Here is a 115,343-nt window from a genome sequence, read left to right on the forward strand (position 1 = left end):
AGGTGTTCTGCGAACACGGGTGAGGTGGTGAGGAGTTCGCGGGCCATGCCCTCCCATTGGGAGCCCTGGCCCGGGAACACGAACACCGTCCTCCCGTGGTCCGTCGCGATGCCCTCCACCACATCGGCCGACGGCACACCCCGCGCCAGCGAATCCAGCGCCGGCACCAGCTCCTCGCGGCTGCGCGGCACGACCACCGCCCGGTGACCGAGCACGGCCCGGCCCCGGGCCAGCACCGCGCCGACCGCCGCCGGATCGAGCTCCGGGCGCTCCTCCGCGTACGCACGCAACCGCGCGGCCTGCTCCCGCAGCGCCTCCGGGTCGTGCGCGGACAGCAGCCACGGCACCACCGGGCGTACCGGTGCGGCGTCGGCCGGTGCCTCGGAGGGCGGCGCCTCCAGGATGACGTGCGCGTTCGTCCCGCTGATCCCGAACGACGACACTGCGGCCCGGCGCGGCCGGTCGCCCGGTGCCCAGTCGCGGGCCTCGGTGAGCAGGCGTACGGCTCCGGCCTCCCAGTCGACGTGTGGGGACGGCTCGTCCACATGCAAGGTGCGGGGCAGTACGCCGTGGCGCATGGCCTGCACCATCTTGATGATGCCGCCGACACCGGCGGCGGCCTGGGTGTGCCCGATGTTGGACTTCAACGACCCGAGCCACAGCGGCTGTTCGTCCGGCCGGTCCTGCCCGTACGTCGCGATCAGCGCCTGCGCCTCGATCGGGTCGCCCAGCCTCGTGCCCGTGCCGTGCGCCTCGACCGCGTCCACCCCGCCGGTGTCGAGCCCGGCATCCTCCAGGGCCTGGCGGATCACCCGCTGCTGCGACGGCCCATTGGGCGCCGAAAGCTGCCCGCTCGTGCCGTCCTGGTTGACGGCGGAGCCCCGGACGACGGCGAGGACCCGGTGGCCGTTGCGGCGCGCGTCCGACAGCCGCTCCACCAGGAGCAGCCCCACGCCTTCGCCCCAGCCCGTGCCGTCCGCCGCCGCCGCGAACGCCTTGCACCGGCCGTCCGGGGACAGCCCGCGCTGCCGGCTGAACTCCACGAAGAGACCGGGGCTCGCGATGACCGTCGCGCCGCCCGCCAGCGCCAGGTCGCACTCGCCCCGGCGCAGCGACTGCACCGCCAGATGCAGCGCCACCAGCGACGACGAGCACGCAGTGTCGATCGTCACCGCGGGCCCTTCGAGCCCGAAGGTGTACGACAGCCGCCCGGACGCCACCGACCCGGCGCTGCCGGTGCCGATGTATCCCTCCAGGCCGTCCGGGGCGCGCCGGATGCGCCCTCCGTAATCCCCGTACATCACCCCGGCGAACACCCCGGTACGTGAGCCGCGCAGCGTGTCCGGGTCGATGCCCGCCCGCTCGAACGCCTCCCAGGCCGTCTCCAGGAGCAGCCGCTGCTGCGGGTCGACGGCTACCGCCTCGCGCGGGCTGATCCCGAAGAACGCCGGGTCGAACCGGTCGGCGTCGTGCAGGAAGCCGCCCTCCCGGGCGTAGCTGCGGCCGGTCCGTTCCGGGTCGGGGTCGTAGAGCGCGGCCGTGTCCCATCCCCGGTTCTCCGGGAACGGGGATACCGCGTCCGTACCCGAGGCGACGACGTCCCACAGCTCCTCGGGAGAGCGGACACCGCCCGGGTAGCGGCAGGACATGCCCACGATCGCGATCGGTTCGTGCCGCTCGGCCTCGGCCTCGGTCAGCCGCTGCCGGGTCTGGAGCAGGTCACTGGTCACGCGCTTGAGGTAGTCGCGGAGCCTGGCCTCGTTCGTCATGCGACGTCAACTCTCCTCGTCGTACGGTCGGTCGTACGGTCTATTCGGAGCCGAGCTGTCCGTCGATGAGCTGGAAGAGCTCGTCGTCGGACGCCTGGTCCAGCTGGGGGGCGGCAGGGATGCCGGGGGTCGGTACGGGCGGCTCACCGGCCGCCGTGAGCCGGGCCTGCAAGGAGGCCAGCCGGGCGGTGATCCGCTCGCGGGTCTCCGCGTCGAGCGCCGCCCCGTCGAAGGCGGCCTCCAACTCGTCGATACGGGCCAGGGCCGAGGCCGGTCCGCCGGGCAGCCGGTCAGTCAGCTCCGCGTGCAGGTGGGCGGCGAGCGCGGTCGCCGTCGGCCGGTCGAAGAGCAGGGTGGTCGGCAGTCGCAGCCCGGTCTCGGCCCCGAGCCGGTTGCGCAGCTCGACGGCGGTCAGCGAGTCGAAGCCCAGGTCGAGCAGGCCCCGGTCGGCGGGCACCGGCCGGCTCGGCGGGTGGCCCAGCGTCTCCGCCACCGCCGCCCGCACCAGGTCGAGCACCAGGCGAGGACGCTCCTCCTCGACCGCCTCCGCGAGCTTGCGGACCCAGGGCGCATCGCCGTCCGTCCCGGACGCCGGCACCGGCCGCCGCTCCGGCAGCCCGGTCAGCGACCGCAGCAGCGGTGGCACCCGGTCCGGGTCGCCGAGCCGGCGCAGCGCCGAGGTGTCCAGCCGGGCCGGCACGAGACCGGGAAGCCCCGAGGCCAGCGCCGCGTCGAACAGCTCAAGCCCCTCCTCGGCCGTGAGCGGTGCGATCCCCGTACGCGCGATCCTGGCCAGGTCCGCGGCGCCGAGGGCGTCGCCGAGACCGCCGGGCTGTTCCCAGAGCCCCCACGCGAGCGAGACGGCGGGCAGCCCGAGCGCGCGACGGTGGTGCGCCAGCGCGTCCAGATAGGTGTTCGCAGCGGCGTAGTTGGCCTGGCCGGCGTTGCCGATGATCCCGGCCACCGACGAGAACAGCACGAACGCGGCCGGTTCGATGCCCCGTTCCACGGTCAGTTCGTGCAGCAGCCGGGCCGCGTCGGCCTTGGGCCGCAGGACGGCCGCGAACGCCTCGGCCGTCAGCGCCTCCAGCGTCGCGTCCGCCGTGACGCCCGCCGCGTGGACGATCGCGGTCAGCGGATGGGCGTCCGGCACGGAGTCGAGCAGGTCCGCCAGGGCCGCCCGGTCCGTGAGGTCGCAGGCGGTCAGGGTGACATCGGCGCCGAGACCGGTGAGGCGGTCGGTCAGCTCCCGGGCCCCGGGGGCATCCGGTCCGCGCCGCCCGGTCAGGAGCAGCCGCCGTACCCCGTGCCGGGTCACCAGCCGTTCCGCGACGAGCCCGCCCAGCGCGCCCGTGGCACCGGTCACGAGCACCGTGCCCGGCAGCTCCGTGCGGTCCTCCGCCGGAAGCGGGACCCGGGCCAGCCGGGGGACCAGCACCACCCCGCCCCGCAGGGCGAGTTGAGGCTCACCGGTGCCCAGCGCGGCGTCCCGCACACCGGCCGAGGCATCCGCCCCGTCCGTATCGACCAGGACGAACCGTCCGGGATGCTCGGTCTGGGCCGTACGCACCAGACCCCACCACGCCGAGTGGTCGAGCCCGGACACGGGGTCGCCTTCCTCGACGGCAACCGCCCGCCGCGTCGTCACGACCAGCCTGGCCCCGGCCAGCCGCTCGTCGGCCACCCAGTCGCGCAGCACCCCCGCGAGGGCGGGCAGGGAACGCGGCTCCTCGCCCAGCAGGGCGTCACCGGCGAACCGCCCCTCCGCCTCCGCGACCCGCAGCGCCTCGTCGTACCCGAGCGCGACCGGCCCGCTGGCCGGGACGGCGTGCGCCGCCCACTCCACCCGGTAGAGCCCGCCGCCACCCCGGCGCGCCCGCGCGAACCGGGCCGGATCGGCCTCCCGTACGACCAGGGCGTCCACGGACAGCACCGGGGTCCCCGACTCGTCGGTGAGCAGCAGCGCGGTGGTGCCGGGCCCGGCCGGGGTCAGGTGCGCCCTGGCCGATCCGGTCCCCGGCCCGTGCACCCGCACCCCGTTCCAGACGAACGGCACCGGCAGCCCGCCCGAAGGACCGGGACCGGCGAGCGCGAGCGGGTGCAGGGCCGCGTCGATGAGCGCGGGAGCCACCAGCCGGCCGCCGGCCTGCTCCGGCCCGGCCGCGACCTCGGCGAACCAGCTGCCGTCCTCCGGACCGCGCCAGGCCGCCCGCAGCCCCTGGAAGGCGGGGCCGTACGCGTACCCCAGCGCAGCCAGCCCGGCATAGGCGTCGGTCACCTCGACGGGCTCCGCCCCGGCCGGCGGCCAGGCACCCGCCGGAGGAGCGGGAGGCACGGCGGCGTCCGGCGCGAGGACCCCGGAGGCGTGCACCGTCCAGGACTCCCCCTCGCCATCCGCCGCCCGGGAGTGGACGGTCACCGTCCGGCGGCCGTCCGCACCCGGCGCGCCCACGCTCACCTGCACCCGCACGGCCCCCGTCTCCGGCACCGGCAGCGGATCGCTGAGCGTCAGTTCGTCCAGTACGGGGGTGCCGGCCGCCCGGCCCGCGTACAGGGCGAGTTCGAGCAGCGCCGCCCCCGGCAGCACGACCGAGCCGAGCACCGCGTGGTCGGCCAGCCACGGGTGTGTGGCCGTCGACAGCAGCCCGGTGTGGACGGTGCCCGCGTCACCGGCGAGTTCGACCGCCGCTCCGAGCAGCGGATGGTCGGTCGCGCCGAGCCCGGCCTGCTCGACCCGGGCGGCACCGGCCGGTGCCGCCGGGCGGTCCAGCCAGTACCGCTCCCGCTGGAAGGGGTACGTGGGCAGCTCGACGGCCCGGCGGCCCTCCCGCACCCCGTACACCGCCCGGCCGACCGTGCCACCGGCGGCATGCAGCGCGCCCAGCGCCTCCGGCAGCGAGCGCGGCTCGGGGCGGTCGCGGCGCAGCAGTGGCAGCGACACCGCTTCGGGGTGCGTATCGGAGGCCATGGTCGCGAGTACCGCGTCGGGACCCAGCTCCAGGAACGCTCCGATGCCCAGGTCCCGCGACGCGCCGACACCGTCCGCGAAGCGGACCGCCTCGCGGGCGTGCCGGACCCAGTAGTCGGGTGAGGTGAGTTCGTCGGAGGTGGCGATCCGCCCGGTGAGGTCGGAGATCACTGTCAGGCGCGGCGGCCGGAGATCGAGACCGGACAGCACCTCACGGAACTCCGCGAGGACCGGGTCCATCAGCGGCGAGTGGAAGGCGTGACTCACACCGAGCCTGCGGGTCCGGGCCCCCGATGCCCCGGCCCGGGCGGCGATCTCGTCCACCGCACCGGTCTCGCCCGAAATCACCGTCGCACGCGGTCCGTTGAGTGCTGCGATGCCCACTCGGTCGCCGAGACCGGCCAGCAGCCGGGTCACCGCCTCCTCGTCCAGGGCCACGGCGAGCATCGCGCCCCCGGCCGGCAGCTCGTCCATCAGCCGGCCCCGGGCCGCCACCAGCGTCGCCGCGTCGGAGAGCGACAGCACCCCGGCCGCATGCGCGGCGGCCACCGAACCGACGGAGTGCCCGAGCAGCGCGTCCGGACGCACACCGAGGTGCTCCAGCAACCGGAAGAGTGCCGTCTCCAGGGCGAACAGGGCGGGCTGGGTGTAGCGGGTCCGGTCGAGCAGCGCCGCCTCCGGGGTGCCGTCGGCGGCGAAAGCGATCTCGCGCAGGGAGCGGCCGATGAGCGGGTCGAGTGCGGCGCAGACCGCGTCGAAGGCGGCGGCGAACGCGTCGTGCGCCGCATACAGCTCACGGCCCGCCCCGGCGCGCTGGCTGCCCTGGCCGGTGAAGAGGAACGCGGTCGGGACCCGCTCCGGGGCCACGGCCGGCGGTGCCCCGCCCGCCGCGACGGAGGCGAGGGCGCGCAGTGTCTCCTCGCGGTCGGCCGCGACGAACGAGACGCGGTGCGTGAAGGGGGCGGGCCCGGCGGCGAGGGCTGCCGACACGTCCGCCGGTTCCGGGTGGGGGCTGCGTTCGAGTACGCCGGCCAACTGTGCGGCGCGCGCACGGAGTGCGCCGGCGGTGTGCCCGGAGAGGAGCCACGGAACGGGGTGCTGGGCGGTCGTCGCCCGCCGCGTGTCCGGCGGGACGGACGCCGCCTCCAGGACCACATGAGCGTTGGTCCCGCTGATCCCGAACGACGACACCGCGGCCCGCCGGGGCCGCTCCCGCTCCGGCCACGGAACCGTCTCGGTGAGCAGCGCGACACCGCCCTGCGCCCAGTCGACGTGCGGGGTCGGCCGGTCGATGTGCAGGCTTCTGGGCAGGGTCCCGTGCCGCATGGACAACACGGTCTTGATCACGCCCGCGACACCCGCCGCCGCCTGGGTGTGCCCGATGTTCGACTTCACCGAGCCCAGCAGCAGCGGCCTGTCGTCCGGCCGGTCCTGGCCGTAGACCGCGAGGAGTGCCTGCGCCTCGATCGGGTCGCCGAGCCTCGTCCCCGTCCCGTGCGCCTCGACGGCGTCCACGTCCGCGGGGGTGAGTCCCGCCCGGTCCAGTGCCTCGCGGATGACCCGCTGCTGGGAGGGGCCGTTGGGCGCGGTGAGGCCGTTGCTCGCCCCGTCCTGGTTGACGGCGGAGCCCCGCAGCACGGCCAGCACCTCGTGGCCGTTGCGGCGGGCGTCCGACAGCCGCTCGACGAGGAGCAGGCCGACGCCCTCGCCCCAGCCCGTGCCGTCGGCGGCTTCCGCGAACGGCTTGCACCGCCCGTCGGCGGAGAGCCCCCGTTGCCTGCTGAACTCCACGAACGTCGCGGGCCCGGCCATCACCGTCACTCCGCCGGCGAGCGCGAGGTCGCACTCGCCCTGCCGGAGCGCCTGGGCCGCGAGATGCAGCGCCACCAGGGACGAGGAGCAGGCCGTGTCCACGGTCACCGCAGGGCCTTCGAGGCCGAAGGTGTAGGCGACCCGGCCGGAGGCGACACTGCCCGCGCTGCCGCTGACGAGATACCCCTCGACCTCACCGGGCGCGTTGGGCGCCTGGTGCAGCCGGGCCCCGTAGTCGTTGTACATCACCCCGGCGAACACCCCGGTACGGGAGCCGCGCAGCCCGGCCGGGTCGATCCCGGCCCGCTCGAACGCCTCCCAGGCCGTCTCCAGCAGCAGCCGCTGCTGCGGGTCTGTGGTCAGGGCCTCGCGCGGGCTCATCCCGAAGAACTCCGGGTCGAAGTCGGCGGCCGTGTGCAGGAACCCGCCCTCCCTGGCGTACGAGGTGCCGGGCCGGGAGGCGTCCGGGTCGTAGAGCCCGGCCAGGTCCCAGCCCCGGTCCGTCGGGAAGCCGGAAACGGCGTCCGTCTCCTCGCTGACCAGCCGCCACAGCTCCTCGGGTGTGGTCACCCCGCCGGGGAACCGGCACGCCATGGAGACGATCGCGACCGGGTCGTCGGCGACGGCCGTACGGGGGGCGGTGGCAGCGGCGGCCGGGACGGCTGCCGACCCGGCCCCGCCCAGCTCCTCACGCAGCAGCGCCACGAGCGCCTGCGGGGTCGGGTGGTCGAAGACCAGGGTCGTCGGCAGCCGCAGCCCCGTGGCCGCCCCGAGCCGGTTGCGCAGGTCGACCGCGGCGAGCGAGTCGAAGCCGAGATCGGTGAACGCGCGCCCTTCTGGCACCGCCCCGGCGTCCGCGTGCCCGAGCACGGTGGCCGTGGTGGCACGCACCAGCTCCGACAGCCGCCGTTCCACCTCCTCGGCCGACAGGCCGGCCAGCTGCCCGGCGAACGTCGAACCCGAGTCGGTGGGGGTGGAGTTGATAGCCTTACGGGGGCGCCTCGGCGCCAGCGAGCGGAGCGGAGCCGGGACCGGCGCGCCCCCTTCGCCCAGGGTGGCGGTGGCGAACCTGGAGGCGACGAGCACGGGTCTCGCGGAGCCCAGCGCGGTGTCGAACAGCCGCAGGGCGCTCTCGGCCGGGAGCGGGGAGATGCCCGTGCGGGCGAGGCGGGCGAGGTCGGCCGCGCCCAGCCGGGATCCCATGCCGTCGCTCTGGTCCCAGAGCCCCCAGGCCAGCGAGGTGCCGGGCAGCCCTTGGGCTCGGCGGTGGTGGGCGAGGGCGTCCAGGTAGGCGTTGGCGGCCGCGTAGTTGGCCTGCCCGGCCGTGCCGGTGATCCCGGTGACCGAGGAGAAGAGGACGAACGCGGAGAGTTCCAGGCCGAGTTCACCCGTGAGCTCGTGCAGCAGCAGCGCGGCGTCCGCCTTGGGGCGCAGGACCGTGTCCAGCCGCTCCGGGGTCAGGTCCTCCAGCACCCCGTCGTCGAGGACTCCGGCGGCGTGCACGACCGCGCTCAGCGGGTGCGCGGCCGGGATGCCCGCCAGGAGGGTGGCGACGGCGTCCCGGTCGGCGGTGTCGCAGGCGACCAGGGTGACGTCCGCCCCGAGCCCGGTGAGGTGCGTCAGCAGCTCGGCCGCCCCCGGGGCCGTCGGGCCGCGTCGCCCGGCGAGCAGGAGGTGCCGGACGCCGTGGTGGGTGATGAGCCGCTCGGCGATGGTTGCGCCGAGCGCGCCCGTGGCGCCGGTGAGCAGCACCGTGCCATGTCCGTCGGGACCGGCGACCGCCGTCTGGGCCGAGGCCCCGTCAGCGGTGCGGATCAGCCTGGGGACCAGCACGCGTCCCTCGCGCAGGGCGAGCTGGGGTTCGTCCGTGCCCAGTGCGGCGTCGAGTCCCGCCTCACTGGCCGCGCCGCCGTCCGTGTCCACGACGACGAAGCTGCCGGGGTGCTCCGACTGGGCCGTGCGCAGCAGCCCCCACACCGTGGCCGCCGCCGGGTCGGACACCGCCTCGCCGTCCCGTGTCGCGACGGCGCCCGAGGTGACGACGGCCAGCCGGGAGCCCCCCTCCGAATCCTCCCGGGCCAGCCACTCCTGGACGAGCGTCAGGGCCTGATGCGCGGCCTCCGCCGCGGACAGGCCGGGGGTGATCCGTACGATCCCGGACCCGGGCGGGATGTCACCGGTCCGGCCCGCGCGGGCCGGCCGCTCCTGCCACGCCACCTCGTACAGCGGATCGGCGGCCACGGCGGGCGCCGGCAGCAGACGCACCGAGCCCACCGAGGCGACAGGGCTGCCGGTGGCATCGGTCAACGACAGCGCGACCGACTGCCTCTCGCGCGGTTCCAGCCGGACACGCAGCACGTCGGCCCCGGTGGCGTGGAGCCGGATACCGGACCAGGAGAACGGCAGCGTCAGCTCCTCGCCGTGACCCCGCAGCGGCAGCAGGTGCAGGGCGGAGTCCAACAGTGCGGGGTGCAGTACGAAGTCCGCTGCCCGGGGCCGGAGTTCGTCCGGCAGCGCGACCTCGGCGAAGAGGGTGTCCCCGGCCGTCCAGGCGTCCCGCAGATTACGGAAGGCGGGCCCGTAGCCGTAGCCCAGGGCCGCCAGCCGCTCGTACACCTCGGCGACATCCGTACGCACCGCACCGGCCGGAGGCCAGGCGGCCTCGGTGTCCGGCACCTCGTCGTCCGCCGGGGCGAGCCACCCGGACGCGTGCCGGACCCAGGGCTGTCCCTCGCCGGGGCGGGCGTGCACGTCGAATGAGCGCCGTCCCGTTTCGTCGGGACCGCCGACCGCCAGCTGGAGCGCCACCGCCGAACCGTCGTCCGGCAGGGGCAGCGGCGCCTCCAGCGTCAGCTCGTCCACGACCGGCGCGTCCGCCCGCTCACCCGCACGCAGGGCCAGCTCGACGAGGAGCGCCGCCGGGACGAGGGCCACGCCGCCCATCGCGTGGTCGGCGAGCCAGGGGAGCGCCCCCGTGCCGACCTCGCCCGTGAACAGCAACCCGCCGTCCCCGGCCAGCTCGACGGCCGGTGCGAGCAACGCGTCGGTCGCGGGGGTGTCCAGCCAGTAGTGGGTGGGCCGGAAGGGGTAGGTGGGCAGGTCGGTGTGTCCGGCGCCGCCCGGAGTGAGCGGGGTGCCCTGGGCGTACGTCGTGGCGAGAGCGGTCTCGAAGGTGTGCCGTTCGCTCTGGTTCCTGCGCAGGAGCGGGGTGGCGTCGGGTGTGTGGGTGGTGAGAGAGGCGTCGGGGCCGAGTTCGAGGTAGGTGGTGATGCTTTTGCCGGTCAGAGTGGCGATGTTGTCGTGGTGGCGGACCGTGTTGCGTATCTGGTCGGTCCAGTGATCGGGGCTGGTGGGGTCGCCCGTGGTGATCAGGGGGATGAGCGGTTGGTGGTAGGTGAGGGACCGGGCCGTCTCCCGGAAGGCGTCGAGGATGGGGTCCATGTGGTGGGAGTGGAAGGCGTGGCTGACGGTGAGCGGGCGGACGCGGTGCCCCTGCCGCTTCAGCGTCTGCGTGGCGTCCTCCACGGCGTCGCGGTCACCCGAAATCACCAGTGAGGTGGGGCTGTTCACGGCGGCGAGAGCGATGTGCGCGTTGAGGTGGGGCTGTATCTGTTCTTCGGTTGCCTCGACGGCGGTCATGGCTCCGCCTGCCGGTGCGGACTGCATGAGCCGGGCGCGGGCGGTGATGAGGAGTGCGGCGTCGGGCAGGGTGAGGATGCCTGCGACGTGGGCGGCGGTGAGCTCGCCGATGGAGTGGCCCGTGACGAAATCAGGGGTCACCCCGTGGTGCGAGAGAAGGTGATGGAGCGCGGTCTCCAACGCGAAGAGGGCGGGCTGGGTGTAGCGGGTCTCGTTGAGGAGCGCGGCCTTCTTGGAGCCCGGAGCGGCGAACATGACATCGTGCAGGGGCAGTTCGAGGTGCGGGTCGAGCGCTTCGAAGACCTCGTCGAGCGCGGTGGCGAACACCGGGTACGCCGTGTACAGCGTGTGGCCCATCTGCGGGCGCTGGCTGCCCTGCCCGGTGAAGAGGTACGCGATACGGGGCGCGGGCGCGGCGGCACCCCGTACGAGTGCGGGATGTTCCGCACCGGTCGCGAGCGCGTCCAACGCGTCGAGTGCCCGCTCCCGGTCGCCCGCGAGCACCACCCCGCGGTGCTCCAGCGCGGCCCGGCCCGTCGCCAGCGTGCGGCCGATCGCCTCGCCCGGTGCCGGGTCCTCCCGTACGAAGGCGGCCAGGCGGGCAGCCTGTTTCCGCAGCGCGTCCGGGCTGTGCGCGGAGAGCGGCCACAGCGCGACCGGACTCTCGTCGGGCCCGGCCTCCTGCGGGGCCTGGCCCTGCTCCAGGATGACGTGCGCGTTCGTTCCGCTGATGCCGAAGGAGGACACCGCCGCGCGGCGCGGCCGGTCGCGCTCGGGCCAGGGTGTGTCCTCGACCAGCAGCCGCACCGCCCCCGACGCCCAGTCGATGTGCGGCGACGGCTCGTCGGCGTGCAGGGTGCGTGGCAGCACACCGTGGCGCATCGCCTCGACCATCTTGATGATGCCGCCCACCCCGGCGGCCGCCTGGGAGTGCCCGATGTTGGACTTCAGTGAGCCGAGGTGCAACGGCTCGTCGCCCGCCCGGTCCTGCCCGTACGTGGCCAGCAGTGCCTGCGCCTCGATGGGGTCCCCGAGCCGGGTCCCGGTCCCGTGGGCCTCGACGGCGTCGACCTCCGAGGCCCGCAGCCCCGCACCGGCCAGGGCCTGGCGGATGACGCGCTCCTGCGACGGGCCGTTGGGCGCGGTGAGGCCGTTGCTCGCGCCGTCCTGGTTGACCGCCGAGCCCCGCACGACCGCGAGCACCCGGTGGCCGTTGCGGCGGGCGTCTGACAGGCGCTCCACCAGCAGGAGTCCGACACCCTCCGACCAGCCGGTCCCGTCGGCCGTCGCGGAGAACGACTTGCACCGGCCGTCGGGGGAGAGCCCGCGCTGTCGGCTGAACTCCACGAATGTGTCGGGACGCGCCATCACAGTCACTCCGCCGGCCAGAGCGAGATCGCACTCGCCCTGCCGTAGCGCCTGGGCCGCCAGGTGCAGAGCGACCAGCGAGGAGGAGCAGGCCGTGTCCACGGTCACCGCCGGGCCCTCCAGGCCGAAGGTGTAGGCGACCCTTCCCGAGATCACGCTCGATGTGTTGCCGGTGAGCAGATAGCCCTCCAGATCGCGGGGCGCCTTGGCGAGCCGAGATCCGTAGTCGTTGTACATGACTCCGGCGAAGACTCCCGTCCGGCTCCCGCGGACGCTGCCCGGGTCGATCCCGGCGTGCTCGAACGTCTCCCAGGCCGTCTCCAGGAGCAGCCGTTGCTGGGGGTCGGCCGCAAGGGCCTCGCGGGGGCTCATGCCGAAGAACTCGGCGTCGAACTCCCCTGCCCCGTACAGGAATCCTCCCTCGCGGGCGTACGAGGTGCCGAGGTGGTCCGGGTCCGGGTCGTAGAGCCCCGCCAGGTCCCAGCCCCGGTCCGTGGGGAAGCCCCCGATGGCGTCCCGGCCCGACGCGACGAGGTCCCACAGGTCGTCGGGTGATGCCACGCCGCCCGGGTAGCGGCAGGCCATGCCCACGATGACGACCGGGTCGTCCTGGCCCAAGGGCCGGGCTTCGGTGAGCGGGGCGGGGGAGTTCGCGGTTCCGCCGGGCAGCAGGGCGAGCAGGTGGGCGGCGAGCGAACGGGGAGTGGGGTGGTCGAAGACGGCCGTCGCGGAGATCCGCAGCCCGGTGGCGGTGGCCAGCCGGTTGCGCAGGTCGACACCGGCGAGCGAGTCGAAGCCCAGGTCCCGGAAGGCACGCGAGTCGTCCAGCCCGGCCGGGCCGGTGTGACCGAGCACGGTCGCCACCGTCGCCCGTACCAGGTCCGTGACGGTGGACTGCCGTTCCTCCTCCGGGAGGGCGGAGGTGCGCTGCGCCCATGGGCCGGCGTCGGAGCCCCTGGCCGTCGCCGCCGATGCACGGGGACGCGGTGCGCGCACCAGGCCGCGCAGCACGGGAGGCAGGGTGCCCTGTCGCGCCCGGGTCCGCAGCGCAGGTGCGTCGAAGCGTACGAGGACCGGAGCGGGGTCCTCGCCCGCGAGGGCCGCGTCCAGCAGGGCGAGCCCGTCGGCGACCGACAGCGGGCCGAGCCCGGAACGCGACCAGCGGGCCAGCTCGGTCGCCCCCAGGGTCCCGCTCATCCCCTCCGGCTGGTCCCAGAGTCCCCAGGCGAGCGAGGTGGCGGGCAGGCCGAGGGCGCGGCGGTGGTGGGCCAGCGCGTCGAGCGAGGCGTTGGCGGCGGCGTAGTTGGCCTGCCCGGCACTGCCGGTGACCCCGACGACCGACGAGAACAGTGCGAAGTCGCTCAGCTCGCTGTCGGCCGTGAGCTCGTGGAGATGGACTGCGGCATCGGCCTTCGTACGGAGCACGGCGTCCAGCCGGTCCGGCGTCAGGCCCTCGACGGTTACGTCGTCGAGGACACCGGCCAGGTGGAAGACGGCCCCCAGGGGGCGGTCGGCGGGGATCGATTCCAGGGCCCCGGCCAGCTCCTGGCGCGAGGAGGCATCCACGGCGGCGAACCGCACCTCGGCCCCGGATTCGGCAAGCTCACGGGCCAACTCGCTAGCACCCTGGGCGTGTTCGCCGCTCCGGCTCACCAGCAGTAGATGCCGGGCTCCGTGCCGTTCCACGAGATGCCGGGCCAGCAGCCGGCCGAGCCCACCGGTCCCGCCGGTGATCAGGACCGTGTGGTGGCCGTAGTCGCGTGGTTCCGGGGCGGCAGTGACGCCACCAGGGGCGACCCGGGGTGCGAAGAGACCGCCACCGCGCAGGGCGAGTTGTGGTTCCTCGTGGGTCGCGGAGGCCAGGAGGTCCAGATCCGGGGCGTCCCCGTCGACGTCCGCCAGCGCGAATCGTCCCGGGTGCTCCGACTGCGCCGACCGTACGAGCCCCCAGGCGGCGGCCGACCAGGGATCGGGTACGGCGTCGCCCTCCGCCACGGCCTGCGCGCCACGCGTCAGGAGCAGGAGCCGGGCGTCCGCGAAGCGGTCCTGGTCCAGCCATTCCCGGATCACCGCGAGGGCGTGCCCGGCGGCCGGGCGGCCCTGCGGAACGGACACGGCGACGGCATCCGGGACGGGGGTGCCGGGCGCGAGGTCCGCGAGCGCGTCGACGTGCACGGCGTGTGTGCGCGGAGCCGGCCGGCGCGGGACGGCTACCCAGTCGATGCGGTGCGGCACCGGACCGGGAGGAGCGCCGAGCGCGGCGGCGTCGACCGGGAGCAGGGTGAGCGCGTCGGCGGTGAGTACGGCGTTGCCGGCCGGGTCGGTGACCGTGAGCCGGCCGGACGACCAACGGGCGCGCAGAGCGGTGGCGCCGGTCGCGAAGAGTTCGACGCCCGACCAGGCGAAGGGGACGGGCAGCGCGCCGTTCTCGCGCACCTCCTCCCGGCCGACGAGCGGGTGCAGCGCCGCATCGAGCAGGGCTGGGTGGACCGGGAACTCCGCCGCCTGCTCGCGCAGTTCGTCCGGGAGCGCGATCTCCGCGAAGAGGTCGTCGCCGTGGCTCCACGCCGCCCGGACGGCACGGAACGCGGGCCCGTACTCGTACCCCAGCCGGTCGAGCCGTTCGTACAGCGCCTCCACGTCGAGCGCGTCGGCGTGCTCGGGCGGCCAGAGGGTGTCCGGTGCGGGGGGAGCGGCGGCGGAGGGGGACAGCGTGCCCGTGGCGTGCCGGGTCCAGTCGGCCGCCGGGTCCGGCCGGGTGTGGATGCTGAGCGTGCGGTGTCCGCCGGTGTCGGGAGGGCCGACGGCCAGCTGGAGCGAGAGCGGGTCATCGGCGGGCAGCACGAGCGGGGCTTCAAGCGTCAGCTCGGCCACCCTCGGCGCGTCCACGGCCTCACCGGCGGCGAGCGCCAGATCCACGAAGGCCATACCCGGAAGCAGGGTGTGGCCCAGGATCTCGTGGTCCGCGAGCCAGGGGTGCGCGTTCCGGGACAGTCGGCCGGTGAACACCCGGCCACCCTGCTCGGCCAGCTCGCCCGAGGCCCCGAGGAAGGGGTGCTCGGCGGCCACGAGGCCCAGCGACTCCGGACCGGCCGTGACCCGGCTCGGCACCCGCCAGTAGCGGGTGGTGCGGAAGGGGTAGGTGGGGAGGTCGGTGTGTCCGCGTCCGCCCAGGTTCAGCGGGGCGCCGTGGGCATGGGTGGTGGCTAGGGCGGTGCGGTAGGTGCGGTCTTCGGGGTGGTTCTTGCGCAGGAGCGGGGTGGCGCCGGGTGTGTGGGTGGTGAGAGAGGCGTCGGGGCCGAGTTCGAGGTAGGTGGTGACGCTCTTGCCGCCCAGGGTGGTGATGTTGTCGTGGTGGCGGACGGTGTTGCGTATCTGCTCCGCCCAGTGGTCGGGGGTGGTCGGGTCCCCGGCCGTGATCAGCGGTGTGCGGGGTGGGTGGTACGTGACGGACCGGGCCACTTCCCGGAACGCGTCGAGGATGGGGTCCATGTGGTGGGAGTGGAAAGCGTGGCTGACGGTGAGCGGGTGGACGCGGTGCCCCTGCTCCTTCAACGTCTGCGCGGTGTGACGGACGGCGTCAGCATCACCTGAAATCACTAGGGATGTCGGGCTGTTCACGGCGGCCAGGGCCACGTGCTCGTTGAGGTACGGCCGTATCCGGTCCTCGGTTGCCTCGGCGGCGGTCATGGCTCCGCCTGCCGGTGCGGACTGCATGAGCCGGGCGCGGGCGGTGATGAGGAGTGCGGCGTCGGGCAGGGTGAGGATGCCTGCGACGTGGGCGGCGGTGAGCTCGCCGATCGAGTGCCCGGTGACGTAGTCGGGGGTGACGCCGTGGTGCGCGAGGAGTCGGTGGAGGGCCGTCTCCAGGGCGAACAAGGCCGGTTGGGTGTAGCGGGTCTCGTGGAGGAGCGCGGCGTTCCCGGTGCCGGCAGGGGCGAACATGACGTCCCGGAGAGGTCGTTCGAGGTGCGGGTCGAGCGCGTCGAAGACCTCGTCGAGCGCGGACGCGAACGCGGGATGAGTGGTGTACAGCTCGCGCCCCATCCCGGCGCGCTGGCTGCCCTGCCCGGTGAACAGGTACGCGATACGGGGCGTGGGCGCGGCGGTACCCCGTACGAGCGCCGGGTGCTCCGCACCGGCCGCCAGCGCGGCCAGCGCATCGAGTGTTTGCTCGCGGTTGTCCGCCAGCACGACCCCACGGTGGTCCAGAGAGGCCCGCCCTCGGTGCAACGACGAAGCGAACCGGCCGAGTTCGGTCTCCGGGTGCTCCTCGACGTACGCCCGCAGCCGCGCGCCCTGCTCCCGCAGCGCGTCGGGGTCCTGGGCGGACAGCGGCCACAACGCGACGGGGTCGTCCTCGGCCTCGGGCTCCTGCGGGGCCTGGGCCTGCTCCAGGATGACGTGGGCGTTCGTCCCGCTGATGCCGAAGGAGGACACCGCCGCGCGGCGCGGCCGGTCACGCTCCGGCCAGGGTGTGTCCTCGACCAGCAGGCGCACGGCCCCCGACGCCCAGTCCACATGGGGCGAAGGCTCGTCCACGTGCAGGGTGCGGGGCAGTACGCCGTGGCGCATCGCCTCGACCATCTTGATGATGCCGCCCACCCCGGCGGCCGCCTGGGCGTGGCCGATGTTCGACTTCAACGAGCCCAGGAGCAGCGGCTCTTCGGCCGGGCGGCCCTGCCCGTACGTGGCCAGCAGCGCATCGGCCTCGATGGGGTCGCCGAGCCGTGTCCCGGTCCCGTGCGCCTCCATGGCGTCCACGTCCGCCGCCTCCAGGCCCGCCCGGGTCAGGGCTTGGCGGATGACACGTTCCTGCGAGGGGCCGTTGGGCGCGGTGAGGCCGTTGCTCGCACCGTCCTGGTTGACCGCCGAGCCCCGTACCACCGCGAGCACCCGGTGACCGTTGCGCCGGGCGTCCGACAAACGCTCCACCAGCAGCAGCCCCACCCCCTCGGCCCACGCCGTCCCGTCGGCCGACGCGGCGAACGCCTTGCACCGCGCGTCCGCCGAGAGTCCGCGCTGTCGGCTGAATTCCAGGAACATGCCGGGCGTCGGCATCACCGTGACCCCGCCCGCGAGCGCGAGGTCGCACTCGCCCTGCCGCAGCGCCTGGGCCGCCAGATGCAGCGCCACCAGGGACGAGGAGCAGGCCGTGTCCACGGTCACCGCCGGGCCTTCGAGGCCGAAGGTGTACGCGACCCGGCCCGAGGCGACACTCGCCGTGCTGCCGGTGAGGAGGTAGCCGTCCAGCCCCTCGGCCGGTTCGTCCAGGCGGGGCCCGTAGTCCTGGGCGGTCGCGCCGACGAACACCCCGGCCGCGCGGCCGCGCAGGCTGTCCGGGGCGATTCCGGCCCGCTCGAACGCCTCCCACGCCGTCGTGAGCAGCAGCCGCTGCTGCGGGTCCATCGCCGCCGCCTCACGCGGGCTGATCCCGAACAGACCGGCGTCGAACTCCCCGGCCCCGTAAAGGAATCCGCCCTCGCGCACATAGGCGGTGCCGGGCCGGTCCGGGTCGGGATCGTAGAGTGCGTCCAGGTCCCAGCCCCGGTCCGTGGGGAACGGCCCGATGGCGTCCGTGCCCTCCGACACGACCCGCCACAGGTCCTCCGGCGACGCCACCCCGCCGGGGTAGCGGCACGCCATGCCGACGATGGCGATCGGCTCGTCCGCGTGGACGGCGGATGCGCCCGGCCGCGCCTGTGCGGTGCTGTCCGAGGGCCCGTCGAGCCGGTCGCGCAGCAGGCGGACCACGGCCTCGGGCGTGGGGTGGTGGTAGACGAGCGCCGACGGCAGGGAGAGCCCGGTCGCCGTCTGGAGGCGGTCGCGCAGCTCGACCCCTGCCAGCGAGTCGAAGCCCAGGTCCTTGAACGCGTGGCCCGGATCGACCGCATCGCCGGTGATGTGACCGAGCACGATCGCGACCTGCGTCCGGACCAGGTCGAGCAGGTCCGCGTCGGGCTTCGCGGCGGGCGGTGCGTCCACGCGAGGAGCCGCCTGTGCCGGTACGGGCGCCTCCGGTGCCTCCGACGGACCGTCCAGCCAGTGGCGCTCGCGCTGGAAGGCGTAGGTCGGCAGCGGTACGGGCCTGCCGCCCCGCTCCGCAAGCGCGCCGGCCCACTCCACCCGGGCGCCCCGGGTCTGCGCCCCGGCCAGCGCGGTGAGCAGGGTCTCCGGCTCGGGCCGGCCGCGCCGCAGCACGGAGAGCGGCGCGGGATCGCCGTCGCTCAGGGTCTCCCGGGCCATAGCCGTGAGGACGGCGTCCGGGCCCAGTTCGACGAAGACGCGCACGCCGTCGTCGCGCAGGGCGCGCAGACCGTCGTGGAAGCGGACCGCGTCGCGGATGTGGCGGGTCCAGTAGTCCGGTGAGGCCAGCTCCTCCGGCGTCGCGATGCGGCCCGTGACGTTGGAGACGATGGGGATGCGCGGTGTTCCGTACGGGATGCCGGCGGCGATCCGGCGGAACGCGTCCAGTGCCGGGTCCATCAGCGGGGAGTGGAACGCATGGCTCACCTTGAGGCGACGGGTGCGGCGGCCTCGCGCGGCGAAGGCGTCCTTGATCCGCAGCACATCGGGCTCGTCCCCCGAGACGACCACCGCGCGGGGCCCGTTGACGGCCGCGAGGGAGACCCGGCCGGTCAGGAACGGAGCCACCTCCTCCTCGGTCGCCTCCAGCGCGGCCATGGCGCCGCCCGCCGGAAGCTCCTGCATCAGCCGGCCCCGGGCCGCGACCAGGCGCGCCGCGTCGGCGAGCGGGAGCACCCCGGAGACATGGGCGGCCGTCAGCTCGCCGATCGAGTGCCCGGCCAGCCGGTCCGGGCGCAGGCCCAGATGCTCCACCAGCCGGAACAGCGCCGTCTCCACGGCGAACAGCGCGGGCTGGGTGTACCGCGTCTCGTCCAGCGCGGCCGCCCCGTCCGGAGCGAGGACGAGTTCGGCGAGCGGACGGTCCAGGTGCGGCGCGAAGGCCGCGCACACCTGGTCGAAGGCCGCCGCGTACTCCGGGAAGCCGGCGTACAGCTCGCGCCCCATCCCGGCGCGCTGGCTGCCCTGGCCGGTGAACAGGAACGCGGTGAGCGGGGGGTGCGCCTCCGCCCTGCCCCGTACGAGCGCCGGGTCGTCCCGGCCGTCGGCGAGCGCGTCGAGCGCGCGCAGCAGCCCGTCCCGGTCCGCCGCGACCGCGACGGCCCGCTCGGCGAAGAGCGTACGGGTGGCGGCGAGGGAGTACGCGGTGTCGAGCGGCGAGGCCGCCGCGGCACCGGCGAGGTGATCGCGGAGCCGGGCGGCCTGCCCGCGCAGGGCCCCGCCGTCACGGGCACTGAGCAGCCAGGGCACCGGACGCGAATCGGGGCCGTCGACCGCAGGAGCCTCCGCCCCGGCCCCCGCCTCTCCCACGACCACATGGCAGTTCGTCCCGCCCATCCCGAACGAGCTGACCCCCGCGATCAGCGGCAGCTCCTCGGACGGCCACGGCCCCTCCTCCGTCCGGACCCGCAGGCCCAGCTCCGTCAAGGGGATCGCCGGGTTGGGGCGTTCGAAGTTGAGGCTGGCGGGGAGCCTGCGCCGGGACACGGACAGGGCGGCCTTCAGCAGGCCCACCAGGCCGGCCGCGCCCTCCAGATGGCCGACGTTCGTCTTCGCCGAGCCGACCAGGAGCGGGGCATCCGACGGCCGGTCCGTGCCGAGGGCGGCGCCCAGCGCGGCGGCCTCGACCGGGTCGCCCACGGGCGTACCCGTGCCGTGCAGTTCGACGTACTGGACCGCGTCGGGCGTGACACCGGCGCGCGCGTACGCCTCGCGGAGCACCGCCTCCTGCGCGGCCCGGTCCGGGACCGTCAGACCCTCGGAGGCGCCGTCGTTGTTGACCGCGCTGCCCAGGATCACGCAATGCACCCGGTCGCCGTCCGCGCGGGCCCGGTCCAGGGGCTTGAGCACGACGGCGACGCCGCCCTCGCCGCGTACGTAGCCGTTGGCCCGGGCGTCGAACGTGAAGCAGCGCCCGTCCGGAGACAGGGCGCCGAACTTCGCGCTGTCCGCGCTGCTGCCGGGGGAGAGGATGAGGTTGGCGCCGCCGACGATCGCGAGGTCGGACTCCCCGGCGCGCAGGCTCTCGCAGGCCAGGTGGACCGCGACGAGCGACGAGGACTGCGCCGAGTCCACGGTCAGACTCGGACCGGTCAGGCCGAGGACGTACGACAGCCGGTTGGCGAGGATGCCCCGGTGCAGCCCGGTCACGGAGTAGCGGTCGGCGCCCGCCTCCCCGCGGCGGTGGTGGAGCGCCGCGTAGTCGTCCCAGATGGCACCGGCGTAGACGGCGGTCCGGCTGCCGGCCAGTGTGCCGGGGACGATGCCCGCCTCCTCCAGGGCCTCCCAGCCCAGTTCGAGGAGCAGCCGCTGCTGAGGGTCCATCGCGGCCGCTTCGCGGGGCGGGACGGAGAAGAAGCCGGCGTCGAACCGGTCCACCTCGTCGAGGAAGCCTCCCCGGGCCGGGGGACCGGCCGGACGACGGTTTGCCGGTGCCTCCCCGACGGCGTCCCCGCCCCGGCTGAGCAGGTCCCAGAACGCGGCGGGATCGGATGCCCCGGGGAGGCGGCAGGCGAGACCGATGACGGCGATTGGTGCGGAGTGGGCGCTACGCATGATCTGTGACGTACTCCCTCGTCGCGGACGACCCGGCGGAGCCACCACCCTCACCGGCCGCGCTAACGGCGGCCTTTGCGCGTTCTAAAACGCCCCGGGCCCAACCGCGTGCAGCCCGCGCCGCAGCGCGGTCAGGTGCTCCAGCGCGACGCGGTGCGGCTCGTCGCCATCCGTCCCGTCGGGGCTGTCCGCCCAGCCGCCGAACGCGTGGTACGCGCCCGGGAAGTTGTGCACCTCCACCGGCACCCCGGCCCGCGCCAGCCGGAGCCCGTACAGCAGGCCCTCGTCGCGCAGCGGATCGAGCCCCGCCGTCGAGATGTACGCCGGGGGCAGGCCGCCCAGGTCCGTCACGCGCGCCGGCGAGGCGTGCGCGGGGACCGCGGCCCTGCCACCCAGATACAGCTCCCAGCTCTCCTGCGCCAGGCGCCGGTTCCAGATGGGGGTGTCCGTGAACGCGGCCATCGAGTCCGTGTCCAGCCGGTCGTCCAGCACCGGGGTGCTCAGATGCTGGAAGACGAGGGCAGGGCCGCCCCGGTCCCGGGCCAGCAGAGTCAGACCGGCGGCCAGACAGCCCCCGGAACTGGCCCCCGCCACCGCCAGCCGGCCCGGGGCCGCGCCGATCTCCGCCGCGTTCCCGGCCGTCCACTCCAGCGCGGCCCAGCAGTCGTCGAGCCCCGCCGGAAACGGGTCCTCCGGCGCCAGCCGGTACGACACCGCCACGACCACCGCCGAGGCGAACACCGCCGCCTGGGCGGCCGAGTGGTGCACCGCGTCCACATTGCCGAGGACGAAGCCCCCGCCGTGGATCCACAGCACGGCGGGCAGTCCGGCCCCCGCCCCGGCCGGGCGGTAGATCCGCACCCGCACCCGCGGCGCCCCCGGCGCCCCCGGAATCCAGCGTTCCGACACCTCGGCCCCCGGCACGGGCGGGAGTTCGCCCAGCGGCCGGGGGCCCGCACGGTGGTCGGCGACCGCGTCGGCCAGCCGTCCCGTCACCGGCATGATCAGCCCTCCAGAGCGATGGCCTGCGAGGGGCAGAGCGCCACGGTGTCCCGCAGCCTCGCCTCCTCCGCCGGACCGTCCACCCGGTCCTCCAGGACCACGACCGTGCCCTCGTCGGACTGGTCGAAGCGGTCGGGGGCGGACAGGACGCACTGCCCCGCGCCCAGACACCGCTGTGTATCGGCCTTGATGTGCATGGCTTCCGGTTCCCTTCTGATCACCCACCCGGCGGCAGGCGTGCTCACCAGGTGACGGGCAGGCGCCAGATGCCCTGGACCCCGCCCGGTTCCTTGACCGGCAGCTGCCCCGAGGGTTCGGCGAGGCGCAGCCCCGGCAGCCGGCGGAAGAGTGTGGACAGCGCGATCTCCATCTCGGCGCGGGCGAGGTTCTGCCCGATGCATTGGTGCACGCCGTGTCCGAAGGAGATGTGGTGGCGCGCGCCGCGTCCGACGTCGAAGGCGTCGGCGGCCGGGAACGCCTCGTCGTCCCGGTTGGCCGAGGAGATGACGACGATCACCCCGTCACCCGCCTTGACCCGGTGCCCGCCCAGCTCCGTGTCGACCGTCGCGAACCGGGCCACCCCGTCGGCGATCGCCATGTATCGCAGCAGCTCCTCCACTGCGCCCGGCAGCAGCGACTCGTCGGCACGCAGGGCCGCAAGCTGCTCCGGATTCTCCAGCAGGGTCAGCACACCGAGCGCGATGGCGCTCGCGGTGGTCTCGTGCCCGGCGACCAGGAGCAGCAGCGCGATGTCGACCAGGTCGCGCCGGGTCAGCGCGCCCGTGGACAGCTGCTCGGCGATCAGGGTGTCCAGCAGGCCGTCGCCGGGATCCTGCTCCTTGCGCCGGATCAGCCCGTCGAGATACGAAGCGAGTTGCGTGAAGGCGTCGGCGCTGTCCTCCAGGCTCGTCGTCCCCGTCACCACCCGCCGCGACTGCTGCTCGAAGAAGGCGTGGTCGGTGTACGGGACGCCGAGCAGTTCGCAGATCACCACGGACGGGACCGGCAGCGCGAAGTCCGGTACCAGGTCGGCGGCCGGACCCTTGGCCTCGATCGCGTCGATCAGTTCGTCGACCAGCCGCTGGATGCCGGGCCGCAGCGCCTGCACCTTGCGGACGGTGAAGTTGGTGAGCAGCATGCGCCGCTGCGCGGTGTGCTCCGGCGGGTCCATGCCGATGAAGTTCCGCACCTTGCGGGCCGACTCGAAGCGCGGGGCGGTGGCCGGATAGTGCGGATGGACCCGGTCCGAGGAGTACGTGGCCGCGTCGAGCAGGACCTGACGCGCCTCCGCGTGCCCGCTCACCGCCCACACCCGGCGCCCGTTGTACAGCTCCACCAGGGACACGGGCCCCTGCTCGCGGTACGCGTCGTAGCCGGCGGGCGGCTGGTAGGGGCAGCCACGGGCCTGCGGATAGGCGGGCAGTTCGCGCGCGTGGTCGGTCGTTGAGGTGCTGGTCTCGGTCATTCCCCGGCCTCCAGGACGGTGAGCGGGACGATGGGGGACGCCGGTGCGGCCTTCTCCGGGGCCGCCGGAGTCCTCGGACGTGGTGCGCTGAACAGCCGTACGGCAGGAGCCTCGACCCAGCTGTACAGGGCGAGGGCGAGCGCCAGGGCGGTCAGCAGGGCGGCGAGCAGCAGCCCGGCCGCCGCGGCACCGGACAGGTTCTCGCCGGCCACGAGCCACTTGTGGCCGTACGCCACCACCAGCCCGTGCACCATGTAGAACGCGAACGACAGCTCCCCGAGCCGCACCAGCACCCGCCCCCGGAACGGCGAAGCGGTCCGCCGGACATCGGCCTGCGCGGCGGCGACCACGAGCGGCACCAGCCACAGGGCGCCGGTGCCGGCCACCCCGTACAGATAGGGCACCGAGGAGTTGAGTACGTAACCGCCGACGGCGATCACGGCGGCGGGCAGCAGTCCGGTCCGGGGCAGGGCGCCGGTCAGCACCAGCCGCGCCGCCACCATGCCGAGGACGAACTCGATCGCCCGCACCGGCGGGAAGAAGTAGACGGACCAGATCTGCTCGAAGGACAGCGAGCCGTCGGCGATGAAGGGCAGCGGGGTCCCGCCCACCGCCCAGCCGCTGACGGCGGGCACCAGGACGGTGAGGGCGGCGAGGACACCGGCGAGCGTCCACAGCCGACGGGCGGAGAGCCGTTCCAGGAAGGGCAGCAGGAAGGGGAAGGCGAGGTAGAAGAACAGCTCGCACGACAGCGACCAGCTGACGGCGTTCATCGTGTTGGGGACCTGGATCTCCGGTATCCACGCCTGGACGAGGAAGAGGTTGGCCAGGACGCCCTTCGTCGTGAACACCTCGGAGGCCGCCGCCATCAGCACGGCCGCGACGGCGAACGTGACCAGGTGGTTGGGGAAGATCTTCACCAGTCTGCGCCGCCATACCCTGGGCGCGCCCTCGGCGGGCCGCGCCGACCAGGTGAGGACGAAGCCGCTGAGCACGAAGAAGAACGTCACCCCGTAGAAACCGGCGTTGGCGAAACAGTCGCTCAGTGTGTCGCCGAGGCCGCCGCCGATGAACCTGGTCTGGAACGTGGTGTGGAAGGCGAAGACCAGCAGGGCAGCCAGGAAGCGCATCCCGGTGAGGGACGGCAGCCTCGCGGCCCGCGGCCGGTCCGGGGCGGTCGGGGAGGAAGCGGTGGGTGGGACGGGTGAGCCTGGCATGGCTGATGACCTCCGGCTTGTCCGAAACTGGCCCGTCGAGGCTCGCAGTCATGTGTTGGCCGGTTCTAAAGCCGCTCTTCGGCCGTACGCACACGCCGCGGCACCGCCTCCAGCAGGGCGCGTGTGTACGGATGCGCCGGCTCGGTGAAGACCTGCTCCACCGGTCCGGACTCCACGATGCGGCCGTCCTTCATCACCAGCACCCGTGCACACACCTCCCGTACGACCGCCAGATCGTGCGAGATGAAGAGCGTCGCCAGCCCGAGCTCCTCCTGCAACGACCTCAGCAGGTCCAGGACTTGGGCCTGTACGGACACATCGAGGGCCGACACCGGCTCGTCGCACACCAGCAGCCGGGGCGCGGGCGCCAGAGCCCGCGCGATGGCGACCCGCTGACGCTGCCCACCCGACAGCGCGAGCGGGCGGCGCTCCACGTGCTCGGCGGTGAGGCCCACCTGCTCCAGCAGACGTACGGTGCGCTCCCGGCGCTCCGCGCGCGCCACCCCGGACGTGGCGAGGGCCTCCCCCACGATCCGGGCCACCCTCCACCGCGGGTCGAAGGCGCTGAGCGGGTCCTGCGGCACGAGCTGCACGGTGTGCCGCCGCTCCCGCCGGTCCCGCTCGCGCAAGGCGCTCCACGGCGCCCCGCCCAGCTCCACCTTTCCGCCGTCCGGCGCGGCCAGCCCCAGCACCATCCGGGCCAGCGTCGACTTGCCCGAACCCGACTCACCGACCAGGCCCACCGCCTCGCCCGGCCGCACGGTGAACGACACCGCGTCCACCGCCGTCCTGCGGCTGCCCCGGGCCCCCTTGAACACCTTGCCGACCCCGGACACGGCGAGCAGCGGCCCGCCGCCGTCGTCCGGGGCCGCCGCCGAAGGCGCACGGCGCGGGCCGCTTCCCGGGATCGCCGCCAACAGCCCCTTGGTGTAAGGGTGTTCCGGTGCGTCCAGCACCCGGGTGGCCACCCCGGACTCCACGATCCGGCCGTCCTTCATCACCGCGACCTCGTCCGCCAGCGCCTCCACGACCGCCAGGTCGTGGCTGATGAGCAGCAGCCCGGTGCCGCTCTCCTTCAGCTCGCCCAGGAGTTCCAGGACGCGCGACTGGACCGAGGCGTCGAGGGCGGTCGTCGGCTCGTCCGCGATCAGCACACCGGGCTCGGCGGCGATGGCCGAGGCGATCAGCGCCCGCTGCCGCAGCCCGCCGGACAGCTGATGGACGTAGGCGCGCGCCCGTTCCGCCGGCTCGGGCACCCCGACCCGCTCCAACAGGGCGAGGACCCGCGCCCCGGCCTCCCGGCGCGGGACCACGCGGTGGACGAGCAGGGGCTCCGCGATCTCCTTGCCGACGGGCCGCAGGGGGTCCAGCGCCACCAGGGCGTCCTGGGCGACGAGGCCGACGCGCCGGCCCCGGACCGCACGCCACTCGCGCGGCCCGAAGTCCCGCGCCTCACGGTCCGCGACGCGCAGCCGGTCCGCCGTGACCCGGGCGGTCGGGCCCGCGAGGCCGAGCAGGGAGCGGGCGAGCGCGCTCTTACCGGAGCCCGACTCGCCGACGACCGCCAGGCACCGCCCGGCGGCGAGCGAGAACGCCGCGTCCCGCACCGCGTGCACCTCGCCGGGTCCGGAGCCGAAGCGCACGTTCAGCCCGGCGACCTCCAGCAGCGGGGCCCCGGTCGATGGGGTCGTCGTCATGAGGCGGCCCGTCCTTCCGCTCGTGCCTGTGCGTGCCGGCCCACGACGGTGACCGCGACGACGGTGGAGACCAGCAGGAGGCCCGGGAACAGTGCGATCCACCACGCCTGGTCGAGGAATCCCTGGCCCTCCGTGAGCATCGCCCCCCACTCGGGCGTCGGCGGCTGCGCCCCGAGACCGAGGTAACTCAGCGCCGCACCCGTCGAGATGGACGCCCCGAGCGTGACCGTCGCCAGCACCAGGAGCGGCCCCAGCGTGTTCGGCAGCACATGGCGGAGCACGATCAGCCGACGCGGTACGCCCAGGGCGACGGCGGACTCCACATAGCCGGACCGGCGCACCACCAGAGCCTGCGCCCGCACCACCCGGGCGAACCCGGGCGCCGTCCCCACCGCCACGGCGATCGTGGTGCCCAGGACCCCCTTGCCGGCGATGAGTACCACCATCAGGGCCAGCAGCATCCCGGGCAGCGCCAGCAGCGCGTCGGCGGTCCGCATCAGCACCGCGTCACCGAACCGCCCGGACAGCGCGGCGGCCAGCCCCCACACCACGGCGAGCCCCACCCCAGCACCCGTCGCGGCCGCTCCGATGGCCAGCGAGTAGCGGGTGCCGTGCACCACCCGGGCGAAGACGTCCCGGCCCAGCTGGTCCGTGCCGAACCAGTGCGTCCCGCCCGGTGCCTGGAGCGCGTGCACCGGGTCGGTGTCGGTCGGGCTTGCGTGGGCGAGGAGCGAGGGCGCCAGCGCGGCGAGCAGGATCAGCCCCAGCAGCACGGCGGCGGCGAGCACCCCCGGCCGCACCCGGCCCCGGCGGGCCCCGCGGACCGCCGCGACCGGTGCCCCGGCCCGTACGGCCTGTTCGGCGCTCACGCGGCGGCCACCCCCGTACCCCTGCGCAGCCGGGGGTCCACTACCGCGTACAGCAGCTCCACCACCGCGCCGACCAGCACGAACACCACGGCCGACAGGGCCACCACGCCCTGCACCACCGGCAGGTCGCGGTCGCTCACCGCCTGGAGGGTGATCCGGCCGATGCCCGAGCGCGCGAACACGTTCTCCACCACCACAGCACCACCCAGCAGCGTCCCGGTGAACCAGCCCGCGAGGGTGAGCGCCGGCAGCGCGGCGTGGCGCAGCGCGTGGCGCGAGCGCACGGTGTGCTCGGCCAGTCCGCGTGAGCGCGCGGTCAGGCTGAACGGCTGTTCCAGTGCCCCGAGCAGCCCTTCCCTCATGACCTGTGTGAGCACCGCCGCGATCGGCAGTGCCAGCGTGATCACCGGCAGTACCAGCGAGCGGGCGTCGCCGCTGTCGGAGACCGGCAGCCAGCCGAGCCGGAACGAGAACACCGTCAGCAGCATGATCCCGAGCCAGAACGACGGCGTGGACACCACCAGCAGCTCCACCGCCGATGACACCCGGCGCGGCCACCGGGAACGCCCCGACGTCAGAACGGTCACGGTCGCCGCCAGCACCACCGCGACGAGCGAGGACCACAGCGCGAGCTGCGCGGTCGGCCCGATCTGGTCCGCCAGCAGCGAGGAGACCGGCTGCTGCAACTGGTAGGAGTCGCCCAGCTCCCCGGTGGCCAGCTGCTTGAGATACACGCCGTACTGGACGAGCGGGGGCCGGTCGAGGCCGTAGTGGTGGCGGATCTCCTCGCGCTGCTCCGCGCCGACCAGGGCGTTGGACCCGACGATCGCGCTGACCGGGTCGCCGGGAATCAGATGCAGGGCCAGGAAGGCGCACGTGGCGGCCCCCCAGACCACGAGGACGGCCGCCCCGGCCCGGGCCGTGACGGCCCGGACGGCGGCGGTTATGTGCGGGGGTGTCATCGGCCGGCCTCGACCCAGGCCGCGTAGAACTCCGGCCATGCCGACGAGGACAGCCGCAGCCCGTGCACCTCCTTGTTCACGCCGACGGACGCCTTCTGCACGTACGCGGGGACGACCGCCGCGTGGTCGATCGTCCACTTCTGCACCTTGGCGTAGTACGTGGCGCGTTCGTCCGGCGAGGTCGCGGCCTGTGCCTTCTTCAGCCACGCGTCGACCTGCGGGTCGGCGACCTTCGCGAAGTTGTGCCCGCCGCCCCCGGACGACTCGGTGGAGAGGAAGAAGCTGCTGAGGATGTCGCCGTCACCGCGCGCCCAGGAGGTCTCGACCACGTCGTAGCGCCCCTCGTCCAGCTGGGCGGAGACCGCCGTCGCGTCGGTCGAGGCGGCGAGCTTCAAGTAGATGCCGGCCTTCTTCAGGTCGCCCTGCGCGGCCTGCGAGAACACCGACGCCTTGCCGTAGACCGGGGCGGTGACGGTCAGCCGCTTGCCGTTCTTCGTCCGGTACCCCTCCCCGTCGCGGCCGGTCCAGCCCGCCTGGTCCAGGAGCCGGCCGGCGAGCGCCCGGTCATGGGGCCAGCTGTTCACCAGCGCGGGGTCGTAGCTGTGCGGAGTCGCGGGGGAGAGGGTGCTCCAGGCGCGCGTCCCGGTGCCCTGGAACACCGACTTCACCAGGGCGTCCAGATCGATGGACCGCTGGAACGCCTTGCGTACCCGCTCGTCCGAGAAGAGCGGGCTCCTGGTGTTCAGGTAGAAGGTGTCCACCGCGCCCGGTACGTCTTTGGTGACGACGTCGAGCCGGGCGTCGCGGCGTACGGCCGCGATCTGATTCGCCGGCAGCGCGGCCGCCGCGTCGACCTGCCCCGACGTCAGGGCGCCGACCCTGGTGGCGTCCTCGGTGAGAAAGCGGACGGTGAACGAGTCCAGCCGGGCGGGCCCGCTGTGACCGGCGTCCTTCGGGGCCCACGCATAGGCGGCGTTCCTGGTGTAACCGCGCTTCTGGCCCCTGGTGTAGGCACCGGCCCGGAAGGGCCCCGAGCCGACGGAATCGGTGCCCGCGCAGAGCTTGTCGGCGCCCGCCTTCAGGGAGGCGGGCGAGGCTATGCCGAGATAGGTGGTGCTGGCCGCCTGGAGGAAAGGCGCGTACGGCCGGCTGAAGCGGACCTCGACCTCGTACTTCCCCTTCACGGTGGTGCCCTGGTACGGGCCGAGCAGCCCGGCCGCGTACTGCGACTGGGTCGCTTTGGCGGTGATGTGGTCGAAGTTGGCCTTCACCGCGGCCGCGTCCAGGTGCTTCCCGTCGTGGAAGGTCACGTCGTCGCGCAGCTCGAAGGTGTACGTCCTGCCCCCCTCGGAGGTCTTCCACGACCTCGCCAGCCACGGTTCCAGCTCCCCGTCGGGGGTCTGGTAGACGAGCGAGTCGAAGACCGGGCGCTGGACGAACGCGGTGACGTCCTGCGCGCTGGTGTGCGGGTCCCAGCAGTCCGGCTCCTGCTGCGCCGCGTAGGTGAGGCTGCCGCCGCTGCGGGGCTTCGCCTGCCCGGCGGGCGAAGCCCCGTCGTCGGAACTGCACGCGGTGACGGAGGCGAGGAGCAGGACAGGCAACAGAGCGGCGGCTCTGCGGGATGTACGGCGCGGCTGGCGCGGGTGCATGGGGGACTCCGGGACGTGAAACGGGGTGAGGGGGGCCGGACGTACTGTCGCCAGACCGTCTAAAGCCGGGCTGAAACGTCCTTCGCCGAGCCGGGCGCGACCTCCTGGGCCGCGTGCGCCAGCAGCTCGAACGAGCGCAGCCGGTCCGCCTGGTCCGGCACCACGGTCAGCGCCATCAGCTCGTCGGCCCCCGTGCGGTCCACCAGGTCCGCCAGCTTGCCGCGCACGGTGTCCGGGGACCCGATGAGCTGACGCTCGGCCAGCTCCTCCAGGAACTGCAACTCCGGCTCGGCATAGGTGTACGCGGCGGCGTCCGGGGCCGAGGGGAACGCGTCGAAGCGGCGTACCGCACGCATCTTTATCTTGCCGAGCAGATAGGGGGCCGCGACCTCGCGTGCGGCCCGGTCGGTGCCGGCGACGGTGACCAGCGCGGAGATGAGGGTGCGCGGCCGGTCCAGGTATGGCGAGGGCCGGAAGGACTGCCGGTAGCGGTCCAGGGCATACCCGGTCGCGTGCGGGTTGATCTGGTGGGCGAAGGCGTACGGCATCCCCAGCGCTCCGGCGAGTTCGGCGCTGGCCGGGCTGGAGCCGAGCAGCCACAGGTCCGGCCGGCTGTCGGCGGCGGGCACGGCGGTGATGGGTGACGCGGGGTCACCGGGCGCGAAATAGCCGTTCAGTTCGACCACTTGGTCGGCGAAGTCGTCGGCGCCGCGCTCCGGTGCGCGGCGCAGGGCGCGGGCGGTGTGCGGGTCGGTGCCCGGCGCCCGGCCGAGCCCGAGGTCGACCCGGCCCGGGTGCAGGGCTTCCAGGGTGCCGAACTGCTCGGCGACGACGAGCGGCGCGTGGTTGGGCAGCAGGACGCCCCCGGAGCCGACGCGCAGCGTGGTCGTGGCGGCGGCCAGGCGTCCGGCGAGGATGCCGGGCGCCGAGGTGGCGAGGCTGGGGGTGCTGTGGTGCTCGGCCACCCAGTACCGCAGGTAGCCGAGTTCCTCGACGCGCGGGGCGAGGGCGACGGTGTCGCGCAGGGCCTGGGTCGCGGAACCGCCCTCGAAGACGGGCACCACGTCGAGCACGGACAGGGGAATGCCGGTGGGACGGCTCATGAAGACCTCCGGGAGGAGCGCGCCGCCGGGCGGTGACCCGGCGGCGCGGAACGGGGCGGATGTGCGGGTACGTGGGCGGGTGACCGGGTGGCTCAGGCGTGCCCGGTGACGGGCTCCGAGCCGGCCGCTGTCTCCTCCGGCGCCTCGGGGGCGGCCGGTTCGGACTTGGGCTTCCCGGGCAGCAGCAGCCCCGCGGCGAAGACCACGACGGCCGCGGCCACCGGCCACCAGAAGGCGTTGGAGAAGGAGTCGGCGGTGGGGGCCGCGTGGGAGCCGCCGCCCTGGAGGATGAGGGCGACGACGGCGATGCCGAGGGAGGCCCCGATCTGGTTGAGGATGAAGACCGCGCCCGTGGCACCGGCGACCGACTCCCCCGGGACCGTCTTGTAGACCGAACCCATCGTGGGCGCGCCCACCAGGCCCATACCGAAGCCCGCGGCGAACTGCGCGGCGGTCAGGGCGATCTGGGAGGTGCCGGAGCCCGAGCCGGTGAAGACCAGCGCGCCGGCGCCGATCAGCAGCGCACCGGTCGGCACCAGCCGCCGGGCACCCACCTTGTCCGCGAGGTTGCCCGCGATCGGCATCCCGATGAGCGTGCCGAGACCCAGTGGGGCCAGCAGCAGTCCGGATTCCAGGACGGTGTGACCGTGCACCTGCTGGTAGTACAGCGGCAGCAGGAACAGCAGCGAGAACAGCCCGCCGCCGAGCAGGAACATCGTGGTCACACTGGCGCTGAAGCCCTTGCTGCCGAACAGCCGGAGGTCCAGTAGCGGCGTCACCGAGGCGCGCAGCGCGTGCACGGTGTACGCGACGAACAGAGCGACGCCCACCGCGAGCCCGGTGATCACCTTCGTACTGCCGAAGCCGTCGCCGCCCGCCTGGGACAGCGCGAACACGATCGCGGCGAAACCGGGGGAGAGCAGCGCGACGCCCAGTGCGTCGAACGGGACGGGGTCGCCGCTCGGCGGCGGGTCGGCCGGCAGCACCCGGACCGCCAGGACGATCGCGGCCAGCGCGAAGGGGATGTTGACCAGGAACATCCACTCCCAGGAGAAGTTGTCCAGCAGTAGCCCGCCGACCACCGGGCCGATCACCGGGCCCAGCGTGATCGGTACGGAGACCAGGCCCATGACCCGGCCGATCCTGGCGGGTCCCGCGGCGCCCGCCACCACGGTCATCATGATCGGGTCGACCATGCCGCCGCCGAAGCCCTGGACGATGCGGAAGGCGATCAGACTCTCCGCGTTCCAGGCGAAGGCGCAGAGCGTCGAGCCGATCAGGAACACCGAGAGGCCGAGCAGCCACATGCGCTTCGCGCCGAACCGGACCACGGCCCAGCCGGCCAGCGGAATCGCCAGCGCGACCGCGAGCAGATAGCCGGTGGTGACCCACTCGATGGTGGCCAGCGTCGCGTGGAACTCACCGCCCAGCGTGCTGATCCCGACATTGACGATCGTCGCGTCCAGGTACGACATCATCCCGCCGAGCACCATGACGCCGACGAGCGTGAGCAGAGCGGCATCGAGCCGGGCAGGCCCGCTCTCGGCCGCCTTTGTTTCAGACACGGCAACTCCTTTGAACCACTCTACCCAGAAAATTTAACTGGGTAGTTAAAACAGGTGGCTGGCACGGTAGCATGGGCTCATGAGCGTTGGCGAGAACGAAGAGACGGCCGGGCGCCCCGCGGACCGGGGGCGCCTCGACAAGCGGCGGGCGATCGTGGAGGCGGCCCTGCGGGTCTTCGCGCAGGTCGGCTATGCCCAGGCGAGCCTGGACGTGATCGCTGCCGAGGCCGGGGTGTCCAAGCCGACGATCTACAACCACCTGGGCTCGAAGGAGAAGCTCTTCCGGTACGTCATGACGGAGACGGCCGCCCGGTCCAACGCCAAGACCCTCGACGTCCTCACCGCCTTCCCCGCCGACCCGGACCAGCTCCGCCCCGGCCTGGAGGACCTGGCCACCAAGCTCGTCGACTGCTACTGCGACGAGCAGTCGGAGGCCGTGCGCCGGCTGCTGTACGCGGAGGCCGTGCGCTTCCCGGACCTCTTCGACGCGGTACGGGCCAGCGGGCCCAACCAGTTCACCGAGGCGCTCGCGGGCCGCCTCGCCCGGCTGGCCAACGCCGGGCACCTGCGGGTCGAGGACCCGGTCAGGGCGGCCAACCAGTTCATCGCGCTGGTCTACGAAGAGCTGCCGGGAATGAGCGCGCTCGGCACCCGCCCGCTCGACCCGGCGGAGGTCGCCGAGGTCGTCACAGCGGGCGTCGACACCTTCCTGCGCGCCTTCGGCACGGACCCGGGAGCCCCCGGCGCGTCCGGCCACGCGGCGTCCGGGGCCCCCGGCGTCAGCGGCTGAGCCGCCCGTACGCCCCCCGGAAGAACAGCAGCGGGTCGCCGTCCTCGACCGCGTCCAGCCGGTGCACCCGGGCGACCACGATCACATGGTCGCCCGCCGGGTGCTCCGCCTCGATGGAGCACTCCAGCCAGGCCAGCGCGCCTTCGAGCACCGGCGCCCCGTCCGGCGACCGGCCCCACGGCATCCCGTGGAACTTGTCCCCGCCGGTCACCGCGAGCCGGGACGCGGCCTCGCGCTGCCCGACGCCCAGAATGCTGATGCCCAGCAGGCCGCCGGCCCGGATGCGCGGCCAGCTGGTGCTGGTCTCCGCCACACAGAACGAGACCAGCGGCGGATCGAGGGACACCGAACAGAAGGAGTTCGCCGCCAGCCCCGACCGCACACCGGTCGCCGGGTCCTGCGAGGCGACGGCCACCACACCCGTCGCGAACCGCCCGAGGACATTGCGCAGACATCGCGTGCCGCCGCCGAGGGCTCTCGTCCCGGTCATCCCCGCTTCCTCCCGCCGTACCGAAGCCGGGCGAACTCCCGTGTGAGCGCCACCCGTTGTTCCCCATAACCGCCGCGCATCCGCAGCACCGACAGCAGCGTCCACAGCCGGGTCTGCGCGAAGTGCGACGGGGAGCCGTGCACATCGTCGTGGGCCAGCAGCCGCACCCCCCGCACCCGCTCCCGCAGCAGCCGGGCGTCGCCCGGCGGGATGATCTCGTCGCGCAGGCTCGTCACATGCGCCACCGGAATCCTCAGCGCCGCCAGCTCCTCGGGAGTCAGCGCCCAGTCCCGGATCAGTCCGTACACCTCGTCGGGCTTCGTCCGGGTCAGATGCGCCAGCGTGTCCGTGGTGACCTGGGGCACCGTCCGCTGCCACGCCGTGTCCGTGAAGAAGTCGTGCAGCGGCGCCCCCGCCCCGACGACCCCGCGGATCCGCGCGTCGTGCAGAGCCGCCCGGAGGGCCAGATGACCGCTGAAGCTCAGTGCCAGCGCGTACGTACGCGAGGTGTCGGCCCGGTCGCCGACCGCGTCGAGCACGGCGGAGTACATCTGCCGGCTGTCCGCCCCGTACACCAGGGTGTTCTCGCCGACCCCCGGCATCTCGGTGACCACCCCGGCGAAGCCCAGCGCCGCCAGCTGGAGCAGCACGGGCGCCCACTGCTCCTTGACGGACACGATCCCGCCGGTCATCACCAGAAGCGGCTTCGGGTCCGAGGCGTCGAGACCGGCCGTCCAGCAGCGGACGCGGCCTCCGGCGAGGTCGACGTCCAGCCGTTGCACCGCCGGGAAGTCCGAACGCCAGGTGTCGAAGGCGGCGGTGCACCGGTCCAGCGCCTCCTGGCGCGCGGTCCCGTCGACGAACGGGAAGCGTGCCATGTTGAAGTGCACGCAGGCGTCCAGCGGTCTCCCCTCGGCCTCCAGCCGCGCGCCCTCCGCGCTCCACTCGTGCACCCAGGAGCCCGGTGTCCCGTCCCCGTCGTCGGAGATCCGGGCGAGCAGCGGGCCGTAGTGCTCGCGCGGCAGCCCTTGCGAACGGGTGTGGGCGACCACGAAGTTCTTCAGTTCCGCGATGTCGTTCATACGCTCTCCAGCGCCTCCTTGACCTCGGTCAGTACGTCAGCAGCCTCAGCCCCGTCGATGACCCGGTGGTCGAAGGCGAGGCTGAGCCGCAGTACCGGTGCCACGACGATCCGTCCGTCCCGCACCACGGGCCGGTCCAGCACCCGGCCGACTCCGAACGTGGTCGTGGTCCCGCCCACCGAATGGAAGGAGTCCACCGCGCGGTGGCCCAGCGAGGTGACCGCGAACGTGCCGTTGAGATGAGGGCGCAGGGCGAGCGAGTCCGCCGCCTTGCGGAACGCCCTGCGGCCCTCGGTCCAGCCCGCCCGGTGCAGCTTCCGCACCCCTTCGAACTCGGGCAGCTTCTCCGGGTCGCCCTCCCTGGTTCGCGCCAGGTGCGCCTGGATGGCGGGCAGTTCCGCCGCGTGGACGTCGGGCACGATCGTGCCGAGCACCACCCGGCGGCCGTCCAGGGTGCGGTCCAGGGCGACCTTCCCGTTGACGAACGGGTAGTGCGCGATGCGGGGCCGGAGCGGTCCTCCGCTCACCGCCGCGTTGGCGTCCGGATGCTTCGCGAGCACCCGGCCGGCGGCACGCAGGACGTAGGTGGTGGTCGAGTAGCGCACCCCTTCGTCCGCAACAGCCGCTGCCCGGTGCGCGAGGATCCGGCTCATGTCGACCTCGGTGTCGAGGAACACCGGTGAGAAGTCCCGGATCACCTCCAGGAAGAACAGCGTGTGCCGACGCTGGCGGGGCAGTGACTCACCGGCCTCCGTGGCGTCGCTCACGGCGCCACCGCCAGCAGGTACACGTCCTCCAGGCTCGTCGCCTCCAGGACGTCGGCCAGGGGCAGCGAACGGCCGGTCTCCCGCTCCAGCACCGTGCACAGCGCCAGCAGGTGCACCGAGTCCCAGGACTCCACGGTGTCCAGTCCGCGCCCCAGGTCCTCGGCGGTGACGGGCAGGGCGAGTTCGTCGCGCAGCAGCGTGACGAAGTCATCGACGGTCTTCACGGGAGGTCCCTTTCGAAACGCGCGGTCAGTCGGATGTGGTTCACGGGGGCGGCGGCCGGCCGCGACGCGAGCCGGAATCCGGCCGATGCGTCGTCGGCGTGCACCGTTTCGAACCCCGCCCGCGGATAGAAGTCCGCCACCTTGCCGTTGCGGGCGGTCCGCACGAAACCGGCCCGCACCTCCTGGGCCCCGTCGTCGAAGGCGTGCTCCAGTACGGCGCCGAGCACCGCCTGCTCGATACCGCGCGAGAAGACCCGGCAGCTCAGCAGGAAGTTCTCGATGTGCAGCACTCCGCCATCGCGCCGCAGCAGCACCGCCCCCACCAGGCCGCTGTCCCCGAACCGGTCCGCGGACCGGATCGTGAGCACCCGTGCCGCAGGGTCCTCGCACAGGGCCCGCACCTCGGCCGGCTGGAGGCGCCGCGTGGTGAGGTTGAACTGATTGGTGCGCAGCGTCAGCTGGGAGACCCGGTCGATTCCGGCCGCCTCCACTGGGGCGAGGGCCACGGAGATGTCCAGCTCCCGCAGGTAGCCGTCGAGCGAGTCGAAGGTGTGCAGGAAGTCCTGCCGGGCCTGCTCCTCGCGGTACCGGGCGGGGCGGGCCCGGTCCTCGGCGGTCAGCGCCCGCACATCGAACCAGCCGTCGGCAAGCAGCCGTTCCACGTGCAGCGCGGGCTCGTCGCCCACCTGGAGGACGGTGACCCCGGGCAGTTCGCGGCGGACCAGACCGCACTCGAAGGCACTGTCGTCCACGAACACGAAGCTGTCGGTGGAGAGGTTGAGATCGGCGGCCAGCTCGGCCAGGCTTTCGTGCTTCGGCCGCCAGTCGGCCCGCACCTGCACGAAGTCCTCCTCGCGCAGGGTGAGTTCCGGGTGCTCGCGCAGGGTCTTCACCACCGGCTCCCGGTCGTTCTTGCTGACCGCCGCGAGCAGCACGCCCTGTGAGCCCAGCTGTTTCGCCACCGTCTGGAAGCGCCGGAACGCCTCCCCGCGATAGCTCCCCGCCACCTCGATCCCCTCGGGGCCCGCCTCCCCGAGTACCCCGCCCCACACCGTGTCGTCCAGGTCCAGGGCGAGGACCTTCTTCGCACCTCCCGCAGCCTGCCGCGCCAGATGGCCCACCTCGCGGGCGTACCCGGCCAGCAGCGCGTCGGACAGGTGCGCCTTGGCGTAGACGCTCTGCCGGACGTCACGGGCGGGCGTCCCCTCGGCGAGCAGTGGGTCCAGATCGACGGTGACCACCTCGGGCCTGGCCGCCGTCAGGCGCAGCAGCCGTGCGTTGGCCTCCCGCCACACCGCGCCGAGCCGGGCGCGGGCGCCCAGGTCCACCAGCTGCGCGGTGAGCGCGCGGGGGAGCGACAGCGTGTTCAGGACGAGCGTGGCGCCCCGGGCGGTCGCGGCGAAGACCTCCGCGGCCCGCTCGATCAGGTCCGTCTTCTCGGCCAGGACGCGTTCCACGTCCTCCACCCGCCAGGGCAGCGGCAGTTCACCTGCCACCAGATCCGCGTCCAGTACACACAGGACGAGCGAGGGCCCGGCGGCGTACAGCGCGCTGCCGGGGTCCGCGAGGTCGAAGACCCAGCTGTCGAAGTCGGACAGCCGCACCCGCGCCAGCAGCCCGTGCCGGGCCAGCTCGCCGGTGAGCGCCGGGACCAGCGCGGACAGCGTGCCGTGGCCGGTCACCGCGATCAGCGGGGCGGGGGTGGCCGGGTGGGCGGCGAGCACCCGGTCCGGGTCGAGCCGGGCCAGCAGCCGGCCCGCCCGGACGAGCGCGTCCCCGGAGAGCCCGGCCACCAGCCCCCGTACGGCGGGGTAGTCCGCGGCCGTGATCTGCCGCAGCCTCTCGGCGGTCGCGTCGGTCACGGTGTCAATTCCCTTCCAGGGCGAATCCGGCCTTGAGCCATTTGCTGGACTCGATGGAGATGCCCACGGCGCGCAGGCCTCCGGACAGCCGGGCGAGCGCCCGTTCCAGCTGGAGGAAGACGATGGCGTTGCCGCAGTTGCCGGCGTCGTCCACGCAGGAGACCGCCTCGGCGTCCGGCAGCCCGAGCCCCTCGGTGATCAGCCGGGTCATCCGGCCCGACAGCTGCGGGGGCAGCAGCAGGTCCACGTCCTCGCGCGCCCAGCCCAGGCCGTCCAGCAGTTCGTCCAGCACCTCGCCGGCCATCACCGGGACGTGCTGCTCTATCGCCTTGTAGTCCTCGGTCGCGGCGGCCCGGTCGCTGTCGCGGTCGGCGGGGCCGAACCACTCCAGGACCGCGCCCGGCTCCCGGCCGAGCCCCACCAGCCGGCTGAACAGCGCGCGCACCGACGCGGAGCCCGGGCCCGGCTCGGTGGACAGCACGGCGGCGCCCGCCGCGTCCCCGAACAGCACGTAGTTCACCAGCTCTGCCGGCGCCGTGGTGCGCAGATCGGCGTCCAGGTCGTAGAACCTGGCGATCACATCACCGCCGAGCACCAGCACCGTACGGGCGCTCCCGGCGCGCAGCAGCTGCTGGGCGAGGTCGAGGGCCTGGACGGCGCCGGAGCACCCCGACTGGAGCTGGAAGCTCCGTACGCCGTCGATGCCCAGCCGGTCCGCGACGACGTTGACCGTCGCCGGCATCAGCCGGTCCGGGGTCGCCGTGCCCAGCACCACCGCGTCCACCCCGTGCGGCCCCAGACCGGCCCGCTCCAGCGCCGTGCGCCCGGCCTCCTCGGCGAGGTCTGCCAGCGAGGCGGTGAGCTTCCCGGAGTCCAGGTCGAGCGCCAGATGGCGCGAGGCGGTGCCGATGAAGACATCCACCCACTGCTGCCACAGCGCGTCCATCCCGAACCGCTCCGCCAGTGCGGCGTTGTCCAGCGGCGGGCCGGGAAGTGCGGAGGCAGCCGACCGTATGTACACGTCCCGACCCGTCATGAGGGTCCTTCCTCGCTCGTTCGGAACCGGACTCAGTCGGCCAGCAGGATGCGTGCCTCGGCGGAGGCCCGGACCCCGGTCATCCGCCAGGTGCGGAAGCCGCGCAGCCCCTCGTACCGGCCACCGGTCCCGGTCGCCGGGTAGTGCACCCACTCGCTGGTGCGCACGTCGTTGAAGTCGGCCCACCCCTCGGCGTGGATGGTGCCGTCGTCCAGCGTGATGTCCTCGGTGTAGTAGGTCAGCAGCCCACCGTCGCCGGGGCGTACGTACTCGATGCGGAACGAACCGTGCGAGGTCCCGATCAACTTGCCGCCCTCGTCGTACAGTTCGTCGTCGAACGTGCCGGTCTGGCCCACGCTCGGATCGGCGACCTCGACGTCGTCCACCACCTTGACCACGACTTCCCTGGGGACGCGCAGCACGATCTGGTCAGCCATCTGACGGTTCCTCTCGATGAGACGGGGATACGGCCCCGGGCGGTGGCGCCCAGGCGATCAAGGGAGGGGCGGCGGGATGCGCGCCCGGACCGGTGAGGGCGTCCGTCGCGGCGGCCGCCGCGTCCGGGGTGCGCGCCGAGGGGAAGAAGACCTCCGCGGCGGGCTCGTGCGGGCGGGCGAGCACGGGCCAGAAGCCGTGCCGCGTCCAGGTCCCGCTGTTCACCGGGTCGTTGTCGGAGAAGGTGTACGGGGCGTACTGGGCGCCCGTCGGGTCCGGCTGCGTGAAGCGCCCCCAGAACCCGTTGTAGAGATGCTGGTCCAGGAGGTGCGCGCTGCGCAGCAGCTGGTACGCGCCCCGGTAGCGGAACGGGTTGACCGAGGCCGCTTCGCCCGACGCCGTGACCGCCCCGTGCGGGGTGTAGCGGTAGCGGGCGGCGAGTGCCCCGTCCTCGTCGATCAGCGCGAGCACGGAGCCCTGCTGGTCGGTCACCGCCCAGTAGTGGCGGCCGGACGCGGTGAGTACGGCGAGCAGGGCGCCGTCCGGGGTGCGGACATAGTCGGTGGGCACCCCGTCGTCGCTCGTGCGCACGATGCCGAGCGCGGAGTGGGTCAGCACATGGGTGACGGTGCGCCCGTCCACGGTGGTCTCGGTGATGCGGCGCGGCGTCTCCTGGCCGAGCCCGTCGTAGTCCACGTCCACGACCCGGACACCGCCGAAGTCGCCGGTAAGGGTCTGGCCGGTGGCGCTGTAGCGGAACGAGCCGGTCGGGTTGGTCTCCTCGGTGAAGTTGCCCGCCCCGTCGTACGCGAACCGGGTATCGCCGAACCGTACGACCTGGCCCGCCTCGTTGAGCGTGAACTCCGTGGCGCCCAGCCGGCACAGGTGATGGGCGCCGTCGTACGCGAACGTGGTGTCGCCGGCCCGCACCAGGCGCCCGAGGCCGTCGTAGGCGTAACCGGTGAACTCCCCGTCGGTCACCGTCCACCGCAGCAGGTCGCTGTCCGCGCCGCCGCCCGAGCTGTACCCGTACTCCACCGACAGCAGCGTCGAGCCGTCCGGCACCCGCACCGCCAGGGCGGTCCTGCGGCCGGACGCGTCGTAACGGAGCTCCTGTACGGCAGCGCCCAGCTCGATGCGCACCGGACGTCCTGCGGAATCGCGGGCAAACCTCGCGGTGCGGCCGGCCGGGGTGGTGACCGTCCCGGTGCGGCCCGCGCCGTCCAGGCCGTAGCGGGTGGTGCCGCCCGGCGTGGTGAACGCGGTGAGGGCGCCCTCGGAGTCGTACACCGCCCCGGTCGCCTCCGGCGGGGCACCCGTCTCGTCGGTGCGGACCGAAGAGGCCGGCCGGTCGCCGCCCGCCGTCCTGACCCAGCCGAACGCGTAGGACCAGCCGGGCCCCGACTTGCGGACCACCCTGCCGAGCGCGTCGCGCGCCAGGACGAGCAGCGTGCGACCCGCGTTCTCGTCGGTGACCTCCGTCAGCCGGCCCGCCGGGTCGTGGCGGTGGCCGATGCGGTCACCGGCCCCGGTGGTCACCGACGTGATCCGGGACAGTCCGTCGTACCCGAAGACCGTGCGGCCCAGCGGTGCGGGCGGGGTGACGGTGGTGAGGTCGCCGGCCCCGTCGTAGCCGAAGCCGGTACGGGTCCCGTTGCCGTCGACGATCCCGGTCAGGCCGCCGTGGACCGGGTCGTAGCTCCGCCGGTCCACATCCGCGTCCAGGCCGGCCACGCGACTGCGGACCGGGCGGCCCGCGCCGTCGTACTCCACCAGCAACTCGTTGCCCAGGGGACCCCGCAGTGAGGTGAGCGTCCCGCCACCCTCCAGCGCGGTGTACGAGACCCGGGAGTGCGCCCCCGTGGGCAGCCGCAGCGAGACCGGCCGCCCCTGCCCGTCGTAGGTCCGGGTGAGCGTCGCACCGGTCGTGTCGGTGACGGAGACCCGGCGGCCCCCGGCGTCCCGGGTGCGGACGAGCACCTGGCCGGACGGGCGCTCGACGGCCGTGGGCCGGCCCTGGGCGTCGAAGACGTAACCCGTGCGCAGCCCCGTGGGCCCGGTCACCAGCGTGCGGTCCGTCCCGTAGTCGAACGTCGTGCGCGCCCTGCCCCCGGGCCCGGTCCACGAGAGCTCCGATACGGCCATCATGCCGTCGTACGAGAGGTCCACGGTGTCGCCGAGCGGGTCGGTGACGCGCACCAGCCGCCCGTCCGCGTCCCAGAGGAAGGCCGTGGTCGCCCCGTCCGCCCCGGTGTGCCGTTCCAGCCGCCCGGCACGGTCGTACGCGAACGACGAGGCCTCGGCCCCCAGCGGATCGACGATCTTCGAAACCAGGCCCTCGGCGTCGCGGTGCAACGACACCACCCGGCCCCGGCCGTCCGTGAACGTCACCGGTTCGCCGTCGGTGTCCGGCTCGAAGCCCGGACCAGCCGCGTACGACCAGCCGGGACCGAACCCCAGCTCCGCCCGGGAGTGGCTGCGGTACTCGCGCACCAGGCGCAGATGGCGGTAGCCGCCGGCCACGACCAGATCCAGCTGGCGGACGATCAGTTCACCTTCGTGCAGGTCGACCAGCAGCTCGGAGCGGTCCGAGAGGCGAAGGCGCCGCACGGCGCGCTGGGCGGGCAGGTCCGGGGGCGTGGTCACGGGCGGCTCCTCAACTGGACCGGCGGGGCGGCGAATCAGCGGGGTTTCGACGGTCGCCAGGCTGCCGGGGACGTCTAAAGCACCCCTAAGGCCACCGGCCGCGCCCACCCGGAACGGTGCATGAAAGTTCTGTTACAGAACGAATCAGCCGGACAGCCGCGCCTACTCTGGCTGGGGCCAGGGAAGTTGGGTTTCTCCGCGCGCCGGGAGAGCGGTCGCGCGGACCGGGGAAGGGACCTGCGACATGGGCGTCACCACCATCACCGGGCCGTCCACCGCGACGGCCGTACGCGCCGCCGAGACCGCACGGCTCTCCGGACTCCTGCGGGCGGCCCGCGACGGGCACCCGGCGATCGTGGAGCTTGCGGGCGACCCGGGAACCGGCAAGACCAGACTCCTCACCGCGCTCACCCAGGAGGCCCGCGCCCACGGACTCGTCGTGCTCCACGGCCGCTGCACCGAGGCCGAGACCCGGGTCCCCTTCCACCCCCTCGTCCAGGCCCTCACCATCTGGCAGAGCGCCGCCGACCGCCCGGCCTCGGTCGCCGCAGCCACCGGCGCCCTCCTCGACGCGCTCACCGAGCTCCCGCCCGGCGCCGAACAGAGTGCCTGGCGCTCCCCGCTCCTCGCCGGCATACGCCGCCTGCTCGCGGCCGGGCCCGCCGCCGGACCGGCCGGCACCCTGCTGGTCCTGGACGAATTCCACTGGGCCGACCCCGGCTCCGTCCGCCTCCTGGAGACCCTGATCCGCTGGCCCCTCGACCGCGGCCTCCTGGTCGTCGTCGCCCACCGCCCCCGGCAGGCCCCCGTGCCCCTGCGCGCCGTTCTCCAGCAGGGCGGCGAGACCGGGGCCGTCGAGACCATCACCCTCGGCGCGCTGACCGAGGAGGAGAGCGCCGAACTCCTCGGCCTGGACCCGGACGACCCCGAACTGCCCCGCCTGCACACCCGCGGCGAAGGCAACCCGCTCTACCTCACCGCCCTCGCCCAGACCGGGTCCCGCACCGGGGACGCCCCCGACCTCTGGACCGCCGGCGCCCTCGGCTCCCGGCTGCTCGCCGAGACCGCCCTCCTCGCGGGCACCGCCCGCACCGTGGTGCACGCGGCGGCGGTGCTCGGCACCGTCTTCGACATCGACGCCGTCGCCGAAGTGGCCGGCGCCACCCGTGACGAGGCGTGCCGGGAGCTGTCCGCACTCCGCCGCCGCGACCTGGTCCGCGCCACGGACCGTCCCGGCGTCCTCGCCTTCCGCCACCCGCTGCTCAGGGGCTGCCTGTACGCCGACGCCGACCCCTGCTGGCGCTCCGCCGCCCACCGCAGGGCCCGGGACCGGCTCACCCGGCTCGGACTGCCCGCACTCGACATCGCCCCGCACATCGAGCGCGCCGGGTCCGGGGCCCGCCCGGCCGACGGCGAGGTCCTGGCCGCCGCCGCCCGCACCTGCGTCCAGGCCGGCCGGGCGGCGGACGCGGCGTACTGGCTGACGGCCGCGCTCCGGCTGCGGCGGAGGACCAGCGGGGCCGGGACGGACCGCACCGAGCTGTGGAAGCAGGTGGTCAGGGCCCTGGCCGCCCAGGGGGACGCCGGGCGCATCATGGCCCTGCGCGCGGACATCCTCGCCGGACCCGACGGCCGGACACCCGAGGCCCGCGCCCGCACCGCCGCCTTCCTCGCCGCCGTGCTCGCCGGCACCGGCCACGACGAGGGGGCGCAGGCGCTGCTGGCCGCCGAACTCCCCGCTGCCCAGGCCGCGTCGGGCGGCTCCGGGCTGCTGCTCCGGGTCCACCAGCAGCTGGCCAAGGTGCTCGCCGGCCAGGTGCCCGCCCGCACCGACGTCGAGGTCCTCACCCACCGTACGGACGGCGCCGACCCCGTCACCCTCGGCGGCGCCCTCGCCCTCGCCGGGCTGTGCGCGGTGCTCGACGCCGACATGTGCGCGGCCGAGACGTCCCTGGACGCCGCCGCCCACGCCCTGGACGAGCTGGACACGGGCCGCCCGGCGGGCGACGAGGAGGCCGGATACCTGCTGGTCCTCAGCTGGGCCGAGGCCCTGATGGGCTGGTACGGGCCCGCGTACGGCCACGCCGAACGCGCCCTGACCGCCGCGCGTGACCGGGGCGACGCGCACCTGCTGCCCCCGCTGCTCGACACGCTCGGGTACGTGCACTACCAGAGTGGCCGCCTCGCCGACGCCCTCGGTGCCGTCCAGGAGGGCACCGCCGCCTCCCGCGCCATGGGTCGTGGCGACCACGCCGCCCTGTCCGACGCGGTGAGCGCCGCCGCCTGGGCCCAGCTCGGCCGCACCGCCCCGCGCCCCGCCCCGGTGGAGCGGACGGACCCGGCACCCCGGACGCCGCTCAACGCCCTGCTCCTGGCCGAGGCCGCGCTCGCCTCGGGCGACCCCGGTGCCGCCCTGGCCCTGCTGCTGCCCGAGCGGGAGGCGTGGCGGGTGGCCGAGCCGGTCGCGGTGTTCGCCGCCCGCAACTACGAACTGCTGGGCGCGGCGGCGGTCCAGGCGGACGGCGCCGGCGCGGCCTGCCTGGACGCCTGGGCGGAGCGCGCCGCCGAGGCCGCATCCGCCGTCGGCCTGATCGAGCAGAGCGGACACGCGCTGCTGGCCCGGGGGCACGCCCTGATGGGCCGCGAGCTCCCGGCGGCGGCCGCCGCGTGCTACGAGGAGGCGCGGGTGCTGTTCGGCGACGCCAGTCCGGCGGGGGCCCGCGCCCGTGAACTGGCCCGGGCCGCCGGGCGGACGGCGGAACGCCGAGAGGACGACGGCCTCGGCGAGCTGACCCACCGCGAGCGGGAGGTCGCCGAACTCGCGGGCGAGGGACTGAAGACGAAGGACATCGCCGGCCGGCTACGGGTGAGCCCGCGCACGGTGGACGTCCACCTCACGCACATCTACAGCAAGCTGGGCGTGAACTCCCGGGCCGCGCTCGTCCGGCTGATGGCCCTGGCGGGCTGAGGCACCCCGGTCACGGTGACCAGCAGCCCGCGGCCGGCCGCCCAACGGCCGTGCAGGACCCGGACCGCCCGGCCCCCGACCACGGGGCCGGGCACCAGCAGCACCGCCCGGAAGGTGCCCCCGGAGTCGATGCGGATCTCGGCCTCCGGGAAGTCGAGCAGCCGCCCGGTCAGCGGGAACCACGCCTTGTACACCGCCTCCTTGGCGCTGAACAGCAGTCGGTCCCACGCCAACCCGGGCCGTTCGGAGCCCAGTTCCGCCAGCCGCGCCCGCTCGGCCGGCAACGCGATGGACTCCGCCATGCCCGGCCGCAGCGGGAGGTCCGGTTCGGCGTCGATGCCGACGGATGCCAGCACCCCGGTCCGCGCCACCGCCGCCGCCCGGAAGCCGGCGCAGTGCGTCATGCTGCCCGCCACCCCGTCCGGCCAGCTCGGAGCGCCCAGGCGGCCTGGCACCAGCGGCTGGTAGGGGACGTCCAGCCGGGCGAGCGCGAGGCGCGCGCAATGGCGTACGGACGTGAACTCCCGGCGCCGCGATGCCACCGCCCGCGCCACGGCGGCCTCCTCCGCCGGATGCAGCCGCGCCCCGGGCGGGTCGTCGTACACCTCGGCCCCGACCGCCCCCACGGGCAGCAGCGCGCCGATCACCGTCCGGCCTCCGCCCCGCCCGGTTCCGCGCCGGGCAGGATCACCCGTGGCCGGCCGGGACCGTCGCCGCGGCGGCGCCACTCGCGGGGGTAGCCCACCGACACCTCCTCGAACCGGACTCCGTCGTGCCGGGTGGTGCGCGGGATGTGGAGGTGCCCGTAGACCACGGCGCGGGCGTTGAAGCGGGTGTGCCAGTCCGCCGTGGCCTCGGTGCCGCACCACAGGGCGAACTCCGGGTGCCGCAGGATCCGGGTGGGCTCACGGACCAGCGGGAAGTGATTGAGCAGCACCGTCGCCGTCCCGGGCGCCAGCTCCGAGAGCCGGCGCTCGGTCAGCGCCAGCCGGGCCCGGCACCAGGCGTCGATCGAGGGATACGGGTCGGGGTGCAGCAGCGCCTCGTCGGTGCCGACGACGCCGCTCTCGTAGGCCCGTTCCAGCGCCTCCTCGCGGGTCCGGGTCCCGGACGGCCGGAAGGTGTAGTCGTACAGCACGAACAGCGGCGCCACGGTCACCGGTCCTGTCGGGCCGGTCCACACCGGATACGGGTCCTCGGGGGTCAGGACGCCCAGGTCCCGGCAGATCCGCACCAGATGTTCGTACCGGGCCACGCCCCGCAGGGTGACCGGGTCCTGGCGGTGGGTCCACAGCTCGTGGTTGCCCGGCACCCAGACCACCTTCGCGAAGCGACCGCTGAGCAGTTCCAGGGCCCGGCCGACGTCCCCCGCGACCTCGCCGACGTCCCCCGCCACCAGCAGCCAGTCGTCCGGGTGGTCCGGACGCAGCTTCTCCAGCACCGCCCGGTTCTCGTCGAACGCCACATGCAGATCGCTGATGGCCAGCAGCCGTCCCGCCCCGCTCACGACGGCCCCACCGCCCGCCCGCGCGCCGGGGACGCGGCGGACAGCGCGACGGCGAGCTCCGCGACGGCCGGCATGTGGTCGTTCAGGAAGAAGTGGCCGCCCGGCAGCACCCGCATCTCGAACGGCCCCGTGGTGTGCTCGCGCCACGCCCGTACGTCCTCGGGCGGCGCCTCCGCGTCGCTGTCCCCGGTCAGGGCGACGACCGGACACGCCAGCAGGCCGTCGCCCGGCACATAGCCGGCGACGGCCGCGTAGTCGGCGCGCAGCGCGGGCAGGATCACGTCGAGCAGCTCGGGGTCGGCCAGCACGGCCGGGTCGGTGCCGCCCAGCGAGCGGACCCTCGCGATCACCGCCTCGTCGGTGTCCAGTCGTTCGCGGGCCCCCAGGCGGGAGGGCGCCCGGCGGCCGGAGACGATCAGCGCCGCCGGGACATGGCGCCCGGACAGCCGGAGGGCCACCTCGTGGGCCAGCGAAGCACCCATGCTGTGCCCGATGAGGACCCGCGGCCCGGCCGGCGGCCCCTCGTTCTCCAGGGCCTCGGCCACCAGGTCGGCGAGCCGGTGCAGGTCGCGGACGGCCGGTTCGCGGTAGCGGTCCTGCCGGCCCGGGTACTGGACGGCGCGCACGTCCAGCCAGGCGGGCACGGCGGCGGACAGCGGCCGCCAGAATCCCGCCGCGCCGCCCGCGTGCGGGAAACAGACCAGTTCGGCGCCCGCGTCGCTGGGCCGGTACCGGCGCAGCCAGGCGTCCTGGCGCACGGCAGCCACCTCAGCCCGCCATCGGCAGGTCGAGGAGGCGGTCGGACGTGAGGATCGCCTGATGCAGTCTGCGCAGCGACCGGCAGGGCTCAAGCCCCAGTTCGGAGCGCAGGACGCGCTGGGCCGAGCGGTACACCTCCAGCGCCTCCGCCTGCCGCTCCGAGCGGTACAGGACCAGCATCAGCTGGCGGTAGAAGGACTCCCGCAGCGGATATTCGGCGGTGAGGGTGTTCAGCAGACCGATGACCTCCCGGTGCCGGCCGAGTGCCGTACTGGCCTCGACGGAAAGCTCCAGGCAGGCCAGCCGCTCCTCCTCCACCCAGGTGGCGAAGCGGGTCAGGACCGGGCCCTCCGGCGTGCCGTCCAGGACCGGGCCGCGCACCAGGGACAGCGCCCGCCCGAAGGCGTCGAGCGCGGCCTCGTACCGTCCGGCCTGCTGGAGGCCGCGGCCCTCGCGCACGGCGGACCGGAAGTCCTCGACGTCGTAAGCCGCCCCGTCGAGGCGCATCAGATAGCCGGAGGGCTTGGTGACGATGGCGCTGCTCCCGTCGCCGCCGGCCGCAGTGAGGAACTTGCGCAGCTGCGAGAGGTAGACGTGGACGGCGGCCGAGGCGCGCCGGGGCGGTCCCGACCCCCACAGCTCCTCGATGATCTGATCCTTCGTGGTCACGCGTCCGGCTCCGACGAGCAGCGTGGCCAGGGTCATTTCCATCTTGGGCGCGCTGAGGGAGCAGCCCCGGCCGTCGTGGGAGACGCGGAGGGGGCCGAGCAGTTCGTAGCGCATCGATACCTCGTGCGATAGGGGGAACGGACTTTCGTTCGTCCGGCTCCCGTCACTTTCGAGGGCGCGCGCCTGTCCGCACATCGGGGAAACTGCGTACGTAGGGCGATTGGCCGAAACGCATGGGGTGCGGCCGGCTTTGGCGCGGCTTTGGCACGGACGGGAACGCTGACGGCATGCGCCTCGTCCTCCTCCGCCTTCTGCGGTCCTTCGCAACTTCATTGATCGCCTTCGGTCAGATATGGGTCCACATCCCGCCCACCGACGAACGGTGAGCCCGCCGCGGATCAGCGGCGCCGGGCGCCCGGCGAGGGCACCAGGCGGACCGCCGTGTTCAGGACATGGTCGATCGCGTCGCGCGAGGGGTGCTCCGTGAGGTTGGTGAGCAGCCGGGCCAGGGTGTTGAGCAGCGCCGGTGACCCCATCACGTACCTGTTCAGCACCGGCTGGAAGCCCGACCGGCTGAAGACCAGATCGGCCGCCGTGTTGCCGAGCCGGTAGTAGCGGCCCCAGCGGCGGTTCATCTCGGCCGGATAGTGGCGCAGCGCCCGCTCCCGCCTCGGCCCGGGCGGCAGCGCCAGCGCCAGCGCCGTCGTCTCGGCGGCGACCTCGCCCGCCTCCATCGCCTGCCCGATGCCCTCGCCGTTCCACGGGCTCACCATGCCCCCGGAGTCCCCGACCAGCAGGAGCCCCCGGGTGTACAGCGGGTGGCGGTTGAAGCCCAGCGGCAGGGCGGCGCTGCGCACGGGCCCCTCCGCGTTCTCCTCCCGCAGCCCCCATTCCTCGGGCGTACGGGCGAGCCAGCGGTCCAGCGTGGCCCGCAGGTCCGCGCTGCCGTGCCGGCGGTGGGGGAGCGCGCCCAGACCGACGTTCACCCGGCCGTCCCCCATCGGGAAGATCCAGCCGTATCCCGGCAGATAGGCGTCGCTCCTCGGGAAGCGGAGGTCCGCCCACAGCTCCAGGAAGTCCTCCCGGGAACGCTCCGGGCTGCGGTAGTAGCGCCGGGCGGCCGTCGCGATCTGCCGTTTGGCGTCCCGCTCAAGACCCATCGCCAGGGCGATCCGGGCCGAGGCGCCGTCGGCGGCGATCACGACGGGGGCCCGGTGCACCACCGTGCCCGTGCCGGACGCCGCCGCCACCCCGGTGATCCGCCCGGCCCGGTCGGTCACCGGCTCCTTCACCTTCACCCCGGTACGCAGCCGGGCACCGGCCGCGACGGCGTGCCGGGCCAGGATGTCGTCGAAGTCGTGGCGGCTGCGGGTGAGCCCGAAGTCCGGGAAACCGCCCAGCGCCGGCCAGTCGATCTCCACCTGCCGGGGCCCTGCCACCCAGCGCATCCCTCGCGACCGGGTCCACCCCGGCGCCTGGATGTCGACGCCCATGCGGATCAGCTGGTGCACCGCGCGCGGAGTCAGGCCGTCCCCGCACACCTTCTCGCGGGGGAAGCTGGACTTCTCCAGGAGCAGCACATCGACCCCGGCTCTCGCGAGGTGGTAGGCGGCGGACGAACCGGCCGGGCCCGCGCCGACCACGATGACCTGCGCCTCCTCGGCCGCGCTGTGAGCGGTCTCCTCGTCCGGCGGCTGCTCTGCACGCGTCTCCCGCATGGGGCTCCTCTCCTCGCTCGGCACCGCCGCCGGGACGACGGCCCTGTCCACCGACATCCTGCCGGTTTCCCGGGCCCCCGGGGCGGATGATCGAAAAAGGGCTGCCCGGCCCCGCGCCGTTCACACCCGGAGCACCCCGCCGCTCAGCCCGGCGGTCTGCGCCCCGACTCCGCGAGCAGCCGCTCGATGCGGTCGAAGCGCTCGTGCAGCAGCTGCTCCGTCTCGTCCCGCATCCGGCGCGCGGCCTGCCCGGCCTCGGCGGCCAGCCGGTGGCGGCGCCGCTGCTCGTGCCCGACGAACCAGGTCGCGAGCGCGGCCGTGACCATCCCGTACGTCGTGATGCCGACGCCCATCACGACAGCGGCCACGACCCGCCCCCACAGCGTCACCGGGAAGAGATCCCCGTAACCGACGGTCGTGGCGGTCTCCACGGACCACCACAGCGCCCGCGGATAGGACGTGATCGTGGCGTCCGGCCCGTGCCGCTCGGCCAGCACCACCAGCCAGGACCCGGCCAGCATGGTCACGGCGAGCAGCACCGTCGCCCAGCCTGCCGCCTTCAGATGCAGCGAGCGGTTCTCCCGGCCGAGCAGCAGCTCGACCGCCTTGGTCAGGAACACAGGCACCATTTCCGGATCATCGGACGACCGCACCGCTGCCGGCGGCCGGGCGCGCGCCCGGCCGCCCGCGCGTCACCCGATCGCGTTCGGCCCGGCCCGCCGGGGGCGCGGACCGGGCCCGCACACCGATCGCCCTGCGACAATCCGTGTTAAACCTGGATATGTGGGTGGCACAGGTCGGTTCCGGGCGATATTTCACCGCTCCGCCCGGCGTCCGCAGCGACACGACGGCGGCCGCCCGGGCGGCGACGCACCCGCGCCCTCGAAGCAGCCGCCGCGGGATCGGGCCTCCCGGGGGCGGGGCCTGCTTTCCCTGTTCAGCGTGCGCACCGTCGCCGGACAGTTCTTCGTCCTCATGCTCGGCATCGTCGTCCTGCTCGACGCCGCCGCGGTCGTCGCTCTGGTCGTGCAGGGCCGCCGCGACAGCATGAGCGCCGCGCGCGCCCAGTCGCTGAGCGTCGCGCAGACCTTCGCGCACGCCCCGGGCGTGGCGGCGGCGCTCGACAGCAAGGACCCCACGGCCGTCCTCCAGCCGCGTGCCGAGGAGATCCGGCAGAGCACCGGCGTCGAGTACGTCGTCGTGGCCGGCTCCAACGGCATCCGGTACACGCACCGGGACATCGCGCTCATCGGCAAGAAGATCCCCGGCCCGTACACGGAAGCGCTCAAGGGCGACGCCGTCACCCGCACGGTCACGACGAGCCGCGGCAAGGCGGTCGCCTCCGCGGTGCCCGTCGAGCGCAGGGACGGCTCCGTTGCCGGACTGGTGGCGGTCGGCATCAAGGTCGAGGCCGTCAACCGGCTCGCGTATCCGAGCGTTCCGCTGACCATCGGCGCCGGGGTGACCGCCCTCGCCCTCACCGTGGCCGGGGCCGCCCTGGTCAGCCGTCGGCTCAGCCGCCAGACGCGCGGCCTCGGCCCGGCCGAGATGACCCGGATGTACGAGCACCACGACGCCGTCCTGCACGCCGTGCGCGAGGGCGTCCTCATCATCGGCGCCGACCACCGGCTGCTGCTCGCCAACGACGAGGCCCGGCGGCTGCTCGACCTCCCGCCCGACGCCGAGGGCCGCGCGGTGACCGACCTCGGGCTCGCCTCCGGCACCGCGGAGCTGCTGGCCTCCGGGCAGGTCGCCACGGACGAGCTGCGGCCCGCCGGGGACCGGCTGCTCGCCGTCAACCTCCGCCCCACCGAGGAGCGCGGCGGACAGCCCGGCATGGTCGCCACCCTCCGCGACACCACCGAACTGCGGGCCCTCACCGGCCGCGCGGAGACCGTACGCGAACGGCTGACGCTCCTCTACCGCGCGGGCGCCCTGATCGGGACCACCCTCGACGTCACCACCACCGCCCAGGAACTCGCGGACGTCGCCGTCCCCGGATTCGCCGACGCCGTCACGGTCGACCTGGCCGACGCCGTCCTGCGCGGTGCGGAGCCGCGATCGCCCGCCGGCGACACCCTGGAGCTCCGCCGCACCGCCGTCCGCACCGCCGCCGAGGACCACCCGCTCTTCCCGTCCGGCCGCGTCATCGGCTACCGGCCGACCACCGCCGAGGGCCTGGGCACCGGTGTCGGACACACCTGGATCGTCTCCGACCTGGCCGCCTCCCGGCAGTGGCGCGAGGCCGAACCGGAACAGGCCGACCGCATCGTGGAACACGGCTACCACTCGCTGCTCTCGGTCCCGTTGCGCGCCCGCGGCGTCATCCTGGGCGTGGCGAACTTCTGGCGCGCCCACAACCAGGTCCCCTTCGACCTGGACGACCTCTCCTTCGCCGAGGAACTGGTGGCCCGTGCCGCGGTCAGCGTCGACAACGCCCGCCGCTACACCCGCGAGCACGAGATGGCCGTCACCCTCCAGCGCAGCCTCCTTCCACGCGGCCTGCCCGAGCAGAACGCCCTGGACGTCGCCTACCGCTACCTGCCGGCGCAGGCGGGCGTGGGCGGCGACTGGTTCGACGTGATCCCGCTCTCCGGCGCCCGGGTCGCCCTCGTCGTCGGCGACGTCGTCGGGCACGGGCTGCACGCGGCGGCCACCATGGGCCGGCTGCGCACGACGGTCCTGAACTTCTCCACGCTCGAGCTGGCCCCCGACGAACTCCTCGGCCATCTGGACGAACTGGTGGTCAGGATGGACCAGGACGAGGAGTCGGGCGGCGGCGCGATCACGGGTGCCACCTGCCTGTACGCGATCTACGACGCCGTGTCCGGCCGCTGCGCGGTCGCCAGGGCCGGCCACCCCGGGCCCGCCCTCGTGCTGCCCGACGGCACGGTCAGCTTCCCGGAGATCCCGGCCGGGCTGCCCCTGGGGATCGGCGGCATGCCGTTCGAGATGACCGAGCTGGACGTTCCCGAGGGAAGCCGCCTCGTCCTGTACACGGACGGGCTGGTGGAGCGCCGCGACCGGGACATCGACGACGGCATGGAGCTGCTGCGCCGCTCGCTCGCCGACCGGGACCGCACCCCCGAGGAGACCTGCGACGACGTGCTGGAGGCCATGCTGCCCAGCCGCCCGGGCGACGACGTGGCCCTGCTGGTCGCCCGCACCCGCACCCTGGACCCGTCCCGGCGCGTCCAGTGGGACGTGCCCCCGGACCCCGCCGCCGTCGCCGGAATCCGTAAGCAGGCCATGCGCTGGCTCTCCGACCGGGGCCTGGACGAGGAGGGCTTCGTCACCGAGCTCATCCTGAGCGAACTCGTCACCAACGCCATCCGCTACGGCTCCGAGCCCATCACGGTCCGGCTGCTCTACGACCGGGCCCTGACCTGCGAGGTGTCGGACTGCAGCAGCACCTCCCCGCACCTGCGCTACGCCACCACGACGGACGAGGGCGGCCGGGGACTCTTCCTCGTCGCCCAGTTCGCCGAGCGCTGGGGTGCCAGGTACACCGACCGGGGCAAGGTGATCTGGTCCGAGCAGGCACTCGGCGGCCCGCCGCCGTCAGGTCTGCTGTAGACGACGGACGCGGGGCCCGGCAGTCCGCCGGGCCCCGCGCCGATTCACCTCGGGTGCCTCATGTCCCGCGTGTCACCGTCAGGGGTAGGACACCACGTTCGACGGGACGGTCGAGGTCCCCGAGGTCGGGGAGCCCGTGTCGTTGATGACGTGGTTGTACTGGCCCTGGCCGCCGAGCGAGACGACGAGCAGGTCGTGGAACTTCACGCCCGCCTTGACCGGGGCCTCGAAGCCGTGGTCCTGGCGGATGCTGGGGTCGACGTTGAAGTAGCAGTAGCTCCCCAGCCCCCAGCCCTCATGGGTGTTGACCGAGTCGTCCACCTTGTAGGCGGCGTAGCCCTTGATGTCACCGTTCTGCACGGCTGCCTGGTTGGGGGCGTCGTAGGCCTTCTCGTTCTGGAAGAAGATCGTCTTGCCGTTCTCGCCGGACCAGCGGACGTCGTACTTGTTGAAGTGCTCGACGAACAGCCCGGTGGCCAGGACGTTGTCGCCGTTGACCTGGAGGCCGTAGTCGGCGCGGTTGGTCTCCCAGCCGATGCCCTCGCCGTGGTCGGCGCGCCACAGCCAGGTGTGGTCGATGATCGTGTCGTTGCTGTTGATCACCATGCCCGTGGTCGCCTTGCCGGCGCCCGCGCCGCCGACCCGGACGAACACGTCCTGGACGCTGGTCGGGTTGGCCGCGTGGCTCGCGGAGGCGCCTTCGGGGCCGACCTGCACGAGGACCTGGGAGTTCTGCGGACCGGCGTCGACCAGGAGCCCGGCCAGCTTGACGCCGTCCACGTCACCGACCTTGAGGGCGGTGACCCCGTTGTCCGGGATGATCGTGGCGAGGCCGAGGCCCAGCACGACGGTGTTGGCGCGGTCGATGTTGATCGTCTGGTCGACGTGGTAGATGCCGGGCGTGAACAGCAGGTGCAGGCCCTGCTGGACGGCCGCGTTGATGGTGGCGGCGGTGGCCCCCGGCTTGACGACGTAGAACTGGCTCAGCGGGATGGACTCGCCTTGCGGAGTGCCGTTCCAGGAGACGCCGCGGGCGTTGGTGCGCTTGGCGGGGACGAACACCTTGTAGGTGTTGCCGTCCAGGTAGAGGAACGGCTTCTCGCGGGAGACCGGGGTGTTGTCGAGGGTGGTGTACGGGGGGTTGGGGAAGCTCTGGGCGGGCGCGCCCTCGACGCCGGAGAACGTCATGTTCCAGACGCCGTTGCCCCAGCTGCCGATGGAGCTGTCGCGGGTGTACCACTGCTGCTGCGAGTACGGGCCGACCTGTCCGTCGATCTTGCTGTCGGCGATGTAGCCGCCGCTCGCCCAGCCGTAGCCGTTCGGGGCGAGGTTGAGGCCGCCCTTGACGTGCATCCGGCGGAACGGTGCGGCCTGCGAGACCGCCCAGCGGTCGGTGCCGTTCACCGGGTTAAGCGCCAGGTTCTCGGCAGAACGCCAGAAGTTCTGCGTGGCGTTGCCGTTGAACCAGCCCGCGTCGACGGTGACATCACCGTTGAACGTGGTGTCGTCGGGCTTGAGGCCGAGGCCGGCGATCGAGGTGTAGAAGCCGATCTGCGCGTTGATGTTGTTGTACGTGCCCGGCTTGAACAGCAGCGCGTAGCGGCCGTTGCCGAACTGCGCCGACTCCTGCTGGTGGAAGATCTCGTCCACCTTGGCCTGGATGCCCGGCGTCGACGGGTCGAAGACCAGGACGTTCGGACCGAGGTCGCCGCCGCCCGGGATCTGCGTGCCGCCGTCGCCGCCGGTGGTGCCGAACACCTGGAATTCCCAGAGGGAGTAGCCGTATCCGGTGGCGCGGGCGGTGCCGGTCAGCCGCACGTAGCGGGCGGTGCCCGAGACGTTCAGCGTCTCGTTGCCGCCGGGGCCCGTGGTGGTCGAGTAGGCGGTGCTCCACGTGCTGTTGTCCGTGGAGAACTCGATCTTGTAGCTCTTGGCGTACGCGGCCTCCCACCTGAGCGCGATCTGGCTGACCGAGGCGGAGGTGCCCAGGTCGACCTTGATCCACTGCGGGTCGGAGAAGGCGCTCGACCAGCGGGTGCCGTTGTCACCGTCGACGGCCGCGGTGGCGGGGGTGCCGGCGCTCTCCTGGCTGGACGTGGTGACCGTCCTGCCCTGCGAGAGCAGGGAAGGCGCCGCGGTGGCCTGGGTGGAGGGCACGAAGGCGAGGAGTGAGACGACGAGACCGGTGACGGCGGCCAGGACGCCGGTACGTCTTCTTCCGGTCGAACGTACGGGTCTGCGGAGCGAGGGGGGTCCATACATGGGGGCTTGTCTCCTGAGTCGCGGAACGGGTGCACGACACGAAGCCGGAGAGCGCTCTCTCCGGCCGATGGGGATACTTCACCCTGGCTCCCGACACGTCAATAGGTGTGCAACAACAGCTTGTTCGGGTGGCCTTGAGGACAACAGTTGACGACGGAAAGCTCACGAGTGTCCGTGTTGCGGCCATCTTGACAGGGCCCGCCACAAGGGAACTGACGTGGCGTCGGTTCAGTTGCTGACGGGGCGCGTACGAGGAGTGCATGAGGTGGCGCGGATCGTTGCCACCGCAATCGCCGGGCACGCACGGAGGGTGTCCCGGCCGTCGCGCCGCGAACCTCCGCGCCGGTTACCGGACATGTTGTTCCCGCCCCGGGGACAGCGGGCCCGGCCCCTCGCTATCCTCCGGGGCATGAGCCGTGAGCGTGGCGCGAGAAGCGCCGCTGACCAGGCACGACGAGGCCCGGGGTGACCGGGGCCACGGGACCCGCGCCCGCGGACGCCCGGAGTGTCCAGGCGTGGCGGGCGTTCGGCGCCCGGCTGCGTCTGCGGCGCAGGCGGGCCGGTCTCACCCAGGCCCAGGTGGGCGCCCGGGTCGGCTACGACCACACCGCCATCAGCAAACTCGAACACGGCAGCCGCCGCACCCCGCTCCCGCTGGCCCGCCGCCTGGACCAGCTGCTGAGGGCCGAAGGGGACCTCGTCGCCGCCTGCGAGGAGGCCGAGGAGCGGGAGCGGGCGGAGGCGCTGCCCCTCGCGCCCGGGCCGCTGCCCGACCCGGTCCGGCAGGGCCCGCTGCCCGGCGAGCCCGCCGGGGGCCGACTGGCGGCGATGCTCCCGCCGGGGGCCGTCCTGCCCGGGCGGCTGCCGGCGTACGGCCTGGTCTGCCCGCTGCACGGGCGCGACGGCTGCACGGTCCCCGCCCTCTCCGACGTCGTCGCCCTGCACGAGCGGTTCTGCGCCCTGGGGCCCGACGCCACGGGCCGCCCCGCCCTGGACACCGACACGGTGCACGCCCTGACCGCGCTGCTCGCCGTCTGCCTGCGCGCCGACGAGGAGCGCGCCTGGCCCGGAGCGACCGCGGTGGTCGAGCGCACCCTGCACGCGATGCTCCGCTGGATGGCGCTCCCGGCCGCCCCGTACCAACGCCAACTCGCCCCGCTGGCAGCCGAGTACGCGCAGTCGGCCGGCTGCCTCAGGCTCCTGTGGGGGCGCAACGGCACGGCGATGGCCTGGCTCGACCGGTCCCTGGTGTGGGCGGCCATGTCCGGCCACGTCGGCGTCCGGGTCGCGGCGCTCAGCGACATGAGCACCCTGGCCCGCCTTGAGGGCGACGGCCCCTCCGCCCTCGCGTACGGCGAAGCCATCCGCCCGGCCGCGGCGGGCCGGCACTGGGCCGGGGCGATGAGCGACCTGTACCAGGCGCGCGGCCACGCGGTGCGCGGCGACGCCGGCCGCACCCTGCACCACATCGCCCGGGCCTGGTCGCAGATGGACCTGGCCGACGAGCGGGACGAGGCGGAGGCGCCGTGGCTCTCCGTCGCCTCCGTGCGCCTGCGGGTGGAGTCGGGCGCGGCGGGCGCGCTGCGCGACCTCGCCGCCGCGACGGGGGAGCGCCGCTACGCGCTGCGCGCCCTGGACGCGGCAGGCAGCGCGATCCGGCTGCTGCCGCCGGGCCTGCACTCGGCCCGCAAGCTGTTCCTGGCCCGCACGGCGGACGCGTACGTCTGCGCGGGCGAACCGGCCGCCGCTTCGGAGGTGGCCGGACCGGTCCTGGACAGCACCGAGGTGCACCCCGCGACCCTGCTCGGCCAGGAGCTGCGCGGACTCTACGGACGACTGGCCGGCCGTGCCGACGGGCGTACGGAGACCGAGGACTTCGTCCGCCGGCTGGCCGCGGTCGTCCACTGAGCACGGACAACGGCAGGGGCGGGGCGTGTGGATCACGCCCCGCCCCCGCACCCGTTCCTGGTGGGATCAGCTCACGTCGAGGGCCACGTCGTCCAGGACGAAGCTGGTCTGCAGATAGGCGTCCTCGCTACTGGTGAAGCCCAGCGTCACGGTCTGCCCGGCCGCCGACGCGACGTCGAACGTCTTCAGCACATAGCTGTTGGTGGCGTCGAGATTCGAGTACGTGGCCAGCGTCCGCGAACCCAGCTTCACGGTGAACGTGTCGTACGCGTTCCCGTCGGGCGTCTCGGCGGTGTCGGTGCGCAGATAGAACGACAGCCGGTACGTCGAGCAGCCGGCCGGAACGGTCAGCGACTGGGTGGCGGTGTCGCTGTGGGTGCTGCCCCAGCCGCCGAACCACGCCTGGTAGGAGCCGCTGTGCGCGGGCTTCTCGGAGGTCCGGTTGTTGATGACGCCGTCGGTCTGCGTCCATGGTGCGGTGCCGTTCTCGAACCCGCCGTTGGTCACGACCTGCCGGGGCTGGCAGGTGCCGCCGCCACCGACCACCAGCGAGTACGTGGTGGTGTGCGCGGCCGTACCGGTGCCGGTCACGGTGAGCGTGTACGTACCCGCCGCCGCCTGGGCGCTCGCCGAGACCGTCATCGTGGCCGACGACCCGGACTGCACGGAGGAGGGCGAGAAGGAGACGGTGACGCCGCTCGGCGCACCGGACGCCGTCAGGCGCACGCTCTGCGCGGAGCCGCTGGTGGTGGCCGTGGACACGGTCGCGGTGACCGAGGAGCCCGGCTGGACGCTGCCCGACACGGGGTTCACCGAGACGGAGAAGTCGTCGGCGGGCGTGGTGGTGCCGACCGCCGTCTTCCACAGGGTGTACGCGACCCCGTCGGCGCTGCGGTCGAGCGCGGTGGCGTTGATGTTGGCGGTGGTGTCGCACGACTGGTGGTAGCACGGGTCGTACGAACGGCCCGCCGTGCCACCCCACTTGGCCGCCTGCGCCGAGGTCTTGGTGTCACTGGCGCCGGTGGCGTAGCCGGAGGTGGCGATCCCGCCCTGCTGGAAGGAGTAGTCGTCGGAGCGTCCCTGGCCCTCGACGTTCTCCTCCGGGGCGAGGCCGAGGGAGGCCCAGTACTCCTTCATCGGGGCCGAGGCGGCCGAGTTGAGGTTGTTGATGAAGTAGCCGCCGTTGACCGAGGCGACCATGTCGAAGTTGTAGTACGCGGTGATGGCGCTGCGCTGCGCCGAACTCAGCTGGCTGACGTAGTACTTGGAGCCCTGGAGGCCCTGCTCCTCGCCGTTCCACCAGGCGAACCGGACGTGCTTGGTCATGGTGGGGTTCTGCTGGGCGAGGGCGAGGGCGTTTTCCAGCAGGGTCGCCGAGCCGGAGCCGTTGTCGTTGATGCCGGGCCCGGCGGAGACCCCGTCCAGGTGGGCACCGAACATCACGGTGCTGTCGGAGGGCCCGCCCGGCCAGTCCGCGATCAGGTTCTTGCCGGAGTAGGTGCAGGTGGCGCAGGTCTGCTCGGTGACGGTGTAGCCGGCCGCCTGAAGCTTGCCCTTCACATAGTTGAGCGAGGCGGTGTATCCGGTGCTGCCCGCCCGCCGGTTGCCACCGTTCTGCGAGGCGATGGTGCTGAACTGCGTCAGGTGGGCCTGCACATTGGCGACGCTGATGTCGGGCGCGGTGCCACCGGGGTTGCCGCCGCCGTCGTTGACGGTCAGCGTGTACTGGGCGGTGTGCTCCTGGCTGCCCGCGCCCTTCACGGTGAAGGTGTACGAGCCGGGGGCGGCGGCCGACGTGGTCGACACGGTCATCGTGGACGTGGCGCCGGACTGCACCGAGGACGGGCTGAAGGCGGCGCTCACCCCGCTGGGCAGGCCGCTGGCGGACAGGCTCACCGTCTGCGCGCTGCCGGAGGAGATCGTCGTGCGCACGGTGGCCGTCACGGAACTGCCGGGCTTCACCGAACCGGACGCCGGGTCCAGGGACAGCGAGAAGTCGTTGTTGCCGCTCGGCGAGCAGGTCGGGTCACCGCTCTGGGCGGGCACGCTGACCGCGTCCCACGCCGCCTTGGCGCGGTTGTACAGCGTGCAGGTGGTGTCGAGGTTCTTGGCCGCGGTGAGGGTGGCGGTGCGGTAGCGCTTGTACGTCATGCCGCTGGTCTTCAGGAGCATGCCGCCGTAGAACACCTTGCCGGCGCTCTGGATGCCCACACCGGTCACCGTGGAGTTGTTGCAGGTGGGGCTGGTGGGCTTGCCGCCACCGGGGTTCGAGCCCTCGGCGAGCAGATAGAACCAGTGGTTGAGGGGCCCGGCCGCCGCGTGCTCCTCGGTGTTGGGTATGGAGGAGCTGTAGCAGTTCGGGTCGCCGATCTGACCGGGGTTGTACATGATCCGGATCGGCCCGTTGCCGACGAGGTCGATCTTCTCGCCGACCGTGTAGTCCGGGTCGTCGTAGGGGGCCGGCTCATTGGTGTACGCCTCGGTCAGCGCGCCCATGATGTCGCCGGTGGCCTCGCCGAGCCCGGACTCGTTGTTGGCGCCGCCCGGGGTGTACTGGTCGATGCCGTGGCCGAATTCGTGGCCCACGACGTCCATGGCGGCGATCCACTGGTTGGCCTGGTTGTGGCCGATGGAGACCGTGGAGCCGTCCCAGTAGGCGTTGACGTCGTTGAGCCCGACCTTGACGGGCCAGCTGCGGCCGTTGCCGTCGTGTCCGTTGCGACCGAGCCAGTCGCGCAGCATGTCCCACTCGTGCTGGGCCGCCCACATCACGTCGACGCAGCCGGTCTCCTTGCTGGACGCGCTGCCGGTGCCCCAGGAGTCGGTGGACTTGGTGAACACGCTTCCGGTGCTGTAGTCGGCGCAGCTCAGCCCGGGGCGGTTCGGGTCGCGCAGCGAGTAACCGGACCCGGACGAGGTGGTGTTGATGGTGAGCGGACTGGGCCCGTTCCACTGGCTGTTGCCGGTGCCGGCCCGGACGTCGTCGTAGCTGTCGATGACCGCGCCGGTGCCCGCGTCCACGAACACGTGCAGCCGGCTCGGCGCCTCGGCGGTCCGGCCGGTGAGCACGGTCTCCCAGGCAAGCCGGGACCGCTTGTCGGTGGCCCGTACGACGAGCCGGTGGCTCTCGACCTCGTCCACCGTGCGCAGTCGCTTGCGCGAGGTGGCCTCGGCGGCCTTCGCTGAAACGGTCGCCGTGGTGGGCACGTTGATGCGCCGCGAGACCGCCGACTGCGAACCGCGTACCCGCCCCTTCGAGTCGGCCACCACGACCGCGTCCCCGCCGACCACGGGCAGGCCGCGGTAGGTGCGCTCGTACGCCACGGAGTAGAGGCCGTTGATCCACGGGGTGACCATCCGGCGCTCGTAGCGCTCCTCCGGCCCCTTGGCCAGGGTGTCGAGGCCGCTGGCCGCGGCTTTGTCGGCGGCCGAGACGGCGGTGGTGAGTCCCTTGGGGGCGGGTGGCGGTGCGGGGTCCGCGGAGGCGGACGGGCCGCTGACGGCGACCAGCATCCCGGCGAGGACGGCCAGGGTCGTCCCGGCCGTCATCGGTCTGCGTTTCATCGAGGCTCCTCGTGGTGTCCGTGATCGAGCGACCGAACACTCACATGTGGTCATGACCTCGTCAACGAACTGGGGGCGCCCGCAAGGGAGTTGGCAAGTCTCGTCAAGTCGGGCGTACGCGCCGCGGGAAACGCATGTGGAAAGGGGGGATGGACAGGCGGGGAGGCGGACGTTATCCTGCACTCTCACCAGAACGGTGATTCACACGCAACTGTCGAGGCGAGCATATCACTTAATCGGCAACCGCGCAAGCATTTCTGGCTTCCCCTCAAGCGGTACCCCTCTGCTCGTCCGCACCCACCAAGGAAGGCACCAGCCTTGACCTCGCACCCCCTCACCGCAGCGTCCGCCGGCACCTGGCGGCTCGGTGATCTGACCGTCAACCGGATGGGCTTCGGCGCCATGCGACTGACGCAGAACGGCCGGGCGTTCAGCGACGAGCGCACCCCGCACGACCGCGACCGGGCCGTCGCGGTGCTGCGCCGCGCCGTCGAGCTGGGCGTGAACCACATCGACACGGCGGCCTTCTACTTCTCGCCCCTCCGCTCGGCCAACGAGCTGATCAACCGGGCGCTCGGCCCCTACCCGGACGACCTGGTCATCACCACCAAGGTCGGTCCGGGCCGCGGCCCCTCCGGCGACTGGCTCGACTGGGCCCGCCCCGAGCAGCTGCGCGGCCAGGTGCAGGAGAACATCCGCCAGCTCGGTCGTGACCACCTCGACGTCGTCAACCTCCGGATGAACGGCAACCGCCCCGTCTCCGATCTGTTCGGTGCCCTGGCCGAGCTCCGCGAGGAAGGACTCATCCGCCACCTCGGGCTCTCCAACGTCTGGCCGGAGCAGATAGCCGAGGCCCAGGCCATCGCCCCCGTCGTGTGCGTGCAGAACCGCTACGGCATCGGCGAGCGGCGCGCCGACTCCCAGGAGGTCCTGCGCATGTGCGGTGAACGGGGCATCGCCTTCGTCCCCTTCTACGCCATCGCGGGCTCCGGCCGCGAGTCCGGGGCCGTCGCCGAGCACGAGGCGCTGCTCGACGTGGCCCGCGCCCGGGGCGTCTCGCCCGCCCAGGTCCGGCTGGCGTGGACCCTCCAGCAGGGCCCGCACGTGCTGGCCATCCCGGGCACCGGCAACCCCGCCCATCTGGAGGCCAATGTGGCGGCGGGCGCCCTGCGGCTCACCGACGAGGAGATGGCACGGCTCGCCGCGCTCGGGCAGCCCACCGGGGCGGACGTAGCATGATCCCCATGGAACAGCGCGAACTGGGCAGGACCGGACGTAGCGTGTCGGTCGTCGGACAGGGCACCTGGCAACTCGGCGGGGACTGGGGCGAGGTCCGTGAGGAGGACGCCCTCGGGGTGCTCGACGCGGCCGTCGAATCGGGGGTCACCTTCTTCGACACGGCGGACGTCTACGGGGACGGCCGCAGCGAACAGCTCATCGGCCGCTACCTGAAGGAACGGCCCGATGCCGGGGTCTTCGTCGCGACGAAGATGGGCCGCCGCGTCGACCAGGTGCCGGAGAACTACACCCTGGACAACTTCCGCGCCTGGAACGACCGCTCCCGCGCCAACCTGGGCGTCGACACCCTCGACCTCGTACAGCTGCACTGTCCGCCCACCGCGGTCTACTCCTCGGACGAGGTGTACGACGCGCTGGACACGCTCGTCGCCGAGCAGCGGATCGCGGCCTACGCGGTCAGCGTCGAGACGTGCGCCGAGGCGCTGACGGCCATCGCCCGCCCGGGTGTGGCGAGCGTGCAGATCATCCTCAACCCGTTCCGCCTCAAGCCGCTGGACGAGGTCCTGCCGGCGGCGCGGGCGGCCGGGGTCGGGATCATCGCCCGGGTGCCGCTGGCCTCCGGTCTGCTCTCGGGCAAGTACACCGCGGACACCGTTTTCGCGCCCGGGGACCACCGCACGTTCAACCGGCACGGCGAGCAGTTCGACCAGGGCGAGACCTTCTCCGGCGTCGACTACGGCACGGGTGTGGCGGCCGCCGCCGAGTTCGCCGCGCTCGCCCCCGAAGGCGCGACACCGGCGCAGACGGCGCTGCGCTGGATCATCCAGCAGCCGGGCGTCACCAGCGTCATCCCCGGCGCGCGCTCGACGGAGCAGGCGCGGGCCAACGCGGCCGCCGCCGCGCTCGCCCCGCTCCCGCAGAGCACGCTGGACGCGGTGCGCGACCTCTACGACCGGCGGTTCCGCGCCGCGGTCCACGGTCGCTGGTAGTCACCGCCCGGAGAACAGGCTCATCCCCAGGAACACGGCCGCCAGGAAGGCGATCGCACCCGCGATGGCACTGGCGACCCGGGGCCGGCGGCGGATCGCCTCACCGGCGGTCCGCCGCCGGGCCTTGCCGCCGGTCCTGGCCGCCGCACGCCGCCCGTGACCCTGCCCGGTCCCGGACGCGGGTGCGTGTCCCGTCGGTGCCTGCGGGAGCCGGTACGTCGTCGGCGCGCCGGGGTCCGCCCCGGGCAGCGGGGCGGGGGCGGCGGTGAAGGGCGCGGGGGCGGGCGCCGGGTGGTGCGGCGGCAGCGGCTCCGGGCGGCCCCGCCAGGCGTCGCCGTTGAACCAGTCGGCGACCTGCTGGGCGGTGGGCCGGTCCTCCGGCTGCTTGGCGAGCAGACCGAGCAGGTACGCGTCGAATGCGGCGGGGACGTCCACGCCGCGCTGACGCAGCGGCACCGGGGGCGTGTCCACGTGCTGGTACAGGGTGGCCGTCGCGGTGTCCGAACGGAACGGCGGCTCACCGAGCAGCAGTTGGTAGACGACGCAGCCGAGCGAGTACATGTCGGACGCGGCGTCGGCGGTGCGGCCGAGCGCCCGCTCCGGGGCGAGGTAGAGGCTTGTCCCGACGATGTGGCCCGTCGTCGTCAGCGCGGCGGACGGGTCGTCCACGAACTGCGCGATGCCGAAGTCCCCGATCTTGACGGTGCCTTCGCCGTCCAGCATGAGGTTCCCGGGCTTGATGTCGCGGTGGACGATGCCCTGCCGGTGCGCGGCGGCCAGTCCGGCGGCGGCCTGGCCCGCGATGCGGGCGGCCTGTTCGGGGCCCAGCCGTTCCTGGGCCAGCAGCAGATCCGCCAGGCTCCGGCCCTCGACCAGCTCCATCACGAGGAAGAGCCGGTTCTCCCAGGCCCCGAAGTCGAAGACGGCCACCAGATGAGGGTGGCTCAGGCGGGCGGCGGTCTGGGCCTCCAGGCGGAACCGGGCGGTGGCCGACTCGTCGGCGTGTTCGCCGAGGAGCAGCTTCACGGCGACGGATCGGCCGAGGACTTCGTCGGTGGCCCGCCAGACCTCACCCATTCCGCCCCGGCCGATGGCGGATATCAGCCGGTACCGACCAGCAACCAGCACCTGTGCACACCAATCTCGATGGCTCGGGCCCCAGGGCCTGGCCGAGGACCGCTTCGACTGCCGCGGCGACGGCCTCGCCGGGGCGAGAGCGGGGTGGGGGCACGCGGCAAGATCAGGATATCCGGCGCATGGAGCCCGCACGACCGGCCCTCCTCAACGGGCGGTGCCGCCCAGCGATTCGACCAGCGGGAGCAGCCGGTGCGGCACGCGTTCGCGCAGCGCGACCTCGGTCCGGGTCCTGACCACGCCGGGCAGCCGGATGAGCCGCTGGATGACGTCCTCCAGGTGCCCGTTGTCCCGGGCGACCACCCGGGTCAGGAGGTCGCCGCCGCCGGTGGTCGAGAACGCCTCGATGATCTCGGGCACGGCGGCGAGCGCGTCGCCGACCTCGTCCAGATGGCCCTGCGTGACCTCCAGGTGCACGAAGGCCAGGACGGGGTGGCCGAGTGCGGCGGGTGAGAGGAAGGGGCCGCTCCCGGTGATCACACCGTCCCGCTCCAGCCGGTCGATGCGTGCCTGGAGGGTGCCGCGGGCGATGGACAGGATGCGTGCGTACTCGCGCACGCTCGTCTGCGGCTGCTCGATGAGCAGCCGCAGGATACGGGTGTCGAGCGCGTCCACCGCCATGCTTCGCCGGCCTCTTTCGGTGCGTCCTCCGGGGGCCAGCGACTGTATCAACGGCCTTCGCGCGCGGCGGGCCGCGCGTCACCGTTCCGGCCGGATGTGCCCCGCGCACGGGCGGGTGGCGCGGGGCACGGGCCGGACGGTCAGAACTGCACGTCGGAGCAGGCGTAGAACGCGTTGCCGGTGTCGGCGATCGTCCACACGCCGAGGATCAGGTGCTTCCCGGACTTCTGCGGCAGCACGCCGGAGTGGCTGACCGTCGAGCCGGGCAGCCGGCCGCCGAAGGGCACCGTGAGGAACGGCTGCGTCTCCAGGTCGGCCCGGGTGAGCGGCTTGGCCGGGTCGTAGCCGTCCTTGGTGATGTAGTAGCGGAAGTCGGTCGTGGCGTGCCGCGCCTCGATCCGCCAGTTGAACGTGTAGTTCTGGCCCGCGGTGACCTTGGTGGCGGGCCAGGCGCCGCCACGCGGGTCGTCCAGCTCGGAGAACCGGCCGATGCCGCCCGAGCAGATGTGGCCGTCCGCCGGTCCGCGGGTGGGGAAGCCCTTGGGACCCTCGACGCTCGGCGGCTCCCACTGGATCTGGCCGCAGCGCTTGACGGTGCCGATGCCGCAGAGCTGCTGCCGGCTGATGGGCGAGTCGGTGTAGCCGTGGCCCTGGGCGGGGGCCGAGGTGGCCAGCAGGGCCGCGCCGGCGACCGCCAGCCCGGCCAGTAATGACGTGATCTTCTTGCGCATACGTCGCTCCTGGAGATGTGGGGTGATGTCCGGAGAGTGCTGCGGTCTAGACCAAGGGTGAGCGTAGCGATAGCAATTTGACATGTCTAGACCAAGGAAGGCGGGTCGTGCGGCGGCTCTCCGGGGGTGCTGGTCCGTTGGCTGCCGACTGGTAGGTCTCATGTGCCTTCGAGTGGGCCAATGGTCCAGTGGAAAGAGTTCAATTTGAGCCAACCGCCCTTCGGATGGTCTGATGGATCCGTCGATGGCGCTGCGGACCTCCGCGGCGCCTTTTTCGTGCCTGGATTCGCGCCTGAACGGAGAGCCGGTGGACCGGAGTGGGGGAGCAGCAGTGCTGAGGAAAGCGTTCGTGGCCCGGGACCCCGGCCGGATGCGGCTGCGCTTCGCCTGCCGCGCGGTGCTCGGCATCGGGCTCGCCGTCGTGGTGTGCGGGCTCGTCGGTCACTCGCTCGTGGCGGCCATCACGGGCGGCCTGGCCGCGCTGCTCGCCCTGTTCACCGTGACCGACCCCACGGTCCGGGGCCAGGCGGTCACCACCGCGCTGCTGCCCGCCGTCGGCTTCCCGGTGCTCGCGCTCGCCGCACTGCTCCACGACCACCCGCTCGCCCGCGACACCGCGTTCCTCGCGGTCATGGGGGCGGGGGTCTACGCGCGGCGGTGGGGGCCGCGCGGGCACTCCCTCGGCGTCTTCGCCTTCATGGCCTTCTTCACCACGCAGTTCCTCCACACCCTGCCGGGGCAGCTCCCCGAGCTGTACTCCGCCGTCGCCCTCTCCCTGCTCGCCGCGTCGGCCGTCCGCTTCGGCCTCTGGTGCTACGAGCGCCGGCTGACCGCCCCCGCCGTGCCCGCCCCGCCCGCCGGCACCGGCCTGGCCAGGGTCACCACCCGCCAGGCCGTCCAGGCGGTCACCGGCGGAGCCGTCGCGCTGATGGCCGGGCAGCTGATGTCCGACCAGCGCTGGTACTGGGCCGTCGGGGCCACCTGGTGGGTCTTCGTGAACACCGCCTCGCGCGGCGAGACCCTGGTACGCGGCTTCCGCCGGGTCCTCGGCACCCTCATCGGCATCCCGGTCGGGCTCGCCGTCGTCGTTCCGCTGCACGGGGCGCCCGTGCCGACCGCCCTGGTCGTCGCCGCCGGGGTGTTCGGGATCTTCTACACCGCCGCGGTCTCCTACACCTGGATGATGCTCTCGGTGACGGTCATGGCCGGGGCCCTCTACGGCTCGCTGGGGGTGCTCGACCCCGGGCTGCTCGCCCTGCGGCTCGGTGAGACCGCCGTCGGCGCGCTCGGCGCGATGCTCGCGGTGCTGTGCGTCCTGCCCGTCACCACGCACGCCACGACCGACGCCTGGATCCAGCGCGCCCTGCGCTGTGTGCACGCCTGCACCGAGGAGGCCGCCGCCCGCCTCTCCGGCTCCGCCACCGCCGACCCGGCGCCGCGCGTCGCCGAGCTGGAGGCGCTCCTCGGGCGCGTCCGCCTCTCGCTCGCCCCGCTGGTCCACCCGCTCAGCCCGCTCCGCGCCCGCCGGGCCAGGGCCGGACACGTGCTGGCCCTGCTGGACGAGTGCGCCCGCGAGGTGCGGGGTCTCGCCTCGGTGGCCGCCGACCCGGAGGCGTCCCACGACGCACGGCTCGCCGCGGCCTGCTGGCGCGTCGAGAGTGCGGTCGAGGCCCTGACCGGCCGTACGGCCGTCGTCTCCGCCGTCCCGCCGCACCCGGCCGCCACCGAACCCGCCCTCGCCCACCTGCACAGCCTGGAACGCGCGCTCGCCGAGCTCGCCGCGCCGCTGCACAGCCCGCCCGGCGCACCCCTCGTCGCTGCCTGACCGCGTGCCGCCCGGACCGGACCCGGCACCCTTGGTCTAGACCGCATCGGCGCACTGCTACCGTCGCCGCAAAAGATCACGACGGCCACGTCCGCCGCGCACAGCCGGCGGGGAGGAGCAGCGGTGGACAGCAGCAACGGAGCGGGACGGGCATTCATCGGGTCGTTCACTTCGGCGGGCGGGCGGGGCGTCACCGTCGCCGCCGTGGACGCGGAGACCGGCGCGCTCACGGTCCTGGGGGCCACGGACGCCGTGCCCGACCCCTCCTACCTCACGCTCGGCCCCGGCGGCACGGTCCTCTACACGGTCAGCGAGACCGAGCCGGGCGGTGCGGCGGCTCTCGACGTCAGCACGCACGAACCGCGTCTCCTCGGCACGGTCCGGCCGGTGGACGGCGACGGCCCCACCCACCTCACCCTCGCCGCCGGTCACCTGGTCACCGCGAACTACGGCTCGGGCAGCGTCAGCGTGCTGCCCGTCGCCGGGGACGGCACGCTCGGCCCCGTCGCCGCGGTCCTCGCGCACGAGGGCGGCGGCCCGGTCGCGGACCGCCAGGAGGGCCCGCACGCCCACCAGGTCCTGCCCGACCCCTCCGGGGCCTGGGTGCTCAGCGTCGATCTCGGCACCGACTCGGTACGGGTCTGCGCGGTCGACCCGGCCACCGGCGAGCTGCGCCCGCACGGCGAGACGGCCCTGCGCCCCGGCACCGGCCCGCGCCACCTGGCCTTCCACCCCGCGGGCCGCCACGCCTATGTGCTGAACGAGCTGGAGCCCACGCTCACCGTGTGCCGCTGGGACGCCACGACCGGGGTCCTGGAGCCGGTCGGCGAGACCCCGGTGCTCCCGGAGGGCGTGACCGCCGAGAGCTACGCCTCCGAGGTCGTCGTCGCCCACGACGGCCGTTTCGTCTGGGCGGCCAACCGAGGCCACGACAGCATCTCCGTCCTCGCGCTCGACGCGACCGGCGAGCACCCGGCCCTGGTCACGACGGTGGGCTGCGGCGGGCACTGGCCCCGCGACCTCGCGCTGGACCCGGCCGGACGCCGGCTCTACGCGGCCAATGAGCGCAGCGGGAACGTCGCCTGGTTCACCGTCGACCCGGAGACCGGTGTCCCGGCCCACAGGGGAACCCTGGACGCCCCGGCGGCGTCCTGCGTGGTCTTCGGCTGAAACGGGTGAGGCCCCGGCCCGGACTGCCGTCCGGGCCGGGGCCTCACGCATGCTGGATCAGCGGGCCTGCGCGGCCTGGGCCACCGCGGGAGCGATCCCGAGGGCCGAGGTGTACATCGAGAGGACCAGCTTGCCGATCGCCGGATACGCGCCCAGCGGCTCGGCGCTCGCGCAGCCGGCCTCCTTCGCCGCGGCGTCCAGCAGGCCCTCCGCCACCTCGGGGCCCACCAGGTACGGCGCCACGGCCAGCTGGAGCGAGCCGGAGCCCTTCAGCTGATCGGCGATCGCGGCGACCGAACCCTCCACGTCGAGCGCGGCGGCCATCACCGGCACCGCGAGCCGGGCCGCGAGCAGCATGCCCGTGATCCCCGCCGCCTGCACGGCCTCCTCGCCGCCCACCGTGGCGAGCACGATGCCGTCGGCGGCCGTCGCCACCGTGAAGAGCCTGGCCCGGTCCGCGCGGGCCAGCCCGGCCTCCGACAGCCGGACGTGCAGCGCCTCGGCCAGCAGCGGGTGCGGACCGAGCACATCGGTCAGCTCCGCCGGGGCCTCGCTGTCGGTGATCGCCTGGCGTATCCGCTGCACCAGCGCGCTGTCCGGACCCGCGAGCAGCGGGACCACCACGGCGGCCGGGCCCTCGGGCTCGGCGACCTCACGGCCCACGGCCAGCGCCTGCTCGTAGCGCGCGGTGCGCTCGGCGGCGGAATGCGCGATCACGGAGGCCAGCGCCGGGTACTCGGCGTCGTCCCCGTCCACGTAACCGATCAGGGCGTTCAGACCGGGCAGCTCGGAACGGGCGATGCTGATGACTTCCTCGGCCAGACTGCGGCTGGTCGCGGAAGGAGTACCGGGAACGGCGAGAACGAGCGCGGCAGCGCCCTCGGGTGCGACCACGGGCTCCGGGCGGCGGTGCCGTCCGGACTGGCGAGGTCGCGGCATTCGTACAGGCAGGCCGGAAGCGGGCCCAGTGGGGGTGCTCATGGCGCCGCATGCTACTGGTTTCGGACGGCTCCCTGCTCGGGGAGGGTCCGGTGGAGCGGCCTCTGTCCGCTTTTATCCGATCGGTGGCTTACCGGGCAACTGCCCTGATCTGTCGTCAGCGTTCACGCGCCCGTCGCCCTGTGAGCGGGGCCGGGTGCCGGAACGCAGAGCAGCGTCGGGTGGTGGGGCAGCCGCAGCCCCCCGGTGTCGAGGGCCTGGGCGATGCGCAGCGCACCGATCAGGGGATCACCCGAACCGGGGACCGCCCGAGCCCGGGGCAGCAACCGCGCCAGTTCCTCGCGCAGCGGTACGAGCAGCGGCTCGCCCATCCGGAACAGCCCGCCGGTCAGCGCGACTTCACAGCCTTCCTGGTCCGCCCCCGCCTCCGGGCACACCGCCGCGGCCGCCTCCGCGATGTGCGCGGCGGCTCCCCGCAGGATGCCCTCGGCGACCGGGTCGCGGTCCGCGCAGGCGGCCACGTCCGGCGCGAACGAGGCCAGCAGGGCGGGCCGGTCGGCGCGCGGGTAGAGCAGACCGGGCAGCTCCTGCGGCGGTCCGAACACCGTCTCCAGGCGGGCCAGCAGCGCGGGCGAACCGCCGCGCCGCCCGTCGTACGCGCGCATCGCGGCGTCGAGCCCGGCCCGCCCGATCCAGGCGCCGCCCCCGCTGTCGCCCAGCAGGTGCCCCCAGCCGTCCGCCCGCCGCCACCGGATCAGGTCCGTGCCGAGCGCGATCAGCCCGGTGCCGGCGGCCACCACCGCGCCCGGCCGCTGCCCGACCGCACCGGCGTACGCGGTCACCGCGTCCGCCGCGAGCGCGATCCGGCGCACTCCCAGCGCGTCCGCCAGGGCGCCCGGCAGTTCGGCGCGCAACGCGTCGCCCAGCGTGGCCATCCCCGCGGCACCGACCGCCGCGGCGGTGATCCGCCCGCCGGGCCCGTGCGCGTCGAGCAGGCCCCGTACGGCGGGCAGCACCTGGTCCAGGAGGTGGGCGGCGTCGATGCCGCGCGGTCCGGTGCGCACCGGACCACCGCACGCGACGGTGGCCAAGGGGGCGTCCGACTCGGCCGTGCCCAGCGCCACCCGGAGTCCTGAGCCGCCCGAATCCACCCCGAGTACATACGTGCCCGGTTGTCCGTGTGACGTCATGGACCGGCTCCCGGGGGCGAAGAGGTGAGGGACGGGCAGCACCCTATCCCCGGGGTGCCGCGTTGCGCCGGTAGGGTGATCTTTCGTGACAGCGCGACCGTTGAACGAAGTAGTCGAGCCCGGCTGGGCCGACGCCCTGGCCCCCGTGGCGGGGCGCATCGCGGCGATGGGCGATTTCCTGCGTGCGGAGGTCGCGGCCGGCCGCACCTACCTCCCCTCCGGGGCGAACGTGCTGCGCGCGTTCCAGCAGCCCTTCGAGGACGTACGGGTCCTGATCGTCGGTCAGGACCCGTACCCCACACCGGGGATGGCGATCGGTCTGAGCTTCGCGGTCGCCCCGGAGGTGCGCAGGCTGCCGGGCAGTCTGGAGAACATCTACCGCGAGCTCAACGCCGACCTCGGGCTGCCCCGGCCGTCGAACGGCGACCTGACCCCGTGGACCCGCCAGGGCGTACTGCTGCTGAACAGGGCGCTGACCACCGCGCCCCGCTCGCCCGGCGCCCACCGCGGCAAGGGCTGGGAAGAGGTCACCGAGCAGGCCATCCGCGCCCTGGCAGCCCGGGGCAAGCCACTGGTGTCCGTGCTCTGGGGCCGCGACGCCCGCAATCTGCGGCCGCTGCTCGGCGACCTGCCGGCGATCGAGTCCGCCCACCCCTCCCCGATGTCCGCCGATCGCGGCTTCTTCGGGTCCAGGCCGTTCAGCCGGGTCAACGAACTCCTCGTCGCCCAGGGCGCCGAGCCGGTCGACTGGCGGCTTCCGTAGGAAGCACACCTCACATCTCGACCGCCGCCGCCCGCACGCACAGCACGTCCGGGAGGTGCGAGGCGAGCTGCTGCCAGGTGTCCCCGTCGTCCGCGCTCGCGTACAACTCGCCGTTGCGGTTGCCGAAGTAGACCCCGGCCGGGTCCGCGTCGTCCGTACAGAGCGCGTCGCGCAGCACCGTGCCGTAGTGCGCGCTCTCCGGCAGGCCCGCCGACAGCGGCTCCCAGTGGGCGCCCGCGTCGGTCGTCCGGAAGACCCGGCAGCGGTGCTCGGCGGGCACCCGGTCGGCGTCGGCGTTGATCGGGAAGACGTACGCCGTGTCCGCGCGGTGCGGGTGGGCGGCGACGGCGAAGCCGAAGTCCGAGGGCAGGCCCGCGCCGATGTCCGTCCAGTTGCCCCCGGCGTCGTCGCTGCGGAAGACGCCCCAGTGGTTCTGGAGGTAGAGGCGGTCCGGATCGGCCGCGTCCCGGCTGACCTTGTGCACGCACTGGCCGAACTCCGGGTCCGGGTCGGGCAGGAAGACGGCCGAGACCCCCTTGTTGGCCGGGGCCCAGCTCGCGCCGCCGTCCGCGGTCCGGAACACCCCGGCGGTGGAGACCGCGACCGTCACGGCGCGCGCGTCACGCTCGTCGGTCAGGATCGTGTGCAGCCCCTCGCCGCCTCCGCCCGGCACCCACCGCGAACGCGTCGGGTGCTCCCACAGCGGGCGCACCAGCTCGAAGGACTCGCCGCCGTCCTCGGACCGGAAGAGCGCGGCCGGCTCCGTGCCCGCGTAGACCACGCCGGGCGCCTCGGGCCCCGCCGGCTGCAACTGCCACACCCGCTCCAGCGAGGTCCCGGTGAACTCGGGGAACTTCACCGCCGGGGTCTTCGGCTCGACCCAGCTCGCACCCAGGTCGTCGGAGTGGAAGACGGACGGGCCCCAGTGCGCGCTGTCCCCGCCCACCAGCAGCCGGGGCCGGCCGCGCCGGGTGTCGATGGCGACCGAGTAGATCGCCTGGGCGTTGAAGTGCGGCTCCTCGAACTCCCATGTACCGCCGCGCCTGCGGCCGATGAAGAGTCCCTTGCGGGTGCCCACGGTGAGCAGTACATCAGTCATGACCGAACCTCCCGAAACGCCGTTGTGCCGGATATCGGTCAGTCTGCACCCCGGCACTGACAGCGGCCCGGACCACGGCCCCGGGGTGTCCCTCCGGGTCCGGGCGTGCCCGTCTCAGCGGCAGGGCGGTGCCGTGCTGCTGCGGACCACCAGATTCGTCGCCAGGTCCACCCGGGTCGTCGCGGGCTGCCGGCCCCGGCCCAGGTCCAGGACCAGCCGGGCCGCCGTCTCGGCCATCTCGATCAGGGGCTGGCGCACCGTGGTCAGCGGCGGCCCGATCCACCGCGTGAGCGGCAGGTCGTCGAAGCCCACCACGCTCAGGTCCTCCGGGATGCGCAGACCGAGCTCGCGCGCCGCCTCGTACACCCCGAGCGCCTGGAGGTCGTTGCCCGCGAAGACGGCGGTCGGCCGGTCCGCCGAGCGCAGCAGTTCCATCCCGGCCGCGTATCCCGCCTCGTGCGAGAACTCGGCCTCGCGGATCAGTGACGCGTCTATCGGGATGCCCGCCGTCTCCAGGGCGGCCCGGTAGCCGTCCACCCGGGCCCGGCTGCACATCATGCGGGTCGGTCCGCCGACCACGCCGATCCTGCGGTGGCCGAGGCCGGTGAGGTGGCGGGTCGCGGCGAGACCGCCCTGCCAGTTCGTCGTGCCGACCGACGGGATGTCGTCGCCCGGGTCTCCGGCCGGGTCGACCACCGTGTACGGGATGCTGCGGCTGGTGAGCTGCGCGCGCTGGGCGGCGGTGAGGTCGGACAGCACCAGGATGACGCCGACCGGCCGGCGCGCCAGCACCCCGTCGACCCAGGTCTGCCCGGGGCTGAGGCGGCCCGCGCTCTCCGAGAGGACCAGGCTCAGCCCCTCCTCGCGTGCGACGTTCTCCACCCCTCGTACGACCTCCATGGCCCACGCGCTGTCGAGCTCGTGGAAGACCAGGTCGATGAGTTGCGACTGCGTGGTCGAGCCGCGTCTGCGGCGGTAGCCGTGCTGGAGCAGCAGCTCCTCGACCTTGGTGCGCGTACCGGGCGCGACATCGGCGCGGCCGTTCAGCACCTTCGAAACTGTCGGAGCCGAGACTCCGGCCGCTCGGGCGATTTCCGCCAGCGTGGCAGTGCCGTCCGACGGCGCTGCGGCAGGCGCATTCTCCTGATGTGACTGGACGTTTGCGGGGCTCATAGAGCGAATCGTAGCCGCCCTGCCCTGCATCGGTCCCGGGAGCCCCGGCGAAAAATTCGGTGGCCGCGACCTCTTGACTGGCCCGAAACCCAACCGTACGGTTCCGGCAACATTCGCAAGCAACTCCGAAAGATTCGACAGAGGTGCGGTCATGCGGTCGGGAATTTTCACTCAGGGCAAGCGCGCGGCGAGATGGACCGCCGCCGGTGCGGCCATGGTCATGGCGGGAGTCCTCGCGGGTTGCGGATCGGACAGCGGCAGCGGCAGCGGCGGTGGCGGCGGCACGCTGACCGCGTACGTCTACGGCGACGACGCGGTGAAGGTGCAGCAGGCGGCGGTCAAGGAGTTCAACAAGACCTCCGACGTCAAGGTCAAGCTCGTCTCGGTGCCCGGTACCGACTACGTCAACAAGCTCCGCAGCGCCATGGGTTCCCCCAGCGCCCCCGACATCTTCTTCAACTGGGGCGGCGGCTCCATCAAGCCGTACGTCGACGCGAACCAGCTGGTCGACCTGAGCTCGACGTTCAAGAGCGACGCCACCCTGAAGGACGGCTTCCTGCCCTCGATCGTCACGGCCGGCAGCCTCGACGGCAAGGTCTACGGCGTCCCGATGCGCGGGATGCAGCCCGTGATGCTCTTCTTCAACAAGACCCTCTTCGCCGAGAACAACGTCACGGTCCCCAAGACGTGGGAGGACCTGCAGAAGGCCATCAAGACCTTCAAGGACAAGGGCATCACGCCGTTCGCCCTCGGCGGCTCCGACAAGTGGCCCGAGCTGATGTGGATGGAGTACCTGCTCGACCGGATCGGTGGCCCGGACGTCTTCCGCAAGATCCAGAACGGTGACAGCTCCGCCTGGGGCGACCCGGCCGTCCTGAAGACCGCCCAGACCGTCAAGCAGCTCGTCGACGACGGCGCGTTCGGCGAGAACTTCAACTCCGTCGACTACGGCAACGGCGGCGCGCCCACCCTGCTCAACAAGGGCAAGGCGGCCATGCACCTGATGGGCTCGTGGGAGTACTCCACCCAGCTCGGCAAGGCGCCCGACTTCGCCAAGAAGGACCTCGGCTGGACGAGCTTCCCGACCGTCGCGGGCGGCGTCGGCGACGCGGCCGACGTGGTCGGCAACCCCACGAACTACTGGTCGGTCAACGCCCGCACCAAGCACAAGGACGCGGCCATAGCCTTCCTCAAGACCATGGCCTCCAAGTCCTACGCGCAGGCCCTCGTGGACAACGGCGACGTGCCCACCACCTCCAACGCCGCCTCCATGCTGAGCGGATCGCCGAACCCGAAGTTCGCCACCGACCAGTACGAGATGGTCCAGAAGGCCCCCGACTTCACCCTGTCGTGGGACCAGGCGCTGGAGTCCAAGATCGCCACCCCGCTGCTCACCGAGATCAGCAAGCTGTTCGCCGGCAAGTCCACGCCCGAGCAGTTCGTCGCCGCAATGAAGGCCGTCAAGTAACAATGTCCCACGTCTCCTCGTCACCGAAGGTGCGCGGAGGACGGAAGGCGGCCGTCGGAAACGTCGGCCGCCCGCCGGTCGCCTGGGCGCTGCCCGGCATCCTCTTCTTCGCCCTCTTCGCGATCGTCCCGCTGGCGATCGCCGTGTACCTCTCCTTCTGCCACTGGGACGGGCTGAACTCCCCGACCTCCGCCGGCACGGCCAACTGGACCCGGCTCTTCAAGGACCCCGAGTTCCGCCAGGCCGCCTGGCTCAGCCTGCTCCTCACCACCATCAGCTGGGCCTTCCAGACCCCGGTGGCCCTGCTCCTCGGCGTCTGGGCGGCCGGCCGGCAGCGCAGCCGCGCCGTGCTCTCCGCGGTCTTCTTCATCCCGCTGCTGCTGTCCACCACGGCCATCGCGATGCTGTTCCACGCGCTGCTCGACCCCAACTTCGGGGTCATCAAGGAGATCGGCCCCTGGTTCGGCATCGACCCGAACATCATGGGCTCGTCCACCGGCGCCCTGCTCACCGTGGCGTTCGTCGGCGGCTGGCAGTTCATGCCCTTCCACACCCTGATCTACCAGGGCGGCACCCGGCAGATCCCGCAGGTGCTCTACCAGGCCGCCGAGATCGACGGCGCCGGCATGTTCCGGCAGTTCTTCCACATCACCCTGCCGCAGCTGCGCAACACCATCACGACTTCCTCGGTCCTGATGATCGTCGGCTCGCTGACCTACTTCGACACCGTGCTCATCATGACCAAGGGCGGTCCGGGTACGGACACCACCATCCTGCCGTACCTGATGTACCGCACCGGTTTCCAGACCTACGACCTCGGGTACGCCGCCGCGATCGCGACCGCCCTCGTCGTCGTGGCCACCGCGATCTCGCTGATCCTCGTCCGCTTCAGCGGCTTCGGGAACATGCGCTCCACCCGGGAAGGTATGTGACGCGATGTCGATCGACACCCGCCCCGCGGCGCGCCCCGCACGGCCCCTGACCCGTACCCGCCCGGCCACCGCCGCGCGCCGCCGCAAGTGGGGCAACCCGCTGGCCGGCCTCGGCTCGCTGGTCTGGCTCGTGCTCGTGATCGTCCCGCTCTACACGCTGGTCTCGTCCTCGCTGATGCACCAGGACGAGGCGCTGAACGGCGATCCGCTGGCCATCCCGACCGACCCGACGCTCGACAACTACCGCACGGTGCTGGACAGCGGCTTCTCCACGATGCTCTCCAACACGGCGATCGTCGCCGTGGCGACCACGGCGATCGTGCTGGTCCTCTCGATCCCCGTGGCGTACGTCGCTGTACGCACCCGCAGCAGGCTCTCCGGACTCGCCTTCCGCACCTTCCTGCTCGGCGTCGCCATCCCCGCCCAGGCCGTGATCGTGCCGCTCTACCTGCTCATCAGCAAGATGGGCCTGTACGACAGCCTGACGGCCATCATCCTGCCGACCGCCGCGTTCGCGATGCCGGTGGCGGTGCTGATCCTCAGCGGCACCATGCGCGACGTCTCCGAGGAGATGTACGAGGCCATGGCGCTCGACGGCGCCTCGTCGCTGCGGATGCTGTGGCAGCTGGCGATCCCGATGTCCAAGGCGGGCATCAGCACGGTCGCGATCTACACGGCGCTCCAGGCGTGGAACGGCTTCCTGTTCCCGCTGATCCTGACCCAGTCGGAGGAGAACCGGGTGCTGACCCTCGGTCTCTTCAACTTCATGTCCCAGTTCGGGGTGAACATCCCGGCCGTGCTCGCCGCGATCGTGCTCTCCGTCGTACCGATCTTCGCCGTGTACCTCGTGGCACGGAAGGCACTGGTCAACGGACTGATGGGGGTGGGCGGCAAGTAGCGCTCCCATGCCGCCGCGTACCACCGCACTCTTGAGAGGAATCTCCGCCGCCATGGCAAACCCCCCTGTTCCGCATGCCCGCAGGACCGAAGCGGCCACCGCCGTCGACGGCCCCTGGCAGGACCCCTCGCTCGCCCCCGAGGAGCGTGTGGCCGATCTCGTCTCCCGGATGACCCTCCAGGAGAAGACCGCCCAGCTGTACGGAATCTGGGTGGGCGCCGACGCCGACGGGGACGGGGTCGCCCCGCACCAGAACGAGATGGTCGACACCATCGACTGGGACGCGCTGATCCCGCGCGGCCTGGGTCAGCTGACCCGCCCCTTCGGCACCGCCCCGGTCGACCCGGCCGTCGGCGCGATCTCGCTCGCCCGCGCCCAGCGGGCCATCGCGGGCGCCGGCCGCTTCGGCATCCCGGCCCTCGCGCACGAGGAGTGCCTGGCGGGCTTCACCGCCTGGGGCGCCACCGCCTACCCCGTCCCGCTCTCCTGGGGTGCCGCCTGGAACCCGGACCTGGTCACCGAGATGGCGCACCGGATCGGCAGCGACATGCGGTCCGTGGGCATCCACCAGGGCCTCGCCCCGGTCCTGGACGTCGTGCGGGACCTGCGCTGGGGCCGCGTCGAGGAGACCATCGGCGAGGACCCCTACCTCGTCGCCACCATCGGCACCGCCTACGTGAAGGGCCTGGAGTCCGCCGGCATCGTCGCCACCCTCAAGCACTTCGCCGGGTACGCGGCATCGGCCGGCGCCCGCAACCTCTCGCCGGTCCGGGCCGGGGCCAGGGAACTCGCCGACGTCATCCTGCCGCCCTTCGAGATGGCCCTCCTCGACGGCGGCGCCCGCTCCGTCATGCAGTCGTACGCGGAGATCGACGGCGTCCCGTCGGCCGCGGACCCCGCCCTGCTCACCGGGCTGCTCCGCGACACCTGGGGCTTCGAGGGGACCGTCGTCGCCGACTACTTCGCCATCGGCTTCCTGGAGACCCTGCACAAGGTCGCCGAGGGCCGGGCCGACGCCGCCCGCCTCGCCCTGCAGGCCGGGGTGGACGTGGAACTGCCCACCGTCCGCAGCTACGGCGAAGAACTCGCCGCCGCCGTCCTGGCCGGTACGGTCCCCGAAGCCCTGGTCGACCGCGCGCTGCACCGGGTCCTCCTCCAGAAGTGCGAACTCGGGCTCCTCGACCCCGACTGGAGCCCGCTCCCCGCCCTCCTGCGCGACACGGACCCGGAGCAGGCGCGCGAGACCATCGACCTGGACCCGCCGCGCAACCGCGCCCTCGCCCGCGAACTCGCCGAACAGGCCGTGGTCCTGCTCGCCAACCCGCAGGGGGCGCTGCCGCTCGCCGGGACCGGGCGGATCGCGGTGATCGGTCCCCGCGCCGACGACGCCCTCGCCATGCTCGGCTGCTACTCCTTCCCCAGCCACGTCGGCGTCCTGCACCCCGAGACCGCCATGGGCATCGAGATCCCGACCGTGCTCGACGCGGTGCGCGGTGAGTTTCCCGCCGCGACGGTCACCGGCGCCCCCGGCTGCGAGGTGGACGGCACCGACACCTCGGGGTTCGCGGAGGCGGTGGACCTGGCCCGGGACGCGGACGTCTGCGTCGCCGTGCTCGGCGACCGGGCCGGACTCTTCGGGCGCGGCACCTCGGGCGAGGGCTGCGACGCCGACGACCTCGCGCTGCCCGGTGTGCAGGGCGAACTGCTCGACGCGCTGCTGGACAGCGGCACCCCGGTCGTCCTGGTCCTGCTGACCGGCCGCCCGTACGCGCTCGGCCGCTGGGCGGACCGCACCGCCGCCGTGGTCCAGGCGTTCTTCCCCGGTGAGGAGGGCGCCCCCGCTCTGGCCTCCGTGCTCTCCGGCCGGGTCAGCCCCTCCGGCCGGCTGCCGGTCTCCGTACCGCGCCACCCGGGCGGCCAGCCCTGGACCTACCTCCAGCCGCCCCTCGGGCTCGCCAACGGGGTCAGCAACCTGGACCCGACGCCGCTCTACCCCTTCGGCCACGGCCTCACGTACACCTCCTTCGCCTGGGAGCCCGGCGCCCCCGCCCCGGAGGAGGTCCCCACCGACGGCTCCGCCGACATCGAGCTCACCGTCCGCAACACCGGGGACCGGGCGGGCGCGGAGGTGGTCCAGCTGTACGTGCACGACCCGGTCGCCCAGACGACCCGGCCCGACAACCGGCTCATCGGCTACGCCCGGGTGTCGCTCGACGCGGGCCAGGAGGCGCGGGTGCGCTTCCGGTTCCACGCCGACCTGGTGTCCTTCACCGGCATCGGCGGGCGGCGCATCGTGGAGCCGGGCGCGCTGGAGCTGCGGCTCGCGACGTCCAGCGGTGCCGAGGACATCCGGCACACGGTGCACCTGCGCCTCACCGGTCCCGAGCGCACCGTCGACCACAGTCGCCGGCTGGTGTGCGACGCGGAGGTCGAAGCCGTGCCGGCGGCCGCGCCCGTACAGGGCTGACCGCACCCGTACTCCGGGTGGTGGCGCCGCGGCCCTTACCGCAGCGCCGCCACCCGGTCCCCAGATCCACGAAACTTTCGAAACACCCACACCCGTGCACGCCTCCCCGGTCGCCGGGGCCCGGACGTGCGCACTCTCGAAGGGTTCTGTCATGCGCAAGCCAATCAAGGCTGTCCTGGTCGGCACCGCCGCCGCGGCACTGCTCGCCCCGTGCACCATCAACGCCTTCGCCCATGAGGACACCGGACGCGGGCACAAGGACACGCGGTCCGACACCCTCGGCGGCCTCGGCCTGCGGTCGGGCGTGCGCATCGGCACCGCCGTCGACATGGCGGCCCTGGCGGACGACGAGCCCTACCGTGCCAAGGCCGCGAGCGAGTTCAGCTCGGTCACCCCCGAGAACGTCATGAAGTGGGAGGTCGTCGAGCCGACTCGCGGCCAGTACGACTGGAAGGAGGCCGACAAGCTGGTCGACTTCGCCCGCGCCAACGGCCAGTTGGTGCGCGGACACACCCTGCTCTGGCACAACCAGCTGCCCAGCTGGCTCACCACCGGCGACTTCTCCGCCGACGAGCTGCGCGCCATCCTCCGCAAGCACATCACCGACGAGGCCCGCCACTTCAAGGGGCGCATCTGGCAGTGGGACGTCGTCAACGAGGTGTTCAACGACGACGGCACCCTGCGCGACAGCATCTGGCTCCAGAAGCTCGGCCCCGGCTACATCGCGGACGCCTTCCGCTGGGCCCACGCGGCCGACCCCAAGGCCAAGCTGTTCATCAACGACTACAACATCGAGGGCGTCAACGCGAAGAGCACCGCCCTCTACAACCTGGTCGTCGAACTGCGCAAGCAGCGCGTACCGATCGACGGCGTCGGCATCCAGGGCCATCTGTCCGTCCAGTACAACGCCCCCCACGACATCGCCGAGAACATGAAGCGGTTCGACGACCTCGGCCTGGAGACCGCGATCACCGAGGCCGACGTCCGTATCCCGATGCCCTCCGACAGCACCAAGCAGGAGGCCCAGGCCGAGGGCTACGACGTACTGCTGCGCGGCTGCCTGCTCACCCGCAAGTGCACCGACTTCACCGTCTGGGGCTTCACCGACAAGTACTCCTGGGTGCCCGACACCTTCGAGGGTGAGGGCGCGGCCAACCTCTTCGACGAGAACTACAAGGCCAAGCCCGCCTACAGCGCCCTGCGCGACGACCTGCTGCTCGCCGCCGGCCGCAACTGAGCGGGGAGGAGGACAGCAGGATGGACAGCGACAGCCCCGACACCGGAACCCCCCGGCCCACCAGCCGCCGGTCGGTCCTGGGCCTCGGCCTCGGGATCACCGCCCTCGGCGCCACCCCCCTCGGCTCCCTCGTCGGACTGACCGGTGAGGCGTCCGCCACCGGACACGGCCCCGCGCCCCGGCCCACCGACCCCGGCGCCTACATCTCGTTCACCGCCCGGCGCGGCAGCTTCCCGCTGGTCGGACGCGGACGGGCGACACCGGTCCTGGTCAGCGACCGGGACTGGCCGGGCGTGGTCCGGGCCGCCGGCGACCTCCGCGACGACATCGAACGCGTCACCGGAGTCCGCCCCGCCCTCTCGCACGGGGCGGTGCCCTCGGCCCGCGAGATCACCATCGTCGGCACCGTGGGGCGCAGCCCCCTGATCGACCGGCTGGTCGCCGACGGCCGGCTCGACGTCTCCTCGATCCGGGGCAAGTGGGAGACCAGCCTCCAGACCGTCGTCGACCGCCCGCTGCCCGGCGTCGAACGCGCCCTCGTCATCGCGGGCAGCGACCAGCGCGGGACGATCTTCGGCGCGTACGACGTCTCGCGCGGCATCGGCGTCTCGCCCTGGTACTGGTGGGACGACGTCACCCCCGTACACCGCGACGAGATCCACGTACTGCCCGGCCGGCACACCCAGGGCACCCCGGCCGTGAAGTACCGCGGCTTCTTCATCAACGACGAGAACCCGGCGCTCGGCACCTGGGCCCCCGCACACTTCGGGCCCGGCAAGGCGCCCGGTTTCGAGGGCGGCTTCAACGCGGACTTCTACGCCCGCGTCTTCGAGGTCATGCTCCGGCTCAAGGCCAACTACCTGTGGCCGGCCGTCTGGGGCCGCGCCTTCGCCGAGGACGACCCGCTCAACCACGCCACCGCCAAGGCGTACGGCGTCGTCATGGGCACCTCGCACGAGGCGCCCATGATGCGCGGCATCGAGGAGTGGAACCGGCACGCCGTCGCCGCCGTGCGCGACGGTGAAGGCAACATCACCACCCCCGGCCACGACCCCTACGGCGGCACCGGCGAGTGGTCCTTCCGCCGCAACGCCGACGCGCTCAAGGCGTACTGGGCCGACGGCATCCGCCGGATGAAGGACGAGGACTTCGAAGGCGTCGTCACGCTCGGCATGCGGGGCAACGGCGACGTCAGCCTCCCCGACGGCGACGGCATCGAGCTGATGACCGAGATCATCGCCACCCAGCGGCAGATCCTCGCCGAGGTCTCCGGCAAGGACGTCACCACGATCCCGCAGGTCTGGACCCTCTACAAGGAGGTCCAGCGCTACTGGGACCGGGGGCTGCGCGTCCCCGACGACGTCACCGTGGTCCTCACCGACGACAACTGGGCCAACATCCGCAAGCTGCCCGACCCCGCCGAGGGCCCGCGGCAGGGCGGCTACGGGCTCTACTACCACTTCGACTACGTCGGCGTCGGCCGCAACTACAAGTGGGTCGACACCGCGTCGCTGCCCAACATGTGGGACCAGCTCCACCAGTGCCACGCCTACGGCAACCACGGACTGTGGGTCACCAACGTCGGCGACCTCAAGGGCAACGAACTGCCCACGCAGTTCTTCCTGGAGTACGCCTGGAACCCGGAGCGCTGGCCCCTGGACCGGCTGCCGGAGTGGGAGGAGACGTACGCCCGGCAGAACTTCGGCGAGAAGCAGGCCGCCGAGATCGCCTCCGTCCTGCGCGAGTACGCCCGGCTCCAGGCCCGCCGCAAGCCCGAGCTGCTCAACCGCCGGATCACCCTCGACCCCGCCAAGGACCCCGCGACCGACAGCTCGGCCGTGGTCTACGACGACCAGGCGTCCCCCTTCGGCCTCGTCCACTACCGCGAGCTGGAACGCGTCACCGAGGAGTGGCGCCTGCTCGGCGAGCGCGCCGCCCGGGTCGGGCGGCGGCTGCCCGCCTCCGCCCAGGACGCCTGGTACGAACTCGTCGGCTACGAGGTCGCGGCCACCGCCAACCTGTACGCGCTGCGCGAGGCGGAGTTCACCAACATCCATTACGCGGCCCAGGGCCGGGCCCTCACCAACGAGCTGGCGGCCACCGCGGAGGCGCGGCTCGCCGACGACTTCGCCCTGGCCGACCGCTTCAACACGAAGATCGCGGGCGGCAAGTGGCAGGGCTTCCAGACCCAGCCGCACATCGACTACGGCGACGTCGCACGCTACGGGCCCAACGCCCCCTGGCAGCAGCCCGAGATCGACAACGTGGCCATCAAGGACGTGCTCTTCCCGGCCGTCAAGCGCATCGACCTGCCCGCGCGGGCCGCGATGGGCGTCGCCGTGGACGGCTCCGCGTCGTGGTGGCCGCACGAGACCGAGCCCGCGGTGCTGCCGGTGTTCAGCCCCTACCAGACCCGGCCCGCCCAGTACATCGAGGTGTTCAACCGGGGCAGCGTCCCCTTCGACTACCGGGTGCGCACCGGAGTGTCCTGGCTGACCGCCGACCGGGTGCGCGGCCGCGTCACCACTCAGGACCGGATCACCCTGCGTGTCGACTGGGACCGGGCGCCGAAGGGCGTCACCCGGGTCCCGGTCACCGTGACCGGGCCGGACGGGGCGGAGGTGACCGTCACGGCGGTGGCGGACCGCCCGACGCTCTCCCGCGCCCGGCTCGGCGGGTTCGTGGAGGCCGGGGGATACGTGTCCATCGAGGCCGACCACTATCACCGGGCAGTAGGCGGCGGGGGCGTCAGCTGGCAGCGCATCCCGGACATCGGGCGCACGGGGGCCGGCATGGAGCCGTTCCCGGTCACAGCGGCCCGGCAGACGCCCGGCGGCCGGAGCCCGCGCCTGGAGTACCGGGTCAGCCTCTTCACCTCCGGGCCGGTCACCGTGTACGCGTACCTCTCGCCCCGTAACAACGCGCTGCCGACCGACGGGCTGACGTACGCGGTCTCCCTCGACGACGCCGCCCCCCAGCGGGTGAACGTCACGAAGGCGACGGGGGCCGACGACGGGACCATGAACCCCCAGTGGGCCCGGCACACCTCCGACAACGTCAACATCACCGGCACGGTCCACCGCGTCTCCGGGCCCGGGGTGCATGTGCTGAAATTCTGGATGGTCGACCCTACGGTGGTCCTCCAGAACCTGGTGATCGACACCGGCGGCCTCGAACCCAGCTACCTGGGCCCGCCGGAAAGCCTCCGGCTCGACTGAGCCCGGCGGCACGGAACGTACACGGGAAGGTGCGCAGCGATGACGGACGAGCACGGGGACAGCGGAATCCTGGAGGTCGCCCCCGCCGGGGCGGAGGTCGGGATCACCGTCGCCACCCCGTCCGGCGAGCGCACCTTCCTGTGCACCCCGGCCCGGGCCCGGGAACTGGCGGCCGCTCTCGGTTCCGCCGCGGACGAGGCCGAGAGCGGACCGGCGCACCACGTCACCGTCAGGGCGGACGAACTGCGCCGGGGCGACGTGCGCGACGGTGACCGCGCCATGACGGTGGAGACCGTCCGGGTCGAGGGCGGCACCGCCCACGTCACCTGGAAGTCCGGCGCCGGACGCAGCTGGAACCAGCTGTACGACGCCGACGCCTCCATCCCGCTCCGGCGCCGGGGCCGGCTGCCGGGGGTGTGAGCGTTCGCGCGCGGCCCGGCGGCGGGCGCACCCTGGAAGGGAGACCTTCCGGAGGTGAACGCCATGACCCGAACCGCTGTCGGATGGCACATCGAGCTCGAATTCGAGGAGGACACCCACCGCACCCGCGCGGCCGCCCTGGTGCGGCTCTCCGACGGACAGGAGGTGCGCGCCCACGGCTACGCCAGCCGCCACCCCTCCGACGCCGAGCAGCCCCGGGTGGGGGAGGAGGTCGCCGGGGCCCGCGCGCTCAACGAACTGGCGATGAAGCTCCTGACCAAGGCGCACGACGAGATCGACGAGGCGGCCGGCCGCAGCTCGTACCCCCTGAAACCCCGCTGACCCGGAATCCGCGAAGCCGCTCGTGGCGGAGTGACTGTTGTACGAGAGTGGTCGTAATTTGACGGGCGTCGTACTACGGGATGTATCGTACTAGCGATCCTTCCGTACCCGGCGAAACGGAGTCCGTCGTGAGTGCCCTCTTCGAGCCCTACACCCTCAGGTCGCTTGTCGTGCCCAACCGGGTGTGGATGGCGCCCATGTGCCAGTACAGCGCGGCAGTGGAGGGTCCGGAGACGGGTGTGCCGGGCGACTGGCACTTCGCCCACCTCGCCGCCCGGGCCACCGGTGGCACCGGCCTGATCCTCACCGAGGCCACGGCGGTCAGTCCCGAGGGCCGCATCAGCCCGGCCGACCTCGGCATCTGGAACGACGCCCAGGTCGAGGCGTTCCGCCGGATCACCGAGTTCGTCAAGGCGCAGGGCTCCGTGATCGGCATCCAGCTCGCCCATGCCGGACGCAAGGCGTCGACCGCCGCGCCCTGGACCGGCGGCGGCCCCGTCGGCCCCGAGGCGCACGGCTGGACCCCGGTCGGCCCCAGCCCGCTGCCCTTCGACGAGGGCTACCCGGTCCCGCACGAGCTGACCACCGACGAGATCGCGGGCGTCGTGGACGACTTCCGCCAGGCCGCCCGGCGTGCCGTCGAGGCGGGCTTCCAGGTCGCCGAGGTGCATGGCGCACATGGCTACCTCATCGGCCAGTTCCTCTCCCCGCACAGCAACCGCCGCACCGACGAGTACGGCGGCAGCTTCGAGAACCGCGTGCGCCTCGCCCTCCAGGTGGTCGACGCCGTGCGCGAGGTGTGGCCCGAGGAGCTGCCGGTCTTCTTCCGCGTCTCCGCGACGGACTGGCTCACGGAGAACCCCGAGGACGAGCGCGAGGGCTGGACGGCCGACGAGACCGTGCGGCTGGCGGCGCTGCTGCGGGACCACGGCGTGGACCTGCTCGATGTCTCCACCGGCGGCAACGCCCCCCGCGCCCGTATCGCCACCGGCCCCGGCTACCAGGTGCCCTTCGCCGAGCGCGTGAAGCGGGAGGCCTCGCTGCCCGTGGCGGCCGTCGGTCTCATCACGGACCCGCAGCACGCCGAGAAGATCCTCACCGAGGGCCGCGCGGACGCCGTCCTGCTCGGGCGCGAACTGCTGCGCAACCCCTCCTGGGCCCGGGAGGCCGGCCGTGCGCTGAACGGCGCCGTGCATGCCCCCGCCCCCTACGGCTACGCCATCTGACCCGCCCTCAGGGCGTTCCCTTTCGCCCCGGACCGCCCCCTTCGCACCCAAGGTGTGCGAAGGGGGCGGTCTGCGTGGACCCGCCACCCGTGCGTTGCGGCCGCGCTTTCTATCGTTGAAAAATCCTCGCGCACGACTGTTGTTTTGCGTTTGGTGCTGTGGCTCAATGTTCGATTGTGTGCTGTGCCTCACAGGTTCGAGGCACTTCAGCTCTCTCGACAGGACGACGCCTTGAGACCACAAACGCCCCACCCCCGCGCTCTGTTCAGGACAGCGGCCTGCGCCGCCGCGCTGCTCATCCCGCTCGGTGCCACGCTCGTCCCGGCAGCGGCGGCCGCCCCCGCGAGCGCCGCCTCGACCACCTTCAAGGCCGGCGACCCGGCCACCACCGTCCACGGGCTGAAGGGCGAATACTTCAGCATGTCCGCGCCGGGTGCGCGGGACTTCGCCAAGCTGGGCGGGGTGGCGCTCGACCCGAACATCAACTTCCCCGGTCTCACCGGCACGTTCGAGTCGACCACCGGTCAGACCGAGAACACCACCGCACGCTGGACCGGCTTCATCACCGCCCCCGAGGACGGCGACTACACCTTCGCCGCCAGCGGCGACAACGGCTTCCGGCTGTTCATCGACGGCAAGGCCGTCATCGACCACTGGGAGCCCGACTGGGACAACGAGCAGACCAGTGCGCCGGTATCGCTCAAGGCCGGCGAGCCGCACGAGTTCAAGCTGGAGATGTTCCAGGACACCGGCGGCGCCAACATGTTCCTGCGCTGGTCCAGCGCGAACCTGGACCGGCAGGTCGTCCCGGAGTCCGCCTTCACCCCGCCCGCCGACTTCGAGGTCTACCCGGTCGGGCTGAGCGTCGCGGACAACGGCACGGAGCTGCACGCGGTCTTCGACGACCAGGTCAGCGACTACGCGGACCTGAAGGACCACCTCACCATCGAGGCCGACACCACCCCGATGCCGGTCAAGTCCGTCACCCGGACCCGCGACGGCAAGGAACTCGTCGTCAAGCTGGACGCCGCCGTCCTCAAGGACCAGCGCGTCAAGATCGCCTACGACGGCAAGGGCGGCCTGAAGGCGGGCGGCGAGACCGTCCCCGACATCAACCGCACGGCCACCAACAACTCCACACACCGCCTCACCACCAAGTGGGGCGACAAGGTCGACCGCAACCACCCGCTGCCCGAGTACCCCCGGCCGCAGCAGGTGCGCGACAGGTGGCAGAACCTCAACGGCCAGTGGGAGTTCGCCGGCGCCAAGGCGGGCGAGAAGCCGGTCTTCGGCAAGAAGCTCGATGAGCGCATCACCGTGCCCTACCCGGTCGAGTCGCAGCTCTCCGGCCTGGAGCGCCACGAAGACCACATGTTCTACCGCAAGCTCGTCACCGTCCCGAAGAACTGGGCCGTCAAGGGCGACAAGCACGGCAAGAGCAACCGGCTGAAGCTCAACTTCGGCGCCGTGGACTACGCGGCCACCGTCTGGGTCAACGGCAAGCAGGTCGCCGAGCACACCGGCGGCTACACCGCCTTCAGCGCCGACATCACCGACGCGATCAAGGGCAGCGGCCCGCAGGAGATCGTCGTCGCGGTCACCGACACCACCGGCCCCGACCAGCCCACGGGCAAGCAGTCGGCGAACCCGGGCGGCATCTTCTACACCGCCTCCTCCGGCATCTGGCAGACCGTCTGGATGGAGCCCGTCGCCCCGGCGGCCGTCGACTCGCTGACGACCACCCCGGACATCGACAAGGGCCGCCTCGCCCTGAAGGTCGACTCCGAGAACGCCTCGGAGTCCGCCCGGATCACCGCGGTCGCCCGTGACAAGAAGGGCAAGGTCGTCGGCACGGTCACCGGACCGGCCAACAGCGACCTGAGCCTGCCCGTCGCCAAGCAGCACCTGTGGACCCCGGACGACCCGTACCTGTACGACCTGGAGGTCACCCTCAAGGACGGCAGCTCCAAGGACACCGTCGACAGCTACTTCGGCATGCGCTCCGTCGGCATCGCCAACGTCGGCGGCTACCAGAAGATCGTCCTCAACGGGAAGCCGTTCTTCTCGCTCGCCCAGCTCGACCAGGGCTTCTACCCGGACGGCCTGAACACCGCGCCCAGCGACGACGCGCTGGTCTTCGACCTGAAGGCGCAGAAGGAGCTCGGCTTCAACTCCGTGCGCAAGCACATCAAGGTGGAGCCCGCCCGCTGGTACTACCACGCCGACCAGCTCGGTCTGTTCGTGTGGCAGGACTTCGTCTCCGGCAACCTCACCAACGAGAAGGGCCACCAGGCCTTCCTCGACCAGGGCGCCGAGATGATGAAGCAGCTCCACAACTACCCCTCGATCGGTTCCTGGATCGTCTTCAACGAGGGCTGGGGCGAGTGGGACCGCACCGAGACCGGAAAGATCACCGAGAAGGTCCAGGCCGCCGACCCCTCCCGCATCGTCAACGCCCACAGCGGTGTCAACTGCTGCAACTCGAAGGGTGACTCGGGCAAGGGCGACATCATCGACCACCACGACTACAACAACACCGACCCGGCCTTCCCGGACGCCAACCGCGCCGCGATGGACGGCGAGCACGGCGGCTTCACCCTGCGGATGCCCGGCCACATGTGGCCCGGTGCCCCGACCGTGATCTACAGCGGTGTCGCCGACAAGGCCGCACTGACCGCCAAGTACGTCGAGAACACCCGCAAGTACTACCTGGAGGCGGCCGGCGCCGAACTCTCCGGCTCCATCTACACCCAGGTGACCGACCTGGAGAACGAGCTCAACGGCCTCTGGACGTACGACCGCCGCGAGATCAAGGTCGACGCCGCCCAGGTCCGCAAGATCAACCAGGAGGTCATCGCCGCCGGCGCCGCCGCGGGCACCCGCACCCCCGTCAAGGGCGGCGGCTCCTGGTCGCTGGACGAGAACAAGGGCACCAAGGCCGCCGACAGCGGCCCGAACCACAAGGACCTCACCCTCTCCGAGGGCACGTCCTGGACCCCCGGCGTGCACGGCTCGGCGCTGAAGTTCAACGGCCAGGGCCAGTACGCCGAGACCGACGGCCCCGTGGTCGACACCACCGGCGACTACACCGTCTCCGCCTGGGCCTCCCTGGACGCCCTCCCGGGCAACTACGCCACCGTCGTCAGCCAGGACGGCCGGCGCCAGGAGAACCCGTTCTACCTCCAGTACGGTCAGGGCGCGTTCGCCTTCTCCACCCCCGGCGCCCACCGGGCCCGGGCGGAGATGACCCCGGAGCTGGGCCACTGGTACCACCTGGTTGGCGTCCGCAGCGGTGACCAGATCAAGCTGTACGTGGACGGCAAGCTCGCCTCCACCGCCGCGGCCGGATCGGCCGACGTCAGCAGCGGCGCCCTCTCCGTGGGACGCGCCAAGTGGTCGGGCAACAACACCGACTTCTGGAACGGCTCCGTGGACCAGGTCCAGGTGTACGACAAGGCGCTCACCGACCAGGAGGTGACCGCGCTGTACGACGGCGGGAAGGCGTAAGCCCTCCCCGCACCCAGGACCGCTCCCGGCGGTGCGCGGCGCAGGCCCGCACCGCCGGGAGCTTCCGGCTGCCCGGAGGAGAACCCCTACGCCCCGCTGCTCTCCCGCACCAGCAGCCGGTGCGGCACCACGATCCGGCGCGCCGGCAGATCCGCCAGCCGCCCGAGCACGCGCTCGCTCAGGCACTGCACCGCCCGCTCCGCGATCTGCGCCAGGTCGGGCGACACCGTGGTCAGCGAAGGTGTGGCGAACCGCCCGTCCTCGATGTCGTCGAAGCCCACCAGCGCCAGCTCCCCGGGCACCCGCACCCCCAGCTCCCCGGCCGCCCTCAGCGCCCCCAGGGCCAGTTCGTCGCTGAAGCAGAACACCCCGTCCGGGCGCTCCGGCAGATCCAGCAGCTCACGCAGGGCCCGCGCCCCCTCCTCCCGGTGCAGGTCCGCCACCTCCACCTCGGCGATCGGGCTCAGCCCCGCCTCCGCGAGCCCCCGCCTGAAGCCCTCGGCCCGCAGCTCGGCCGTGCCGTGCCCCAGCGCGGACTGGAGCCCGATCGCGGCGACCCTCCGGCGCCCCGTCGCCACCAGATGCCGTGCCGCGTCGCGGGCCGCCGCCACGTTGTCCAGCGCCACGTGGTCGATGGACCCGTGCGGATCGAGTTCGCCGAGTACGACGAGCGGCAGGCCGCCCGCGAGCGACGCCAGTTCGGCGGGGGGCGTCGACCAGGGGCTGATGACCATCCCGTCCACCTGGTGCCCCTCGGAGCCGTCCAGCAGGCGCCGTTCAAGCTCCGCCCGGCCCCCCGTGCGTTCCACGAGCACCGTCCAGCCGCGCTCCTGGGCGGCGTCGATGAGGAGGCCCGTGAGCGCGCCGAAGTAGGGGGAGTGGATCTCGGGCACGGCCACACCGATGAGCCCCGTGCGGCCCTGGCGGAGGTTGCGCGCGGCGAGGTTGGGCCGGTAGCCCAGCTCCTCCACCGCGGCGAGCACCCGGGCCCGGGTGCCGGGGGCGACGGCGGCGGCGTTGCTCACCACGTTGGAGACGGTCCTGACGGACACCCCGGCGAGCGCGGCCACGTCCTTGAGTCTCGCTGCCACGTTCGGTGCTCCTGCTCTCTGCGGCGGGCGGAGGGTCCCGCGCCCTGTGCGCAGTGACCGTAACAGGTGGCATGAGTTGCCTGCGTACAAGCTCTTGCCACGTTGGTTGCAACGTTGCAATATGAGGGTGCTCCGAACGAAGGAAGGACCACACCATGACCGAGGCCGCCACCACCACCGCCCCCTTCCCGCCCGCCGAGGACGCGGTGCGCGACCTGTACGGCGCGGGGATCACCGCCTGCCGCGGGGCGTTCAGCCCGGAGTGGGCGGACCGCATGCGCGAGGACATCGACGCCGCGTTCGCCGAGGCGCGCGGCCGGGAGGGCGGCGCGGTCGGCCGCGGCCCGCACCGCTACTACGTGGAGATCCACCCCGAACAGCTGCGGGGCTTCGTGGACCTGGTCGACCACCCCTGGGTGCGCGCGGTCAGCGAGGCGGTCCTCGGCCCCGGCTACCGCATCGTGGAGCTGGGTTTCGACGTGCCGCTGGCCGGTGCGGTGAACCAGCCCTGGCACCGCGACTTCCCGATGCCGGAGGAGACCCGCCGCGACCGCAGGCTCACCTCGCTGGCGTTCAACCTCACGGCCGTCGACACCCGTGCGGACATGGGCCCGTTCGAGATCGCGCCCGGCACCCAGTGGGACGACGACACGCGCTTCGGGCACGCGATGTTCCCGCGCCGCGAGGACTACCCGCGCTACGAGGCGCTGGCCGAGCGCAAGTACCCGCAGCGCGGCGACATCTCGGCCCGGTCGGCCCTGACCGTCCACCGGGGCACGGCCAACCAGTCGCAGGACCCCCGCCCGGTCCTCGTGCTGGGGGTGGACGCCCCGGGCGCGGGGAACGACGGCCACCACGACATGGCGGTCACCCGGGGCTTCTGGGAGTCGCTGCCCGAGCGGGTCCGGGCGCACCTGGGCTGCCCGGTGGTCGACGAGCTCGCGCCCATCGTGCAGAAGCACACCATCGAGGGCCTGGTCATGGGCGACGCGTGACGGAACCGGGGCCCGGCGGGCGGGTCCGCCGGGCCCCGGTGCTCGTCTCAGGGGGCCCAGGGCGCCTCCACCGCCCAGGTGGTGTCCTCGGTGAACGTGGCCGGGTTGTCCCAGTCGTGCCCACCGCCCGGGGTGGCCAGCCACACCTCCGAGTTGATGTGCCGCAGATAGCTGCCCGGCAGGTTCGCGCTGGTCAGCCGGACACCGCCGGAGCCGGCGACCGCGCACCAGGTGGCGTCGGCCTTGTACAGCGCGGACCCGTCGTTCGCCTCCCGGCGGACCCGGAAGTCCCGGTGGCGCAGATACTCGCCCGGGTAGTTGCGCGATTCGAACGAGTAGCAGTTGCCGTTCGCCAGTCCCGGCACGATCTTCCAGGTGGCGTCGTTCTTCAGCAGCGCGCCGCTGTTGCCGTCGACCACCTCGGTGAAGGCCAGCGAGTCCTGGTGGCGCAGATACTTGTTGGTGTAGCCGGGCGTGGTGACCCGCAGGGACTTGTAGCCCCCGGTGGGCAGGGTCACCGGCGGGGCCGGGTTCTTCGAGGCGTTGATCAGGGCCTGGTTCGCCGCCCGCACCCGGGCCGTGTCCACCTTGACGACCTGGCGGTCGTAGGTGAGGAGCCCGTTGGCCTCGTTCTCCACATCGGTGATCTCGGTGTAGACCGAGGCGGAGAGGCCCGCCGGGAGCTGGCCGATCCGGATGCCGTCGATCAGCCCGGTGAACCGGTTGTTCAGCGCGGCGATGCTCGGCTGGTCCTCGTAACTGAAGCCGCCGCCGGGGAACCACTCGTGCCCCGGGACCTTGTAGCCCAGCCCGCCGAACTCGCCGAGGACGGCCGCCCGGGTCGCGGTCGGCGCGGTGTTGCCGGGGCCGACGTAGATGTGGTTGTCCACCACGTCCCCGTTGCCGCCGTCCACCGAGCCGCAGCAGTTGACCCCGCTCATGTTGTCGACCAGCCGGGTCGGGTCGTACGCCTTGACCTCGTTCGCGATCCTGGCCTGGTCGTACTGCCCCCAGCCCTCGTTCTGGTCGACCCACATGACCAGTGACGGGGAGCTGCGGTGCTGGTCGATGATCGCGTGGAACTCGGCCTCCCACTGGGTGCGGGCCGCCGGACTCGGGGACTTGCCGGTGTCCATCGCCGGCATGTCCTGCCAGACCAGGAGTCCCAGCTTGTCCGCCCAGTAGAACCAGCGCTGCGGTTCGACCTTGATGTGCTTGCGGACCATGTTGAACCCGAGGTCCTTGTGGGCCTGGAGGTCCGACTTCAGGGCGGCGTCCGTCGGCGCGGTGTAGATGCCGTCCGGCCAGTAGCCCTGGTCCAGGGTGCCCGTCTGGAAGACGAACTTGCCGTTCAGGACCGGCCGCAGGACGTTGTCGACCTCAGCGATCGCGATCGAGCGCATCCCGGTGTAGCTGCCGACCGAGTCCGTCACCGCCGAGCCGTCGAGCAGTTCCGCCCGGACGTCGTAGAGGAACGGGTCGTCCGGGGTCCACAGACGCGTGTTCGGCACCGGTACGGAGACCGTGGAGCCGACCGCACCCGTGGCCGAGCCGACCACGGTGCCGCCGCTGGACACGGTGACCCTGGCCGTACGCCCGGACGCCGCGTCGGCCTGCACCTTCACCCGCAGGGTGCTGTCGCCCAGGTTCGGCGTCATGTCCAGCCGGGTGATGTGCGCGGCGGCGACCGGTTCCAGCCAGACCGTCTGCCAGATGCCGGAGGCGGCGGTGTAGAAGATGCCGCCCCCGTTGTGCGGCTGCACGTCGTTGATCCGCTGCTTGCCGACGGCCTGGCCGCCGGTCTGCGTCGGGTCGTAGACGGACACCACGATCGTGTTCGTGCCGCCGTTCAGCTGCGGCGTGATGTCGTACGAGAACGAGTCGTAGCCGCCCTTGTGCGCGCCCACCTTGGTGCCGTTGACCCAGACCGTGGTCTGCCAGTCGGAGGCGCCGAAGTTGAGCACCGTCCGGCGGCCGTTCCAGTCGGACGGGACGGTGAAGGCGCGCTTGTACCAGAGCTTGTCGTTCTCGGTGATCCTGCGCTGGATGCCGGAGAGCGCGGACTCGGCCACGAACGGCACCCGGATCTGCTCCGGCCACGACGACGGCTGCCCGGCGTCCCGGCCGGTCACCGCGAAGTCCCAGATGCCGTTGAGGTTGGCCCAGTCGGACCGGGTCAGCTGCGGGCGCGGGTACTCGGGCAGCGGCTTGTCGACCGGGACCTGACTGGTCCAGGGCGTCGTCATCGGCGCGGTCTTGGGCGACCAGGACGCGGCGCCGGCCGGCGTGGCGCCCGCCCCGACCAGCGCGGAGGACACCAGCGCCAGCAGGCCGGTCGTCGCGATCGCCCGTCTCCACCACGGCCTTCGGCGGGGGACTGGTAAACGGCTCACAGGTTCGACTCCTTGATTCGGTGCGGCCCCCGGGGGACGGGAGCGGTATGGGGGGAGCGCGGAGCGCCGGGAATCAGACGAGCTGCCAGAGGTGGTCGTCGGTGCCGTTGTCGTCGAACTGGACGACGTGGGCGCTGTCGGCAGTGGACATGTTGTCGACGCCGAGGACCTTGCCGGAGTGGCGGTTGCGGATGCGGTACCAGCCGTCGCCGTCCGGGACGAGCTGCCAGAGGTGGTCGTCGGTGCCGTTGTCGTCGAACTGGACGACGTGCGCGCTGTTGTCCATGGACATGTTGTCGACGCCGAGCACCTTGCCGGAGTGATGGTTGCGGATGCGGTACCAGCCGTCGCCCTCCGCGACCAGCCGCCAGTCGTGGTCGTCGGTGCCCGTGTCCCCGAACTGGACGACGTGCGCGCTGTTGGCGGTGGACATGACGTCGACGCCGAGGACCTTGCCCGAGTGGCGGTTGCGGATGCGGTACCAGCGGTCCGCGAGCCACGGCTCCGCGCCCGGGTCCGCGGTCGGGAAGGAGGTGATGCGCAGCCGCGCCGCCCCCATCGGGACGAGGGTGACCTCCTCCACCGGCTCGGTGCTGCGGGCCGGCGAGTCCTGGAGCGGGGCCACCACGTGCTCGTCGTCGGCCGTCCACTCCGGGATGCGGCGCGCCTTCGCGGTGATGGACAGCGGGGTCCCGTCGAGCGTGAAGGGGTTGCCGGCCTTCGCCCCCCGCGCGCGGTGGTGGCGCAGGGAAGCGCCGGGCTTCTTCGCGTCCAGGACGAGGCCGTAGTTCCACGGGCCGGTCGCGTGCACCGCGTACTCGGGGAACCGGTCGCTGCCGCCGATCCGCTCGTACGTCTCGCCGATGCGCAGCGAGTACGTGAGCGGGCCGCGGTCCACGCTGACGGAGCCCCGGTTGTCCGCCCAGGTGCGTACGGTGGTGCGCTGCGGGAAGCGCAGGGTGACCCGGTCCCCGTCGGCCCAGGTGCGGTCGATCCGGGTGAAGGCGGGGCCGGCCGGGGCGTCGACGCGCCGCCCGTTCACCGCGATCTCGGGGGCGTCGCACCAGGCCGGGACGCGCAGCACCAGCGGGAAGGCCAGCCGCTTCGGGGCCTTCAGGGTGAGGGTGACGGTCTCCTCGAAGGGGTAGTCCGTCTCCTCGGTGAACGTGACCTCGGTGCCGTTGGCGACCTTGGCCGTCACCTCGCAGGCGGCGTACATGGCGGCGGCCAGGCCCCCGTCGGGGGTGGCGAGCCACAGCTCCTCGGTGAAGTACGGCCAGCCCATGCCGTAGTTGTGCGGGCAGCAGCGGTACTGGTCGACGCCCGGCAGGAACGCCTGCATGGCGAACCCGTTCTGGAACTGCCGGTCCCTCTTGGGCACGTTGTCCAGATCGACGCTGTTGGCGCTGGTGATGTAGTGGACGGCCTTCCCCGAGGGGTCGAGCGAGGCGGGCAGCGAGTTGAACGCCAGCTCCTCGCAGCGGTCGGCCCACAGCGGATCGCCGGTGATCCGGGTCAGCAGCTGGTGGCTGGCCATGAACTCCACGATCCCGCAGGTCTCGAAGCCCTGCCGGGGATCGCCGTGCCCGGGCCGCGCGTTCTCGTCACCGGCGAACCCGCCGCCGGGGAACTGCCCGTACTGGTCCATGGCCTTGCCGTACGTCCCGTACGTGTCCCGGGTGTCCTGCGCCGAGCCGCTGCGCAGCGCGTACTGCGCGGGCTCGCGGAAGCCCTGGGCGATGTTCACGTTGTGCGGATTGACCAGGTTGTCGCCCCAGTCGGCACCGTACGTGTGGATCTTGTCGGCGAGGTCGAGCAGGAAGGTGTCGCCGGTCCGGTTGAACAGCCAGAAGACGCTGTCCAGGCCGTCGCCCCAGCGCAGGGCGATCCAGCTGGTGTTGAAGGCGCCGGGGCCCTGGGTGTTCATGTACCGGAAGAACCGGCTCAGGAAGGGGATGATCCGGGCGTCCCCGGTGTACTCCTGCCAGGAGCGCAGGGCCTGGACCAGCGGCAGGAACGGCCAGAAGTCGGGGCCGCCGTTCAGCGAGGTGCGCAGCGCCTTCGGGCCGAAGAACCCGTCGGACTGCTGGGTGGCCAGGATCGCGTCGAACCAGCGGCGCACCGAGGCCAGCGCGGTCGCGTCGCCGGTGACGATCGCCAGGTCGGTGTAGCCGCGCAGCCAGTACGGGACCTCCTCCCAGCCGCCGAGTTCGGGGCGGACCCAGCCGGTGGCCGAGAAGTCGAGGAAGTGCGAGAACTCCTCGTACCGGCCGCACAACCCGTCCAGCTGGAGCTTCAACTGCCCGGCGAGCCAGCCGCGCGCGGTGACCCTGCCGGGCGGGAGCTTCAGGAAGGCGGTGGGGTGCAGGGGCGCGGCATTGGGGGAGTAGTGGCCGCCGTGCGCGGGCCGCACCCGGTGCTCGGCAGCGGTCGCGGTGGCCGACCAGCGGCCGGCCGCGGTGGTGGCGGCGACGGTCGCGAGGGCGGCGGTCATGAGCTGCCTGCGGTTCAGGGGCATGGGCGAGGGCTCCTGCTCTGCCGGACACGGGATCCAGCTTAGAAATGCGCATGACAAGAGAGAGGGCGCGGCGCGGCTGTGCGGACCGGCCGCGCGCATGACGAAGGTGCCGTCGCGATCCGGGCGGGGGGTGCGGCACTTTTCTGCAACGTTGGAAAATGAGGTTCCGGCGGTATGACAGCACGCCGTCGGGCGGCTGTCCAGAGGGGCGGCGGGATCGCCCGGGTCCGGTTGCCGCGCGAGCCCGAAGCGGCTCCGACACATTTTGGAAACGCATCGACAACGCTCTTGCCGCCCGTGCCGCACCGCCTATATAACGTTGTAAACCGAGCCGCCGAGAGGCCGCGCAGGCTCTCACGACCGCAGTTTGTGCAGCTAGGGGCCGTCTCCTAGCGGGGCCGTGAGTGCAGTGCCATCAGCCGCCGCGCAGCGGCCGATGCATCGTCCAGCCATGACCGACCGCACGCCCTTCGGCGTGCCGTCATCCCGCCAAGGAGCTCCCGCGCATGATGATCCAGCGTCGATCCCGTACCCTCGCCGTGGCCTGCGTCCTCGCCGCCACCGCCACGCTGGCCGTTTCCGGCTGCTCCAAGTCGGAGGGCTCGGACAACAACGCGAGCAGCGACAGCAGCCAGGCAGCACAGGCGGCCGAGACCCCCGAGTCGTCGTCCGGTTCCGGCTGCTCCCTGCAGAGCTACGGCGCGCCGAAGCTCGACCTGAAGAACGCGGTGGTCGGCTTCTCCCAGTCGGAGAAGGAAGCCAACCCCTTCCGTATCGCCGAGACCCAGTCCATCAAGGACGAGGCCAGGAAGATCGGCGTCAAGAAGCTCCTCACCACCAACGCCCAGTCGCAGCTGTCCAAGCAGATCAGCGACATCCAGGACATGCTCGCCCAGGGCGCCCAGTTCCTCATCGTCGCCCCGCTGAACTCGGACGGCCTGGAGCCGGCCCTCAAGGCCGCCGCCGCCAAGAAGGTCCCGGTCCTCACCGTCGACCGCAAGCTCAACGCCACCGCCTGCAAGGACTACGTGGCCTTCCTGGGCTCCGACTTCGTCGAGCAGGGCAAGCGCGCCGCCGACGCGATGATCAAGTCGACCGGTGGCAAGGGCAAGGTCGCCATCCTCCTCGGTTCGTCGGGCAACAACGTCACCACCGACCGCACCAAGGGCTTCGTGGACCAGCTCAAGGCCAAGGCCCCCGACATGGAGATCGTCGCCCAGCAGACCGGCGAGTTCGCCCGCGACAAGGGCCAGCAGGTCACCGAGCAGCTGATCCAGTCCAAGCCCGGCATCACCGCCATCTACGCGGAGAACGACGAGATGGGCCTCGGCGCCCTCACCGCGGTGAAGGCCGCCGGCAAGAAGCCCGGCAAGGACATCAAGATCGTCTCCGTCGACGGCACCCGCAACGCCGTCCAGGCCATCGTCAACGGCGAGTACAACGCCGTCATCGAGTCCAACCCGCGCTTCGGCCCGCTCGCCTTCGCGACCGCCCAGAAGTTCTACGGCGGCGAGGAGATCCCCGAGAACGTCATCATCAGCGACCGCTCCTACGACGAGGCCAACGCCAAGTCCACGGTCGGCAACGCGTTCTGATCCCAGCCGGCCCCAACTGCCCGTACCGGCTCCGTCGGTTCACGGCCGCCGCGGCGCTTCTCCGTCACGGCGGCCACCGGGCCCCCATCCTTGGAAGAGCGGAAGGCCAAGACCAGCCATGGCACCACCCGAAGCAGTACCGCAGCCGCCGGAGCCGGCCGCAGACGTGAAGGAGAGCAGCGCGACCGGAACGGCCCTCGCGGACCAGCCCGGCACGGCACCCGCCGTCCTGGAGGCCCGCTCGGTCAGCAAGCGGTTCCCCGGCGTCGTCGCCCTCGACGGCGTCTCCTTCTCCCTGCGCGCCGGCGAGACCCACGCCCTGGTGGGGGAGAACGGAGCCGGGAAGTCCACCCTCATCAAGGTGCTGACCGGTGTCTACCGCCCCGACGAGGGCGAACTGCGGCTGTCCGGCCGACAGGTCTCCTTCTCCCGGCCGTTCGAGGCGCAGGAGGCCGGGATCTCCACGATCTACCAGGAGGTGAACCTCGTCCCGCTGATGAGCGTGGCGCGCAACATCTTCCTCGGCCGCGAACCCAAGAACCGCTTCGGTCTGATCGACTTCCCCCGGATGTACCGCGAGGCGAGCGAACTGCTCGACGGCTTCGGCGTCCGCGTCGACCCGAAGCGCCCCCTGCACACCCTGGGCATCGGCACCCAGCAGATGGTCGCCATGGCCCGCGCCGTCTCCGTGAACGCCCAGGTCGTCATCATGGACGAGCCCACCTCCTCGCTGGAGCCCCGCGAGGTCGAGACGCTCTTCCGGGTCATCGAGGACCTGCGCGGCCGCGGCATCGCCGTCCTCTACGTCAGCCACCGCATGGACGAGCTGTACCGGATCTGCGACCGGGTCACCGTCCTGCGCGACGGCAAGCACATCCACACCGGCGACCTCGCCGACCTCGACCGGATGCAGCTCGTCTCGATGATGCTCGGCCGCGACATGGCCGAAGTACGCCGCGAAGGGCTCACCAGCTTCGGCTCCGAGGGCCACGAAGCGGCGCGCACCCCCGTGCTCACCGCCACCGGGCTCTCCCGCGACCACCAGCTGCACGACATATCCCTCGACCTGTACGCGGGTGAGGTGATGGGCCTCGGCGGGCTCCTCGGCTCCGGGCGCAGCGAGACCGCGAAGGCCATCGCCGGTGCGCTCTCCCTGGACTCCGGCGAGGTGAGCATCGCCGGACGCACCCTGCGCCGCCTCACCTCGGCCGGTGCCATCCGGGCCGGGATCAGTCTGCTGCCCGAGGACCGCAAGGCCGAGGGCATCGTGCCCGGCCTCTCGGTCCGCGAGAACATCGTGCTGGCCGCGATGCCCCGGCTGTCCCGCGCCGGCATCGTCTCCCGTGCCAAGCAGGACCGCATTGTCGACATCTTCATGAAGCGACTCAGGATCAAGGCGGCGAGCCCCGAGCAGAAGGTCGGCGAGCTCTCCGGCGGCAACCAGCAGAAGGTGCTGCTGGCCCGCTGGCTCTGCCTGGAACCCAAGGTGCTGCTCCTCGACGAACCCACCCGGGGCATCGACGTCGGCGCCAAGGCCGAGGTCCAGAGCCTCATCGACGACCTCGCCCGCGAGGGCCTGGCCGTGCTGCTCATCTCCTCCGACATCGAGGAACTGATCGAGGGCGCCGACCGGATCGTCGTCCTGCGCGGCGGAGCGGTCGCGGGCGAACTGGCGGGCGACGAGGTGGCGGAGAGCCATCTGCTCGAAGTGCTCGCCGACCACTCACCGGCTGCCGCGGACAAGGCGCCGGCCGCGAAGGAGGACCCCCGATGACCCAGGCCGCCGTCTCAACCCCCGCAGCCCGGCCGTTCGCCCGGCTGCGCGACCCCGCCTGGTACCAGGAGTACGGCGTCTACCTCGCCGTCGCGGTCGTCCTCGTCTTCAACGCGCTGTTCACCGAGCACTTCATGACGGTGGACAACCTGCGCACCCAGCTCGTCCAGGTCGCCCCGATCGTCATCGTCGCCCTCGGCATGGCGCTCGTCATCGGCACCGAGGGCGTCGACCTCTCCGTCGGCTCGACCATGTCCCTGGCCGCCGCGCTGCTGCCGCTCTACCTCGGCTACGGACTGGTCCCCGCACTCGTCATGGCGCTGCTCGCCGGCGCCCTCGTCGGAGCGGTCAACGGCACCCTCGTCTCCCTCGTCGGACTCCAGCCGATCGTCGCCACGCTCGCCCTGTTCGTCGGCGGCCGGGGCCTCGCCCTCGTCATGGCGGACAGCCAGCTCAAGCAGATCGTCAACCCCGACCTGCTCTCCCTGGGCACCGGCTCCTTCCTCGGCATCCCGCTGGTCGTCCTCATCGCCGGTGTCCTCGCCCTCGCCGTCGCCTTCCTCGTCACCCGGACCACCTTCGGCCGCCAGGTCGTCGCCATCGGCGGCAACCGCTCCGCCGCGGCCCTGGCCGGACTGCCCGTGCGACGGGTGCTCATCGGGGTGTACATGCTCTGCGGCGTCCTCGCCGCCCTCGCCGGGGTCCTGGCCACCGCCAGGCTCACCGCCAGCGACCCCTCCTCGCTCGGCACCCTCATGGAACTCTCCGCCATCACGGCGGTCGTGGTGGGCGGCACCCCGCTCAACGGCGGCTCCATCCGGGTCCTCGGCACCGTCGCCGGCGCCCTGCTGATGCAGCTGCTGCGGGCCACCCTCATCAAGCACGACCTGCCCGACTCCACCGCACAGATCGCCCAGGCGGCCATCATCATCGCCGCCGTCTACGTCGCCCGGGAGCGTCGGTCCCGATGAACGAAACCTCACCTGCCCCGGCGGCCTCCGCCCCGGCCCCGCGCAAGACCCCCGCCGCGTCCGGCGCCACCACGCCGGTGCCCGGTGCCGGATCGCCGCGCACGACCGGCGGCCGGATCGCCGAAATCCTTCAGCGCCAGGGCGTCCTGGTCGTCCTCCTGACGGTCGTGATCGTCGCGTCCTGCATCTACCCGACGACGTTCTCCACCGTGGACAACGCCCGCGGGGTGACCGTCCAGGCATCGTTCCTGGCCGTCGTCGCGCTCGGCATGACCATGGTCATCATCACCGGCGGCATCGACCTCTCCGTCGGCTCCGTCTTCGCCCTGGGCGGGGTGCTCGCCGCGTGGGCCTCCCAATGGGGCATCGTGCCCGCCCTGTTGGTCCCGCTCGTGGTGTGCGGTGCGATCGGCCTGCTCAACGGGTTCCTTGTGGCCCGCGCCGGAATGGCCCCGTTCATCGTCACGCTCGCCACCCTCCTCGGGGCGCGCGGGCTGCTCCTCGCGATCACGGACGAGGGCGCCACCACCTACCTGGTGCCCAAGGACTCGGCCTTCGCCGAACTCGGCCAGGGCGCGATCTGGGGCTTCGGCTACCCGATCTTCATCGCCCTCGCGCTGTTCGGCCTCGGCGGACTGCTCCTCCAGCGCACCTCGTTCGGGCAGTCGATCTTCGCCGTCGGCGGCAGCAGTGACGCCGCCACCCTGATGGGCCTGCCCGTCGCGCGTACGAAAATGCTCGTCTACACGCTCAGCGGACTGCTGGCCGGGCTGGCCGGTGCGCTCAACGCCGCCCGGCTCTCCTCCGGGGTCACCATCCTCGGCGTGGGCATGGAGCTCGACGCGATCTCCGCCGTCGTCATCGGCGGCACCCTTCTCATCGGCGGCGCCGGCTCCATCAGCGGAACGCTCTGGGGCGTTCTGCTCCTTCAGGTCATCCAGAACCTGATCAACCAGATCGGCTCGCTGAACTCCTCGTACCAGTCGGTTGTCAGCGGCGGTTTCCTTATCGTTGTCGTCGTGGCCCAGCGCTACTTGGCGCGCAGCCGCAGAACCACCTGAACCGGTGCCGGGGCCCCACGGCCCCGGCACCGTTCGAGCCGATCGAGCCGAACCGGCGGGAGCCGGGCCACCGCGCCTCACCGCGCGACAAGTCGATTCAGGGAGTGCCGTGGGCGTCAGCCTCAAGGACGTTGCACAACGGGCGGGCGTGTCCATCAAGACCGTGTCGAACGTGGTGAACAACTATCAGCACGTCACACCGAAGATGCGCGCCAAGGTGCAGCAGGCCATCGACGAGCTCGGCTACCGGCCGAACCTCACCGCCCGTCATCTGCGCAAGGGTCGCACCGGGATCATCGCGCTCGCCGTCCCCGAGTTCGGCAACCCGTACTTCGCGGAGCTGGCGGGCGCGGTGGTCGACGCCGCCGCCCGGCACGACTACACCGTGCTGGTCGACCACACCGCCGGGCTGCGCGAGAAGGAACTCCTCGTCAGCCAGGGCTTCCGGTCCCACGTCATCGACGGGCTCATCATGAGCCCGATCCACCTGGAGACCGAGGACCTGATGGCGCGCACCGATACCGCGCCCCTGGTCCTGCTCGGCGAGCGCGAGTACGAGGCCCCGTACGACCACATCGCCATCGACAACGTCGCCGCGGCGCGCGAGGCCGTACGCCACCTCATCGAGCTCGGCCACCGCCGGATCGCCTTCCTCGGCTCCCGGACCGGCCGCGAACGCCAGCCCGCCCACCTCCGGCTGCGCGGCTGGCGCGAGGAACTGGCCGACGCCGGAATCGAGCCCGACGAGGCGCTGGTCGTCGTCACCGACGGCTACGGCCGCGAGGACGGGGCCTCCGCCATGGCCGCGCTCCTCGACCGCGGCGAGCGGCCCGACGCCGTCTTCGCGTACAACGACCTCATCGCCATCGGCGCCATGCGCACCCTGACCGCGCGTGGCCTGCGCATCCCCGAGGACGTCGCCGTCGTCGGCTTCGACGACATCGAGGAGAGCCTCTACGGCGCGACCACGCTCACCACCGTGGCGCCCGACAAGGAGGCCATCGCCCGGCTCGCCGTCGACAGCCTGGTCGAGCGCCTGTCCGGCGAACCCGTGGCGGAGCCTAGGCGGCCCCGGCCCGGCTACCGGCTCGTCGTCCGCGAATCCACCGCTCCCCGGCCCTGATCGGCGCGACACCCCCTGGCCCGCCGGCCGGACTCCCCGCCACCCCGGGGAGTCCGCCGCCCACGGCCCGCCCGTCCGACCGCTCCGGCCTTCCGATCGCCCCCAAGGATCATTGATGCCTCGCCCCACCGTGCACAGCAAACCGTTCGGCGCCCACGGGTCCACGAACGTCGACGTCTGGACGCTCGACTCCGGCACCGGAGTCCGGGCCGAGATCCTCACCTACGGCGGCGTCCTGCACCGGCTCACCGTGCCCGACACCGCCGGCATTCCGGCCTCGGTCGTCCGCTCGCTGCCCGGCCTCGACCACTACACGGGCAAGAACCCCTTTTTCGGCGCCCTGGTCGGCCGTTACGCCAACCGCATCGCGTACGGCAGGTTCACCCTCGACGGCGCGGAGCACCAGGTCCCCGCCACCGACCGCGGCCATGCCCTGCACGGCGGGCCCGACGGCTTCCACACCCGGATCTGGTCGGCCGAACCCGGCACCACGGACGAGGCGGCCGTCCTGCGGCTCACGCTGCACAGCCCCGACGGCGACATGGGTTTCCCCGGCGCCCTGGACGTGACGGTGACGTACACCCTGGACGCGGCCGGCACCCTCGCGCTCGACTACGCGGCCACCACCGACCGCGCCACCGTCGTCAGCCTCACCAACCACGCGTACTTCGACCTGACCGCCCGGGGCGACATCCTCGGACACACCCTCCAGGTGGACGCGGGGCACTACCTCCCCGTGGACGAGGAGGGCATCCCGGAGGGTCCTGCCGCGCCCGTCGCGGGCACCCCCTTCGACCTGACCGGGCCGCAGACCCTCGCGGACCGGATCGCCCAGCCGCACGAACAGCTGCGCCGGGCGGGCGGGTTCGACCACTGCTGGGTCCTCGACGGCGCGGACGCACCGGCCGCTCCCCGCCGCGCCGCCCGCCTCACGGCGCCCGGCGGCGGGCGCGTCATGGAGGTGTGGACCACCGAACCGGGCATCCAGGTCTACACCGCCAACCAACTGGACGGCACCCTCGCCGACCCCGACGGCGGCCACCACGAGCGGCACAGCGCCGTCTGCCTGGAGACCCAGCACCTCCCCGACTCGCCCAACCGCCCCGACCACCCGTCCACGGTGCTGCGCCCCGGGGAGTGTCTCCGCAGCCGCACCGAATACCGCTTCCCGCACCTGGCGGCCCCGCCGGCGTGAGGGGGCGCCGCTCAGGCGACCTTGCGACCCGAGGCCATGGCGGCCACCGCCCTTCCCAGGCGCGCCGCCCTGACCTCGGGCGACGGGGCCGTCATCAGGCGCAGGAGCACCAGATAGCGGTCGGACCTGCCGAGCCCGTCGTAGAACCGCCGCGCCGCCCTGTCCGCCGCCAGCGCGTGCGCGAGGTCGGCGGGCATGGTCGCCAGGCTCTGCGAGGGGTACGCCGCCTCCCACCGCCCGTCCGCACGCGCTGCCTCGATCTCCGCGAGACCGGGCGGGCGCATCCGCCCGCAGGCGATGAGCGCCTCGGCCTTCTCCACGTTGACGAGCGACCAGACGCTGCGCGGCCGGCGGGGCGTGATGCGCTGGAGGTAGTACACCTCGTCACAGGACCTGCGCTGCCCGGTGATCCAGCCGTAGCAGAGGAGGACGTCGGTGTACGCGTCGACGGTCACCGACGGCACCCCGGAGCTCTGCTTGGCGATCTTCATCCAGAGCCCGGCGCGGTCGGCGTGGTGCCGCTCCAGCCAGGCTTCGAGATCCCCGGCGCTCGCGAAGGCCAGGGCACCGTCAAGGATCTCGGCCGTGCTCGTCATGACTGCGCCTCCCGTTCCAGGACCGGTCCTGTCGCCCGGCACAGTCCCACGCTACGTACCCTTCAGGACAGCTCCTGTCCTATACGGCCAACTACGATGAGCCTCGTAGTATGGGAGCCCCGGACGGAGCGACGATACGGAGAGCGACCGTGACCCCTGCCAGCACCGCCGACCCGGCAGCGGGCGCCCGCACCCTGCCCCACCCGGCCCGTGAGGAGATCCGGCTCGAAGCGGTCCTGCACGCCCTCTCGGACCCGGTGCGGCTGTGCGTCGTCCGCGAACTGGCCGCCGCCGAGTCCATGCTCACCTGCTCCTGCTTCGACCTGCCGGTCACCAAGTCCACCTCCACGCACCACTTCCGGGTGCTGCGTGAGAGCGGCATCGTGCGGCAGACCTACCGGGGCACCGCCAAGATGAACGGGCTGCGCCGGGACGACCTCGACGCGCTGTTCCCGGGGCTGCTCGACCGCGTCCTCGAAGCGGCGGCCGGCCAGGCGGCGCGCCTCCGCGAGGGCTGAGACGGGGATTCGTCACCCTGCGGACCGGGCGTATCGCGGACCGTAGTACTTCATTGACCGATCAGGCGGGACGGGACATGCTGTACCCCCGCCACGGACCGGTTCCGGCGACGCAGGGGATCGCCGGAACCGGGACGTCTCAGAATGCCGGCCGCTCGCCGCCCCCGGTCGCCGCGGCCCACTCGACCAGCAGACGCTGGTACTGCTCCTCGTCCTCCGGCGACAGGTGGCCGCCCGAACGCCGCCACAGGTCGCGAATGTCTTCATTCACCACTGCTGCGGGGCGTACGGAATCGGACGGGCACGGAGTCGGGGACATGTTCTCCAGGCTAAGGCCACGATGTGACAATCCGACCCATTGCGCGTCAGGGACATCTCTCACATGTGTCTCAGGCAACCTTCTCGGTGAGTCCGAGCTCCCGCAGCCCATCAGGCCGTTCATCCACCGGCAGATGGCGTACGAAACGCACCTCGCAGCCCAGCGCCGCGGCCCCGCCGTCGGCGTGCCGGTCGTCGCCGACCATCACCACATCCGTCGGATCCTGTCCGAGAAGTGTGCACGCGGTGCGGAAGAGGCGTGCGTCCGGCTTCTGGACGCCGTGCTCGAAGGAGAGGACGTACGCGTCCACGTAGCGGTCCAGGCCGTGCGCGCGGAAGACGGGGCGCAGATCCCAGCCGATGTTGCTGACGACCCCGACCCGGACCCCGGCCGCTCGCAGCCCGTCCAGCACCTCCGCCGCGTCCGGATAGGGGCGCCAGGCGTCCGGGCGCAGATGGCGGTCGTACAGCGCGTCGTAGAGGCCGGGGTCGGGCAGGGCGACCTGGCGGGCCAGGCCGGTGTACACCGCGCGGTGCAGCTCGGCGCTCTCGTCGCGGTGCGCCCAGCCGTCCGCCAGCTCCTCGGGCATCCGCTTCGGGTTGGGCCCGCCCGGCAGCGCACCGAACGCCTCCAGCTCCGTTGCGTACCGCTCGAACGCGGCCTCGTCCACGCGCACCCCCCGCTCGTCGAGGGTCGCGGCGAGCCAGGAACGGACCGGCTCGATCCGGAACAGCGTCCCGGAGAAGTCGAAGAGGGCACCCTTGATCGGCATGGCACCGATCCTCGCCGAACCGGCCGACCCCGGGCAAGGGTGCCTGTCCGGCGATGGCGGCGTTCTCCCGGTCAGGGCCTCCGGCGCGCGGCGGCGGCGCACCGGCGGTCGAAGCCCAGGATCGCGAAGGCGGTCAGCGCGGCCCCGAGGAGCCACCCGCCCAGCACGTCGGACGGCCAGTGCACGCCCAGGTACAGCCGGGTGAGCCCGACGCCGAGCACCGAGACGGCCGCCGCGCCCACCGCCGCACGCCACGGCCCGCGGCGCACCCCGGACCGGTGCAGCAGCCACAGCAGCAGCCCGCAGCTCACCGTCGCCGTCATCGCGTGCCCGGAGGGGTAGGCCGCGTAGTGGGCGGAGTCCACCGGGTCGGTCCACTGCGGCCGGTCCCGCCCGACGACGGCCTTGACGCCCTGCTGCACGAGCGCCGAGAACAGTGTCGTCGCCGCCACCCACGCCGCGAGCGATCGGGCTCCGCGCCACCACAGGACCACCACCGCGACGGCGATCAGGGCGCGGAACGTCCACGGGTCCCACAGCCAGTCCGTCAGCAGCCGGTTGACATGGACGAGGCCGGGCTCGGTCACCGCCCGCCGGTGCAGCGCCTCCGCGATCCGCGCGTCCAGGTCCATGAGCGGCTGCCAGCGGGCGGCGACCAGCGCCGTCACCGCACCGCCGAGCACCGCGCATACCGCGCCCGCCCGCGAGAGGCGCGAAACAGTGCGGACCCGGCCGACGGGGGAGAGCAGCGGAATGTGCATGGCACGATCCTCGCCGACCGGCAGCCCCTCAGGCCATTCCAGCGCGCCCGAAGAGCCCGTTCCTACTTCAGCGCGCTGAGCCCCGGGACGAACGCCACCAGCAGCGGGACGACGGGCACCAGGGCCGCCGCCGCGGTCAGCCGCAGCCGTCGTCCGGCCGTGAGCCTGCCCGCCGGGGCCAGCAGCCGGTTCACCCGCAGCGGCAGTTCCGCGTCCACGGCCGAGGACGGGCCGAACACGCCCCGGTCCTCGTTGAGTTCGACCAGGGCGAGGGCGATGGTCAGCCGGCCGAACCGGCGTGAGGCCACATCGTCGGCCGCCAGCTCGACCAGCCGGTGCATCTCGTTGCGGAAGGCCGCGAAGACCGGCACCTGCGGGAAGCCGGTGGCCAGCGCCTCCGAGCAGTTGAGCAGCCAGTCGTGCCGGGCCTGCGCGTGGCCCTGCTCATGGGCCAGGACCGCGTCGAGCTGGCGTCCCTTCAGCCGCCCCAGCGCGGCGGTGGTGATGACGAGTTGGGGCGCGGACCCCGGCAGCCACCAGGCATCCGGCCGCTCACCCTCCAGCACGACAAGACGCCCGGCCCCCGGCTCCTCGCCGGGCATCAGCGGGGCGCGCACCAGGAGTTCGGTCCGCCGCCGCTTGCGCCGCAGATGCGCCCGGTGGATCTCGCGGGCCAGCATGGCGGCCGTCCACACCCCGCCCAGGGCCAGCAGCACCGCCATCACGGCCGACCAGGCCCCGTGGCCCGCGAGCGCATACGCCTCCACGACGGCGTGCGGCGCGGGTGCGAAGACATGGCCGCGTACCGCCTGCCAGGCGGCGGCCGCGCTGAACGTCATGGAGAGGGCGAACGAGAGCAGCACCGCGGCCACCACGCACTGCCACACCCACAGCGCCACCACCGGCTCGCGCTCGGGCCACTCGGCCCGCGCCATCAGGCGCGGGGTCACGACGGCGGCCAGTGCACCGAGCAGCAGCAGCGCTAGGGAGACCCACATGGCGTCAGCCTATGAGGGCCGTGCCACACACGGGTATGGCTCCGCACGCCAAGTGACGCACACCACGAAAGGCGGGCCTTCCCGTCTCACAGGGTGAGCAGCATCGCGAACATGGCTATGCCCATGGTGAGCCGGCACGCCAGCGCCAGCTCGGGGCGCGCCCCCCAGCCCCCCGGCGAGGGTCCGCCGCCGGTGGCCACCGGGACCAGCCGGGCGCCCGAGCGCAGCACGTACACCGCGTAGTAGACGAGGAGCAGCCCCGTGAGCAGGGGTATGCCGCCCGCGCCGGCCATGCTGTGGGCCCCCGTGACGTGCGAGCCGTGACCGCCACCGTGACCGCCCGCCCCGGCCCGGGCCATCACCACCGCCATGTAGACCATCGCGGCGGAGCCGACCAGATGGTGCAGATGGTGTCCGCTGCGCCGGGAGAACCACAGCGCCCGCACCGCCGCGACCCCGAAGAACACCGCGTAGACCCCCCACCCCCACGCGGGCGGGGCGACGGCGGCCGCCGGGATCGCCATCGCGGCCATGCCGAAGCCCATCAGCGCCTCGGCCCGCGCGGCTCTGCGCTCCTCCGCGCTCCCCGTACGAGTGCGCAGCAGGCAGTACGAGCCCGTCACCGCGCACAACGCCATCAGCAGCCATCCGGACGTCGCCGGTCCGTGCACAGCGGCCCTCCCCCCGGGCGAACGACATCGCCGTCGACCAGTAGATGCCCGTGCCCGGACACCCGTACGCGGCGCACAGAGGTGCAGGGGGAGCGCGCGACGGGAGTGTTTCCGCAAGGCGCCCCGTATGCGCCCCCGCGCGCCCCGTCAGGCCGCCGGGAGCTCCGGCGCCGCCCTCGGAGTTACGCTGCTCCGGCATCGCCCCCGCACAGAATCCGGAGAGACCCCGCCATGGACACCGCACCGCCCCGGGACACGGCAGCGCTGACGTTCCGCGACGCCGCCGAAGCGGACATCCCCGCACTCGTCGAGCTGATCGAGTCGGCGTACCGGGGCGACAGCAGCCGCGCCGGCTGGACCACCGAGGCGGACATCCTCCAGGGGCAGCGCACCGACCCGGAGGGCGTGCGCGCGGTGATCGAGAGCCCGGGCGGCCGGCTGCTCGTGGTGGAGCGCGACGGCGCGCCCATCGCCTGCTGTCAGCTGGAGCACCGCGGCGAGGCCGCGTACTTCGGCATGTTCGCGGTCCGTCCCGCGCTCCAGGGCGCCGGCCTCGGCAAGGTGATCATCGCCGAGGCCGAGCGCACCGTCCGGGAGAGCTGGGGCGTGCGGGAGATGCACATGACCGTGATCTCCGTCCGCGAGGAGCTCATCTCCTGGTACGAGCGCCGAGGCTACCGCCGGACGGGCAAACTGTCCCCGTTCCCGTACGGCGACGAGCGCTTCGGCATCCCCCAGCGCGACGACCTGGCCTTCGAGCTGCTGGTCAAGGAGCTGGCAGACACCCCCTAGGGCGTGTTTCGGAGGTAGCGCCGTCCGCCCGCCGGACAGGCGGGACTCTCGGAACATCCCCTAGGGCCGGGCGCCGCCCCCGCGCTGGATGTCGGGGTGGTCGGTGGTCACGCCGTCGAGCCCCAGCCCTTCGGCCAGCCGCAGCTGCTTCTGGGTGTTGACCGTCCAGCCGAAGACCGTCAGCCCGTCGGCGTGTGCCTTCTCGACCAGCTCCAGCGTGATGCGCCGGATGTTGAGGATCAGCCGGGTCGCGCCCACCGCCTTCGCGCGGTCCAGCAGGTCCCCGCCCCAGCGGCTGGCCACCAGCGCCGTCCGGACGCCCGGGACCAGCTGCGCGATCTCGGCGATCGCCTCGTCGTGGAACGAGATCACCTCGACGCGCTCCACCAGGTCGCGTTCGTGCATGACCCGGGCCAGGGTGCGGGCCGCGGCCACGTCCTTGATCTCCGCCTGGAGCGGGGACCGCACGGCCTCCAGGACCTCCTCGAAGACGGGCACCCGCTCGCCGAGGCCCGCGTCGAGGGCGCGCAGCTCGTCGAGCGTCTTCTCCGCGATCGGACCCTCTCCGTCGGTGGTCCGGTCCACCTCCGCGTCGTGCATGACGGCCAGTGCGCCGTCCTTGCTCAGATGCAGGTCCAGCTCGATGAGGTCCACGCCCTCCTTCTCGGCGCGGACGAACGAGCGCAGGGTGTTCTCCGGCTCGAAGCCCGGCGCTCCGCGATGACCGATCGTGAGAAAAGACAAGGCCCGCTCGCTTCCGTCGACGCTCTGTTCCCCCGGCAGCCTAGGGCCTGTCCGGCGGATCTTCGTGGGCCCACGACGCCTGGCACGCACTCTCGCCGCACGCCCGAATCATCCGAGTACATCCAGTACGAGGACGATCCGGGCGCACGTCGAGAGCACGCACCAGACGCCGCGGGCTGATCCACGAAGATCCGCCGGGCAGGCCCTGGTGGCCCCGGAGCGCCGTACGAGGAAGGGGCGGGCCCGGCTTCGCAGCGTCTCGCGAAACCCCCGAAGAAGCCGCCACAGCGGCGTATCACAGGAAAAATGACGGTGACCATGGGGGGTCGGCAGGATAATTTCCACAATCCCACTTGTCCCGGGGACGCGCACGCGGATACGGTGGACAGACGCGAGGTTCTCCCGTGGAGGAAGTGTGATGACGGAAATTCTTGTGCACGATGCCGCGTCCGGCGACATAGCTGCCGCCCCCCGGGTGATCGAGCACCCGGCCTGGCCCGCGCTCAAGAACGCCGTGGAGGAGATCCGCCCCTGGCAGTCGAAGGACGGTTCCATCGACTTCGACGCCGAGGGCGCGCCGGCCCCGGCGCTCGCCGAGGCCGCCGTGGAGCGGGTGATCGGCGCCGTCGAGGAGCTGTCCCCGCTGCTGCCGCACGACGCCGCGTACCACCGCGCCCTCGTGAAGGACCTGCGCGGCTGGGTCGGCGGCGGTTTCGACGTCCCCGACTTCCTGGACTCGCTGCTGGCCTTCCAGCCGGCCAAGGGGCGTGCCGACGGCCTCCAGCACCTGGTCGTCTTCGCCATGTACACCCAGAACGGCAACCCCGACCGCAATCTCGAAGCGGTCGTGCTGCGCATGGTCTGGCCCGACTGGCTCGCGGAGCTGGAGGCCAGCCGCTACGACAACCCGCTGTTCTGCGGCATCACCTTCGAGGACTTCACCTCCGGCTACGACACCAACTCCGCGGTGCTCTTCCCGGAGACCATCGCCGTCCGCGAGGCCCCCGAGCGCTTCAGCTGGGGCGGCATCTTCTGCGACCGGGAGGCCGCCCGCTTCCGCCGCGTCACCGAGGCGGCCGTCGACCTCCTCGGCGTCGAACTGCCCGACGACATCCGCGCGATGATCGGCGACCAGCAGCGCTGCGAGCAGGCGTTCGTCCTCTGGGACATGGTCCACGACCGCACCCACAGCCACGGCGACCTGCCGTTCGACCCCTTCATGATCAAGCAGCGCCAGCCGTTCTGGATGTACGGCCTGGAGGAGCTGCGCTGCGACCTCACCGCCTTCAAGGAAGCCGTGAAGCTGGAGGCCGAGGGCAACCCGCACGGCCGCGACGTGCAGTACGCCGTCCTCTTCGACCGGATGTTCCGCTTCCCCGTCACCGGCGAGCGGGTCCGCAACTACGACGGCCTCGGTGGCCAGCTGCTCTTCGCGTACCTGCACAAGCACGACGTCGTCCGCTGGACCGACAACACGCTCCGGATCGACTGGGAGCGGGCCCCGCGGGTCACCAACCAGCTCTGCGCCGAGATCGAGAAGCTGTACCGGGACGGCATCGACCGGCCCAAGCTGGTCCACTGGTTCGCCGCGTACGACCTCGTCTCCACCTACCTCGCCCCGCACCCCGGCTCCCGCTGGGCCAAGGGCCCCGATGCCCTGGACCTCTCCCAGCCGCCCCGGAAACTCGTGGACGACGTGCTTCCCGACGAGTTTCCCCTGAGCATGTTCTATGAGGCCCTCTCCAAGAAGCTGAAGAGTGTGATCGCCTCGGCCAAGGGCATCACCGGCTCGGACGCGGGGAAGGCTGCCGCGTGAGCACAGGTCCCAAGGAGGCGGAGGCCATGAACGGAACAAGCACGGGCGACGCGAGCGGCGCGCTCGAAGGGGCCGTGGTCGCCGTCGCGGGAGCGGCCGGACCGGCCGGCCGGGCCACGCTGCTGCGCCTCGCCGAGGCGGGCGCGGTCGTCGTCGCGTCGGACTCCCACCCCACCCGGCTCGCCGAAGCCGTCGACGCGGCGCGCTACGCCCACGGCGGCGCGACCGTCACGGGTGACACCGTCGACCTGCTCGACCTCGGCGCCACCAGGGAATGGGCCGCCAAGACGGAGAAGGAGTTCGGCCGTATCGACGGCGTCGTCCACCTCGTCGGTGGCTGGCGCGGCAGCGCGAACTTCACCGACACCGATCCCGCCGACTGGACGCTGCTGGAGAAGCTGCTGATCCGCACGGTGCAGAACACCTCGCTGGCCTTCCACGACTGCCTGCTGCGCAGCGACCGGGGGCGCTTCCTGCTGACCAGCGCGGCCGGCGCCAGCAAGCCCACCGCGGGCAACGCCGCCTACGCCGCGGCCAAGGCGGCCGCCGAGGCATGGACGCTCGCCCTCGCCGACTCCTTCCGCAAGGCGGGGGGCGAGGACGGCCCCCGCAGCGCGGCTGCGATCCTGGTCGTGAAGGCACTGGTGCACGACGCGATGCGCGCCGAGCGCCCGAATGCGAAGTTCGCGGGCTTCACTGACGTCAAGGAACTGGCCGATGCCATCGCCGGCGTCTGGGACCGGCCCGCCCCGGAAGTGAACGGAAAGCGCCTGTGGCTGACCCCGCAACCGTAAGGACCGACGCGCGTCGCCATCACGACCCGCAGGTCCGCGGTTTCGCCAGTGACAACTACGCGGGAACGCACCCCGAGATCCTCGCGGCACTCGCCCTCGCCAACGGCGGCCACCAGGTCGCCTACGGCGAGGACGACTACACGGGCCATCTCCAGCGCGTCATGCACAGCCACTTCGGCCCCACCGCCGAGGCGTTCCCGGTCTTCAACGGGACCGGTGCGAACGTGGTGTCGCTCCAGGCCATGACCGACCGCTGGGGCGCCGTCATCTGCGCCGAGTCTGCGCACATCAACGTGGACGAGGGCGGGGCGCCCGAGCGGGTGGGCGGCCTCAAGCTGCTCACCGTCCCCACCGAGGACGGCAAGCTCACCCCGGAGCTCATCGACCGGCAGGCGTACGGCTGGGACGACGAACACCGCGCCATGCCCCAGGTCGTCTCGATCACCCAGAACACCGAACTGGGCACCGTCTACACACCCGACGAGATCCGCGCCATCTGCGAACACGCCCACGGGCACGGCATGACGGTGCACCTCGACGGAGCCCGCATAGCCAACGCGTCGGCGTCCCTGGACGTGCCCATGCGTACGTTCACCAACGCCGTCGGCGTCGACGTCCTGTCCTTCGGCGGCACGAAGAACGGGGCCATCTTCGGCGAGGCCGTCGTCGTCCTGAACCCCGACGCCGTCCGGGCCATGAAGCACCTGCGCAAGCTGTCGATGCAGCTCGCGTCCAAGATGCGCTTCGTCTCCGTGCAGCTGGAGGCGCTGCTCGCGGGCGACCTGTGGCTGCGCAACGCCCGGCACGCCAACGCGATGGCCCAGCGTCTCGCCGAGGGCGTGCGCGGGATCGGCGGCGTGGAGATCCTGCACCCCGTCCAGGCCAACGCCGTCTTCGCGCGGCTGCCGCACGCGGTGACCGAGCGGCTCCAGAAGCGCTTCCGCTTCTACTTCTGGGACGAGCAGGCCGGGGACGTGCGCTGGATGTGCGCCTTCGACACCACGGAGGAGGACGTCGACGCGTTCCTCCTCGCGCTCAAGGAGGAAATGGCCGCCGCCTAGGCCCTGCCTTCGCCGGGGCGCGGACCTGTCCGCGCCCCGGCGACACGTTTCAGCCGCGCTCGCGGACCTCGGCCGCCGTCGGAGCCGTACCGCCCAGGTGCGCGGGCACCCACCACGTGTCACTCGCGTCCTTCGGCCGGACCGGATAGGCCCGCTGGGCGGCTTCGAGCAGCTCCTGCACCCGCTCGCGCAGCCGCCGCGTGATGGCGCCCGCGTACTGGTCGGTGGGGGCCTCCACGGGCTCGCCGACGCGGATCGTGATCGGCGTGTGGTTGCGCTTGAAGCTGCGCGGCCGGCCCTTGGTCCAGAGCCGCTGCGTGCCCCACAGCGCCATCGGGATCAGCGGCACCCCCGCCTCCTGCGCCAGGCGCGCGGCACCCGACTTGAAGCTCTTGAGCGTGAACGACTCCGAGATCGTCGCCTCGGGGAACACACCCACGATCTCACCGGACCGCAGCGACTCCAGCGCGTGCGCGTACGCGTCCTCGCCCTGCTTGCGGTCGACGGGAATGTGCTTCATGCCGCGCATCAGCGGCCCGGAGACCTTGTGCCGGAATACCGATTCCTTGGCCATGAAACGCACCAGCCGCTTCTGCGGGAGCGCGGCGAGTCCGCTGAAGATGAAGTCCAGATAACTGATGTGGTTGCTGACCAGAACAGCGCCACCGGTCTTCGGGATGTGCTCCGAACCCTGCGTGTCGATCTTCAGGTCGAGCGCCTTGAAAAACGTGCGAGCGGCGCCGATGACCGGCCGATAGACGAGTTCTGCCATCTGGGGAAGACCCTTTCTTCAGCGCCCGCGGAGGTTCTCCCGGCGGAAGTTACGCAGCCGTAGGTTTTCGGCATTGCGCCGATCGTGCCCCATGCGGTGACGCGGTGGCCAGTCCCGGCGCCGCCGGGGTGCGAGATTCTTGTCACGTAGGGCGGCCGGGAATGCCGGCGGCACCGCGGATGCTGACCCCTTGCGTAGAGCTCTGACGGGAGGCCGAAGGTGAACGGGCAGGCAGGCGCCGAGACGCTGGACGCGGCACGACTCGGCGCGGAACTGGGGGAGCGGGCCACGCTCGTCCAGTTCTCGACCGCCTTCTGCCAGCCGTGCCGGGCCACCCGCCGCACCCTCGCGGAGGTGGCCGGAATGGTCGAGGGGGTCGTGCATGTGGAGATCGACGCGGAGGCGCGTCTCGCGCTCGTACGCGAGCTCGGTATCAGCCGGACCCCGACCGTCCTGGTACTCGACGCCGGGGGCCGGATCGTCCGCCGCGCCGAGGGGCAGCCCCGCACCGTCGACGTCGTCGCCGCTCTCGGCCGCGCGATATGACGGAGCGTGATGCTTCTCCCACCTGCCGGGACGCCCTTGACTGCACCGACCGTGCATCGTCAGTCTGACGTTATGCCGTCAGATCCCCTTCTCCATGGCCGGGCGTACATCGACCTCGCCCGTACCGCCGGCGCGTGCTGTCCGGGTGCCTGAGCATCCGCCGCCCCGTATTTCCGACGCGCAGAAGGACATCTTCATGACGGCATCACCCGGGCTCGGCAAGACGCGCACGGCATCCCCGGACCTCCTGCGCTCCGTGTTCCGCCAGCATGCCGCCGGAGTCGCCGTGATCACCGCCGCCGGGGAGCGCCCGGTCGGCTTCACCGCCACCTCGCTCAACTCCGTGGCCGCCGAGCCGCCCCTCGTCTCCTTCGGCGTCGGCACCTCGTCCTCCAGCTGGCCGGTGCTGGCCGAGGCCGAGCACGTCGGCGTGCACATACTCGGCGAACACCAGCGGGAGCTGGCCGCCACCTTCGCCCGGAGCGGTGCCGACCGGTTCGGCCCGTCCACCTTTTGGCGCAGCGGGCCGGAGGGTGTTCCGCTGCTGGACGACGTGCTGGCATGGCTGGTCTGCCGCGTCGTGGCCCGGGTCCCGGCGGGCGACCACCGCATCGTGATCGCGCAGGTGGTCGAGGGCGATCCGGTCGGCGGAGGCCGGCCGCTCGTCTATCACCAGGGCCGGTTCACGGCACTGCGGGACTGACGCGACACCCGGGGTTCACGGGCGGATCGCGTTGGGCAGATCACAGTGCAAAGCGCTTGCTCATTGGGCGGACGCTGGGTGTACTGGCGAGTAATATGACGGTCGGAGCGTCGGTCGCCCCGACCGGAAAACGCCCCATCAGGCGCCTATGCTGCGTGCAACAAGGCAGCCCGGAAATGACGATGCAG

General features: G+C 72.8%; 80 protein-coding genes. 34 read left to right on the top strand and 46 right to left on the bottom strand.

The window, feature by feature from the left end; genetic code table 11:
• From ACZ6C6_RS05510 to ACZ6C6_RS05565, 12 genes are all read right to left on the bottom strand, one after another.
• A partial coding sequence (locus ACZ6C6_RS05510) for a type I polyketide synthase (protein WP_469200829.1) occupies positions 1 to 1,730 on the bottom strand: 1,730 nt, incomplete at its 3' end.
• A 79-nt stretch (positions 1,731 to 1,809) separates the two neighbouring features.
• Entirely contained in the window at positions 1,810 to 20,196 is an 18,387-nt protein-coding gene (locus tag ACZ6C6_RS05515; protein WP_469199373.1) for an SDR family NAD(P)-dependent oxidoreductase, read from the bottom strand.
• Positions 20,197 to 20,280: 84 nt separating this feature from the next.
• Positions 20,281 to 21,198 carry an alpha/beta hydrolase gene (locus ACZ6C6_RS05520; RefSeq protein ID WP_469199375.1) on the bottom strand — a complete coding sequence of 306 codons (918 nt, stop codon included), beginning with the start codon at positions 21,196 to 21,198 and terminating at the stop codon, positions 20,281 to 20,283.
• A 2-nt stretch (positions 21,199 to 21,200) separates the two neighbouring features.
• Positions 21,201 to 21,395: a ferredoxin gene (locus ACZ6C6_RS05525; protein WP_469199377.1), complete on the bottom strand. Its 195-nt coding sequence runs from the start codon at positions 21,393 to 21,395 to the stop codon at positions 21,201 to 21,203.
• A gap of 44 nt (positions 21,396 to 21,439) precedes the next feature.
• Positions 21,440 to 22,663, bottom strand: coding sequence for a cytochrome P450 (locus ACZ6C6_RS05530; protein ID WP_469199379.1), 1,224 nt, complete (start codon positions 22,661 to 22,663; stop codon positions 21,440 to 21,442).
• Positions 22,660 to 23,880, bottom strand: a complete 1,221-nt coding sequence (locus ACZ6C6_RS05535; RefSeq protein ID WP_469199381.1) for an acyltransferase family protein — start codon at positions 23,878 to 23,880, stop codon at positions 22,660 to 22,662. Before ACZ6C6_RS05535 ends, ACZ6C6_RS05530 begins: the two co-directional genes overlap by 4 nt.
• Before the next feature lie 65 nt (positions 23,881 to 23,945).
• On the bottom strand, positions 23,946 to 25,577 hold the full coding sequence (locus ACZ6C6_RS05540) for a dipeptide ABC transporter ATP-binding protein (protein WP_469199383.1): 1,632 nt from the start codon (positions 25,575 to 25,577) through the stop codon (positions 23,946 to 23,948).
• A complete protein-coding gene (locus ACZ6C6_RS05545) occupies positions 25,574 to 26,446 on the bottom strand; it encodes an ABC transporter permease (protein ID WP_469199385.1) in 873 nt (290 codons plus the stop codon). Before ACZ6C6_RS05545 ends, ACZ6C6_RS05540 begins: the two co-directional genes overlap by 4 nt.
• Complete coding sequence (locus ACZ6C6_RS05550; RefSeq protein ID WP_469199387.1) at positions 26,443 to 27,408, bottom strand: ABC transporter permease; 966 nt, start codon at positions 27,406 to 27,408, stop codon at positions 26,443 to 26,445. Before ACZ6C6_RS05550 ends, ACZ6C6_RS05545 begins: the two co-directional genes overlap by 4 nt.
• Entirely contained in the window at positions 27,405 to 29,057 is a 1,653-nt protein-coding gene (locus tag ACZ6C6_RS05555; RefSeq protein ID WP_469199389.1) for an ABC transporter substrate-binding protein, read from the bottom strand. Before ACZ6C6_RS05555 ends, ACZ6C6_RS05550 begins: the two co-directional genes overlap by 4 nt.
• 59 nt (positions 29,058 to 29,116) lie before the next feature.
• On the bottom strand, positions 29,117 to 30,160 hold the full coding sequence (locus ACZ6C6_RS05560; RefSeq protein ID WP_469199391.1) for an LLM class flavin-dependent oxidoreductase: 1,044 nt from the start codon (positions 30,158 to 30,160) through the stop codon (positions 29,117 to 29,119).
• A 92-nt stretch (positions 30,161 to 30,252) separates the two neighbouring features.
• On the bottom strand, positions 30,253 to 31,725 hold the full coding sequence (locus ACZ6C6_RS05565) for a DHA2 family efflux MFS transporter permease subunit (RefSeq protein ID WP_469199393.1): 1,473 nt from the start codon (positions 31,723 to 31,725) through the stop codon (positions 30,253 to 30,255).
• 79 nt (positions 31,726 to 31,804) lie between these two features.
• Between ACZ6C6_RS05565 and ACZ6C6_RS05570 the strand changes: the two genes are divergently transcribed.
• Complete coding sequence (locus ACZ6C6_RS05570) at positions 31,805 to 32,515, top strand: TetR/AcrR family transcriptional regulator (RefSeq protein ID WP_469199395.1); 711 nt, start codon at positions 31,805 to 31,807, stop codon at positions 32,513 to 32,515.
• On the opposite strand, the gene ACZ6C6_RS05575 is transcribed toward ACZ6C6_RS05570, so the two are convergent.
• Genes ACZ6C6_RS05575 through ACZ6C6_RS05610 form a run of 8 tightly spaced genes read right to left on the bottom strand, consistent with a single transcriptional unit; the run spans position 32,505 to position 41,057 of the window.
• Positions 32,505 to 33,005: a flavin reductase family protein gene (locus ACZ6C6_RS05575; protein ID WP_469199396.1), complete on the bottom strand. Its 501-nt coding sequence runs from the start codon at positions 33,003 to 33,005 to the stop codon at positions 32,505 to 32,507. The two genes, ACZ6C6_RS05570 and ACZ6C6_RS05575, sit on opposite strands and share 11 nt — an antisense overlap.
• Positions 33,002 to 34,087 carry an alpha/beta hydrolase gene (locus ACZ6C6_RS05580; RefSeq protein WP_469199398.1) on the bottom strand — a complete coding sequence of 362 codons (1,086 nt, stop codon included), beginning with the start codon at positions 34,085 to 34,087 and terminating at the stop codon, positions 33,002 to 33,004. The genes ACZ6C6_RS05575 and ACZ6C6_RS05580 overlap by 4 nt, the downstream gene beginning before the upstream one ends.
• Positions 34,084 to 34,854: a 2-oxo acid dehydrogenase subunit E2 gene (locus ACZ6C6_RS05585; protein WP_469199400.1), complete on the bottom strand. Its 771-nt coding sequence runs from the start codon at positions 34,852 to 34,854 to the stop codon at positions 34,084 to 34,086. Before ACZ6C6_RS05585 ends, ACZ6C6_RS05580 begins: the two co-directional genes overlap by 4 nt.
• Entirely contained in the window at positions 34,851 to 35,078 is a 228-nt protein-coding gene (locus ACZ6C6_RS05590; RefSeq protein ID WP_469199402.1) for an acyl carrier protein, read from the bottom strand. The genes ACZ6C6_RS05585 and ACZ6C6_RS05590 overlap by 4 nt, the downstream gene beginning before the upstream one ends.
• The gene (locus ACZ6C6_RS05595; protein WP_469199404.1) at positions 35,075 to 36,940 is read right to left on the bottom strand and encodes an HAD-IIIC family phosphatase; all 1,866 of its coding nucleotides are present in this window, start codon (positions 36,938 to 36,940) and stop codon (positions 35,075 to 35,077) included. The genes ACZ6C6_RS05590 and ACZ6C6_RS05595 overlap by 4 nt, the downstream gene beginning before the upstream one ends.
• Positions 36,941 to 36,944: 4 nt before the next feature.
• Positions 36,945 to 37,976 carry a 3-oxoacyl-ACP synthase III family protein gene (locus tag ACZ6C6_RS05600; protein WP_469199406.1) on the bottom strand — a complete coding sequence of 344 codons (1,032 nt, stop codon included), beginning with the start codon at positions 37,974 to 37,976 and terminating at the stop codon, positions 36,945 to 36,947.
• Between the two features lie 32 nt (positions 37,977 to 38,008).
• A complete protein-coding gene (locus ACZ6C6_RS05605; protein WP_469199408.1) occupies positions 38,009 to 38,413 on the bottom strand; it encodes an allene oxide cyclase barrel-like domain-containing protein in 405 nt (134 codons plus the stop codon).
• Positions 38,406 to 41,057, bottom strand: coding sequence for an RHS repeat domain-containing protein (locus tag ACZ6C6_RS05610; RefSeq protein ID WP_469199410.1), 2,652 nt, complete (start codon positions 41,055 to 41,057; stop codon positions 38,406 to 38,408). The genes ACZ6C6_RS05605 and ACZ6C6_RS05610 overlap by 8 nt, the downstream gene beginning before the upstream one ends.
• A gap of 244 nt (positions 41,058 to 41,301) precedes the next feature.
• On the opposite strand from ACZ6C6_RS05610, the gene ACZ6C6_RS05615 reads away from it, so the two are divergent.
• Positions 41,302 to 44,025: a helix-turn-helix transcriptional regulator gene (locus ACZ6C6_RS05615; RefSeq protein WP_469199412.1), complete on the top strand. Its 2,724-nt coding sequence runs from the start codon at positions 41,302 to 41,304 to the stop codon at positions 44,023 to 44,025.
• Here ACZ6C6_RS05615 and ACZ6C6_RS05620 read toward each other — a convergent pair.
• The 6 genes from ACZ6C6_RS05620 to ACZ6C6_RS05645 form a co-directional block, all read right to left on the bottom strand.
• A complete protein-coding gene (locus tag ACZ6C6_RS05620) occupies positions 43,962 to 44,672 on the bottom strand; it encodes a 4'-phosphopantetheinyl transferase family protein (protein ID WP_469199414.1) in 711 nt (236 codons plus the stop codon). The genes ACZ6C6_RS05615 and ACZ6C6_RS05620 overlap by 64 nt on opposite strands.
• Positions 44,669 to 45,532, bottom strand: a complete 864-nt coding sequence (locus ACZ6C6_RS05625) for a metallophosphoesterase family protein (RefSeq protein WP_469199416.1) — start codon at positions 45,530 to 45,532, stop codon at positions 44,669 to 44,671. Before ACZ6C6_RS05625 ends, ACZ6C6_RS05620 begins: the two co-directional genes overlap by 4 nt.
• Positions 45,529 to 46,299 carry a thioesterase II family protein gene (locus ACZ6C6_RS05630; RefSeq protein WP_469199418.1) on the bottom strand — a complete coding sequence of 257 codons (771 nt, stop codon included), beginning with the start codon at positions 46,297 to 46,299 and terminating at the stop codon, positions 45,529 to 45,531. The genes ACZ6C6_RS05625 and ACZ6C6_RS05630 overlap by 4 nt, the downstream gene beginning before the upstream one ends.
• A 1-nt stretch (position 46,300) precedes the next feature.
• The gene (locus ACZ6C6_RS05635; protein WP_469199420.1) at positions 46,301 to 47,074 is read right to left on the bottom strand and encodes an AfsR/SARP family transcriptional regulator; all 774 of its coding nucleotides are present in this window, start codon (positions 47,072 to 47,074) and stop codon (positions 46,301 to 46,303) included.
• Between the two features lie 284 nt (positions 47,075 to 47,358).
• A complete protein-coding gene (locus ACZ6C6_RS05640; protein ID WP_469199422.1) occupies positions 47,359 to 48,678 on the bottom strand; it encodes a geranylgeranyl reductase family protein in 1,320 nt (439 codons plus the stop codon).
• Between the two features lie 143 nt (positions 48,679 to 48,821).
• Positions 48,822 to 49,307 (bottom strand): potassium channel family protein, encoded by a 486-nt coding sequence (locus tag ACZ6C6_RS05645; protein ID WP_469199424.1) that lies wholly within the window; start codon positions 49,305 to 49,307, stop codon positions 48,822 to 48,824.
• Between the two features lie 304 nt (positions 49,308 to 49,611).
• Between ACZ6C6_RS05645 and ACZ6C6_RS05650 the strand changes: the two genes are divergently transcribed.
• The gene (locus ACZ6C6_RS05650; RefSeq protein WP_469200831.1) at positions 49,612 to 52,254 is read left to right on the top strand and encodes a SpoIIE family protein phosphatase; all 2,643 of its coding nucleotides are present in this window, start codon (positions 49,612 to 49,614) and stop codon (positions 52,252 to 52,254) included.
• 78 nt (positions 52,255 to 52,332) lie between these two features.
• Here the strand turns inward: ACZ6C6_RS05650 and ACZ6C6_RS05655 are convergent, their stop codons facing one another.
• Entirely contained in the window at positions 52,333 to 54,516 is a 2,184-nt protein-coding gene (locus tag ACZ6C6_RS05655) for a discoidin domain-containing protein (RefSeq protein WP_469199426.1), read from the bottom strand.
• Positions 54,517 to 54,981: 465 nt separating this feature from the next.
• Here ACZ6C6_RS05655 and ACZ6C6_RS05660 point away from each other — a divergent pair, with 465 nt between their 5' ends.
• On the top strand, positions 54,982 to 56,424 hold the full coding sequence (locus ACZ6C6_RS05660) for a helix-turn-helix domain-containing protein (protein WP_469199428.1): 1,443 nt from the start codon (positions 54,982 to 54,984) through the stop codon (positions 56,422 to 56,424).
• 66 nt (positions 56,425 to 56,490) lie between these two features.
• Here ACZ6C6_RS05660 and ACZ6C6_RS05665 read toward each other — a convergent pair whose 3' ends face one another.
• On the bottom strand, positions 56,491 to 59,973 hold the full coding sequence (locus tag ACZ6C6_RS05665; RefSeq protein ID WP_469200834.1) for a M28 family peptidase: 3,483 nt from the start codon (positions 59,971 to 59,973) through the stop codon (positions 56,491 to 56,493).
• 333 nt (positions 59,974 to 60,306) lie between these two features.
• Here ACZ6C6_RS05665 and ACZ6C6_RS05670 point away from each other — a divergent pair, with 333 nt between their 5' ends.
• Positions 60,307 to 61,227, top strand: a complete 921-nt coding sequence (locus ACZ6C6_RS05670) for an aldo/keto reductase (protein WP_469199429.1) — start codon at positions 60,307 to 60,309, stop codon at positions 61,225 to 61,227.
• Entirely contained in the window at positions 61,224 to 62,216 is a 993-nt protein-coding gene (locus tag ACZ6C6_RS05675; protein ID WP_469199431.1) for an aldo/keto reductase, read from the top strand. The genes ACZ6C6_RS05670 and ACZ6C6_RS05675 overlap by 4 nt, the downstream gene beginning before the upstream one ends.
• Here the strand turns inward: ACZ6C6_RS05675 and ACZ6C6_RS05680 are convergent, their stop codons facing one another.
• The 3 genes from ACZ6C6_RS05680 to ACZ6C6_RS05690 all read right to left on the bottom strand — a co-directional run bounded on the left by ACZ6C6_RS05680 (position 62,217) and on the right by ACZ6C6_RS05690 (position 64,702).
• Complete coding sequence (locus ACZ6C6_RS05680) at positions 62,217 to 63,344, bottom strand: serine/threonine-protein kinase (RefSeq protein ID WP_469199433.1); 1,128 nt, start codon at positions 63,342 to 63,344, stop codon at positions 62,217 to 62,219. It lies immediately after the preceding gene.
• A 153-nt stretch (positions 63,345 to 63,497) separates the two neighbouring features.
• Positions 63,498 to 63,971, bottom strand: coding sequence for an Lrp/AsnC family transcriptional regulator (locus ACZ6C6_RS05685; RefSeq protein ID WP_018106209.1), 474 nt, complete (start codon positions 63,969 to 63,971; stop codon positions 63,498 to 63,500).
• A gap of 140 nt (positions 63,972 to 64,111) precedes the next feature.
• Positions 64,112 to 64,702 carry a lytic polysaccharide monooxygenase auxiliary activity family 9 protein gene (locus ACZ6C6_RS05690; protein WP_469199435.1) on the bottom strand — a complete coding sequence of 197 codons (591 nt, stop codon included), beginning with the start codon at positions 64,700 to 64,702 and terminating at the stop codon, positions 64,112 to 64,114.
• Positions 64,703 to 65,033: 331 nt separating this feature from the next.
• On the opposite strand from ACZ6C6_RS05690, the gene ACZ6C6_RS05695 reads away from it, so the two are divergent.
• Both ACZ6C6_RS05695 and ACZ6C6_RS05700 read left to right on the top strand, forming a co-directional pair.
• Positions 65,034 to 66,527 (top strand): FUSC family protein, encoded by a 1,494-nt coding sequence (locus tag ACZ6C6_RS05695; RefSeq protein ID WP_469199436.1) that lies wholly within the window; start codon positions 65,034 to 65,036, stop codon positions 66,525 to 66,527.
• A gap of 123 nt (positions 66,528 to 66,650) precedes the next feature.
• Complete coding sequence (locus tag ACZ6C6_RS05700) at positions 66,651 to 67,697, top strand: lactonase family protein (RefSeq protein ID WP_469199437.1); 1,047 nt, start codon at positions 66,651 to 66,653, stop codon at positions 67,695 to 67,697.
• A gap of 57 nt (positions 67,698 to 67,754) precedes the next feature.
• Here the strand turns inward: ACZ6C6_RS05700 and ACZ6C6_RS05705 are convergent, their stop codons facing one another.
• The gene (locus tag ACZ6C6_RS05705) at positions 67,755 to 68,678 is read right to left on the bottom strand and encodes a sirohydrochlorin chelatase (RefSeq protein WP_469199439.1); all 924 of its coding nucleotides are present in this window, start codon (positions 68,676 to 68,678) and stop codon (positions 67,755 to 67,757) included.
• Between the two features lie 122 nt (positions 68,679 to 68,800).
• Positions 68,801 to 69,826, bottom strand: coding sequence for an N-acetylglucosamine kinase (locus tag ACZ6C6_RS05710; RefSeq protein ID WP_469199441.1), 1,026 nt, complete (start codon positions 69,824 to 69,826; stop codon positions 68,801 to 68,803).
• A gap of 85 nt (positions 69,827 to 69,911) precedes the next feature.
• On the opposite strand from ACZ6C6_RS05710, the gene ACZ6C6_RS05715 reads away from it, so the two are divergent.
• Positions 69,912 to 70,589: a uracil-DNA glycosylase gene (locus ACZ6C6_RS05715; RefSeq protein WP_469199443.1), complete on the top strand. Its 678-nt coding sequence runs from the start codon at positions 69,912 to 69,914 to the stop codon at positions 70,587 to 70,589.
• A 10-nt stretch (positions 70,590 to 70,599) separates the two neighbouring features.
• On the opposite strand, the gene ACZ6C6_RS05720 is transcribed toward ACZ6C6_RS05715, so the two are convergent.
• Positions 70,600 to 71,688: a WD40/YVTN/BNR-like repeat-containing protein gene (locus ACZ6C6_RS05720; RefSeq protein WP_469199445.1), complete on the bottom strand. Its 1,089-nt coding sequence runs from the start codon at positions 71,686 to 71,688 to the stop codon at positions 70,600 to 70,602.
• 114 nt (positions 71,689 to 71,802) lie between these two features.
• Positions 71,803 to 72,738, bottom strand: coding sequence for a substrate-binding domain-containing protein (locus tag ACZ6C6_RS05725; protein WP_469199447.1), 936 nt, complete (start codon positions 72,736 to 72,738; stop codon positions 71,803 to 71,805).
• A gap of 337 nt (positions 72,739 to 73,075) precedes the next feature.
• Here ACZ6C6_RS05725 and ACZ6C6_RS05730 point away from each other — a divergent pair, with 337 nt between their 5' ends.
• From ACZ6C6_RS05730 to ACZ6C6_RS05775, 10 genes are all read left to right on the top strand, one after another.
• Complete coding sequence (locus ACZ6C6_RS05730) at positions 73,076 to 74,329, top strand: extracellular solute-binding protein (protein ID WP_469200836.1); 1,254 nt, start codon at positions 73,076 to 73,078, stop codon at positions 74,327 to 74,329.
• Positions 74,330 to 74,331: 2 nt separating this feature from the next.
• A complete protein-coding gene (locus ACZ6C6_RS05735; RefSeq protein WP_330311040.1) occupies positions 74,332 to 75,261 on the top strand; it encodes a carbohydrate ABC transporter permease in 930 nt (309 codons plus the stop codon).
• A 4-nt stretch (positions 75,262 to 75,265) separates the two neighbouring features.
• A complete protein-coding gene (locus ACZ6C6_RS05740; RefSeq protein ID WP_469199449.1) occupies positions 75,266 to 76,159 on the top strand; it encodes a carbohydrate ABC transporter permease in 894 nt (297 codons plus the stop codon).
• 52 nt (positions 76,160 to 76,211) lie between these two features.
• Positions 76,212 to 78,626, top strand: coding sequence for a beta-xylosidase/alpha-l-arabinosidase (locus tag ACZ6C6_RS05745; protein WP_469199451.1), 2,415 nt, complete (start codon positions 76,212 to 76,214; stop codon positions 78,624 to 78,626).
• 151 nt (positions 78,627 to 78,777) lie between these two features.
• On the top strand, positions 78,778 to 79,863 hold the full coding sequence (locus ACZ6C6_RS05750) for an endo-1,4-beta-xylanase (RefSeq protein WP_469199453.1): 1,086 nt from the start codon (positions 78,778 to 78,780) through the stop codon (positions 79,861 to 79,863).
• Positions 79,864 to 79,883: 20 nt separating this feature from the next.
• Positions 79,884 to 83,081: a glycosyl hydrolase 115 family protein gene (locus ACZ6C6_RS05755; protein WP_469199455.1), complete on the top strand. Its 3,198-nt coding sequence runs from the start codon at positions 79,884 to 79,886 to the stop codon at positions 83,079 to 83,081.
• A gap of 39 nt (positions 83,082 to 83,120) precedes the next feature.
• Positions 83,121 to 83,501 (top strand): hypothetical protein, encoded by a 381-nt coding sequence (locus ACZ6C6_RS05760; protein ID WP_469199457.1) that lies wholly within the window; start codon positions 83,121 to 83,123, stop codon positions 83,499 to 83,501.
• Positions 83,502 to 83,564: 63 nt separating this feature from the next.
• Complete coding sequence (locus ACZ6C6_RS05765) at positions 83,565 to 83,843, top strand: DUF1876 domain-containing protein (RefSeq protein WP_469199459.1); 279 nt, start codon at positions 83,565 to 83,567, stop codon at positions 83,841 to 83,843.
• A 128-nt stretch (positions 83,844 to 83,971) separates the two neighbouring features.
• Entirely contained in the window at positions 83,972 to 85,069 is a 1,098-nt protein-coding gene (locus tag ACZ6C6_RS05770) for an NADH:flavin oxidoreductase/NADH oxidase (protein ID WP_469199461.1), read from the top strand.
• A gap of 231 nt (positions 85,070 to 85,300) precedes the next feature.
• The gene (locus ACZ6C6_RS05775; RefSeq protein ID WP_469199462.1) at positions 85,301 to 88,576 is read left to right on the top strand and encodes a LamG-like jellyroll fold domain-containing protein; all 3,276 of its coding nucleotides are present in this window, start codon (positions 85,301 to 85,303) and stop codon (positions 88,574 to 88,576) included.
• Positions 88,577 to 88,662: 86 nt separating this feature from the next.
• Here the strand turns inward: ACZ6C6_RS05775 and ACZ6C6_RS05780 are convergent, their stop codons facing one another.
• Positions 88,663 to 89,667 carry a LacI family DNA-binding transcriptional regulator gene (locus ACZ6C6_RS05780; RefSeq protein WP_469199464.1) on the bottom strand — a complete coding sequence of 335 codons (1,005 nt, stop codon included), beginning with the start codon at positions 89,665 to 89,667 and terminating at the stop codon, positions 88,663 to 88,665.
• Between the two features lie 155 nt (positions 89,668 to 89,822).
• Between ACZ6C6_RS05780 and ACZ6C6_RS05785 the strand changes: the two genes are divergently transcribed.
• On the top strand, positions 89,823 to 90,662 hold the full coding sequence (locus ACZ6C6_RS05785) for a phytanoyl-CoA dioxygenase family protein (protein WP_469199466.1): 840 nt from the start codon (positions 89,823 to 89,825) through the stop codon (positions 90,660 to 90,662).
• 47 nt (positions 90,663 to 90,709) lie between these two features.
• Here ACZ6C6_RS05785 and ACZ6C6_RS05790 read toward each other — a convergent pair whose 3' ends face one another.
• Together ACZ6C6_RS05790 and ACZ6C6_RS05795 are read right to left on the bottom strand one after the other, a co-directional pair.
• Positions 90,710 to 92,980: an AbfB domain-containing protein gene (locus tag ACZ6C6_RS05790; protein WP_469200838.1), complete on the bottom strand. Its 2,271-nt coding sequence runs from the start codon at positions 92,978 to 92,980 to the stop codon at positions 90,710 to 90,712.
• Positions 92,981 to 93,128: 148 nt separating this feature from the next.
• Positions 93,129 to 95,573 carry an RICIN domain-containing protein gene (locus tag ACZ6C6_RS05795; protein WP_469199468.1) on the bottom strand — a complete coding sequence of 815 codons (2,445 nt, stop codon included), beginning with the start codon at positions 95,571 to 95,573 and terminating at the stop codon, positions 93,129 to 93,131.
• Between the two features lie 506 nt (positions 95,574 to 96,079).
• Between ACZ6C6_RS05795 and ACZ6C6_RS05800 the strand changes: the two genes are divergently transcribed.
• The 6 genes from ACZ6C6_RS05800 (at position 96,080) to ACZ6C6_RS05825 (ending at position 103,292) form a co-directional block, all read left to right on the top strand.
• Positions 96,080 to 97,168: an ABC transporter substrate-binding protein gene (locus tag ACZ6C6_RS05800; RefSeq protein WP_469199470.1), complete on the top strand. Its 1,089-nt coding sequence runs from the start codon at positions 96,080 to 96,082 to the stop codon at positions 97,166 to 97,168.
• Between the two features lie 118 nt (positions 97,169 to 97,286).
• Entirely contained in the window at positions 97,287 to 98,942 is a 1,656-nt protein-coding gene (locus tag ACZ6C6_RS05805; RefSeq protein ID WP_469199472.1) for a sugar ABC transporter ATP-binding protein, read from the top strand.
• Positions 98,939 to 99,913 (top strand): ABC transporter permease, encoded by a 975-nt coding sequence (locus ACZ6C6_RS05810; protein ID WP_469199474.1) that lies wholly within the window; start codon positions 98,939 to 98,941, stop codon positions 99,911 to 99,913. Before ACZ6C6_RS05805 ends, ACZ6C6_RS05810 begins: the two co-directional genes overlap by 4 nt.
• On the top strand, positions 99,910 to 100,974 hold the full coding sequence (locus tag ACZ6C6_RS05815; RefSeq protein WP_469199476.1) for an ABC transporter permease: 1,065 nt from the start codon (positions 99,910 to 99,912) through the stop codon (positions 100,972 to 100,974). The genes ACZ6C6_RS05810 and ACZ6C6_RS05815 overlap by 4 nt, the downstream gene beginning before the upstream one ends.
• A 109-nt stretch (positions 100,975 to 101,083) precedes the next feature.
• Entirely contained in the window at positions 101,084 to 102,097 is a 1,014-nt protein-coding gene (locus ACZ6C6_RS05820) for a LacI family DNA-binding transcriptional regulator (RefSeq protein ID WP_469199478.1), read from the top strand.
• Positions 102,098 to 102,212: 115 nt separating this feature from the next.
• Complete coding sequence (locus ACZ6C6_RS05825) at positions 102,213 to 103,292, top strand: aldose epimerase family protein (RefSeq protein WP_469199480.1); 1,080 nt, start codon at positions 102,213 to 102,215, stop codon at positions 103,290 to 103,292.
• An 11-nt stretch (positions 103,293 to 103,303) separates the two neighbouring features.
• Here ACZ6C6_RS05825 and ACZ6C6_RS05830 read toward each other — a convergent pair whose 3' ends face one another.
• Positions 103,304 to 103,888 (bottom strand): YdeI/OmpD-associated family protein, encoded by a 585-nt coding sequence (locus ACZ6C6_RS05830; protein WP_469199482.1) that lies wholly within the window; start codon positions 103,886 to 103,888, stop codon positions 103,304 to 103,306.
• Positions 103,889 to 104,037: 149 nt separating this feature from the next.
• Here ACZ6C6_RS05830 and ACZ6C6_RS05835 point away from each other — a divergent pair, with 149 nt between their 5' ends.
• Positions 104,038 to 104,406, top strand: coding sequence for an ArsR/SmtB family transcription factor (locus ACZ6C6_RS05835; protein ID WP_469199484.1), 369 nt, complete (start codon positions 104,038 to 104,040; stop codon positions 104,404 to 104,406).
• A 139-nt stretch (positions 104,407 to 104,545) separates the two neighbouring features.
• On the opposite strand, the gene ACZ6C6_RS05840 is transcribed toward ACZ6C6_RS05835, so the two are convergent.
• From ACZ6C6_RS05840 to ACZ6C6_RS05860, 5 genes are all read right to left on the bottom strand, one after another.
• On the bottom strand, positions 104,546 to 104,725 hold the full coding sequence (locus ACZ6C6_RS05840; RefSeq protein ID WP_051083973.1) for a hypothetical protein: 180 nt from the start codon (positions 104,723 to 104,725) through the stop codon (positions 104,546 to 104,548).
• A gap of 70 nt (positions 104,726 to 104,795) precedes the next feature.
• Positions 104,796 to 105,497: an HAD family hydrolase gene (locus tag ACZ6C6_RS05845; RefSeq protein ID WP_469199486.1), complete on the bottom strand. Its 702-nt coding sequence runs from the start codon at positions 105,495 to 105,497 to the stop codon at positions 104,796 to 104,798.
• Positions 105,498 to 105,568: 71 nt separating this feature from the next.
• Positions 105,569 to 106,258: a phosphatase PAP2 family protein gene (locus ACZ6C6_RS05850; protein ID WP_469199488.1), complete on the bottom strand. Its 690-nt coding sequence runs from the start codon at positions 106,256 to 106,258 to the stop codon at positions 105,569 to 105,571.
• Between the two features lie 62 nt (positions 106,259 to 106,320).
• Positions 106,321 to 107,256 carry a M56 family metallopeptidase gene (locus ACZ6C6_RS05855; RefSeq protein WP_469199490.1) on the bottom strand — a complete coding sequence of 312 codons (936 nt, stop codon included), beginning with the start codon at positions 107,254 to 107,256 and terminating at the stop codon, positions 106,321 to 106,323.
• Positions 107,257 to 107,342: 86 nt separating this feature from the next.
• Positions 107,343 to 107,927, bottom strand: coding sequence for a DUF5134 domain-containing protein (locus tag ACZ6C6_RS05860; RefSeq protein ID WP_469199492.1), 585 nt, complete (start codon positions 107,925 to 107,927; stop codon positions 107,343 to 107,345).
• A gap of 231 nt (positions 107,928 to 108,158) precedes the next feature.
• Between ACZ6C6_RS05860 and ACZ6C6_RS05865 the strand changes: the two genes are divergently transcribed.
• Positions 108,159 to 108,719 carry a GNAT family N-acetyltransferase gene (locus ACZ6C6_RS05865; protein ID WP_469199494.1) on the top strand — a complete coding sequence of 187 codons (561 nt, stop codon included), beginning with the start codon at positions 108,159 to 108,161 and terminating at the stop codon, positions 108,717 to 108,719.
• 60 nt (positions 108,720 to 108,779) lie between these two features.
• Here the strand turns inward: ACZ6C6_RS05865 and ACZ6C6_RS05870 are convergent, their stop codons facing one another.
• Complete coding sequence (locus ACZ6C6_RS05870) at positions 108,780 to 109,463, bottom strand: glycerophosphodiester phosphodiesterase (RefSeq protein WP_469199496.1); 684 nt, start codon at positions 109,461 to 109,463, stop codon at positions 108,780 to 108,782.
• A gap of 418 nt (positions 109,464 to 109,881) precedes the next feature.
• Here ACZ6C6_RS05870 and ACZ6C6_RS05875 point away from each other — a divergent pair, with 418 nt between their 5' ends.
• Genes ACZ6C6_RS05875 through ACZ6C6_RS05885 form a run of 3 tightly spaced genes read left to right on the top strand, consistent with a single transcriptional unit; the run spans position 109,882 to position 113,134 of the window.
• Positions 109,882 to 111,279, top strand: coding sequence for a DUF6421 family protein (locus ACZ6C6_RS05875; RefSeq protein WP_469199498.1), 1,398 nt, complete (start codon positions 109,882 to 109,884; stop codon positions 111,277 to 111,279).
• 26 nt (positions 111,280 to 111,305) lie between these two features.
• Positions 111,306 to 112,073 (top strand): SDR family NAD(P)-dependent oxidoreductase, encoded by a 768-nt coding sequence (locus ACZ6C6_RS05880; protein ID WP_469199500.1) that lies wholly within the window; start codon positions 111,306 to 111,308, stop codon positions 112,071 to 112,073.
• Positions 112,052 to 113,134, top strand: coding sequence for a threonine aldolase family protein (locus ACZ6C6_RS05885; RefSeq protein ID WP_469199502.1), 1,083 nt, complete (start codon positions 112,052 to 112,054; stop codon positions 113,132 to 113,134). The genes ACZ6C6_RS05880 and ACZ6C6_RS05885 overlap by 22 nt, the downstream gene beginning before the upstream one ends.
• Before the next feature lie 49 nt (positions 113,135 to 113,183).
• Here the strand turns inward: ACZ6C6_RS05885 and ACZ6C6_RS05890 are convergent, their stop codons facing one another.
• Positions 113,184 to 113,906, bottom strand: a complete 723-nt coding sequence (locus ACZ6C6_RS05890) for a lysophospholipid acyltransferase family protein (protein ID WP_365687674.1) — start codon at positions 113,904 to 113,906, stop codon at positions 113,184 to 113,186.
• A 219-nt stretch (positions 113,907 to 114,125) separates the two neighbouring features.
• Between ACZ6C6_RS05890 and ACZ6C6_RS05895 the strand changes: the two genes are divergently transcribed.
• From ACZ6C6_RS05895 to ACZ6C6_RS05905, 3 genes are all read left to right on the top strand, one after another.
• Positions 114,126 to 114,452 carry a TlpA family protein disulfide reductase gene (locus ACZ6C6_RS05895; RefSeq protein WP_469199504.1) on the top strand — a complete coding sequence of 109 codons (327 nt, stop codon included), beginning with the start codon at positions 114,126 to 114,128 and terminating at the stop codon, positions 114,450 to 114,452.
• A gap of 72 nt (positions 114,453 to 114,524) precedes the next feature.
• Positions 114,525 to 114,605 (top strand): putative leader peptide, encoded by an 81-nt coding sequence (locus tag ACZ6C6_RS05900; protein ID WP_376451235.1) that lies wholly within the window; start codon positions 114,525 to 114,527, stop codon positions 114,603 to 114,605.
• A 43-nt stretch (positions 114,606 to 114,648) separates the two neighbouring features.
• The gene (locus ACZ6C6_RS05905; protein WP_469199506.1) at positions 114,649 to 115,155 is read left to right on the top strand and encodes a flavin reductase family protein; all 507 of its coding nucleotides are present in this window, start codon (positions 114,649 to 114,651) and stop codon (positions 115,153 to 115,155) included.
• The last annotated feature ends 188 nt before the right edge of the window (positions 115,156 to 115,343 follow it).

It is taken from the genome of Streptomyces sp. NPDC041814, assembly GCF_055590565.1.

Coding starts and splice junctions, on each gene's coding strand:
- ACZ6C6_RS05515 (WP_469199373.1), bottom strand. CDS start 20,196: ATGCGTAGCGCCCACTCCGCACCAATCGCCGTCATCGGTCTCGCCTGC.
- ACZ6C6_RS05520 (WP_469199375.1), bottom strand. CDS start 21,198: ATGCCGGTGACGGGACGGCTGGCCGACGCGGTCGCCGACCACCGTGCG.
- ACZ6C6_RS05525 (WP_469199377.1), bottom strand. CDS start 21,395: ATGCACATCAAGGCCGATACACAGCGGTGTCTGGGCGCGGGGCAGTGC.
- ACZ6C6_RS05530 (WP_469199379.1), bottom strand. CDS start 22,663: ATGACCGAGACCAGCACCTCAACGACCGACCACGCGCGCGAACTGCCC.
- ACZ6C6_RS05535 (WP_469199381.1), bottom strand. CDS start 23,880: ATGCCAGGCTCACCCGTCCCACCCACCGCTTCCTCCCCGACCGCCCCG.
- ACZ6C6_RS05540 (WP_469199383.1), bottom strand. CDS start 25,577: ATGACGACGACCCCATCGACCGGGGCCCCGCTGCTGGAGGTCGCCGGG.
- ACZ6C6_RS05550 (WP_469199387.1), bottom strand. CDS start 27,408: ATGACACCCCCGCACATAACCGCCGCCGTCCGGGCCGTCACGGCCCGG.
- ACZ6C6_RS05555 (WP_469199389.1), bottom strand. CDS start 29,057: ATGCACCCGCGCCAGCCGCGCCGTACATCCCGCAGAGCCGCCGCTCTG.
- ACZ6C6_RS05560 (WP_469199391.1), bottom strand. CDS start 30,160: ATGAGCCGTCCCACCGGCATTCCCCTGTCCGTGCTCGACGTGGTGCCC.
- ACZ6C6_RS05570 (WP_469199395.1), top strand. CDS start 31,805: ATGAGCGTTGGCGAGAACGAAGAGACGGCCGGGCGCCCCGCGGACCGG.
- ACZ6C6_RS05575 (WP_469199396.1), bottom strand. CDS start 33,005: ATGACCGGGACGAGAGCCCTCGGCGGCGGCACGCGATGTCTGCGCAAT.
- ACZ6C6_RS05580 (WP_469199398.1), bottom strand. CDS start 34,087: ATGAACGACATCGCGGAACTGAAGAACTTCGTGGTCGCCCACACCCGT.
- ACZ6C6_RS05600 (WP_469199406.1), bottom strand. CDS start 37,976: ATGACGGGTCGGGACGTGTACATACGGTCGGCTGCCTCCGCACTTCCC.
- ACZ6C6_RS05605 (WP_469199408.1), bottom strand. CDS start 38,413: ATGGCTGACCAGATCGTGCTGCGCGTCCCCAGGGAAGTCGTGGTCAAG.
- ACZ6C6_RS05615 (WP_469199412.1), top strand. CDS start 41,302: ATGGGCGTCACCACCATCACCGGGCCGTCCACCGCGACGGCCGTACGC.
- ACZ6C6_RS05635 (WP_469199420.1), bottom strand. CDS start 47,074: ATGCGCTACGAACTGCTCGGCCCCCTCCGCGTCTCCCACGACGGCCGG.
- ACZ6C6_RS05640 (WP_469199422.1), bottom strand. CDS start 48,678: ATGCGGGAGACGCGTGCAGAGCAGCCGCCGGACGAGGAGACCGCTCAC.
- ACZ6C6_RS05645 (WP_469199424.1), bottom strand. CDS start 49,307: ATGGTGCCTGTGTTCCTGACCAAGGCGGTCGAGCTGCTGCTCGGCCGG.
- ACZ6C6_RS05655 (WP_469199426.1), bottom strand. CDS start 54,516: ATGTATGGACCCCCCTCGCTCCGCAGACCCGTACGTTCGACCGGAAGA.
- ACZ6C6_RS05665 (WP_469200834.1), bottom strand. CDS start 59,973: ATGACGGCCGGGACGACCCTGGCCGTCCTCGCCGGGATGCTGGTCGCC.
- ACZ6C6_RS05675 (WP_469199431.1), top strand. CDS start 61,224: ATGATCCCCATGGAACAGCGCGAACTGGGCAGGACCGGACGTAGCGTG.
- ACZ6C6_RS05685 (WP_018106209.1), bottom strand. CDS start 63,971: ATGGCGGTGGACGCGCTCGACACCCGTATCCTGCGGCTGCTCATCGAG.
- ACZ6C6_RS05690 (WP_469199435.1), bottom strand. CDS start 64,702: ATGCGCAAGAAGATCACGTCATTACTGGCCGGGCTGGCGGTCGCCGGC.
- ACZ6C6_RS05705 (WP_469199439.1), bottom strand. CDS start 68,678: ATGAGCACCCCCACTGGGCCCGCTTCCGGCCTGCCTGTACGAATGCCG.
- ACZ6C6_RS05710 (WP_469199441.1), bottom strand. CDS start 69,826: ATGACGTCACACGGACAACCGGGCACGTATGTACTCGGGGTGGATTCG.
- ACZ6C6_RS05720 (WP_469199445.1), bottom strand. CDS start 71,688: ATGACTGATGTACTGCTCACCGTGGGCACCCGCAAGGGACTCTTCATC.
- ACZ6C6_RS05730 (WP_469200836.1), top strand. CDS start 73,076: ATGGTCATGGCGGGAGTCCTCGCGGGTTGCGGATCGGACAGCGGCAGC.
- ACZ6C6_RS05735 (WP_330311040.1), top strand. CDS start 74,332: ATGTCCCACGTCTCCTCGTCACCGAAGGTGCGCGGAGGACGGAAGGCG.
- ACZ6C6_RS05740 (WP_469199449.1), top strand. CDS start 75,266: ATGTCGATCGACACCCGCCCCGCGGCGCGCCCCGCACGGCCCCTGACC.
- ACZ6C6_RS05745 (WP_469199451.1), top strand. CDS start 76,212: ATGGCAAACCCCCCTGTTCCGCATGCCCGCAGGACCGAAGCGGCCACC.
- ACZ6C6_RS05750 (WP_469199453.1), top strand. CDS start 78,778: ATGCGCAAGCCAATCAAGGCTGTCCTGGTCGGCACCGCCGCCGCGGCA.
- ACZ6C6_RS05755 (WP_469199455.1), top strand. CDS start 79,884: ATGGACAGCGACAGCCCCGACACCGGAACCCCCCGGCCCACCAGCCGC.
- ACZ6C6_RS05760 (WP_469199457.1), top strand. CDS start 83,121: ATGACGGACGAGCACGGGGACAGCGGAATCCTGGAGGTCGCCCCCGCC.
- ACZ6C6_RS05765 (WP_469199459.1), top strand. CDS start 83,565: ATGACCCGAACCGCTGTCGGATGGCACATCGAGCTCGAATTCGAGGAG.
- ACZ6C6_RS05785 (WP_469199466.1), top strand. CDS start 89,823: ATGACCGAGGCCGCCACCACCACCGCCCCCTTCCCGCCCGCCGAGGAC.
- ACZ6C6_RS05795 (WP_469199468.1), bottom strand. CDS start 95,573: ATGCCCCTGAACCGCAGGCAGCTCATGACCGCCGCCCTCGCGACCGTC.
- ACZ6C6_RS05800 (WP_469199470.1), top strand. CDS start 96,080: ATGATGATCCAGCGTCGATCCCGTACCCTCGCCGTGGCCTGCGTCCTC.
- ACZ6C6_RS05805 (WP_469199472.1), top strand. CDS start 97,287: ATGGCACCACCCGAAGCAGTACCGCAGCCGCCGGAGCCGGCCGCAGAC.
- ACZ6C6_RS05810 (WP_469199474.1), top strand. CDS start 98,939: ATGACCCAGGCCGCCGTCTCAACCCCCGCAGCCCGGCCGTTCGCCCGG.
- ACZ6C6_RS05815 (WP_469199476.1), top strand. CDS start 99,910: ATGAACGAAACCTCACCTGCCCCGGCGGCCTCCGCCCCGGCCCCGCGC.
- ACZ6C6_RS05825 (WP_469199480.1), top strand. CDS start 102,213: ATGCCTCGCCCCACCGTGCACAGCAAACCGTTCGGCGCCCACGGGTCC.
- ACZ6C6_RS05830 (WP_469199482.1), bottom strand. CDS start 103,888: ATGACGAGCACGGCCGAGATCCTTGACGGTGCCCTGGCCTTCGCGAGC.
- ACZ6C6_RS05840 (WP_051083973.1), bottom strand. CDS start 104,725: ATGTCCCCGACTCCGTGCCCGTCCGATTCCGTACGCCCCGCAGCAGTG.
- ACZ6C6_RS05845 (WP_469199486.1), bottom strand. CDS start 105,497: ATGCCGATCAAGGGTGCCCTCTTCGACTTCTCCGGGACGCTGTTCCGG.
- ACZ6C6_RS05850 (WP_469199488.1), bottom strand. CDS start 106,258: ATGCACATTCCGCTGCTCTCCCCCGTCGGCCGGGTCCGCACTGTTTCG.
- ACZ6C6_RS05855 (WP_469199490.1), bottom strand. CDS start 107,256: ATGTGGGTCTCCCTAGCGCTGCTGCTGCTCGGTGCACTGGCCGCCGTC.
- ACZ6C6_RS05865 (WP_469199494.1), top strand. CDS start 108,159: ATGGACACCGCACCGCCCCGGGACACGGCAGCGCTGACGTTCCGCGAC.
- ACZ6C6_RS05875 (WP_469199498.1), top strand. CDS start 109,882: ATGACGGAAATTCTTGTGCACGATGCCGCGTCCGGCGACATAGCTGCC.
- ACZ6C6_RS05880 (WP_469199500.1), top strand. CDS start 111,306: ATGAACGGAACAAGCACGGGCGACGCGAGCGGCGCGCTCGAAGGGGCC.
- ACZ6C6_RS05890 (WP_365687674.1), bottom strand. CDS start 113,906: ATGGCAGAACTCGTCTATCGGCCGGTCATCGGCGCCGCTCGCACGTTT.
- ACZ6C6_RS05900 (WP_376451235.1), top strand. CDS start 114,525: ATGCCGTCAGATCCCCTTCTCCATGGCCGGGCGTACATCGACCTCGCC.
- ACZ6C6_RS05905 (WP_469199506.1), top strand. CDS start 114,649: ATGACGGCATCACCCGGGCTCGGCAAGACGCGCACGGCATCCCCGGAC.